General features: G+C 47.3%; 97 protein-coding genes and 1 riboswitch (2 of these 98 only partly in view). Of the genes, 35 read left to right on the forward strand and 62 right to left on the reverse strand.

The genetic code is table 11. From position 1 onward, the window contains the following. From dapB to B5P39_RS06770, 5 genes are all read right to left on the reverse strand, one after another. Positions 1-172, reverse strand: partial view of a 4-hydroxy-tetrahydrodipicolinate reductase gene (dapB, locus tag B5P39_RS06750; protein WP_088211136.1) — the 5' portion only. Its footprint begins 641 nt before the window's first position; 172 of the gene's 813 nt are visible here — the first part of the coding sequence; the start codon lies at positions 170-172; the stop codon falls past the left edge of the window. 72 nt (positions 173-244) lie between these two features. Next, entirely contained in the window at positions 245-862 is a 618-nt protein-coding gene (locus tag B5P39_RS06755; RefSeq protein ID WP_011716091.1) for an FKBP-type peptidyl-prolyl cis-trans isomerase, read from the reverse strand. A gap of 192 nt (positions 863-1054) precedes the next feature. After that, positions 1055-1864, reverse strand: a complete 810-nt coding sequence (locus tag B5P39_RS06760) for a M48 family metallopeptidase (RefSeq protein WP_088210914.1) — start codon at positions 1862-1864, stop codon at positions 1055-1057. 125 nt (positions 1865-1989) lie between these two features. Next, positions 1990-2583, reverse strand: coding sequence for a GNAT family N-acetyltransferase (locus B5P39_RS06765; RefSeq protein ID WP_088210915.1), 594 nt, complete (start codon positions 2581-2583; stop codon positions 1990-1992). Between the two features lie 135 nt (positions 2584-2718). Next, on the reverse strand, positions 2719-4047 hold the full coding sequence (locus tag B5P39_RS06770) for a DEAD/DEAH box helicase (protein WP_088210916.1): 1329 nt from the start codon (positions 4045-4047) through the stop codon (positions 2719-2721). Between the two features lie 607 nt (positions 4048-4654). Between B5P39_RS06770 and B5P39_RS06775 the strand changes: the two genes are divergently transcribed. Next, positions 4655-5719 (forward strand): type I restriction endonuclease, encoded by a 1065-nt coding sequence (locus B5P39_RS06775; RefSeq protein ID WP_088210917.1) that lies wholly within the window; start codon positions 4655-4657, stop codon positions 5717-5719. Positions 5720-6108: 389 nt separating this feature from the next. Here the strand turns inward: B5P39_RS06775 and dnaJ are convergent, their stop codons facing one another. After that, positions 6109-7242 (reverse strand): molecular chaperone DnaJ, encoded by a 1134-nt coding sequence (gene dnaJ / locus B5P39_RS06780; RefSeq protein ID WP_011716086.1) that lies wholly within the window; start codon positions 7240-7242, stop codon positions 6109-6111. A gap of 109 nt (positions 7243-7351) precedes the next feature. Beyond that, positions 7352-9271, reverse strand: a complete 1920-nt coding sequence (dnaK, locus tag B5P39_RS06785; protein WP_011716085.1) for a molecular chaperone DnaK — start codon at positions 9269-9271, stop codon at positions 7352-7354. Positions 9272-9556: 285 nt separating this feature from the next. On the opposite strand from dnaK, the gene B5P39_RS06790 reads away from it, so the two are divergent. The 3 genes from B5P39_RS06790 to B5P39_RS06800 all read left to right on the forward strand — a co-directional run bounded on the left by B5P39_RS06790 (position 9557) and on the right by B5P39_RS06800 (position 11514). Next, a complete protein-coding gene (locus B5P39_RS06790) occupies positions 9557-10477 on the forward strand; it encodes a DMT family transporter (protein WP_088210918.1) in 921 nt (306 codons plus the stop codon). A gap of 133 nt (positions 10478-10610) precedes the next feature. Continuing rightward, positions 10611-11087 (forward strand): Cys-tRNA(Pro) deacylase, encoded by a 477-nt coding sequence (gene ybaK / locus B5P39_RS06795; RefSeq protein WP_088210919.1) that lies wholly within the window; start codon positions 10611-10613, stop codon positions 11085-11087. 124 nt (positions 11088-11211) lie between these two features. Then, the gene (locus tag B5P39_RS06800; protein ID WP_011716082.1) at positions 11212-11514 is read left to right on the forward strand and encodes a hypothetical protein; all 303 of its coding nucleotides are present in this window, start codon (positions 11212-11214) and stop codon (positions 11512-11514) included. Positions 11515-11586: 72 nt separating this feature from the next. On the opposite strand, the gene B5P39_RS06805 is transcribed toward B5P39_RS06800, so the two are convergent. The 5 genes from B5P39_RS06805 to B5P39_RS06830 form a co-directional block, all read right to left on the reverse strand. Next, entirely contained in the window at positions 11587-12864 is a 1278-nt protein-coding gene (locus tag B5P39_RS06805) for a glutamate-5-semialdehyde dehydrogenase (RefSeq protein WP_088210920.1), read from the reverse strand. A 12-nt stretch (positions 12865-12876) separates the two neighbouring features. Beyond that, on the reverse strand, positions 12877-13995 hold the full coding sequence (gene proB, locus B5P39_RS06810; RefSeq protein WP_086903377.1) for a glutamate 5-kinase: 1119 nt from the start codon (positions 13993-13995) through the stop codon (positions 12877-12879). Positions 13996-14169: 174 nt separating this feature from the next. Next, on the reverse strand, positions 14170-15459 hold the full coding sequence (locus B5P39_RS06815; RefSeq protein ID WP_088210921.1) for an NCS2 family permease: 1290 nt from the start codon (positions 15457-15459) through the stop codon (positions 14170-14172). A gap of 406 nt (positions 15460-15865) precedes the next feature. Further along, entirely contained in the window at positions 15866-18031 is a 2166-nt protein-coding gene (locus B5P39_RS06820; protein WP_088210922.1) for a TonB-dependent siderophore receptor, read from the reverse strand. Between the two features lie 917 nt (positions 18032-18948). Further along, a complete protein-coding gene (locus B5P39_RS06830; protein WP_088210923.1) occupies positions 18949-20487 on the reverse strand; it encodes a peptidase M17 in 1539 nt (512 codons plus the stop codon). 218 nt (positions 20488-20705) lie between these two features. Here B5P39_RS06830 and B5P39_RS06835 point away from each other — a divergent pair, with 218 nt between their 5' ends. After that, positions 20706-22169, forward strand: coding sequence for an aminoacyl-histidine dipeptidase (locus B5P39_RS06835; protein WP_088210924.1), 1464 nt, complete (start codon positions 20706-20708; stop codon positions 22167-22169). 174 nt (positions 22170-22343) lie between these two features. Here B5P39_RS06835 and dinB read toward each other — a convergent pair whose 3' ends face one another. The 17 genes from dinB to B5P39_RS06920 form a co-directional block, all read right to left on the reverse strand. Next, positions 22344-23423, reverse strand: a complete 1080-nt coding sequence (gene dinB, locus B5P39_RS06840; protein WP_088210925.1) for a DNA polymerase IV — start codon at positions 23421-23423, stop codon at positions 22344-22346. Positions 23424-23573: 150 nt separating this feature from the next. Further along, a complete protein-coding gene (locus B5P39_RS06845) occupies positions 23574-25577 on the reverse strand; it encodes a methyl-accepting chemotaxis protein (protein ID WP_011716074.1) in 2004 nt (667 codons plus the stop codon). A 299-nt stretch (positions 25578-25876) separates the two neighbouring features. After that, entirely contained in the window at positions 25877-26344 is a 468-nt protein-coding gene (gene bfr, locus B5P39_RS06850) for a bacterioferritin (RefSeq protein ID WP_011716073.1), read from the reverse strand. Between the two features lie 9 nt (positions 26345-26353). Next, positions 26354-26827: a bacterioferritin gene (gene bfr / locus B5P39_RS06855; protein WP_023268352.1), complete on the reverse strand. Its 474-nt coding sequence runs from the start codon at positions 26825-26827 to the stop codon at positions 26354-26356. A 238-nt stretch (positions 26828-27065) separates the two neighbouring features. After that, on the reverse strand, positions 27066-27290 hold the full coding sequence (gene nqrM, locus B5P39_RS06860; protein WP_007645837.1) for a (Na+)-NQR maturation NqrM: 225 nt from the start codon (positions 27288-27290) through the stop codon (positions 27066-27068). Positions 27291-27301: 11 nt separating this feature from the next. Further along, positions 27302-28360, reverse strand: a complete 1059-nt coding sequence (locus B5P39_RS06865; protein ID WP_088211137.1) for an FAD:protein FMN transferase — start codon at positions 28358-28360, stop codon at positions 27302-27304. 98 nt (positions 28361-28458) lie between these two features. Beyond that, entirely contained in the window at positions 28459-29715 is a 1257-nt protein-coding gene (gene nqrF / locus B5P39_RS06870; RefSeq protein ID WP_011716070.1) for an NADH:ubiquinone reductase (Na(+)-transporting) subunit F, read from the reverse strand. Between the two features lie 46 nt (positions 29716-29761). Further along, a complete protein-coding gene (gene nqrE / locus B5P39_RS06875) occupies positions 29762-30370 on the reverse strand; it encodes an NADH:ubiquinone reductase (Na(+)-transporting) subunit E (protein WP_006080469.1) in 609 nt (202 codons plus the stop codon). 6 nt (positions 30371-30376) lie between these two features. Continuing rightward, on the reverse strand, positions 30377-31009 hold the full coding sequence (locus B5P39_RS06880; protein ID WP_011621733.1) for an NADH:ubiquinone reductase (Na(+)-transporting) subunit D: 633 nt from the start codon (positions 31007-31009) through the stop codon (positions 30377-30379). Further along, complete coding sequence (locus tag B5P39_RS06885; RefSeq protein ID WP_011716069.1) at positions 31009-31797, reverse strand: Na(+)-translocating NADH-quinone reductase subunit C; 789 nt, start codon at positions 31795-31797, stop codon at positions 31009-31011. The genes B5P39_RS06880 and B5P39_RS06885 overlap by 1 nt, the downstream gene beginning before the upstream one ends. Next, positions 31790-32989 (reverse strand): NADH:ubiquinone reductase (Na(+)-transporting) subunit B, encoded by a 1200-nt coding sequence (locus B5P39_RS06890; protein WP_088210926.1) that lies wholly within the window; start codon positions 32987-32989, stop codon positions 31790-31792. The genes B5P39_RS06885 and B5P39_RS06890 overlap by 8 nt, the downstream gene beginning before the upstream one ends. Beyond that, a complete protein-coding gene (locus B5P39_RS06895; protein WP_011716067.1) occupies positions 32989-34323 on the reverse strand; it encodes a Na(+)-translocating NADH-quinone reductase subunit A in 1335 nt (444 codons plus the stop codon). Before B5P39_RS06895 ends, B5P39_RS06890 begins: the two co-directional genes overlap by 1 nt. A 403-nt stretch (positions 34324-34726) precedes the next feature. Continuing rightward, complete coding sequence (locus B5P39_RS06900; RefSeq protein ID WP_088210927.1) at positions 34727-36778, reverse strand: TonB-dependent receptor domain-containing protein; 2052 nt, start codon at positions 36776-36778, stop codon at positions 34727-34729. A gap of 154 nt (positions 36779-36932) precedes the next feature. Next, the gene (gene luxS, locus B5P39_RS06905; RefSeq protein ID WP_011625409.1) at positions 36933-37442 is read right to left on the reverse strand and encodes an S-ribosylhomocysteine lyase; all 510 of its coding nucleotides are present in this window, start codon (positions 37440-37442) and stop codon (positions 36933-36935) included. Positions 37443-37597: 155 nt separating this feature from the next. After that, positions 37598-38710 (reverse strand): TRAP transporter substrate-binding protein, encoded by a 1113-nt coding sequence (locus tag B5P39_RS06910; RefSeq protein ID WP_088210928.1) that lies wholly within the window; start codon positions 38708-38710, stop codon positions 37598-37600. A gap of 260 nt (positions 38711-38970) precedes the next feature. Then, on the reverse strand, positions 38971-39291 hold the full coding sequence (locus B5P39_RS06915; protein ID WP_088210929.1) for a BolA family protein: 321 nt from the start codon (positions 39289-39291) through the stop codon (positions 38971-38973). A 134-nt stretch (positions 39292-39425) separates the two neighbouring features. Further along, positions 39426-40085, reverse strand: a complete 660-nt coding sequence (locus B5P39_RS06920; RefSeq protein ID WP_088210930.1) for an alpha-ketoglutarate-dependent dioxygenase AlkB family protein — start codon at positions 40083-40085, stop codon at positions 39426-39428. Positions 40086-40275: 190 nt separating this feature from the next. Between B5P39_RS06920 and B5P39_RS06925 the strand changes: the two genes are divergently transcribed. Together B5P39_RS06925 and B5P39_RS06930 are read left to right on the forward strand one after the other, a co-directional pair. Next, entirely contained in the window at positions 40276-41409 is a 1134-nt protein-coding gene (locus B5P39_RS06925) for a methyltransferase (RefSeq protein WP_088210931.1), read from the forward strand. Between the two features lie 207 nt (positions 41410-41616). Beyond that, the gene (locus B5P39_RS06930) at positions 41617-44763 is read left to right on the forward strand and encodes a DUF2339 domain-containing protein (protein ID WP_088210932.1); all 3147 of its coding nucleotides are present in this window, start codon (positions 41617-41619) and stop codon (positions 44761-44763) included. Between the two features lie 71 nt (positions 44764-44834). Here B5P39_RS06930 and B5P39_RS06935 read toward each other — a convergent pair whose 3' ends face one another. Beyond that, a complete protein-coding gene (locus tag B5P39_RS06935; RefSeq protein ID WP_011625403.1) occupies positions 44835-46127 on the reverse strand; it encodes an O-acetylhomoserine aminocarboxypropyltransferase/cysteine synthase family protein in 1293 nt (430 codons plus the stop codon). Between the two features lie 230 nt (positions 46128-46357). Continuing rightward, on the reverse strand, positions 46358-47770 hold the full coding sequence (locus B5P39_RS06940) for an aminotransferase-like domain-containing protein (protein WP_088210933.1): 1413 nt from the start codon (positions 47768-47770) through the stop codon (positions 46358-46360). A 145-nt stretch (positions 47771-47915) separates the two neighbouring features. Here B5P39_RS06940 and B5P39_RS06945 point away from each other — a divergent pair, with 145 nt between their 5' ends. From B5P39_RS06945 to B5P39_RS06960, 4 genes are all read left to right on the forward strand, one after another. Continuing rightward, positions 47916-49256 carry a cytochrome ubiquinol oxidase subunit I gene (locus B5P39_RS06945; RefSeq protein WP_088210934.1) on the forward strand — a complete coding sequence of 447 codons (1341 nt, stop codon included), beginning with the start codon at positions 47916-47918 and terminating at the stop codon, positions 49254-49256. 55 nt (positions 49257-49311) lie between these two features. After that, on the forward strand, positions 49312-50319 hold the full coding sequence (gene cydB, locus B5P39_RS06950; protein WP_088210935.1) for a cytochrome d ubiquinol oxidase subunit II: 1008 nt from the start codon (positions 49312-49314) through the stop codon (positions 50317-50319). A 61-nt stretch (positions 50320-50380) separates the two neighbouring features. Then, entirely contained in the window at positions 50381-50515 is a 135-nt protein-coding gene (locus B5P39_RS06955) for a DUF2474 family protein (RefSeq protein ID WP_088210936.1), read from the forward strand. Between the two features lie 464 nt (positions 50516-50979). Continuing rightward, complete coding sequence (locus B5P39_RS06960) at positions 50980-51366, forward strand: GreA/GreB family elongation factor (protein ID WP_088210937.1); 387 nt, start codon at positions 50980-50982, stop codon at positions 51364-51366. A 569-nt stretch (positions 51367-51935) separates the two neighbouring features. Here B5P39_RS06960 and B5P39_RS06965 read toward each other — a convergent pair. Beyond that, a complete protein-coding gene (locus tag B5P39_RS06965; protein ID WP_088210938.1) occupies positions 51936-52715 on the reverse strand; it encodes an AraC family transcriptional regulator in 780 nt (259 codons plus the stop codon). Positions 52716-52907: 192 nt separating this feature from the next. Between B5P39_RS06965 and B5P39_RS06970 the strand changes: the two genes are divergently transcribed. Both B5P39_RS06970 and B5P39_RS06975 read left to right on the forward strand, forming a co-directional pair. After that, positions 52908-53798, forward strand: a complete 891-nt coding sequence (locus B5P39_RS06970; RefSeq protein ID WP_088210939.1) for a DMT family transporter — start codon at positions 52908-52910, stop codon at positions 53796-53798. A gap of 142 nt (positions 53799-53940) precedes the next feature. Then, on the forward strand, positions 53941-55572 hold the full coding sequence (locus tag B5P39_RS06975; RefSeq protein ID WP_088210940.1) for a methyl-accepting chemotaxis protein: 1632 nt from the start codon (positions 53941-53943) through the stop codon (positions 55570-55572). An 84-nt stretch (positions 55573-55656) separates the two neighbouring features. Here B5P39_RS06975 and B5P39_RS06980 read toward each other — a convergent pair whose 3' ends face one another. From B5P39_RS06980 to B5P39_RS06995, 4 genes are all read right to left on the reverse strand, one after another. Continuing rightward, the gene (locus B5P39_RS06980; protein WP_088210941.1) at positions 55657-56124 is read right to left on the reverse strand and encodes a hypothetical protein; all 468 of its coding nucleotides are present in this window, start codon (positions 56122-56124) and stop codon (positions 55657-55659) included. A 56-nt stretch (positions 56125-56180) separates the two neighbouring features. After that, on the reverse strand, positions 56181-57029 hold the full coding sequence (locus B5P39_RS06985) for an FAD:protein FMN transferase (RefSeq protein WP_088210942.1): 849 nt from the start codon (positions 57027-57029) through the stop codon (positions 56181-56183). Continuing rightward, entirely contained in the window at positions 57029-57580 is a 552-nt protein-coding gene (locus B5P39_RS06990) for an FMN-binding protein (RefSeq protein WP_088211138.1), read from the reverse strand. Before B5P39_RS06990 ends, B5P39_RS06985 begins: the two co-directional genes overlap by 1 nt. Before the next feature lie 79 nt (positions 57581-57659). Beyond that, the gene (locus tag B5P39_RS06995) at positions 57660-58568 is read right to left on the reverse strand and encodes a DUF6662 family protein (RefSeq protein WP_088210943.1); all 909 of its coding nucleotides are present in this window, start codon (positions 58566-58568) and stop codon (positions 57660-57662) included. A 535-nt stretch (positions 58569-59103) separates the two neighbouring features. Between B5P39_RS06995 and B5P39_RS07000 the strand changes: the two genes are divergently transcribed. From B5P39_RS07000 to B5P39_RS07010, 3 genes are all read left to right on the forward strand, one after another. Then, entirely contained in the window at positions 59104-60441 is a 1338-nt protein-coding gene (locus B5P39_RS07000) for a Na+/H+ antiporter NhaC family protein (protein WP_088210944.1), read from the forward strand. Positions 60442-60626: 185 nt separating this feature from the next. Further along, complete coding sequence (locus tag B5P39_RS07005; RefSeq protein ID WP_088210945.1) at positions 60627-61319, forward strand: hypothetical protein; 693 nt, start codon at positions 60627-60629, stop codon at positions 61317-61319. Positions 61320-61330: 11 nt separating this feature from the next. Beyond that, the gene (locus B5P39_RS07010) at positions 61331-62041 is read left to right on the forward strand and encodes a 23S rRNA pseudouridine(2604) synthase RluF (protein WP_088210946.1); all 711 of its coding nucleotides are present in this window, start codon (positions 61331-61333) and stop codon (positions 62039-62041) included. A gap of 161 nt (positions 62042-62202) precedes the next feature. Here the strand turns inward: B5P39_RS07010 and B5P39_RS07015 are convergent, their stop codons facing one another. Next, positions 62203-63660 (reverse strand): OmpA family protein, encoded by a 1458-nt coding sequence (locus tag B5P39_RS07015; protein ID WP_088210947.1) that lies wholly within the window; start codon positions 63658-63660, stop codon positions 62203-62205. 532 nt (positions 63661-64192) lie between these two features. On the opposite strand from B5P39_RS07015, the gene B5P39_RS07020 reads away from it, so the two are divergent. The 3 genes from B5P39_RS07020 (at position 64193) to B5P39_RS07030 (ending at position 65924) form a co-directional block, all read left to right on the forward strand. Continuing rightward, entirely contained in the window at positions 64193-64651 is a 459-nt protein-coding gene (locus tag B5P39_RS07020; RefSeq protein WP_088210948.1) for a hypothetical protein, read from the forward strand. A 649-nt stretch (positions 64652-65300) separates the two neighbouring features. Continuing rightward, a complete protein-coding gene (locus tag B5P39_RS07025) occupies positions 65301-65543 on the forward strand; it encodes a hypothetical protein (RefSeq protein WP_088210949.1) in 243 nt (80 codons plus the stop codon). Between the two features lie 99 nt (positions 65544-65642). Next, positions 65643-65924, forward strand: coding sequence for a hypothetical protein (locus tag B5P39_RS07030; protein WP_011718185.1), 282 nt, complete (start codon positions 65643-65645; stop codon positions 65922-65924). Positions 65925-66419: 495 nt separating this feature from the next. On the opposite strand, the gene B5P39_RS07035 is transcribed toward B5P39_RS07030, so the two are convergent. The 3 genes from B5P39_RS07035 to gbpA form a co-directional block, all read right to left on the reverse strand. Further along, positions 66420-68576: a S46 family peptidase gene (locus B5P39_RS07035; protein ID WP_088210950.1), complete on the reverse strand. Its 2157-nt coding sequence runs from the start codon at positions 68574-68576 to the stop codon at positions 66420-66422. 239 nt (positions 68577-68815) lie between these two features. Next, positions 68816-69991: an aromatic amino acid transport family protein gene (locus B5P39_RS07040; protein ID WP_176399887.1), complete on the reverse strand. Its 1176-nt coding sequence runs from the start codon at positions 69989-69991 to the stop codon at positions 68816-68818. 561 nt (positions 69992-70552) lie between these two features. After that, a complete protein-coding gene (gbpA, locus tag B5P39_RS07045) occupies positions 70553-71971 on the reverse strand; it encodes an N-acetylglucosamine-binding protein GbpA (protein WP_441347610.1) in 1419 nt (472 codons plus the stop codon). Positions 71972-72153: 182 nt separating this feature from the next. Then, positions 72154-72249: riboswitch (cyclic di-GMP riboswitch) on the reverse strand. A 400-nt stretch (positions 72250-72649) separates the two neighbouring features. Here gbpA and B5P39_RS07050 point away from each other — a divergent pair. Further along, positions 72650-73204: a TMEM165/GDT1 family protein gene (locus tag B5P39_RS07050; RefSeq protein ID WP_088210953.1), complete on the forward strand. Its 555-nt coding sequence runs from the start codon at positions 72650-72652 to the stop codon at positions 73202-73204. 70 nt (positions 73205-73274) lie between these two features. Here the strand turns inward: B5P39_RS07050 and katB are convergent, their stop codons facing one another. The 6 genes from katB to fkpA all read right to left on the reverse strand — a co-directional run bounded on the left by katB (position 73275) and on the right by fkpA (position 80520). Beyond that, positions 73275-74735 (reverse strand): catalase KatB, encoded by a 1461-nt coding sequence (gene katB, locus B5P39_RS07055; RefSeq protein WP_088210954.1) that lies wholly within the window; start codon positions 74733-74735, stop codon positions 73275-73277. A gap of 346 nt (positions 74736-75081) precedes the next feature. Then, positions 75082-75327: a YgjV family protein gene (locus B5P39_RS07060; RefSeq protein ID WP_011716040.1), complete on the reverse strand. Its 246-nt coding sequence runs from the start codon at positions 75325-75327 to the stop codon at positions 75082-75084. Between the two features lie 53 nt (positions 75328-75380). Next, a complete protein-coding gene (locus tag B5P39_RS07065; RefSeq protein ID WP_011716039.1) occupies positions 75381-75818 on the reverse strand; it encodes a PaaI family thioesterase in 438 nt (145 codons plus the stop codon). A 108-nt stretch (positions 75819-75926) separates the two neighbouring features. Then, entirely contained in the window at positions 75927-76382 is a 456-nt protein-coding gene (locus B5P39_RS07070) for a hypothetical protein (protein ID WP_011716038.1), read from the reverse strand. 129 nt (positions 76383-76511) lie between these two features. Next, positions 76512-79124 (reverse strand): extracellular exonuclease ExeM, encoded by a 2613-nt coding sequence (gene exeM / locus B5P39_RS07075; protein WP_088210955.1) that lies wholly within the window; start codon positions 79122-79124, stop codon positions 76512-76514. A 625-nt stretch (positions 79125-79749) separates the two neighbouring features. Further along, positions 79750-80520, reverse strand: coding sequence for an FKBP-type peptidyl-prolyl cis-trans isomerase (fkpA, locus tag B5P39_RS07080; protein WP_011716036.1), 771 nt, complete (start codon positions 80518-80520; stop codon positions 79750-79752). Positions 80521-80674: 154 nt separating this feature from the next. Between fkpA and B5P39_RS07085 the strand changes: the two genes are divergently transcribed. The 6 genes from B5P39_RS07085 (at position 80675) to pepN (ending at position 87395) form a co-directional block, all read left to right on the forward strand. Further along, positions 80675-81625, forward strand: a complete 951-nt coding sequence (locus tag B5P39_RS07085; protein WP_088210956.1) for a WD40 repeat domain-containing protein — start codon at positions 80675-80677, stop codon at positions 81623-81625. Between the two features lie 9 nt (positions 81626-81634). Continuing rightward, positions 81635-81847 (forward strand): SlyX family protein, encoded by a 213-nt coding sequence (locus tag B5P39_RS07090; protein ID WP_011716034.1) that lies wholly within the window; start codon positions 81635-81637, stop codon positions 81845-81847. A 69-nt stretch (positions 81848-81916) separates the two neighbouring features. Next, on the forward strand, positions 81917-82462 hold the full coding sequence (def, locus tag B5P39_RS07095) for a peptide deformylase (protein ID WP_088210957.1): 546 nt from the start codon (positions 81917-81919) through the stop codon (positions 82460-82462). After that, a complete protein-coding gene (locus B5P39_RS07100; RefSeq protein ID WP_088210958.1) occupies positions 82459-83859 on the forward strand; it encodes a COG3014 family protein in 1401 nt (466 codons plus the stop codon). The genes def and B5P39_RS07100 overlap by 4 nt, the downstream gene beginning before the upstream one ends. 67 nt (positions 83860-83926) lie before the next feature. Next, on the forward strand, positions 83927-84520 hold the full coding sequence (lpoB, locus tag B5P39_RS07105; RefSeq protein WP_007645693.1) for a penicillin-binding protein activator LpoB: 594 nt from the start codon (positions 83927-83929) through the stop codon (positions 84518-84520). A gap of 241 nt (positions 84521-84761) precedes the next feature. Next, positions 84762-87395, forward strand: a complete 2634-nt coding sequence (gene pepN, locus B5P39_RS07110) for an aminopeptidase N (RefSeq protein WP_088210959.1) — start codon at positions 84762-84764, stop codon at positions 87393-87395. Between the two features lie 61 nt (positions 87396-87456). On the opposite strand, the gene B5P39_RS07115 is transcribed toward pepN, so the two are convergent. Next, on the reverse strand, positions 87457-88983 hold the full coding sequence (locus tag B5P39_RS07115; protein WP_088210960.1) for an EAL domain-containing protein: 1527 nt from the start codon (positions 88981-88983) through the stop codon (positions 87457-87459). Between the two features lie 296 nt (positions 88984-89279). On the opposite strand from B5P39_RS07115, the gene B5P39_RS07120 reads away from it, so the two are divergent. Further along, positions 89280-91172: a methyl-accepting chemotaxis protein gene (locus B5P39_RS07120; RefSeq protein WP_088210961.1), complete on the forward strand. Its 1893-nt coding sequence runs from the start codon at positions 89280-89282 to the stop codon at positions 91170-91172. Positions 91173-91279: 107 nt separating this feature from the next. Here the strand turns inward: B5P39_RS07120 and B5P39_RS07125 are convergent, their stop codons facing one another. Then, a complete protein-coding gene (locus B5P39_RS07125; RefSeq protein ID WP_088210962.1) occupies positions 91280-92677 on the reverse strand; it encodes a sensor domain-containing protein in 1398 nt (465 codons plus the stop codon). A 345-nt stretch (positions 92678-93022) separates the two neighbouring features. Here B5P39_RS07125 and B5P39_RS07130 point away from each other — a divergent pair, with 345 nt between their 5' ends. Beyond that, positions 93023-93916 carry a DUF72 domain-containing protein gene (locus B5P39_RS07130; RefSeq protein ID WP_088210963.1) on the forward strand — a complete coding sequence of 298 codons (894 nt, stop codon included), beginning with the start codon at positions 93023-93025 and terminating at the stop codon, positions 93914-93916. Between the two features lie 12 nt (positions 93917-93928). Here B5P39_RS07130 and B5P39_RS07135 read toward each other — a convergent pair whose 3' ends face one another. The 6 genes from B5P39_RS07135 to B5P39_RS07160 all read right to left on the reverse strand — a co-directional run bounded on the left by B5P39_RS07135 (position 93929) and on the right by B5P39_RS07160 (position 101057). Next, on the reverse strand, positions 93929-95398 hold the full coding sequence (locus tag B5P39_RS07135; protein ID WP_088210964.1) for an inorganic phosphate transporter: 1470 nt from the start codon (positions 95396-95398) through the stop codon (positions 93929-93931). 194 nt (positions 95399-95592) lie between these two features. Beyond that, a complete protein-coding gene (locus B5P39_RS07140; RefSeq protein WP_164717923.1) occupies positions 95593-97269 on the reverse strand; it encodes a glucan biosynthesis protein in 1677 nt (558 codons plus the stop codon). A gap of 256 nt (positions 97270-97525) precedes the next feature. Next, entirely contained in the window at positions 97526-99001 is a 1476-nt protein-coding gene (locus tag B5P39_RS07145; protein WP_011716023.1) for a carbon starvation CstA family protein, read from the reverse strand. Between the two features lie 226 nt (positions 99002-99227). Further along, on the reverse strand, positions 99228-99704 hold the full coding sequence (locus tag B5P39_RS07150; protein WP_088210965.1) for a GNAT family N-acetyltransferase: 477 nt from the start codon (positions 99702-99704) through the stop codon (positions 99228-99230). A 184-nt stretch (positions 99705-99888) separates the two neighbouring features. Then, on the reverse strand, positions 99889-100623 hold the full coding sequence (locus B5P39_RS07155) for an LrgB family protein (protein WP_088210966.1): 735 nt from the start codon (positions 100621-100623) through the stop codon (positions 99889-99891). Further along, complete coding sequence (locus B5P39_RS07160) at positions 100623-101057, reverse strand: CidA/LrgA family protein (RefSeq protein ID WP_023268403.1); 435 nt, start codon at positions 101055-101057, stop codon at positions 100623-100625. The genes B5P39_RS07155 and B5P39_RS07160 overlap by 1 nt, the downstream gene beginning before the upstream one ends. Positions 101058-101177: 120 nt before the next feature. On the opposite strand from B5P39_RS07160, the gene B5P39_RS07165 reads away from it, so the two are divergent. Further along, entirely contained in the window at positions 101178-102068 is an 891-nt protein-coding gene (locus B5P39_RS07165) for a LysR family transcriptional regulator (protein ID WP_088210967.1), read from the forward strand. 2 nt (positions 102069-102070) lie between these two features. Here B5P39_RS07165 and B5P39_RS07170 read toward each other — a convergent pair whose 3' ends face one another. Further along, on the reverse strand, positions 102071-102895 hold the full coding sequence (locus B5P39_RS07170; protein WP_088210968.1) for a hypothetical protein: 825 nt from the start codon (positions 102893-102895) through the stop codon (positions 102071-102073). Between the two features lie 374 nt (positions 102896-103269). On the opposite strand from B5P39_RS07170, the gene B5P39_RS07175 reads away from it, so the two are divergent. The 3 genes from B5P39_RS07175 to B5P39_RS07185 are packed head-to-tail and all read left to right on the forward strand — an operon-like array spanning position 103270 to position 105408. Beyond that, positions 103270-104004 carry a basic amino acid ABC transporter substrate-binding protein gene (locus tag B5P39_RS07175; protein WP_088210969.1) on the forward strand — a complete coding sequence of 245 codons (735 nt, stop codon included), beginning with the start codon at positions 103270-103272 and terminating at the stop codon, positions 104002-104004. Between the two features lie 5 nt (positions 104005-104009). After that, entirely contained in the window at positions 104010-104690 is a 681-nt protein-coding gene (locus B5P39_RS07180) for an amino acid ABC transporter permease (RefSeq protein WP_011625362.1), read from the forward strand. Then, positions 104683-105408 carry an amino acid ABC transporter ATP-binding protein gene (locus B5P39_RS07185; RefSeq protein WP_011625361.1) on the forward strand — a complete coding sequence of 242 codons (726 nt, stop codon included), beginning with the start codon at positions 104683-104685 and terminating at the stop codon, positions 105406-105408. The genes B5P39_RS07180 and B5P39_RS07185 overlap by 8 nt, the downstream gene beginning before the upstream one ends. 352 nt (positions 105409-105760) lie before the next feature. Here B5P39_RS07185 and B5P39_RS07190 read toward each other — a convergent pair whose 3' ends face one another. The 4 genes from B5P39_RS07190 to B5P39_RS07205 form a co-directional block, all read right to left on the reverse strand. Continuing rightward, positions 105761-106207: a hypothetical protein gene (locus B5P39_RS07190; protein ID WP_088210970.1), complete on the reverse strand. Its 447-nt coding sequence runs from the start codon at positions 106205-106207 to the stop codon at positions 105761-105763. Positions 106208-106344: 137 nt separating this feature from the next. Beyond that, positions 106345-107136 carry a Cthe_2314 family HEPN domain-containing protein gene (locus B5P39_RS07195; protein WP_088210971.1) on the reverse strand — a complete coding sequence of 264 codons (792 nt, stop codon included), beginning with the start codon at positions 107134-107136 and terminating at the stop codon, positions 106345-106347. A gap of 578 nt (positions 107137-107714) precedes the next feature. Further along, entirely contained in the window at positions 107715-108254 is a 540-nt protein-coding gene (locus B5P39_RS07200; RefSeq protein WP_088210972.1) for a hypothetical protein, read from the reverse strand. 650 nt (positions 108255-108904) lie between these two features. Continuing rightward, positions 108905-109915 carry a sugar-binding protein gene (locus tag B5P39_RS07205; protein ID WP_088210973.1) on the reverse strand — a complete coding sequence of 337 codons (1011 nt, stop codon included), beginning with the start codon at positions 109913-109915 and terminating at the stop codon, positions 108905-108907. A 358-nt stretch (positions 109916-110273) separates the two neighbouring features. On the opposite strand from B5P39_RS07205, the gene nfsB reads away from it, so the two are divergent. The 3 genes from nfsB to B5P39_RS07220 all read left to right on the forward strand — a co-directional run bounded on the left by nfsB (position 110274) and on the right by B5P39_RS07220 (position 112886). Then, positions 110274-110927, forward strand: a complete 654-nt coding sequence (gene nfsB, locus B5P39_RS07210) for an oxygen-insensitive NAD(P)H nitroreductase (protein WP_088210974.1) — start codon at positions 110274-110276, stop codon at positions 110925-110927. A gap of 308 nt (positions 110928-111235) precedes the next feature. Next, positions 111236-111880, forward strand: a complete 645-nt coding sequence (locus B5P39_RS07215) for a DNA-J related domain-containing protein (protein ID WP_088210975.1) — start codon at positions 111236-111238, stop codon at positions 111878-111880. Positions 111881-112133: 253 nt separating this feature from the next. Then, positions 112134-112886 carry a thiol:disulfide interchange protein DsbA/DsbL gene (locus B5P39_RS07220; protein ID WP_088210976.1) on the forward strand — a complete coding sequence of 251 codons (753 nt, stop codon included), beginning with the start codon at positions 112134-112136 and terminating at the stop codon, positions 112884-112886. Positions 112887-113010: 124 nt separating this feature from the next. Here the strand turns inward: B5P39_RS07220 and B5P39_RS07225 are convergent, their stop codons facing one another. From B5P39_RS07225 to hemG, 3 genes are all read right to left on the reverse strand, one after another. Beyond that, the gene (locus B5P39_RS07225) at positions 113011-114018 is read right to left on the reverse strand and encodes a DUF4382 domain-containing protein (RefSeq protein WP_088210977.1); all 1008 of its coding nucleotides are present in this window, start codon (positions 114016-114018) and stop codon (positions 113011-113013) included. A gap of 264 nt (positions 114019-114282) precedes the next feature. Continuing rightward, the gene (locus B5P39_RS07230; RefSeq protein WP_088210978.1) at positions 114283-114810 is read right to left on the reverse strand and encodes a cytochrome b/b6 domain-containing protein; all 528 of its coding nucleotides are present in this window, start codon (positions 114808-114810) and stop codon (positions 114283-114285) included. A gap of 41 nt (positions 114811-114851) precedes the next feature. Continuing rightward, a protein-coding gene (gene hemG, locus B5P39_RS07235; RefSeq protein WP_011716010.1) for a menaquinone-dependent protoporphyrinogen IX dehydrogenase crosses the window boundary here: on the reverse strand, positions 114852-115343 show its 3' portion. It continues 30 nt past the right edge of the window; only the last 492 of its 522 coding nucleotides appear in the window; the start codon falls outside the window, past its right edge — the gene reads right to left on this strand; the stop codon is at positions 114852-114854.

The raw sequence follows: 115343 nt of genomic DNA on the forward strand, positions 1-115343 counted from the left end.
TTAACTTACCCACACCCACGAGTTCACCCGCATCCACGCCAACTAAGCTTGAACCGGGACGCTCAATGGCGGCACCTAAGCGAATGTGCTCTTGATGATAAGCCGATTCAATAAGAGTCCGTCCCATGCGTCCACCCGCACCGACAATTGCAACTCTCACTTGTCCACCCATTTCAATCTCCTCAAACCTGTTCATCACTTCCATACAAAAACGCCTAAGACTGGCTTAGGCGTTTCGATCACATTAGACGATGTCTAATAACTCGACTTCGAATACTAACGTTGAGTATGGAGGAATAGAAGCACCCGCACCACGCTCACCGTATGCTAAGTGATGTGGAACGAATAACTTTAACTTGGTACCAACTGGCATCAGTTGCAGGGCTTCAGTCCAGCCAGCGATAACGCCAGATACTGGGAATTCAGCTGGTTGACCACGAACTACAGAGCTGTCGAACACGTCACCATTGATGAAAGAACCATGGTAGTGAGTACGTACTGTGTCTTCGTAGGTTGGTTTTGCACCGCTACCTTGAACTAATACTTCGTATTGCAGACCAGAGTCAGTCACGATCACGCCTGCACGCTTAGCGTTTTCAGCTAAAAAGGCTTCGCCTTCGGCAGAAGCTTCTGCTGCAGCTTGCTCTTGAGCCGCTTGAATGCGACGGCTGATCTCAGTGAATGCAACTTGCATATCTTGCATAGATACAGCGCTTTCAACGCCAGCAAATGCATCGGCTAAACCTGCTTGAACGGCAGCAATATCAACACCTTCAAAAGAATTAGCAGCCAGTTGCTCGCCCATTTGACGACCTACACCATAGCTTGCTTGCTGTTCAACAGTACTGAATTTATCAGACATAATTAACGACTCTCAATGTTCAATGGAATTTTGCGCGCCAGTTTATCATAGTTCCACGCCCTATGCTGATAAACTGACTGCTTATTTAACTTTGGCGGCGATTTTACGTAACCGATGCGTATTTATCCAGCAATAGCGCCTAATTGCGGCAAGATAAGGCCTGCATCTAAACAATCGCCACGCACTGAATGGCTATTTAGGCAACACGCATTGGTTTTTAACACTCGCCTTTGCGCTCTGATACAAAGGCTGCATTTGCCCCTGTAATTGCTCGAGTTGGGCGATGCGGTTGCTGTTGGATGGGTGCGTTGATAACAGCTCTGGCCCTTGGCTACCGCCCGCTTTCGACATATTGTGCCAAAGCACCACGCTCTGCGCGGGGTCGAACCCTGCCCGCGCCATCAACTCCAGCCCCATCACATCCGCCTCACTCTCCTGAGCGCGACCAAAGGGTAAAATCACCCCGACCTGCGCGCCCAGTCCTAAGGCCGACATATATAAGTCACGGTTTGATACGCCGCTCGCGCCAAGGGCAGCATCGGCGATTTGCATCCCCATGCCCGTCATCTGCGCCCGAGAGACCTGTTCATTACCGTGTTGGGCTAATACGTGGGCCACTTCATGGCCTAATACGGTCGCCAGTTGGTCCGGGGTACTCGCGACGTTAAGTAAGCCGGTATACACGCCAATGTGTCCGCCCGGCAATGCAAAGGCGTTAACTTGTTCGGAGTTGAACAAGACGACATCCCACTTCTGGCTTTGATCGGGCAGCACAGCGGTGACGCGATTCGCCACGCAATTTACATACTGAGTCAGCTTTTTATCGCTACTGATCTTTTGCTGCTTTTTCATTTCTTCAAAAGAAGCATCCCCCATTTGCTGCATCTGTGACGCCGAATACAGCAAGGTTTGCCCCCGCCCCGTGGGCGATTTAGTGGTCGCGCAGCCCGATAATACTAACGTGAGTCCAACCGCCACTAAGGCGAGTGTTGTTGCTTTCATAGGGAACTCCTTAATCCGAACGAGGCCGAACCTAGCTAATCATGATTAAGATTTTACTGAGATAGCAAGCAGAAGCCAAACGACATTCAGAACTTGCTTTACAGCACGAGGAAGCTTCGAGCCCGTTAAGGTGCAATATAGTCTTCCCTTAACATGGCATAGAGGTATTCATCGCCCCATGCGCCCTTAAAGAAGATATTTTTCACATAATGGGCTTCGCGCCGAAAACCGAGTTTTTCGAGTAATCGACAGCTGGCAAGATTTTGAGTATCGGTTATCGCAATAACACGATGCTTATCTAATTCCACAAAGAGATAATCCAGCAATGCGCTGACGGCCTCAAATGCAACCTGCTGACCTTGGTACTCAGGCGCAATCGTAAAGCCGATTTCCATTTGCTGCTCATCGATAAAATGCAGCGCCAAATCGCCCACTAAGGTAGCAGGCGTCTCTGCTGATGCCGCGCTGACAATCGCCAATTGAAACCAAGTGTCCGCCGCGCCAAATTGTGCGTAATCCATGTTCTCGAATAACGCGACAGCATCGCTATAGGAGTAATCCGTCCAGCTTTGATATTTGGCTACCTTAGGCTCGGCTCGATAGGCGGTAAAAGCCTCGAGATCCGCTCGCTGAAATGGCCGAAGCGTAAAACGTTGGGTGGTTAAACCGTGATTTACTATGTGCTGAAGTGCGTTACCTATAGTCAATGTCGACGCCATGCCGGATCCTTTAATCTGAGTAAGCCTCTAATGTAAGTAAGCCTCTAATGTGAGTAAGCTTCTAATATGAATAAGCACACAGGTAAACAGCAGCCAATAAGTGCTAGCAATTTAGGGATAGCAGCGCAGGCTCTCTCAACGCTTACCTTTAAAGGCTTTGATGCTGTGCTTATTAAGACTGCGACGATTTGCCTGTTTATCCCGAGGTGGGCGCTTAGGTGCCACTTTATTATCAGTACCGTCCTCTCTGACTCTTTCGCTCGGCTTATCGGTCACAGGAAAGTCCGCCAATGATGCTAACGGTAACTCACGCGCCGTCAAGTTGCGGATTGCGGTTAAGCTTGGCATTTCACCATGGCACACCAAAGAGATGGCGAGCCCATTAGCGCCCGCCCTTGCGGTGCGGCCAATGCGGTGCACATACACAGGCGCACTGGTGGGTAAGTCTAAGTTGATTACCACAGGCAAGGCATCGACATGAATACCTCGGGCCATTAAATCCGTCGCCACCAGCACATGAATGCGATGTGCTTTAAAGTCGGATAAGGTTTGACTGCGCACGGTTTGATCTTTTTCGCCGTGCAGCGCAGCAGCATTTATCCCCGCCTTAAGTAGCCGTTTCGCTATCGCATCCGCATCGTCGCGGGCACTGATAAACACCAGCACCTGCGGCCATCGATACTGTTTGAGTAATGCAATCAATGCCTGCGCCTTGCTGCCCTTATTGACTAAATACAGTCGCTCTTCGATGTCGGCGGCGACAGCATTGCGCGTACTGGCCTCAACCCGTTGGGGATTATTGGTCAGCAATTTACCCGCCAAAGAATCTAAAGCCTCTGGCAAGGTGGCAGAAAACAGTAAGGTTTGCTTACGCTTAGGCATCATTGCCATCAGCTTTTGCACATCTGGCCAAAATCCCATTTCCAGTAAGCGGTCGGCTTCGTCTAACACTAGGTATTTAATCGAGTCGAGACTGATATGGGACTGTGTGCATAAATCCAATAACCGCCCAGGGGTTGCCACGATAAGCTGCGGTTTAGCGGTGAGTTCAACTAATTGTTCTTCCTGCGCGATGCCGCCACAGAGAAGCTGAATATTCAAAGAAGACGATAACTTACTCGCCGGCGCGTGCAGCGCCATCGTTACCTGCTGCGCTAACTCCCGTGTCGGCACTAGCACTAAGGCCTGCGCATTGCTGGCCGAGGATGACACTGACTCGAGTTGTTGATGGATGGCTTGCAGCAAGGGCAAACCAAAAGCCAAGGTCTTACCGCTACCGGTTTGCGACAGCGCTAACACATCTCGCCCCGCAAGAATCGCCGGAATCGCTAATTGCTGCACCCGTGTCGGATGCTTGAGCCCGGCAGGCAATACCGAACATAACGCCGAATTGATGCCAAGCTCAGCAAAGGTTAACGACTCAGGAGAAGGCTCTGGGGAAGTAGAAGGCTTAAGAATGGTCATCGCAACACCAATAAAAACATGGGAGCGAAAGTTTACGCAGAGTTGGCAGTTAATACCAATGTTGTTTCGGCTTTGACTAAAGCCTTGGGATAGTTGTTTGCGTTATTTGCATTTGCACAAAGGTTTACTCTCTGATGACTGAGACTAATTTAGTGTCCAAAATTCGTTTGGGCTTTCAAATCTCAAAATCAAAGTCAAAGTCGTGGGGCTTCACCCCACACCCGACCAAGAGGGGATCAACAGCAATCCCCTCTTGGATCTCCCTTGCCGCCCTAGCGAAGTTACATGCATTAGAGACTGGCTTCGTGCTTATTCGAAAATCGCTAACGCTTCCGATGGTACATCCTGTACCCCGAAAGCTAACTCGGCATCCATGCCTCGCTCACGCGATTTCCTTCAACGCCCTTCAGCAACTTCGCAGGGGAAGGTGTATACCTCTTGTTTTGTGTTCGGCTGTAAATTTTTCAAAAGAGAATAGCTTACTCGTCTCGAACATTTGATTTTTATAAACCTAAAGTGTGCGCAAAGTGATCAATGTTGATTTTTTGGTACAACGTTCTGATATAGGCTATGTTTGTTTACTGAGTCAAACTATGAGGCCAATAAGATGGATTTTATTGAACGTATAAATGTTTTAGCAAAACGTATTCCACAAATTCAAAGCAATTTACAGACTGAGGAAGCTACAAAAAACGCCTTAATTATGCCTTTCTTAGATAAAGTATTAGGATGGGATGTATACGACCCAACGGAAGTTATTCCAGAGTTTACTGCTGATACGATAAACAAAAAGGGTGAAAAAGTTGATTACGCTTTGATGAAGGATGGAGAGGTTCAAATACTCATAGAATGTAAGAAATATGGTGAAAAGCTTACAATTAAACATGCTTCGCAATTATTTAGGTATTTTTCAGTTACTAATGCCCGTCTTGCAATACTTACTAACGGTTCAGAATATCAAATATTTACTGACTCCGATGCTCCAAATAAAATGGATGAAAAGCCATTTTTGAAATTTGATTTAGAAGATATAGACGAACATATTATTCCAGAAGTTAGGAAACTCGCTAAATCTGTATTTAATATTGATTCTATTGTAAGTAGCGCTGGAGAGTTAAAGTACCTCAGTCAAATAAAGAAAATTGTGGCTGAGCAATTCAAAGAGCCAGAGGAAGAGTTTGTAAGATTTTTTGCTTCAAGAACGTATGAAGGTACTTTAACACCAAAAGTGAAGCAACAATTTCATGATATAACGCAAAAAGCTTTGATGCAGTTTTTGAGTGATAGCATTAATGAAAGAATAAAAACAGCATTAAATAATGATAAGTTAACTGAGGTACCACAAGCCGATGTACCTTCAACTCCCGAGGAAGAAAAGAATAAAGTAATAACGACAGAAGAAGAGGTTGAAGGTTATAACATTATCAAAGCTATCCTAAGACAGAAGGTTGATTTGAGTCGTGTTGTTGCTAGGGATACACAAAGTTATTTCGGTATATTGCTTGATGATAACAACCGTAAACCACTCTGTAGATTACATTTTAATGCAAAGCAGAAATATCTAGGCCTTTTAGATGCTGAAAAGAATGAAACAAGGCATCCAATTAATAACTTAGATGAGATATTTAACTTTAGTGAGCAATTGATGAATACAGTCAACTTTTATGAGTAGTCAATGTCTACTCGAAATGTGATGTGTATACCATCCCCTCGGAGTTGCCGCAGGGCGAATAGACAAATTGCGTGAGTCTCGCCATGGATGGCGAGCTAGCTTTCGCAGGTGCATGGACGCATCCTTCGGAAGCGATAGCAAATTTGGCTATGAGCACAAGGGGCTTTCAACTCCGTTGGGGACGCCGGGGGATTTCCAAAAGGGGAACAGGCGCTTTTCCCCTTTTGGTCGGGTGTGGGGTGAAGCCCCACGACTTTGACTTTACTTTTTAAAACTATCGAAATCTCAAACTCGATTTGAGATATAAAAAAGCCCCGCTAGTGTTAAACACTGCGGGGCTTTATTTATCTAGTGCGCTGCTAACATAACAGCAGCGCCAGCAAACCTAATTAGCTATTTAGGTCTTGGAAAAACTTCTTCACGCCATCGAAAAAGCCTTCAGCCTTTGGGCTGTGCTTCTTTGATTCACCGGTTAAAGTCGCCTCAAACTCACGCAGTAATTCTTTCTGACGCTCGTTTAGGTTGACTGGCGTTTCCATCACGACTTTGCAGAGCAAGTCGCCAACGGCATGGCTGCGAACCGATTTAACCCCTTTGCCACGCAGACGGAACATACGGCCCGTTTGCGTTTCGGCTGGGATCTTCAGGCTGACTTTGCCATCCAGTGTTGGCACTTCAATCTCGCCGCCGAGCGCCGCTTTGCTGAATGAAATTGGTACTTCGCAGTAGAGGTTGTTGCCATCACGGACAAAGATAGCATGTTCACGTACTGTGACCTGAACGTATAAATCGCCCGGTGGCGCACCAAACTCGCCTGCTTCACCTTCACCCGCTAAGCGGATACGGTCGCCAGTGTCGACACCCGCTGGGATCTTAACTGACAGGGTTTTGGTCTTCTCGACACGGCCATCACCATGGCACTTAGAGCAAGGATCTTTAATGATCTTGCCGCGACCATGACAGGTTGGACATGGCTGTTGTACGGTGAAGAAACCTTGGCGCATTTGCACTTGGCCTTGACCATGACAGGTACCACAGGTAGTCGCCGAAGAGCCTTTTTTCGCACCGCTGCCGTCACACACATCACAGCTGGCTAAGGTTGGAATACGCAGTTCTTTGGTGAGGCCTTTTACGGCTTCTTCCAGTGATAACTCTAGGTTGTAACGTAAATCTGAGCCGCGGGCCGCTTGGCGTTGACCGCCACGGCGTCCACCGCCGAAAATATCGCCAAAGACATCACCGAAAATATCGCCGAAATCTCCCGCACCGCCGTAGCCACCACCGCCGCCGCGATTCGGATCCACACCCGCATGACCAAATTGGTCATAGGCCGCTTTTTTGTTGGCATCGGTAAGGATTTCGTAGGCTTCTTTAACTTCTTTAAAGCTCGCCTCGGCAGCTTTGTCGCCAGGGTTGCGATCGGGGTGAAACTTCATCGCCAAACGCTTGTAGGCTTTTTTAATTTCACGTTCGCTGGCGTCACGACCAACGCCTAATACTTCGTAATAATCTCGCTTTGACATAATCTCATGCTTCTCAGCTTAAGTTGAACGAACGGGCGTTAGGGTTTCCCCGTAACGCCCGCCTAGAAATTAACTATTTGAAATCAATCAATTTGATTGAGAGCAAATGTTATTTCTTGTCGTCTTTCACTTCTTCAAATTCAGCATCGACAACGTCATCGGCAGTCGCGTTAGACTGTTTAGCAGCACCTTCTTGTGCGCCGCCTTGAGTTTGAGCTTTAGCCTGAGCAATTTCCATCAGCTTAGCAGACGCTTCAATCAGCTCTTGAGTCGCTTTTTCAATGGCTTCTTTGTCGTTGCCTTTAGTTGCAACTTCAACTGCGCTCATTGCCGCTTCAATCTTAGCTTTATCGTCTGCTGGCAGTGCGTCGCCCGCTTCTTCAACTTGTTTCTTAGTTGCGTGAACTAAGCCGTCAGCTTGGTTGCGAGATTGCACTAACTCTTCAAACTTCTTGTCTTCTTCAGCGTGTGCTTCAGCGTCACGTACCATTTGCGCCACTTCTTCTTCGCTTAAGCCTGAAGAAGCTTTGATAGTGATGTTTTGTTTCTTACCGGTTTTCTTGTCGGTGGCAGAAACATGCAGAATACCGTCAGCGTCGATATCGAACATCACTTCGATTTGTGGCATGCCACGTGGTGCTGGCTCAATACCGTCAAGGTTGAACTGACCTAATGACTTGTTCGCGCTCGCTTGCTTACGCTCACCTTGCAGTACGTGAATGGTTACTGCGCTTTGGTTGTCATCGGCTGTTGAGAACACTTGCTGTGCCTTAGTCGGAATAGTGGTGTTTTTCTCAATCAGCTTGGTCATTACGCTGCCCATGGTTTCGATACCCAGAGACAGTGGTGTTACGTCTAACAGCAGAACGTCTTTCACGTCGCCTGACAGTACGCCCGCTTGAATCGCAGCACCTACGGCTACGGCTTCGTCTGGGTTAACGTCTTTACGAGGTTCTTTACCGAAGAAGTTAGAAACCGCTTCTTGAACCTTAGGCATACGGGTTTGACCACCCACTAAAATCACTTCGTTAATGTCTGATACTGATAAGTCAGCGTCAGCCAGTGCCACTTTTAATGGCTCTAAGGTACGAATGATTAAGTCTTCAACCAGTGACTCTAACTTAGCACGGGTGATTTTCACCACTAAGTGCTTAGGACCTGTTGCATCGGCAGTGATGTATGGCAGGTTCACTTCAGTTTGGTTGGTGCTTGAAAGCTCAATCTTCGCCTTTTCAGCCGCTTCTTTCAGACGTTGCATTGCTAATGGATCTTTACGCAGATCTAAGCCTTGCTCTTTCTTGAACTCATCAGCTAAGTAGTTGATTAAACGGTTGTCAAAGTCTTCACCACCTAAGTGAGTGTCACCGTTAGTCGCTAATACTTCGAAGGTTTGGTCGCCGTCGTTGCTGTCGATTTCGATGATAGAGATATCGAATGTACCACCACCTAAGTCGTACACTGCAACGATGTTGTCGCCTTGCTTCTTATCGATACCGTAGGCCAGTGCTGCAGCCGTTGGTTCGTTGATAATACGTTTAACTTCAAGACCTGCGATGCGGCCCGCATCTTTAGTGGCTTGACGTTGTGAATCGTTAAAGTATGCAGGAACGGTAATTACCGCTTCTGTCACTTCTTCACCTAAGAAGTCTTCTGCTGTTTTCTTCATCTTTTTCAAGATTTCAGCAGAAACTTGTGGTGGAGCCATTTTGTTGCCACGTGATTCAACCCATGCATCACCGTTGTCGGCTGCAATGATTTTGAATGGCATGATGTTCACGTCACGTTGAACTTCGTCGTCTTTGAAGCGACGACCGATCAAACGCTTGATCGCGAAGAATGTGTTGTTTGGGTTAGTTACAGCTTGGCGTTTTGCTGGCTGACCCACGATGGTCTCATCATCGGTGTAAGCGATGATAGACGGGGTTGTGCGATCGCCTTCAGCATTCTCTAATACGCGTGCTTTGCCACCATCGAGGACAGCTACACAAGAGTTTGTTGTGCCTAAGTCGATACCAATAATTTTACCCATGAGGTCCTCCGAAAAATTTCTGTCTAACTAAATTTATAAGTTGGTTTTGATATGGGGCCGGACGGTTTTTTTTCAAGTCCACTGTTGGCCACCTTCTCTGCCTTAACACCTATATTGGGACAGGGAATTTAATTACAAGGGCCGATAAAAAATTTTTCTGATTTATCTTTTCAAAGTGCGCGACTGTATAAAATATTCAAAACCGCAAAATCCGCTTGCTTATCAGCAATAGCTGTTATTCAATCTGCGCACATTGAGTGATGTTTAAGCGCATAGGGTAATAGTGTGAAATCTTCAAATTTGGCGTATGTGTACGGCATGGCCGCGGTATTCCTCTGGTCGACGGTGGCAACCGCCTTTAAGATTGCCCTCGGATTTTATAGCCCGTTGCAACTGGTGTTTGTGGCGGTACTCACTTCAATCATCGCCCTAGGTGCCATTCTCGCTTGGCAGAAAAAACTGCCGCTCCTTAAAGCGCAGCTCCTGCGTCGCCCGGCGTTTTATCTGGTTACCGGGCAGATTAACCCTTTTCTGTATTATGTGGTGCTGTTTAAAGCCTATTCACTGTTACCCGCCCAGCAGGCGCTCTCACTCAATTACACTTGGGCGGTATTGCTGCCGCTGTTAGCCGCGCCGCTCTTGAAACAACATTTGCGTAAGAGCGATATGATTGCGGCACTGATCGCCTACTCAGGGGTATTTATTATCGCCACCGGCGGCGATGTCAGTGGTTTTCGCTTCGACAGTCCACTCGGGATTGGTCTTGCATTAACTAGCACTTTGCTCTGGTGCCTATATTGGATTGTGAACACTAAAGATCAAGGCGACCCCGTCGTCAGCCTACTATTGAGCTTTTTAATTGGTTTACCTTTTATTACCGTAACACTGCTACTGACCGATACCCTACCCAGCTTTAGTTTGAGCGCTGTGATGGCGGGCATGTATGTTGGTTTATTTGAGATGGGCATTACCTTCGTGCTCTGGTTAATGGCACTTAAAACCGCGACTCGCACGGCCAATATCAGTACCTTAGTATTTTTATCGCCAGTGATGTCGATTGGTTTTATTGCCTGGATTCTGCAAGAAACTATCGCCACCGCAACGTATATCGGATTAGGTTTTATTTTGAGTGGCATGATGTTACAGCAGTTATTCCCGCGTTACCTTGAGCGCAAAACCAAGATCAATGCCAAGCTTGCAGACTGAGTAAGGCGTATCACTCGGGCATAGGCAATTTATGCCCGAGCTAACATTTTAACGCCGCAGAAAGGGCTACTATGGCGGACTTTTATTGCCCCTAGACTTTTATTGCACCTAATTGGGGCGCGAGGACGAGAGCATGACACCAGCGGTACAAATGGCAAAGAAAGCCAAAATTCCCTTTGAAATCTTAGAATACAGCCACGACCCACACTGCGCCGCCTATGGCGAGGAAGCCGCCAATGTGTTAGGGCTCGCCCCCGCGCAGGTATTTAAAACCTTACTGGTTGCGACCGATAAAGCCCATCCTCCGCTTGCCGTCGCGCTAGTACCAGTTGACCATCAACTCAATTTAAAAGCCGTCGCTAAATGTTTAGGCCAGAAGAAACTGCAAATGGCCGATGCGGATTTAGCACAAAAATCCTCTGGCTACCTCGTTGGCGGCATTAGCCCCTTAGCCCAGAAAAAACAGCTGCCAACGCTGATCGATGCGACGGCTCAGCAATTCGATAAAATCTATGTCAGTGCCGGCCGCCGCGGCCTTGAAATCTGCCTTGCGGCGAATGACTTAGCGAAATTATGCCGCGGAGCATTTGCGGATATTAAAACCCTTTAAGGCAAAACATCAGATATTGCTAAAATATGCTGGGAGCATCACAGCATTTATCCTCAACAGAGTTGAAAACTGCACCATATCCGTCTATAAATTGAACTGTACACAGACGACTAAGGATAGTCAGATGGAAAAATCAACTCAATGGAATCAAGAAGATGGCATAAGCCCTATCGGTTGGGTTGCCATGCTCATTTGTATTGCCCTGTTTATCTATGAGCATTTTTTCGGAAATGGTTTCACAACCATGGTGGTGATGCTCTATTGCACTTTTTTACTTCCCTCGGTACTGATCACCCGCAGAGTGCAGGAAAAGTATTTTCTGTATACCTTGGAGTACATTAGAGCCTTTCGTAAGTTCACCACAGCGATGTCGGTAGCATTTCTGTGCCTATGGTTAATTGCCACTTACACCCCGCTTATCCATTAACCGAGATCTTTGCCAACAAAAAAGCCGCTATTGCGGCTTTTTTAATGGCACGATTTGATAAAACGATAAGGATTAAGCGCGGCTCGTGTAATCACCCCATGCTAACCACTTATAGGTGGTCAGTGCCTCAAGCCCCATTGGACCACGGGCATGGAGTTTTTGCGTGCTCACAGCCACCTCGGCACCCAAGCCAAATTGGCCGCCATCGGTAAAACGGGTACTGGCATTCACATACACAGCAGCCGAATTCACTTCGTTCATAAAATGCGTTGCCGCATGGATATCATCGGTGAGAATCGCTTCCGAGTGCCCACTGGAATAGGTACGGATATGGGCAATGGCTGTATCAATGTCGCTCACCACTTTAATGCCTAAGGTCAAAGACAACCACTCTGTCGCAAAGCTTTGCTCTGTTGCTGGGGAAATATCAAAACCCAGCCCATCGAGCAGTGCATAGCTTTGTTCACACACTGAAAAACGCACACCTAAGCGATGTAAGTACTCGGCAATTTGCGGCACAAAACGCTCGGCAACTGCGTTATCCACCAGCAAGGTATCCAGCGCGTTGCATACCGTCGGGCGTTGCACTTTTGCGTTAGCAATCACCTCGAGTGCGCGCTCAAGATCGGCATGTTTATCGACATACAGATGGCAAATCCCAATACCGCCTAAGATCACCGGAATCGTCGCTTGCTCGGCGCAAAGACGCTGCAGTGCTTGTCCGCCACGGGGGACTATCATATCGACATATTGGTCGAGCTTGAGTAGACCTGTGACTAAGGCTCTATCGGGAGAATCAATCAGCTGCACCGCATCGACTGGCAGACCTTGGCTCGCAATCGCGCCACGGATCACTTCACTAATCAGTTTGTTAGATTCGAGCGTCTCTTTTCCGCCGCGCAAAATCACTGCGTTACCGGTTTTCAGTGCCAATACCGCAATATCGACCGTCACATTCGGCCGCGCCTCATAAATAACCCCAATTACCCCCAGCGGTACGCGGCGGCGCGTGAGCCTTAAGCCATTGTCCAACACTCGACTGCCAAACTCTTCGCCAACGGGATCGGCAAGACGCACCACATCGCCGATATCACCGATAATCCCCGCCAGACGCGACTCGTTAAGCAACAGCCTATCGATCATCGCATCATTCAAGCCTTCAACCTTAGCGGCGGCAACGTCTTTGGCGTTGGCCGCAAGAATGGCCGGAATATTCTGCGTCAGGGCCTCGGCAATCGCCTCGAGTAAATCCGCTTTCTGTGCGGCGCTTAGATTGGCCAAGGCATAGCTGGCTTGCTTAGCCTGACTGCCCAGTTGTTGTAAATATTGCGCTTGATTAGTTTGACTCAAAACAGACCTCGCTTATAAGACGACCATGTCGTTGCGGTGCACTATTGCGTCACCATAATCGTAACCGAGCACTGACTCGATTTCGTCGGAATGTTTACCCGCAATTAACCCTAAGGCCTCACCACAGTAGCGGGTGATGCCTCTGGCAATGATTTTGCCTTTTTGGTCAACCAATTGCAGGGTTGCACCACGTTCAAATTCCCCTTTAACGCCAATAATCCCCTTAGAGAGCAAGCTGCGACCTTTTTCGGTCACGGCTTTCACCGCGCCCGCATCGAGCACCAGTGAACCTTGGGCGGCAGGTCCCGCTAAAATCCACTGTTTGCGGCTCTCTAACGGATTTTCGATGGCACTAAAATGCGTGCCGACAGATTCTTTGCCGACAACCTTTTTAATCACATCGGGGTGATGACCCGAGGCAATCACCACTTCAATACCCGCGCGGCGAGCAATATCCGCAGCTTCTAGCTTAGTCGACATTCCGCCCGTACCTAAGCCAGAAACCGAACCACCCGCTAACAGGCGCAGACTGTCGTCAATTTTCTCGACCTGCGAAATCAGCTTAGCATTAGGGTTAGTGCGCGGATCGGCATCAAATAAGCCCTTTTGATCCGTCAACAAAATCAACAGGTCGGCATCACACAGCAGTGCCGCACGCGCCGACAAGTTGTCGTTGTCGCCCACTTTGATCTCATTAGTAGCAACGGCATCGTTTTCGTTGATGATTGGGATAATATTGTTTGCCAGCAAGGCATTAAGCGTATCGCGGGCATTCAAATAGCGCTCTCGATCGTGTAGATCGGCACGTGTCAGCAGCAATTGCCCGACATGTAAACCGTAGATGCTAAAGAGTTGTGCCCAAGCGAGAATAAGTTGACTCTGCCCGACAGCGGCTAATAACTGTTTATTGGCCATAGTGTCGGGCAATACCGGGTATTGGAGATGTTCGCGTCCGGCGGCAATTGCGCCAGAAGTGCATAATACGACTTCGACCCCTGATCTCATCAGTGCGGCCATTTGACGAGCAAGCTCAACCATATGGGCTTTATCTAGCTGTTTACTGCCAGACGTCAGCACACTCGTCCCTAACTTCACTACCACGCGGCGATACGCAATCTCACTTAAATTCATTATTCATATGTAGAAAATAACCGGATAATCCTTATACCTAATCCGCAGAGCAATTGGTAGTTAGTGGGCCGGATGTTGGTAGAAATTTTCAATTCTGCTTGGGATCGCGCATAAAAAAGGGCCATCGATTCGATGACCCTCAAAAAAACCGCCTAATTGGCGACTGGCTAAGTATCAGCCGTAAATAAATTTCGCAATAAACATCGCCGCGAGCACAATCACCCCGATATTTAAATCGCTAAAACGGCCTGTTAACAGTTTGATGGCGGCATAGGAAATAATCCCCAGCGCAATCCCGGTAGCGATAGAGAAGGTCAACGGCATTAGGATACAGACCACAACTACTGGCGCAGCTTCTGTTAAATCTTCCCATTCGACGTGAACCAGTCCGGACATCATCAGAATCGCCACATAGAACAGCGTACCAGCCGTGGCATAGGCGGGGATCATCCCTGCTAATGGTGATAAGAATAAGGCCAAGATAAACAGTAAGCCGACCACGACAGCGGTTAAGCCAGTACGGCCACCCGCGCTCACACCTGCGGTACTTTCGATATAGCTGGTAGTCGTTGACGTACCTAAGGCTGCGCCCGCAATCGTCGCTAAACTGTCCGCAGTTAAGGCACGGTTTAAGCGAGGTAAACGGCCTTTCTCATCGAGGAAACCACCACGCTGCGCCACCGCAACTAAAGTGCCAGAGGTATCAAAGAGGTCCACAAATAAAAAGGCAAACACCACAGACAGCATTGTCACTTCAAATACTTGAGACAAATCCATCGCCATAAAGGTCGGTGCGACTGAAGGCGGCATAGAGACGATGCCGTTGTAATGCACATCACCGAAGAGTAACCCAAGCCCTGTGATGATTAGGATGCTTAAAATCACCGCCGACTTCATGCCACGTTGCACCATGGCGATGATCAGGAAGAAACCTAACACGGCCATCACCGCTGGGAAGGCGGTAATATCGCCCATGGTCACTAAAGTTGCAGGGCTTGCGACCACAATGCCGGCACTCTTAAGACCGATCAGCGCGAGGAATAAGCCAATACCCGCGGCAATACCGATACGCAGCGACATAGGAATACTATTTACAATCCACTCGCGAATACGCACTAGAGACAGAATTAAAAAGCAAATTCCCGACAGGAAAACTGCGCCGAGTGCCGTTTCCCAGCTGTAACCCATTTCACCCACGACTGTGTAGGTAAAAAAGGCATTGAGTCCCATACCTGGAGCCAGTGCAATGGGATAGTTCGCCATGACACCCATCACAATACAACCCACCGCCGCCGCTAAACAGGTGGCCACAAACACGGCGCCATGATCCATACCCGCATCGGCTAACATCATTGGATTCACAAAAATGATGTAGGCCATAGTCATAAATGTTGTCAAACCTGCTATCGCTTCCTGCTTGAGGCTCGTTTGATTTTGTTTCAGTTTGAACAGCTTTTCTAACATGGAACTGGGTTCCTTTTCTTTTAAAGTAGGTAGGGTCAAAAATGTAAACACTATGTAGTCGTGTTTTTCGCTGGGGATTATAGGGAGTTTGTGCTGGTCAGGCCAGAAAATTGATGGAGATTTTCTTGATAGAAATCGCTAAACAGAACAAAAAACCACCGTGCTTAATTTACATTAAAGCTCACACTAAATAGGGGTTAGCAAGCCAATCTTAACACTGGGAAAATTCGAATGCCGTTCAAGATGAACAGCACATTGTTTTTAAAGCGAAATAATCACAAAACAGCACAATGCTTATCCCATGCAGGCATATTCGGTCGCCTCTGCGCCAAAAATCGTAGTGAAGTCGATAGCAAAAAGCCGGTGCCCTTAAGGACGCCGGCTTTTTGAGTTCAACGGGAAATGCTTAGAAGCGATAGTTAAAGCTAACGGTAAAGTTACGTGGCGCGCCGTAGTGATACGCACTGTAAGCTAGGCCAGACGCTGTCATATAGGCATAGTATTTCTCATCCAACAGATTCTCTACGTTAACCTGCAGATCCATATTCTCAGCCAGATCGTAGCGCGCCATCAGATTCACTAAGGAATAGTCATCCTGTTTGATTGTCGCACCGCCGCCTTCTGAGTAACTGTCACTTTGCCAATTCACCCCACCACCTATGGTTAACTCGGGTAGTAAATCCACAAATTGGTAGGTAGTAAAGAGTTTAAATTGCTTCTGTGGGCTGGTCGTCGCGACTCGCTTACCCTCTGCATCTTCGGCATTAAATTGCGAGTAACCTGCAGAGATATTCCAGCCATCGGCAGGCTCACCCACCACTTCTAGCTCAAAACCCTTACTCTTAGTGCCTTGTGCGGCTTCATAGTAATTAACGGGTTGACCACCGATAACAATCGTTCCAGCTAAAGTTGCCAAGTTATCTTGGTCAATTTGGAACACGGCCACTGTGGTATGTAGGCGATCGTCAAGATAGGAACTCTTCAAACCTAATTCGTAGGCTTTCCCCTCCAATGGATCTAAATATTCTTGATTAGCATCGAAATAATTTTGCGGATTAAAAATCCCTGTATAGCTGGCGTAAATACGGTGCTCTTCATTGATATCGTATAAAGCACCAACATAGGGCACAAACACGCCATCATCGCCAAAGTTAGTATCGGTACCATAGCTCACGCCTTCACGGTTCCAGCTTGAGATACGTCCACCGGCAATCAGTTTGAAATCATCGGTGATGGTCAGGCGAGTCGCCGCATAAAAGCCTTTTTGCTCGGTATCCATATTGAGCTGACGGTTCGCATTGGTCGACCATTCAGGCTCGGCAAACTGATTTTGTTGCCATTCGTAGAAGTTATCGACCACTTGTGAGTCCCAACCCGTCATATCGTCACGGATAGGCTCATAGGTATCGGCGTAGGATTTTTGCTTACTGTATAAGGCGCCCGTCACAAACTCATGGGTTTGACCAAAGAGGTCATAGTCGCCCTTAAGCTGCACATCAAAGTTATTAGAGTTACTTTCACCATGGCTGTGATAACGCTGACCACTGAGCCCTGCACCCGTGTCTTTATCGAGTAAACCCGACATGTAGATCATCTTAGTGGTGGTTTCATATTCCATGCGGTTGTAGTTAGCGACTAGTTGCCAACCATTGCTGAAGTAATGATTTAGGTTAGCAAAGTAGTTGATGTTTTTGGTTTCCCAGCGGCTCCAATCGGCAGCCGTGGTGGCCGATGTATCCCAATCTGTGGCAGAACCATCACTAAAGACGGCGGGTAACGCGCCCCACATCGCCCCTTTGGGATCGTTGTGGTTATAGCTAGCACCGACACGCAGTAAAGTGTTGGCGGTAATATCGCTATCGACAACCCCATAGAGAATGGTTTTGCGGTCTTGATACAGATTTTGGTAAGAATCGCTATTCACATACTTAGCGACTAAACGGCCACGGACACTGCCGTCTTCATTCAAACCATTGGACACATCCGCAGTGACTTGTTTTTTATCCCAACTTCCCGTTGCGACATCCACATAACCTTTAAGATCTGAGCTGTCGGCATGCTTACGCACTAAGTTAATCGAAGCAGAAGGATCGCCTGCGCCCGTTAATAAACCGGTAGCACCACGCACAACTTCAACACGCTCGTAGATAGACACATCCGATACCGTTTCACCAGCATCGCCGCCTAAACTCCAAGATAAAGGCACGCCATCAATTTGATAGTTTTGCACGGTAAAACCGCGGGCCGAAAAACCGTTACGCACGTTATCGGTTTTTGAAGAAGACAGGCCCACAGTGTTATTCACCACGTCGACCACAGTATTTAACGCCTGATCTTCAATCCGATCCGCCGTCATGATGCTGACCGACTGTGGCGTTTCCCGTAATGTGAGTCCGAGACCTGTCGCTGTATCAATATTTCGACTCACAGTGTATTTACCCATCACGGTGATTTTTTCGATATTTTGATCTTGTGTCTCTGTTTTAGAAGAGGTTTGTTCTTCGGCCATCAACGCCAAAGGATTCAATGCTAGTGTTACCGCAGCCGCAAGAGGAAGTAGATTAAAACGCATAGTCGTTCAGCAAGTTTTGTTAAGGTGCGCATACGGTAACACCATTGAGAACGATTTGCATTTGTATTTTATGTGATAAATATAACAAATTTGTCATTCTTAAGTCGTATCAAATAAAAGCCGCACTCACAAAAAAGTTTTACGCTTTAAAAACAAATGATTAAAGAAGCTCATCGACACAGGACATTTTTTGCCATTAGGCAAAAAATTTTTGACGAGATACTAGGATATGAGCGAAATCAGTTATCTAAGCTGAAAAACAGGTAAAAAAAAGCCTGCTCAATGAGCAGGCAAGACATATTTCAAGCGTCCCTTTCGGGGAAGTACATTACCGCGCTAGCGGAAAAACCTGGCATACCCATGCAAAAACACCGATATGCTACTTGAGTCTAAACACGCCAACAAGGCGATACAAAGGTTGATGGATGATGGAAACTAGGTTTAAAGGGATAGTTAGCCCTTAAAGCTCATAGCGAATAAACCGCCACGCAAAACATCTGAGTTAATCCAAGTGTTTTGCCAAACAAAGTGATTCTTGCCTGTATAAGACATAGTCAATTACTCCTAAGTAAAGTTGAGATTAAGTACTCTAGTAAAGCTTGGCTCGGTTCCTTGGAACTAGAGATTCTCAAATCCGTTGAGACGACTTGTCACTCGGGTCCTTGGAGAAGGATATCCATCCTGGATAGACTAGAGGGGATGGGCGCATTGCCCTGTCCACGAAAACTATTATATGTTTTCGTAGTTTTATTACAAGCTTTATTTGTATTTTTTTTAATTAAGGCTTTTTAATGTAATTTTATTACGTAAAACCATAAAGATCTTGGCGACCTGCGTCACATAAAAACAGAAATAACCCTGTAACCACCTAATAAGTAAGATATTACAGAATTATTTCTATTTTTTACGTAAAATTGTTAACGATTGATCAGATATTGATACAGACCGACTAAAGGACTCGTAGTGGGTTTACCATAGAGCGGATCGCCCTCAGTGGCACTGCCAGCGATATCTAAGTGTGTGTAAGCTAAAGGAATTGCGGCGTTAACACCGTGTTCAAACAATCCCGAAGCCTTGAGCAGAAACGCCGCAGGATATTGATGCCCACGGGCCGTCACCGAAGATGGCGCATTGTTAGAAGATAAAATATCGGCCGCCCCCGACACTTCGCGGATCTTGGCAAAGTCCTCGCGACGTAATGTAGAAACCTCAAAGGGTTCGCCCCATTGGCTTGCCTGTAGCGCGAGTGTCTGCGCACACTTGGCGCCACTGGCGACCGCATTTTCAACCGCAGCAGGATAATTACCATAGCAACGCACCACATGGCCCGTCAGCGTCGCGACCGAGAACAGCTCTGGTTGCACCGCCGAAACCGCTTTAATACGCAGATGACTTAACAGGTCTGCCAATACTAAGCGCCCTTCCGCATCCGTATTACCAATTCGTACCCGCACGCCCGCATGGCTAGTGATAATTTCATCGGTGACAAAGGCTTCGCTGCCAATGCTATTACGCACTAAGCCCAGTTCGGCGATCACTCGGATACCTTTAGGCTTGAGCATTGACAAGGTTTTAAATAACCCCGCCACGGCAGAGGCGCCGCCTTTATCGCGACTCATGCCAGCCATTGCGCCACCGACTTTCAGATCGGCACCGCCCGTATCATAGACCACACCTTTACCAGCAAATAAGAAGGTACGAGTAATCTCACCTTCGGGCAGATATTCGAGTTTCACCACCCGCGGTTGATGTCGGCCAACGGCAAAGGAAGAACGCGCCACCGCGCTTAACAGCGGATAATCCCGCTCGAGAATATCCCTATCTTCCACCACTGCGGTTTTAATCACGCTGCCTTTAAAGGCTTGCAAACAATATTCGGCAAAGGCCTTAGCCGACATACGCTCAGGTTCAGTGCCACATAAATCCCGAGCCAACACACGGCCAGCTTCTAATGCGTTGAGCAAGGAGCTCTTTTCAGATGATAAAGACAACAACCCTATGGCTTCAAAGGCTGGCATTAAGCCCGTTGCCTCGCGCAATTCTAAGGTTTGCCATAATTCTTGGCCGCAGGCGAGTGCCGCAACTTCACTCGCAAAACCAAACTTAGGCGTCGTAGAAGGCACCACATACAGTAAAGGACGCTTAGCACCCGCGTCTTTAGCGATGGCAATCGCGACTCTTGCCGCATCGCCATAAATACGCACATCGGCATAATCATCAGCCACTTGAGTGACGGGCGCTATGATTAAACGGCCACCGGCTAAACCGGGAGCAAACAGTAATGTCGGGCTCTTACCGACACGCTTATCGACCTTAGCGCCATGCTCGGCCAATAAACTGATCTCATCAATTCCGATAGAAACGAGATCCGGAGTGACCACCACAACCGCATCCCAGCCTTCACCATCAAAAATGGCATTTTCTGCTTGTACATCAACAAAGTTAACTTGAAACATGACCCACCCTTTTTCATTATTGTGCCTGCATTATTCCCGCTATAACGCTTAATTACCAATCAAAAAATCCCTTTGTCCCCATCGAAAAGACTGAGGGTGGCAACTTTCGCTGCCACAAGCACACGCAAGCTTATCGAGAAGATTAATCGGCCGAGCAGAATGTGGTAGGATCAAGCCAAATTTGCCCTATACCCACAAGACCTGATGAGGGACCTCCTGTGACAGCGTTAAGTCAGTTATACCCACAGCCTTTATGGCAATGGTTCGAACAAATCTGTGCAATTCCCCACCCTTCCAAACATGAACAAGCACTCAGCCAACACATCCAAGCCTGGGCTAAGAGTAAGCAACTCGATGTCGTAGAAGATGCAGTCGGCAATTTAATCATTCGCAAACCCGCGACCGCGGGAATGGAAGATCGCAAAATCGTCGTGATCCAAGCGCACATCGATATGGTGCCGCAAAAGAATGCCGACAAAGTGCATGACTTTACCAAAGATCCTATCGAAGCCTATGTTGACGGTGACTGGGTAAAAGCCAAAGGCACAACCTTAGGCGCCGACAATGGTATTGGCATGGCGTCGGCCTTAGCGATTTTAGGTAGCGACGATATCAAACACGGCCCACTGGAAGTGCTGCTCACGATTGATGAAGAAGCGGGCATGACAGGCGCCTTCGGCCTGCAAGCGGGTATGCTGGATGCTGAAATCCTGATCAACACCGACTCAGAGCAAGAAGGTGAAATCTACATGGGCTGCGCTGGCGGCGTCGATGCCCAGATCACTCTGCCTATGGTATGGCAAGCGTCGGAGCAAAGTTACGCGTCATTTAGCCTGCATTTATCGGGCTTAAAAGGCGGTCACTCAGGGGTCAACATCCATTTGGGTCGTGGCAACGCCAACAAACTCTTGGCACGCTTCCTGTTTGAAAATGCTGATGAATTAGCGCTGGAATTAACCCAATTTACCGGTGGTTCACTGCGTAATGCCATCCCACGCGAAGCCAATATCAGCTTTATGTTACCCGCTGAAAATGTCGATGCACTGAATGAAAAAGTGCGTGCTTTTGAAGCCTTAGTCCGCGCCGAGCTGGCCATTGCCGACCCAGACATGCGTTTAGTGTTGAGCGAAATCCCAACGCCAAAACGTGTGATGAGTGAAAACAGCCAAAACACCCTGATCGACCTGCTGCATGTATGCCCTAATGGCGTGATGCGTATGAGTGATGAAGTCGCGGGCGTGACCGAAACCTCACTCAACGTAGGCGTGATTAGCACTAACGATGAAGAAGTCAGCATTCTGTGCTTAATTCGCTCGCTCATCGATTCAGGCCGCACTCAGGTTGAAGGCATGCTCAATGCGCTAACCAACCTCGCTGGCGCCGAAATTGAATTCAGTGGCGCTTACCCAGGTTGGAAGCCAGATAACAGCTCACCCGTAATGGCGATTGTGCGTGAGACCTACGAGTCTATCTACCATAAAGAACCGGTTATCATGGTGATCCACGCGGGTCTTGAATGTGGTCTGTTCAAAAAGCCTTATCCAGAAATGGACATGGTGTCGATTGGCCCTACCATCCGTTATCCACATGGCCCGGATGAAATGGTCAATATCACCACAGTTGGTCAATACTGGGATCTGCTCCTTGCTGTGCTAGAACGCATTCCCGCTAAAGGTGAATAGTCGCTAAGACTTAAATAACAAAGGCCGCAGAGGGTTTACCCATGCGGCCTTTTTGTTGCTTCTATTTGCCTACTGCGTAAGGCTGATTGTCGCGTTAACTTACATAACTTAGCTAAGCTAAGCTTAGCTAGGTTAGATTGGCGCGGAGTCAGAGCCGCCCAGATTAAATTGACACTAAAACACAAAATCCAACTGCTTAGTCTCGCGGGCCATGAGCGGCGAAAGCGTGTCTTTACTCTCGGCAAGGCAAACAGAAACCCCGAGTAACCGAATTCCACGTCCCTCTTGCCTCGCCATTGCTTGGCTCAGTAGCTCATAGAACATCACCACGGACACCTCGTCACTACGATGCTCGATTGTGGTCTGTTTAAAATCATTAAATTTAAGTTTGACCACCTGCTTATGGATTTGCCTCCCCTTAGCGCTTCGCCCTAAACGGCTGGACAACTCTTGGATTAATCCCGGCATCACCTGCTGGCATTGCTCCAGCGTGTGAATATCCTGAGCGAGTGTAGTCTCAACGCCTACGGATTTGCGCTCGCGGCTTACCGAAATCCCACGATCATCGATGCCATGGGCCCGCTCGACTAACACGGCGCCAAACTTACCCAAACGGGCAATCAACTCTTGCTTAGGATAAGCCTGCACATCGGCGCAGGTATTTAAGCCTAGCGAAGACAGTTTCTCAGCGGTCACCTTACCCACACCTGGGATTTTCCGCAGGGATAAGCTTTTAACGAACTCGGCGACTTCATCGGGTGGGATAACACATTGCCCATTGGGCTTATTTAAATCAGAGGCAACCTTGGCGAGAAATTTAATCGGTGCCACGCCCGCCGATGCCGTCAGCCCAGTTTCGGCCAAAATATCCCGGCGAATTGCCTCGGCGATTAAAGTGGCAGAGCCCTTAAACAGCTTACAATCGCTGACATCTAAATAGGCCTCATCGAGGGAAAGCGGTTCGATTAACTCTGTGTATCGGGAGAAAATGGCGCGAATTTGTTGCGACACCTCTTTGTAGACCTGCATACGACCGGGAACGAGGATAAGATCGGGACACAATTTCAGTGCGTAGCCCGTCGCCATGGCAGAACGCACACCAAATTTTCGCGCCTCATAATTACAAGTGCTGATGACGCCACGCTGCACCCGGCTGCCGCCAACGGCCAAAGGCTTACCGCGGTATTCGGGAAAATCCCGCATTTCCACCGCAGCAAAATAGCAATCCATATCGATATGAATGATTTTTCGCACCTTGCATTCCTCCGACACTCAAAATACTGTATATAAAAACAGTAGTCAAGTATCACTTATCAATTTGCGACGGTGCTGTTTGCACTTGGATTGTAAGTGCTCAAAAAACAAAGGGAGCCCTAAGGCTCCCTTGATTTACAACTATTTGAATTAAATCTTAAATTGGCCAATGTTGCGGGTCAGTTCATGAGTCGCTTGCTCAAACCCTTGCAAACTTTGGGATAAATCTTGGCTTGAGAGCAAAGACTGATCGGACAAACCACGCACGCTAACGACGTTTTGTGCCACCTCTTCAGCCACAACGGCCTGCTGGCCAATCGCAACGGTAATTTCCACCGTTTGCTGCTGAATCGACACAATCGCACTGGCGATATCACTTAAGGCTTGCTCCACTTGCGTGGTCAGGTCTTGCCCGACTCTTGCCTGTTCAACCCCAGACTCCATCACCTGCTCGGCTTGTAGCGCGCTCTGCTGCAGGGTTTGGATAATGCCTTGAATGTTGGCGGTAGAATCTTGGGTGCGGGATGCGAGAGTTCGCACTTCATCGGCCACCACAGCAAAACCTCGACCTTGCTCACCCGCCCGCGCCGCCTCGATGGCAGCATTGAGCGCCAGCAAGTTGGTTTGATCAGCAATGTTGCGGATCACGCTTAACACTTCGCCTATTTGCTCGGAGCTGCTACGTAACTCCTTGATGACTTTAGCGGCTTCAATCACTTGAACCGATAATGCCTTCATGCCTTCGGTCGCACGCGACACGATTTGGGTACCGTCATGGGCTTGAGTTTGTGCCTTTTCGGCAAAATCATTCGCCCGTTGAGCGCTTATCGCCATTTCTTGGCTCGTCTGTGCCATTTGGGTGGCGGCCGTGGCCACCGAATCGATTTGTTGTTTCTGCGATGACACCGAAGAGACCGCTAAATCACACACTTGGCGTGCATCCATCACCCCAGTGCCGACCTCTTGAGTTAAGTTACGGGTATGCAGTAACATCTGCTGCACCTTTTCGGCAAAGCGGTTGAAGGCATCACCCAGCTTACCTAACTCATCTTCCCGTTCCATTAGAATGCGTTGGGATAAGTCACTGTCCCCCTCGGCAATGTCTTCCATCGCATCGAGTAACTTGCTGAGCTGGCGCCTAAAGGGCAATAACATCAACCATACTGTGATGCCGACTAAGAGCATAATCCCCAAGGCAACAAAACAGGCATTCCAAAAGGCTTCGGTTACAGGCGCTTCAATCACCTCATGAGGCAACATAAAGGCTAAGTGCCATTTCTGCTTAGGATAATCACCGCCCACAGACACAAAGGTTACCCGCTGCGGCACACCGTTAAAGGTGACTTCGGCAAAGCCCTGCGCCTCACGCTGCATTTGTTGTCTTAAGGCGGTAAAGCCAGAGGTGTCCTTAAACTGGCTATCGATTTGATTGGCAAGTGAACCCGGCGGGAATTTATCCGAGAATCCTGGGAAATACACTAGCTTACCTTCATCCGTCATCAGGAAGGCTTGGCCATAGTTGCGGTATTTGATTGGCGCTAACAGGGTTTTACCAATGGTATCGATGAGAATATCCATACCACCAATCCCGATGAGCTCGCCATTGGCACCGTAGACAGGGGTTTTAACTGTGGCCGAAATCGAGCCATCATTGGCATCGACCGCAGGATCGCCCACAAATAGGCCACGCTGATCGATAGCCTCCTGCCACCAAGGACGTTTATTGGTGTAATAGTTTGGATCGCCATCGAAACGGCCATTGAGGTCGAAATACTCGAAGGTATTCGCCGAGCCGAAGAACACTGACTTCACATCGGTATCACGATCGGAAAACGAGCGGAAATAACGAATAATATCTTGATACTGCTGGTCATTGGCTAGATTACTGCCACGGGCATGGTATTGGCTAAACCAGTTGATAAGCCCAGGCTCGGCAAATACCGAGTGGATCACTTGCCCCTTAGCCACAAAATAACCACCAATCTCATTGGCTTTTAAGGCAACGAGCGCCGAAATGTCCGCATCCACTTGCTTACGTGTGTTATTACTTTCTTTATTCACGAGCAAAGCGGCAACTAAAGTAAGAAGTACAGCAAGGGCACCGACGATAGTGACCACTAACTGCAAACTTAGAGAACGTTTTATATATCTCATTCATCTTCCCGTCTGGCTGACCAACCACTTAACAAAAAATCATGCAAAAACAGTTTCACACGGTAACAATTTTTACCAGCCAACAACAGATGAAAATGTGAGAAAAAACGTAAACAAGTATTTGTAAAGAATAGACATTAATCCAATAACAGGAATCACTAAAGATTAAATGACACTCAGAACATCAGATTGCATAAGCAATATTTTACAGAGTGTTAGACTAAATACTCGAAATAAAAAAACAAAGGCCAGTCGCGAAATGACTGGCCTTAGTACTTGAGCCGCGCAACCGGGCGCTATTACATCTTCGTTTGCAGGTAATTCGCTAAACCAATACGGTCAATCAAACCGAGTTGTTTTTCTAACCAATACATATGGTCAGATTCGGTATCGTCGAGTAATACTTCTAAGATCTCACGGGTTTGGTAATCTTTCTTCGATTCACACAGGGCAATCACCTTACGCAAATCATCGGCCACCTTGTACTCATAGGCTAAATCGTTACGCAGCATCTCTTCGACGTTTGCGCCGATGTTAAGGGCTTCTCGCGCGGCCACATTCGGCACGCCTTCGAGGAATAAAATACGTTGTACCAGCTTGGCCGCATGATGCTTTTCATCATCCGACTCATGGGCAATACGTTCATAGAGTTCGTTCAGACCCCAGTCTTCGTACATATGGGCATGCACAAAATACTGATCCATCGCCGATAACTCTCCCGTTAGGAGTCGATTCAACGCGTCGATGACTTCTTTATCACCTTTCATATTCAGCTCCTATGACTCACTAATTTGCGATTGAAGATAGTTTTGAATGCCAGTTAAGCTAATCAGCTCCTGCTGTGACTCGAGCCAATCTAAGTGCTCTTCTTCATCTTCAAGGATATCTTCGAGCAGATCGCGACTCACATAATCCTGCTCGGCTTCGCAGAGGCTAATAGCATCCCGTAACAGAGTGAGTTGCTCCTGCACCATGGCTAAATCACAATCGAGCATCTCTTGAGTGTGCTCGCCAATACGCAGTTTTTCGAGCTGTTGCAGATTCGGTAATCCCTCTAAAAATAATACCCGCTCGATAAGCTTATCGGCGTGTTTCATATCTTGGATGGATTTCTTGTACTCGACGTGATTTAGCTTCTCGAGGCCCCAATGTTTGAACATTCTGGCGTGGAGAAAATATTGATTAATGGCCGTTAACTCACAGGTAAGTACCCGATTGAGTTGTCCCACCACTTTAGGATGACCTTTCATAAGTAACTATCCTTGATATGAGTGAAAGATTGATCTAAATCAAGCTTCTAGCCTAGTACAGTTTTCAAGCCAACTCAAATTTTCTTTATTTTTCACAAACTTAATGATAAAAAGCATTCTCATTATCGCTTAGATTAGCCCGCTATCCTCCTCATATATCAAGGATTAATTTTGCCACGGCTAAATTCGAGGCAAAAAAATAGCCTCCAGAGGAGGCTATTTCAGTTGAAGCGGATAATTAAATGATCCTGTCTTTGGTTAACTTCTCACGGCGCGCTTCTTCTGCGGCCATACGACGCTTACGCTTGTCGCAGGGATCATCACAATCGCAGGCTTTTTCAATCCCTAATACACCTAAACCGCCACAGCTTCCTTCAACGGCTTTGCGCTTGATGAGATAACCTATCGACATAAGCAAAAAGAACAGTAATAAAATCACAAATGCCGCGATAAAAGTGCTCATGTTAACTCCAACTACTTAAGGAAAGGCTTGAAGGCGTCACTGTAGTAGACTTTAAATCCTTCGCCTTGCTTTTCTATTAGCATTATCGCCAAGTGTTCTTTCTTGGCAAGCTCCAATGACGCTTCTGTGCCTAAAACCATCATCGCCGTCGCAAAACCATCGGCCGTCATACATTCTTTATGCAAAACGGTCACAGATGCTAGCTTATGATTAATAGGCAAACCGGTACGTGGATCAATTATATGAGTAAAGCGCTGACCTTCTTCCTCATAATAATTACGATAATCCCCCGACGTTGCCATCGCCATAGTGCCAGGCTCAATCACCTGTTGCACCGCCATACCATCGTCGGTCGGTTTCTCTATCGCGACGCGCCACGAACTGCCATCGCCTTTCGTGCCCTTAATGCTCAGCTCGCCACCAATTTCGACTAAGTAGCCGCTTGCATGGTACTTATCTAAAATCGAGGCCACTTTATCCACGCCAAAACCTTTGGCGATTGAAGACAGGTCCACATATAAATGCGCATTGTGTTTGCTTAAGCGATTGCCTTCGATAGAAAGCTCACTGATACCGGTTTTGGCTTTAGCCGCATCGATATCAGCTTGAGTCGGCACTTTGGTTGGGCGCTTATCGGGGCCAAATCCCCATAAGTTCACCAGCGGCCCTAAGGTAATGTCTAAGGCTTTGTCTGTCACGTTATACAAACGCATGCCTTCTTTAACCACTTTGATGGTATCAGGAGAGACTTCTACACTCTGCTCGAGCGGTAACTGGTTGAAACGAGACAATTCTGAATTGGGTCGATAGGTCGACATCTGGTTATTGACCAGCTCTAAGGCTAAGTCAATCTCGGCCTGCAGTAATTGGGCCGTCGGCATTTGCTCATTGGGAACCACTTTAATGTGGTAGGTCGTGCCCATTGTGCTGCCCGCGAGGGAGATAACCTCATCCTGTTTGCTACAGGCTGAAATAAAAAAGGCTAGACCTACAAGGACCAGCCAGCTCACTGAATGCTTTAACACTGAGGTTTTTAACACGGGGGTTTTTAACGCTAGGGTTTTAAACATAGTGACTAACAACTCTTTTGGATGCCCTTTAATGCAAAAGTTGCAGATGAGAGCTTTACTCCACATCTGCAACTCTTCTCACCTTGGGCTAATTCACATTAGCCGCCGAAGTCATCCAACAGGATGTTTTCGTCTTCGACACCAAGATTTTTCAACATACCGATCACGGCCGCGTTCATCATTGGAGGTCCACACATGTAGAACTCACAATCTTCTGGCGCTTCATGGTCTTTCAGATAGTTTTCATACAGTACGTTATGGATGAAACCTGTGTAACCATCCCAGTTGTCCTCTGGTTGAGGATCAGACAGGGCCACATGCCATACGAAGTTGTCGTTTTCAGCCGCTAGGCCGTCAAAGTCTTCCACGTAGAACATTTCACGCTTAGAACGTGCACCGTACCAGAAGCTCATCTTACGCTTAGACTTCAGACGCTTCAGTTGGTCGAAAATGTGTGAACGCATTGGGGCCATACCCGCACCACCACCGATAAACACCATTTCTGCATCGGTATCTTTCGCGAAGAATTCACCGAATGGACCAGAAATCGTGACTTTATCGCCAGCCTTCAGGCTCCAGATGTAAGATGACATCTTACCGCATGGTAAGCTCAGGTTACGTGGAGGTGGCGTTGCGATACGCACGTTCAACATGATAATGCCAAACTCTTCTGGGTAGTTAGCCATTGAGTAAGCACGGATCGTTTCTTCGTCAACTTTAGATTCTAACTTGAAGAAGCCAAAGTGTTCCCAGTCACCACGGTATTTTGCTGGTACGTCGAAATCAGCATATTTAACATGGTGTGCAGGCGCTTCGATCTGGATGTAACCACCCGCACGGAACGGAACAGATTCACCATCGGGAATTTGCAGCTTCAGTTCTTTAATGAAGGTCGCCTTGTTATCGTTAGAGATAACAGTACATTCCCACTTCTTAATACCGAAGATTTCTTCGTCAAGTTCGATTTCCATGTCGTTCTTAACGTTCACCTGGCAAGACAGACGACAACCTTTACGGGCGTCACCCTTGCTGATGTGATCTAATTCTGTTGGCAGAATATCACCGCCGCCAGACTTCACCACTACGCGACATTGGCCACAAGAACCACCGCCACCACAGGCACTCGATACGAAGATACCGCTGTTCGCTAGCACGCCTAACAGCTTGCCACCGGCACCGGTTGTAATCGCTTTTTCAGGATCGTCGTTGATGCCGATCGTGATGTCACCGCTAGACACTAGCTTAGATTTAGCGAATAAAATCACTAACACTAAGACTAGGACGATAGCAGTAAACATACTCACACCGAGGTAAACCTCGAGCGGAGTAGATTTAAAAATACCAAGAATATCCATTAACTTATCCTTAGAAGGTCCAATTCAAGAAGCCGTTTGGTGTCTCTTACAGAGACACACCAGAAAACGACATGAAACCTAAGGCCATTAAACCAGCGGTAATAAAGGTAATACCTAAACCACGCAGGCCATTCGGCACATCGGCATACTTCAGCTTCTCACGGATACCGGCCATCAATACGATAGCTAATGCCCAACCTACTCCAGAGCCGAAACCAAACACCACACTTTCGCCCAGCTTGTAGTCACGCTCAACCATGAATGAAACCGCACCGAAAATCGCACAGTTCACAGTGATCAGAGGTAAGAAGATACCTAACGCGTTGTACAAAGGAGGAAAGTACTTATCCAGTGCCATTTCCAGAATTTGAACTAAAGCCGCAATCACACCGATAAAGGTAATGAATTTCAAGAAGCTAAGGTCAGCTTCAGGTGCACCAGCCCAAGCCAGTGCGCCAGGTGCTAACAGCCCTTGGTAAATAACTTGGTTAGCAGGAACAGAGATAGTTAACACTACAACTACCGCAATCCCTAGGCCCATCGCAGTAGTCACTTTCTTCGATACCGCTAAGAAAGTACACATACCTAAGAAGAAGGCCAGTGCCATGTTTTCGATGAAAACAGAGCGAATTAACAGGCTAATATAATGTTCCATCTCAAATTACCCTTTTGCTTCAACTTGCTCTGGCTTATAGGTACGAATAATCCAAATCAGAATACCGATCAGGAAGAACGCACTTGGCGGCAGTAATAACAGACCGTTTGGTTGATACCAGCCACCTTCAGAGATCTTGTGCAGGATTTGAACACCGAACAGAGAACCGTTACCAAACAGTTCACGCACGAAGCCAACGGCTAACAGAATCGCACCGTAACCTAAACCGTTACCGATACCATCCATAAAGCTCATCATTGGCGGTGTTTTCATCGCATAGGCTTCAGCGCGACCCATTACGATACAGTTCGTAATGATCAGGCCCACGAATACCGATAACTGCTTAGAAATCTGATAAGCATAAGCCTGCAGCAATTGGTCAACCACGATTACCAAAGAGGCAATAATGGTCATCTGTACGATAATACGTACGCTGCTAGGAATATGGTTACGGATCATTGAGATAAACAGGTTAGAAAACGCTGTTACCGCAGTTAATGCCAACGCCATTACCAGTGCAGTTTCGAGTTTGCTCGTTACCGCTAACGCACTACATACACCAAGTACTTGTAATGCAATCGGGTTGTTGTTGACGATAGGTCCAGTCAGAACCTGTTTCAGTTCTTTAGCGTCAGACATTAGCTGAGACCTCCATTGCGTGCTTTTTCAATGAAACTCGCAAAACCTTCTTTACCTAACCAGAATGTCAGAGAGTGTTGAACACCGTTACTGGTCAGAGTCGCGCCGGATAATGCATCCACACCGTATTCAGTGCTAGCAACAGCGGGGTTTTTAGTTACGCTGATAGCAATGTTACCTTGCTCATCAAATAACTTTTTACCGTGCCATTTAGCTTTCCACTGAGCGTTTTGAACTTCACCACCCAGACCTGGGGTTTCGCCTTGCTCGTAGTACACTAAGCTTTGAATCGTGTTCAGATCAGCATCTAACGCGAGGAAAGCATACATAGTCGACCACAGGCCATAACCATGAACTGGCAGGATCACGCTGGTTAACTTACCTTGCTCGTCGCGAACTAAATAAACCACTGCATCTTCAGCAACACGCTTAACTGAAGCGATGTCGTTTTCAGGTACAAATGAGGTTTTCACATCGCGAGACGCTTTGCGTTGATCGAATGTGTTGGCATCAACACCTTCAACCCAATCACCGGTTTTTAAGTTAACTAACTTAGCTTCGATGTGCTTGCCATAAGTATCCAAAATCTGAGCTTTGGTTACTTTGCCCGCTTTCGTGTCAATCAGACCCGCAGCTTCGAGGATGTACTTTTGCTTATCAAGCAGCTTGTTTTCTGCTTGAGTTGGGCGCAGTAATACTGCCGCAGTCGACACGAATATCGCACAAATTAGACATAAGCCAACGACGATAAATAACGTTCTGCCGAACGAATCTTTATTACTAGCCACGAGCAATCCTCCGCTTGATATTTGCCTGAACCACGAAGTGGTCGAACAATGGCGCGAACAAGTTAGCAAACAGAATCGCTAACATCATGCCTTCTGGGAATGCAGGGTTAATCACGCGGATAAACACAGCCATTGCACCAATCAAGATACCGTATGCCCATTTAGCTTGGTTAGTGAATGACGCAGACACTGGGTCAGTCGCCATAAACATCATGCCAAATGCAAAACCACCTAACACTAAGTGCCAGTACCAAGGCATTGCAAACATTGGGTTAGTGTCGCTACCGATCACATTTAACAGTGTAGAGATAGCAATCATACCGACCATCACGCCGCCAACGATGCGCCATGAAGCGATACGGGTATAGATGATAACTAGACCACCTAACAGAATCGCCAGAGTCGATACTTCACCCACAGAGCCTGGAATGAAACCGAAGAACGCATCCCACCAGTTTTGGTTGAATGTGTAATCTAAGGTACCCGCTGCCGCTTGGCTCAGAGCCGTTGCACCAGAGTAACCGTCAGCCACAACCCATGAAGTGTCACCAGACATGTTCAGTGGGTAAGCGAAGAACAGGAAGGCACGACCTGCTAATGCTGGGTTTAAGAAGTTACGACCCGTACCACCGAACACTTCTTTAGCCACAACCACACCGAAGGTGATACCTAAGGCCACCATCCACAATGGGATAGTTGCTGGCAGGGTTAATGCGAACAGGATAGAGGTAACGAAGAAACCTTCGTTAACTTCGTGGCCACGGATAGCGGCAAACAGCACTTCCCAAATACCACCGACGGCGAAGGTCACCGCGTAGATAGGTAGGAAGAAACAGGCGCCGTACCACATCAGTGCTGGCCAGCCAGAGTTGGAGGTCAGTTCGGTACCGAACATGCCGAACAGGCTCACTTGCCATACGTCAGGCGTTGCAAAACCCGCGATTAACGCAAGTTGAGCTTGCAGACCGACGTTGTACATACCCACGAACATCGCTGGGAAGGCACAGGCCCAAACCGTGATCATCATACGTTTCAGGTCGATGTTGTCGCGAACGTGGGTTTTACCCTTGTTCACTTTACCTGGCGTATAAAAAATGGTGTATGCCGCTTCGAAGAGGGCATAAAACTTTTCGTATTTACCGCCTTTTTCAAAGTCGGGTTCAATACGTTCGAAAAAATCTTTCAAGCTCATTAGCCTTCCCTCTCGATCGTATCTAAACAGTCACGCAGATATGAACCGTAGTCATATTTGCCTGGACATACGAACGTACACAGTGCGAGATCTTCTTCATCCAACTCTAACGCGCCTAAAGTGGCAGCACCGTCAAAGTCACCAGAGATCAGGTCACGCAGCAACATAGTAGGAAGAATATCCAATGGCATTACACGCTCGTAGTTGCCGATTGGCACCATAGCGCGGTCTGAACCACCAGTGCTCGTTGTCATGTTGAACAGACGAGAAGCGCTTAAGTGGCCAAGGAATGCACGGGTAATAGAGTATTTGTTTGAGCCTGGTAACACCCAACCAAAGAATTCTTTTTCAGTGCCTTCTTCTAACAGACTCACCTGCGCGTGGTAACGACCTAAATATCCTTGAGGACCTACAGCAGTACGGCCATTCAGCACAGAACCCGAAACAACACGTACGTTACCGTCTAAGGTTTCGCCCGCGGTCAGTTCAGTCATGCTTGCACCTAAAACAGTGCGAACCAGACGTGGCTTAGCCGCTTTAGGACCGGCAATTGCGATCACACGTTCGGTATTCAGTTGACCGGTAGTAAATAGCTGACCAATGGCTATTACATCTTGGTAACCGACATGCCAAACAGTACGTTTTGCAGAAGCTGGAAGTAGGAAATGGATATGAGTACCAACAAGACCCGCTGGGTGAACACCGGCAAATTCTTCAACTTGGGCATTAGCGGCAGGAATATCGGCGCCAGGCGCTTTACAAAGGTAAACTTTACCTTCGGTAAGTCTTGCTAAGACCTTAAGACCATTAGCAAAATCTTCTTTATGCTCACGGATCACTACAACAGGATCGGCGGCATGGGGTTGCGTATCAATCGCGGTGACGAAAATACCAGCGGCAGAAGAATCCACGGCAGGCACTTTGCTGAAAGGACGTGTACGCAATGCAGTCCATAAGCCTGATTCGATCAGGTTGTCACGGACCAGTTGCGAGTCTAGCGTATCGAGAGCAGTGGCGTCATACTTAGCAAAGGCAACGCTTTCGTTCCCTTCTACTTGAATAACAACAGACTGCAGCACACGCTGGGCGCCCCGGTTAATGTCTAATATAGTACCACTGGCTAAAGCCGTATATTTTACGCCAGGATTTTTCTTATCTTCGAAAATCACCTGACCTTTTTGAACTTTGTCGCCCACTTTGATCTTCATCGTTGGACGTAAGCCAATATACTCTTCACCCAAAGTAGCTACATGTTTAATGGCTGGGCCATTATGGATAACTTGCTCTGGTCCGCCTGCTATAGGCAGTTCCAATCCTTTCTTAATTGTAATCATATCCACAAGCACTACGTTTTGAAGGAAAGACAATGCGCCGCGTTCCTGCTAAATACTGAGGTTTTAAACAAAACCTACTGCATTGAGCTAGCGCAGATTTATCACAGAAATGCGATCGCAATCACGCTGGTCGCGCGCATTTTACCCCAATTGCCGTGGCATCGCCACGAAAATTATAGGTGATTTCAAACCTCAAATAAGGATTTAAAAGAATCATGCGCTACAGCGTTCACCTTCCGACCGAGTGAGGGCGCAGAAAGAGAAAATATTACGGTCGACAAATACTATAACATTAATTTTTAAAGAAATAATTTAGCGAAAGGTCGATACCTCTTTATGACGATAGCTAAAACGACCTTTTCGCTTTCTCGTTGAATAATCTTTAAACAAGATTTAATTCAGTTTAGAAACGCCACTGATAACCCAAATAGCTGATCCGTCCATTTTCAGTCCGAATTCCGCTATTTGATGCTGTGGTCACAAGGGACTCATCGAGTAGGTTTTCGACCCTAAAATACAACCTATGGTGTTTATCGAAATCATAGTTTGCCGCTAAATCGACCCGCCATTGGCCTGATACTCGTTGCAACTCACTGCCGAATTGACTGAAATCGCGCTCAGATTGATAGGCAGCCTCAATATTTAATTGATATTCTCCATAGTTAACCCCTGCACTCAATTGCAATTGATGTTCGGGTAACCAAGCCAATCTATCGCCCTCTAAAACACAGCCTTGAACATCGGTGCAGGTGCTGGTTTGATACTCGGCGCTAAGATATTGATAATTTAGCCCTAAGGGTAGCTCTACTCCACCCAAGTCCCAGCGATAGTCAAGGCCAAGTTCTACACCATAGGTGAGTACATCGGGAATATTCTCTTGGGTTAACAAGCGTGCATCGGCGCACATCGAATAGCTATCGCAGTCCACATGCAAATTATCGAATTCTTGCACATACGCCCGTAAATCGGCTTTTATCCCTTCACGCGCATATTGGGCGCTCACTTGATAATGGAGCGACACCTGAGCCTCTTGTGTAATATTTCCCGCACTCGCCGCAGTCCAGGCCCGACGGATATCGGTACTAAAACGCCAATCGCCCGCATCATAGAGCACACCTAATTGCGGCATCCAATCACTGTCGGAGAAATCCGCGTCATCGAGTCCAGCAACAGCCTGATTCACTTCACGATTAACACTCACATGCTCGTAAGTCAGCCCTAGCTTGATTTGCATGCCTTGCCAGCGAAATAGCGAATCAATGGCCGACGTCAGCGCAGTGGCATCATCGGTATAAGCGAACAGCGCGTTTGACTCATCAATCGCAAGGCTTCTATCCGCTTGCCATAACGCCGTTTGCTCGCCAAAGCGCATTTCCGCCTTATCCGTATGATAACGAGCGCTGTAAATGATTTGATGTTCGCCGTACTGGTTTATGGCTTGGGTCTGGGCGCCAAAGGCACTGTAATCGTTATCTTGAACGAGCAGATTTAAATCGGCGCCATTTGCACTTGGAGCTCGATCAAAGGCTGCGATATCGGCAAGCGTTGCTGCGTCAATCTCTTGCCCATCAAACAACCCAAGCTGTTCCAGCTGTTGTGAATAGGACTGATAGTAAAAGTCACTGATCACTTTACTGCCACCTAAATCCACTTGGTGTGAAAGCTGATACTTGTGCTGCCGCCCTTTATGCTTATCCTGCGCCGTTGCGGAGTATAAGAGTAAGTGATCCTGCTGCCAGTCCGCTGCGGTGACGCCAAGCTGCGAGCGATAACGGTTATCATCGATAAATTGGTAGGTAAATTCCGTCTGCTGCGGACTACGAGCCCCGAGCAAACTGGCGGCGTTGACCTTGAACAACATATCCGTTTTGGTTCTATCGGCATCGCTGCCATTGAAAAAATTCGCATCGCCTTGTTCTTTCTGGTAATTCGCTGCGAATAAGGCGCCATATTCCTTTTGCTTAACGCCCCAACTCATGCCGGCATTCAAATCCGACTCTGTCGAACCTTCAACGAGAAAACTGCCCGACTGAGGTCGGTTAGCTATTTCAAGGCTCTGATAATTCACCACACCGAAAGCGCCCTGCCCGCCTACCGTCATATCCGCCAGTGGTGTGCTAGTGACATTTTGCTGGAGTAAAAGGTTAGGCAATAACTGCAACTGCGGCGCCGAATAAGGCGCGGGTGAAAAATACACCCTATCTTGCATCACGGCCACACCTTGGCTAGCGGAGCGCATACTGATATTCGCGGTATTTCCACTGTGATCGGCCCGCAATAAGGTTAAGCTATTTAAGTAACTCAGCTGCATCCCATCATCACTGGAGTGATATTGGTCATTGAGCTCAATCAGATCGAGTGTTTGAGAATAGAGTGGGTTTGCATTGAGGGGATGAGTGTAGATACAGGAAACCGCAAGCGCGGTCAGCGACATGACAAAGTAGCGACTAGACATACCAAGCTCCCAAAAGTGTTTGTTAGCGTACGGCGTTTTTGTTGTTATTTTGTAAAATAGCTGAATTTGCTCGAAAAAAAAAGCGACGAATGTCGCTTTCTTGACGCTAAGGCCTTAAGTCTAGGCACCACACCTTCTGATGCCTTAGCAAAGCTTAGAGCTGACCTAAGATCTCATCGCTGAGTTTTAAGTCATCATTACGGTTAACACTCACGCCTGCGGCGATAATGTTACGGGCGATATCTTGGGCTTGTTCTAACGAGTGCATCTGATAAGTGCCACATTGATACTCGTTAAGCTCAGGAATTTCAGATTGCTCAACCACTTTGAGCACATCTTCCATAGAGGCAAGCCATGCATCGGCCACTTGGCGCTCGCTAGGCTCACCAATCAGGCTCATGTAGAAACCAGTGCGGCATCCCATTGGTGAAATATCAATAATTTCAACATCGCTGCCATTAAGATGATCACGCATAAAGCCCGCAAACAAATGCTCTAGGGTATGGATACCGCGCTCGCTGAGGATATCTTTATTCGGTGCACAAAAACGCAGATCGAATACGGTAATGGCATCGCCTTTAGGGGTACTCATATGTTTGGCAACGCGCACGGCTGGCGCATTCATCCGTGTATGGTCAACGGTAAAGCTATCAAGTAATGGCATAGGAAACTCCAAATTCTTAGGGCGATACAACCGCTATCGGTTTATGGACGCAAGCATAACACCAAATGGATTAGGTCGATAACAAGATAATGTAAGATGAAATCATCTCACATTAATCAGACGCTAATATGAACATTTTGTTCAAATTAGCGGCATTAGTGCTGGCGCTGTTGGCTGTAAGCATCCTCTGAAATCTTATGATACTCACGCACTCCCTGCTCATAGGCATGGTAAGCGCGATACACTTTGCGCATCATAGGATCCTGCTCGGCCTGCTCTTCAATGACCTGCTGTGAAATACGTTCAAGCTCGGTGAGCACCTGGGGTGGAAAAGCCTTAAGCACCACACCTTCATCTTTGACTAAGGTGTCAAGCGCAGTCACGTTACGCGTGGTGTATTCGTCTAGCATATCTTGATTGATGGCGCGTGCAGCCGTTTTGACTATGGCTTGTAAATCTTGGGGAAGACTCTCGAAGGCGCCCTTATTAATCAAAAACTCCATATTGGAGCCAGGCTCGTGCCAACCAGGATAATAGTAATATTTGGCAACTTTATGTAAACCAAAGGCGAGGTCATTCACAGGCCCAACCCACTCAGCCGCATCAATAGACCCCGTTTGCAAAGCGCCATAAAGCTCCCTGCCCGCCATATTGACTGGGACGGCACCGACACGCTTGAGCACTTCGCCCCCCAAGCCCGGCATACGGATCTTCAAGCCTTTAAAATCGGCAATGCTATTAATAGGTTTATTAAACCAGCCGCCCATCTGCATCCCCGTATTACCACCCGCTAATGGAATAATGCCAAAGGGGCGATAGACCTCCTCCCATAGCGCCATGCCGCCGCCATAATGCAGCCATCCGTTCATCTCTTGGGCCGTCATGCCAAAGGGGATCGAAGAAAAAAACTGTGAGGCGGGCGCTTTCCCCTTCCAATAATAGGAGGCGGCGTGAGCCATTTGGATTTTACCTTGGCTCACCCCGTCGAACACCGCAAAGGCGGGCATTAATTCTCCCGCGCCATACACATGAATTTGCAATCGGCCGTGGGACATCTCGTTCACCAGCTTGGCAAAACGTTCAGGTGCCATACCTAAACCAGCGAAGTTTTTCGGCCAAGAGGTGGCTAAACGCCACTCGATAACATCTTTAACGGGAGTCGCATCGGCATGAGGTGCAGCAGTCTGCTCGATATGCTGGGGCGCGGGATTACACCCACCGAGACCAATAAGCAATACCGCAAAGATTAGGCACCCCAAATGACGCATCGAACACTCTCCCTGAATGCGAAGTTAGTTAACAGCATGAAAATTAGCGCTCTTAAGTATCGACTGATGTAAAGCACTCTTGTTTAGATGCTTACGACTTACATTCCAGTCACTAGAAACAGTGAGCACTAATTCAGTACAAAATAGAACATATTGTTAACACAGAAAATTCAACAGGGAAACCGCATATTGTCGTCTATTTGACCTAAAACAAAAAAGCCACGTTGATAACGTGGCTTTTATAAAGTTCAGTGGCCGAATTAACCGCGGCAATTTGGCGTTTTAGGCACTTCAACATCCTTAGCCCATTCACTCTGAGTGAAGGTATGGATAGAAAGTGCATGCACACCATTAGCCAACTCGTTGGCTAAACAGTTATTTACCAAACGATGGCGGGCAAGTAAGCGAAGGCCTTCAAATTCATCACTGACGACAACCACTTTAAAGTGAGTCTCTGAATTAGGCGGAACATGGTGACGATGGCTTTCGTTAAGGACTTCTAAATGAGTTGGCGAGAAGCTTTCAGTCAGCTTCTGATCAATGGTCTGAGCCACTGTGCCCTGCGCATGGGTATTGGACATATTCAAATCTCAACATGGGAAAATCCAGTGGCCGCAGAGTACTGCTTCAAGTACAAAAGATCAAATTTCAACGTCAGCTTTGCGGCTCTAGACTGAGCCAATTTAGTAACAGTATGAAATGATTTAGCTTTCAATCAGCCATGATAATTAACAATCAATCGCCTAAAGGTGTAGTTCCAGCGGGGTTCATTAACCTTTAAGCGCTTAGGCACGCTGTGTAACCAATCTTGCTGCATTGGCCAGTGCATAATAAGTAAGTCACCGCTATGCAAACTAATTGTGTATTTCACCTTGCTGTGTTTATGTTTAATCACAAAATCCCGCGAGGCGCCAAGGCTTAAAGAGGCAATATCACTGCCGCTCGCAATCTCGGGCTCATCATCGCTGTGGGCGCCCATGCAATCTTGGCCATCGGCATAGCGATTCACTAACACGCCATTGCTGCCAAGGCCAAAATCCCGCTGCAACTTGCCGCGCAATTTTTGCAAATACTTAGGCCAAGGCAGGGCACGAATAAATAGCCCCGAATATAAATAGTCGCATCCCACATCGCCATACCAAACCTGCTGCCTTGGAATGGCATGATATTCACCAAACACTTGAATTTGCGGGCGACTCAATGGGTAAGATTCGGCCTCCTTGAGTAGGGCATTCTGCTGCGCCACATTCAAATAATCCCTAACTAAGGTGATAGACGGCTCGACTTGTGCCGCATCTTGATGATGGACGCAAGAGATCCCGCAATCAGCTTCAAGATTGGCCTCTGGTTCGAGCCCTAAATCGACTTGTTTCATACAGCACCTTATACCACTGACGACGTTGATTGACCCCATCCAATCACCCATAAATGCACGAGCGGATATACAACCTCAGGCAAGCATCGCACGATAAGGGGAAATCTGCGATAATCTGCGCCTTATTTAATTGGCGCTGTTTTAATGGCAGTGTTTTTATTCGCACCGTTTTTATTGGCTTAGCACAAAGATGACAACACAATTTTCAGTGGCAGGGATTGAGCTTGAACTCTTTCGCTACCCCGCTTCGCAGGAATCCAATCTCCAAGCTTGGGATGCGGCAGACGAGCATTTGATTAACACCCTAGTCGAAGGCGGACAAACCGCGGTGCCAACGGCCATTATCAACGACAGCTTTGGCGCCTTAAGCTGCGCCCTATCGCGACTTAATCCCGATTGGCCGCTGAATGTCGAAACCGATGCCAGAACCAGTTTTTTAGGTGCAGAGCAAAATCATCATCGCAATCAGTTGCCTATGGATAACCTAACCTGGTTTACCAGTCGTGATGCCTTGCCTTGCGATCTCGCCCTCGTATTGATGAAGCTACCTAAAAACCTCACTTACTTTGCCCACCAGCTGATGCGCTTATCCCAAGTGCTGCCCGCGGGCTGCAAAGTGTTGGTTGGCGCAAAAGCCAAGTCCATCAACGCGAGCTTATTGGAAGTATTCGCGAAACACTTAGGGCCAGCGAGCGCCAGCCTCGCTTGGAAGAAAACCCGCGTCATCACCTGTATTAGCGATGGCAAGCCACGCGCCTTACCGAAGGAAGTCACCTGGGATATTCCCGAATTCAATCTCCATATCAGCAATTTAAGCAATGTGTTTGCCGCCAATAAACTCGATATCGGTGCGCGCATTATGTTGGATAACCTCCCTCAGGGAGACTTTAAAACGATTGTCGACCTGGGTTGTGGCAATGGCGTGCTCGGTCTGCGTGCGGCCCAGTTATACCCTAATGCCGATATCCATTTTATTGATGATTCCGAAATGGCGGTGGCCTCGGCAAAAGCCAACTGGGCAAACAACCAACTCCCCGCAGGTAAAGGCCATTTCCATTGGGATGATTGTATGACCCACCTACCCGATGGAGTAGAACCCGATTTAGTGCTCTGCAATCCGCCCTTCCATCAGGGTGAGGCGATTACCGACCACATTGCTTGGCAGATGTTTTTAGACGCACGTCGCCGACTCAAAAATGGCGGCATTTTACATATAGTGGGTAATCGCCACTTGGCTTACCACGTCAAATTGCAGCGTTTATTTAAAAACTGCACCACAGTCGCCTCCAACGGCAAATTTGTGATCCTGCAAGCGCAGAAATAACCGCTTTCATGCGGCAAAGATAGGGCAAAATCATTGCGCTATCTTTGCCGCATCTCCTCCACTTTCGCATTCGCACATACTGGTTAACGGCTTTTTACTAGCCGTTATGCCTAGTTGTCAGTACAATCTTTCACAGTAAAAGCATAAAAGTGAGTCACTTAGACTTTTATGCCCCATGGAGATGGAAAGCATATTTAGGATATTGAGATGCCGTTAAAGGATGACGTTGACCAACTCAAGGCAGAATTGGCGCAGTTAAAACTGCAGCACCTGTCGCAGCAATCTTCACTCAGCCGCCAACTGGCAGAATTCTCGGCCAAGCTCGATAGCATCAGTCTTCAGCTTGAGCAGCAAGACAATGGCCCTCTCACCAACGCATCCACCAGCACGGACGATATCTCAACGCCATTCGGCACGACGATTGAGCCAAGGGATGAGCGCGCCTCGCAGCAATCTGAAGAAATGGCTCCCGATATCCAGCCACAAATGCCCGAGGTAAATCCTTGGCAAGACGATCCTTGGCAGCGCCACGCTAAGGCTCCCTCAAAAGCCGTGCATTCATCGGTGGATTCGCAGCAGGATGATTTGCAGCAAGATAAGGCCTTTTCTCAGCAAGCCGGACTTGAAGTGGGTGTGCAGGCCGCAAGCCAATTAGAGACCTTATTATCCCAAGGCGTTGCCGCCATCATGGAGCCATTTGCGGCCATCACTGAACAGGTCAAAAGTTTCTATCAACATTATCAAGCCAAGGGCTTAGGCCCAGTGTTTTTAATGACGGTTGCGGGCATCATCACACTCACCCTAGGTTTTGGCTACCTACTGCAATATTCCATCAACCATTGGTTTTCTGAACTCGGCAAAGCCCTGCTGGGTTTGGGCTGCGCCAATGCGATTATTGCGGGCGGGATTTTTATCCGCCAAAAAAGGGCGGGCATGGCCGACTTTGGATCTGGGATTGTCGGATTAGGCCTTATCCTAAACTATCTCTGCGCCTATTTTATTGGCCCCTACTTTGAGATTATCCCTAACAGTGCCAGCTTTATCCTGCTGCTATTGATTACCTTAGCGGGCTATGGCCTGTCGATGCGACTCGATGCCAAGGTCATTGCCGTGATTGCTTTAGTCGGCGGCTCGATGGCGCCTATGATGTTGTTATCTCAAAGCTATGCGCCGCTACTGTATATTCCCTATCTGCTACTGATAGGTGCGGGCGCCCTCGCCCAAAGCCGTAAATTACACTGGCCATTACTGCTGGAAATCACCGCCTTCCTGCATATCGCCTGCATCGAAGCCTTCAGCTATTTTGTCGATTTACCGCTCACTCAATGGGGCGGCGCAGCGGTGCTAGCTCTAGTGAGCATTAACGCACTGTTTTATCTCTATGGTCTATTTGGGTTTATCGTCAACTCCTCCACGACCTCACTCAGCCACAGAGCCCTAGTTCTACCGATAGCCCTGCTGGCCTTTGCTATCTTCGAACTCACCCAATTTACGCCATTCGCCGGGGAGATTTTTATCGCCAACGCTCTGGTGTGCGCAAGTTTATACGTTAAGCTCAAGTCTCGACTCACCCCGTCCCAGAGCAGTCTCTTGTTAGTCTTCGGCGGCAGTTTTGCCGCCTTTGCTGCCCTTTATCTATTAAGCCATGATTTCCTAGGATTAGTGCTCATTCTCGAAGCATTGCTCCTGCTATGGATTGGCCTTAAGGAGAAACTGATTTCGGTGCGCGCCGAAGCCTACGTGTTATTGCTGACAGGGCTGGTTCTCAATTTATATGCGGTGCTGGCAGGTTTTTCCTTACTCGGACTTGGCGAGCAAACGCCGATGGCGGCGCTTGGGTTCCCGCAGCTCGCGCTAGCCTTAAGCGCGGCGGCCCTGCTCTTTGTTATCCGCCAAATTGGCAATGATAAGTTGCCACTGTCGCGGCTCGAGCGGCAATTGAGTTATTTATTCAAAGAGTTCCTCAGCGGCTTTTATGTGGCGACCCTTTTGCTGGCGGCTTACCTTATCAGCAGCGATTATTACCTCGCCATCATCCCGCTCGTGAGTCTGTTGCTCTTGTATTTAAGTGGTAAAAACAAGTTGATGGTCAGCGAGTTTGCCGCTTGGCTCTTGCTGCTGCCACTCTTATTTACCGTGGTCGAAGGCATAACGCTCACTGGCAGCTTGAGCTTTAGTGCGCAGCCACTGATGGCCAAGCTGGCACGCATTGAATTGTTCGCCGCCCTGCTGCTGGCCCACTATTGGTATCGTAAACACTATCCAAGCTCGCTGTTCGCACCGGCCGCCAAGCAGGTACAACTCGGCTGTTTTCTGCTGCTGCCGCTAATCTTATTGCCTAAGGTAATGCGCAGTTATTGGGAGTTTACCGCGGTTGCACTCTGGCTCAGCAGTTTGTTCAGCCTCGGGCTTGCCTATGTTATCAAGCATAAAGCCCTTGAGATTGAAACCAAGATTTTGACTTGGCTAGCGATCCTCACCACCGCCAGCTTGTGCCTATTTGAAGTTTGGCAAGGACTTATCGCGCTGCTGATAGGTGCTCTAGTCATGGGCTTTATACTGCTGCGTTATCGCAAACTTGCCAAGCCTTGGGCATCACTACTAACCCTGCAATGGCAACTTAGCCCTTATTATTTCGCGCTAGTGCTGGCCGTATTGGTCTATGGATTTAATCGCGTCGATGTAGTGGCATGGTCGATGACGGCATTAGCACTGAGCGGCTACTTTGCCCTATTGCTCCAAAGACGCACCAAGCATGGCTCAGTGCAAACAGGATTAATGGCGGACTTAGCCATCGAAATCCAAGCCGCGGTGCGCTCAAGCTACAGCTTGGCCTACGGGCTTTGTCTAGGGCTAGCGCTGCTGCCGATAATGCTGCATTTTGAGTTGTCGCTAAGACTCGATCTGGATAACGTGTTATTGATCCTCTGTGAATTAATGGCATTAGCACTGCTCGCGCTACTTATCTTACGCCGCGGCGTCGCTATTCGTTTGCATCAGCGTTTCTTACCGCTGCAATGGCTCAAATGGGGCTGGCATGGATTGCTCGCGCTGAGTTATCTCACCTGGAGTTATGCGTTCGATAACATGATTGCCGCGCCGCTCAGTGCCATTTTGCTCGTCGTCCATGGCAGCGTGTTAATGTTTATCAGCCTAAAACCCCAGCATGGGGATATGATCCGCCTCGCCGCCGGACTCTTTACCTTAGCCACGCTCAAAGTGTTATTGCTGGATATGGCGTCCTTCGAGCTAGTGCAAAAGGTTATCGCCTTTATGTTGATTGGGGTGATCTTACTGACTGTCTCTTACTTCTATCAAAAGGCGCGTAATCGCCTACAAGAAGCAAACCAATAAGTCGTCAGTTATGCAAAGTAAAAGGCCGCTAACATTAGCGGCCTTTTCATTCGAATAATCAATCTAATACGTTAAGCCAAGGCTTTTTCCAGCGCCTGCGCCACATCGGCAATAATATCGTCGATATGCTCAATACCGACGGAGATTCGGATCAAGTCCTCAGACACCCCTGCTCTGGCAAGCTCGTTTGCGTCCAACTGTCTGTGGGTGGTACTCGCAGGATGACAAGCCAGCGATTTGGCATCACCAATGTTCACTAAGCGCAAAATCATCTGCAGCGCGTCGATAAACTTGCCGCCGGCGATTTTTCCCTCCTCGGGAGTCGCCGCTTTAATACCAAAGCTGATAATCCCAGAGGCTTTACCACCGGTGATCTTTTGGCAATTTTCACGGTAAGGGCTACTCGGCAAAGCACCGTAATTCACCCAGCTGACCGAAGGATGCAATATCAAATATTCGGCTAATGCCAGGGCATTCGAGCAGTGACGCTCCATACGTAGGCTCAAGGTTTCCAGCCCTTGTAGCAGCAAAAATGCACTGTGGGGGGAGAGCGCCGCCCCAGTATTACGCAGCGGCACCACGCGGCAGCGTCCAATAAAGGCTGCGGCACCAAAGGCCTCGGTATACACCACACCATGGTAGGAAGGATCGGCTTGATTCAGCAGGGCAAAGCGTTCTTTGTTCGCCACCCAATCGAACTTGCCCGAGTCAATAATCACGCCGCCAATTGTCGTTCCATGGCCGCCAATGTATTTGGTCAACGAATGGATAACGATATCGGCGCCATGTTCAAACGGGCGACATAAAACAGGGGTGGCAACAGTGTTATCGACAATTAAAGGCACGCCGTGTTTATGGGCTATCTCGGCTAAACGTTTAAGATCAACAATATTGCCAGCAGGGTTACCTATGGACTCACAGAATAGCGCCTTGGTCTTAGCATCAATTAAAGCATCGAGCTCTTCAAAATCATCGAAGGCTGCCATCCGCACTTCGACTCCTTGGCGCGGCAATGTATGGGCAAACAGATTATAAGTGCCGCCGTAGAGCTGACTGGTACTGACAATATTGTCCCCCACCTGAGTAAGCGCTTGAATCGCATAGGTAATGGCCGCCATTCCCGAGGCAAGCGCCAGCGCGCCTATGCCGCCTTCAATGGCCGCAAGTCGCTGTTCGAGCACGCTGGTCGTCGGGTTCATAATCCGCGTATAGATATTACCTGCGACTTTTAAGTCAAATAAATCAGCACCATGTTGGGTATCATCGAAGGTGTAGGAAGTGGTTTGATAGATAGGTACCGCAGCAGCTTTCGTGGTCGCCTCTGATTCATATCCGTGGTGTAACGCCAGTGATTCAAGTTTCATCTTTGTGTCCTTCCCCAATAAATTCCCCGAACAACTCCAAAAACAGTTCCCTAAACTGTTCTCAAAACATAGCCACTCCCCAAGTCAAATTGAGGGGGAGCGTTATGCTAACCCATGCTCTAATCGCACAAGATTTGTGCACTGCACTCAAGCTAACAGATAGACATCTAGAAGTCTAAAACTTTTTAAATCGCCATTAAAATTGACGCAACGGCTCACACTTTGGCCTATTAATTCGGGGAGTGCTCTAGGATCTGCGCGAGCGCTTTTACCGCACGCACTAACTCGGGTGAGCAATCGTAGGAGGCATTAATGCGCATAAAATGGCGAAACTCTACTTGATTACTAAAGAGATTCCCCGGCGCGATACTGATCCCTCGCTCAAGCGCGCTATGATATATCTGCGTCGCATCCATATGGGCAGGCAACGCCAACCAGAGGAAATAACCGCCCGGCTCAAAGTTCACACTCACGGACTCCGGCAAGTGAGCCCGCAGCAACTGATACATGGCAAATTTGCGATCCGCTAAGGTGTTACGTAAGCGCTTTAAATGGCGTTCATATTGGGGCGACTGAATAAAATCGGCGATGGCCAGTTGCATAGGCGCACTGGTTGAGAGGGTCGACATTAATTGCAAGCGTTGCAATTGCGGGGCATGGCGCCCCGCGGCAACCCAACCGACTCGATATCCCGCAATCAAGGATTTAGAAAAGGAACCACAATGCAAAACGCAGCCTTGAGTGTCTAAGGCTTTAATCGGCCTAGGCGCACTCGACCCGACATAAAGCTCTTGATATACATCATCTTCAATCAGACTGACGTTATGCTCACAAAGCAGTTGATAAATAGCCTGTTTTTTCTGTTCCGATAAACTACAGCCTAAGGGGTTTTGATGCAGACTCATCAACCAACAGGCTTTGACGGGATAGGTCTTCAGCACTTCAGCTAAAGCGTTAAGATCAATCCCTTCGCGGGGATCCGTCGCGACCGCAATCGCCCTCAGTTTGAGGCGCTCAATGGCTTGCATCGCACCATAAAAGGCCGGCGATTCAATCACGACCCAATCCCCCGCCTGAGCCAAGGCCGCTAAGCTCAAGTTCAGCGCCTCCATCGCCCCCGAGGTAATCAAAATTTCATCGGGCGCCACACTCATGCCTAATTTGGCATAACGCTGGGAAATCGCCTTGCGTAACCCTGCATTACCGGGGGGAAGATTATCGGCCGCAAACGACGGTGACATCTGCCGAGTGACCTTGACCAACGAGCGCGCCAAGGCTTGCTGTGGAAATAAACTGGGGTCGGGAAATGCCGAGCCAAAGGGCACAATCCCCGCCTGTTTCGATGCCTGCAATACGTTAAACACAAACTCGTTAATATCGACCTTATCGGAAAAATAGATCTGTCGTTGAGTCTCTGGATAACGAAAGGCTTCGGGCTGAGGCGCCACTATGTAACCGGATTTTGCCTGCGCCAATATCACGCCTTGGCTTTCGAGCAACTGATAGGCGTTCAGCACCGTCATTAAACTTAGCCCCGAATCCGCCACGGTTTGCCGCAATGATGGCAATTTATCCCCCGCCTGCCAGACACCTTGAGTAATTCGGTTTTTGAGATCCAGCGCTAACTGTTGGTACTTAGGCATCTGTTATAGCTAACCTAGCCAATTCTGTATCTGTTATAGCCAGATTACCCCATGGTCTAATAGTACACAAGCCATCAGCGGCTCGAATCCGAGGCGCTGAGCGACTTGTTTTTACACATCCCTTTGCTGCACTCCTGAGGACACTATGTTTGATTTTGATGCCACCGTACTCGCGAGGATCCAATTCGCTTTTACCGTTTCTTTTCACATTATCTTTCCCGCAATCACTATTGGGTTAGCCACCTATTTAGCCGTGTTAGAAGGACTCTGGTTGAAGACAAACAATCAGATTTATCAGCAGCTTAATCAATTCTGGGTCAAAATTTTTGCCATTAACTTCGGCATGGGCGTGGTCTCAGGCATAGTGATGGCCTACCAATTTGGCACCCACTGGAGTGGTTTTTCGGCCTTTGCGGGCAGCGTAACCGGCCCTCTGCTCACCTATGAAGTACTGACAGCATTTTTCCTCGAGGCAGGATTTCTTGGGGTGATGCTGTTTGGGCAAAATAAGGTTGGCAAAAAGCTGCACTTTTTTGCCACTTGCATGGTGGCCACGGGCACTGTGATTTCAACCTTTTGGATCCTCGCCTCCAATAGTTGGATGCACACACCTCAGGGTTTTGAAATTATTGATAACCGAGTCGTCCCCACCGACTGGTGGCAAATCGTGTTTAATCCTTCATTTCCCTACCGTTTAACCCATATGACGGTTGCCGCCTTTCTCTCCTCGGCCTTCTTTGTTGGCGCCTCCGCCGCGTGGCATTTACTGAAAGGAAACGATACTCCCGCGATTCGTAAAATGCTTTCCATGGCCATGTGGATGGCATTGATTGTTGCACCGCTGCAAGCAGTGATTGGTGACTTTCACGGGCTAAATACCCTTGAGTATCAACCGGTAAAAATCGCGGCGATGGAAGGCCACTGGCGTAATGAAAAGGATGAGCCTACACCGCTCATCTTATTCGCGATACCCGATATGGATAAGCAAACCAATCACTTCAGTTTGGAAATTCCAGGATTAGCCAGTCTGATTTTAAAACACGATATAACCAAGCAAGTGCCAGCACTCACTGAGTTTCCTGCCGAGGATTGGCCCAATGTGCCCTTAGTGTTTTGGAGTTTTAGGGTGATGGTGGGCTTAGGCGTGCTGATGATTTTGGCGGGCGTGTGGAGCCTCTACCTTAGACGCAAGCAGACGCTATACAGCAATCACCTGTTCCTGCGCTTGGTACTCTTGTTAGGTCCTGCAGGATTAATCGCGACCCTCGCGGGCTGGTTTACCACTGAACTTGGCCGTCAACCTTGGGTTATCCAAGGGTTAATGCGCACTCAAGATGCAGTTTCATCCCACAGTGTGACCCATTTAAGCCTCAGCCTGATGATGTTTGTTATCTGTTACTTCGGCATTTTTGGCGTGGGTTATCGCTACATGATGCGGCTCATCAGTAAAGGGCCGATAGCGCAAGGGATTGAGCACCATGGATAACAAATCCAGTTTTTTAGCATATCAATTGATTAATCAACCCATTTAGAGGCACAACATGGAATTCGACTTACCCCTGATTTGGTTTGGGATCATCATCTTTGCCACACTCATGTATATAGTGATGGATGGCTTCGATCTTGGCATCGGCATCTTATTTCCCTTCATCCACGATGAAGAGGATAGGGATGTAATGGTCAACACCGTCGCGCCAGTGTGGGATGGAAACGAGACTTGGCTGGTACTCGGTGGTGCTAGCCTGCTCGGCGCCTTTCCCCTCGCCTACGCCATAGTGCTCGAAGCCCTAACCGTTCCCTTACTAATTATGCTGCTCGCGTTGATTTTTCGCGGCGTCGCCTTTGAATTCAGGTTTAAATCCAGCGCAGAGACCAAACCCTTTTGGGACAAAGCCTTTATGTTCGGCTCGATTATTGCCACCTTTGCCCAAGGCGTAGTGCTCGGCGCATTTATCTCGGGCATTTCGGTCGATGGACAAAGGTTCAGCGGTAGCAGCTTCGATTGGTTATCGCCCTTCTCACTCTTCTGTGGTTTTGGGCTGATGATGGCCTACGCGCTACTTGGCGCAACTTGGTTAGTGAAGAAATGCACAGGCACACTCAAAACGACTATGCAGCAGCTCGCTAAGGTTCTCGCGATTTGCCTGTTGATGACCATAGGAATCGTCAGTTTATGGACGCCCTTCGTACAACCCAATATTGCCCTGCGCTGGTTTAGTCTGCCGAATTTATTCTATTTTGCGCCTGTACCTCTGCTGGTATTACTCTGCACTAAGGCACTTATCCGCGCTTTAAATACTGAGGATGACTACCGCCCCTTCTTGCTGACGCTCGTGTTAATCTTCTTAGGCTTTAGTGGCTTAGGAATCAGCATCTGGCCACATATTATTCCGCCAACGATCAGCCTATGGCAGGCGGCTGCGCCTGAGAGCAGCTTAGGTTTTATGCTCATCGGCGCACTGATGATTATCCCCTTGATCTTGGCCTACACCTTTTGGAGCTATTACGTGTTTCGCGGCAAAGTCACCAAGGATGCGGGTTATCACTAAAAACGGCTTCATGCAGCCGATATCGACCCGGCTGCCAGCAACACACTCTTAGGAGATTGCTATGACAACTCAAACTTCATCGCTCCCCAAACGACTCGGCTGGTTACTGCTGATTTGGTACACCAGCGTCAGTTGCTTACTGTTGGTCTCCCTCTGCCTTAAAATCATCCTACAAGGTGCAGGGCTAACGACTTAGCGGTTTAACATTCAGGCGAGTTAATCAATTTATGTGCTAATAATAGCCTAAAAATATCGCCTATTATTAAGCGAATATTTTTATTTAATAGGGAAACGTCATTCCAGAAATAAAGAGTTTGGAGTCAAAACATGGGTTGCTTTATTTTTTCAGTTGGCCTATGGTATGGACAGTTTATTAGTCATTAATCATCAACCCAATTGGATGATTAATTTAGCCTTAATTTGATATGGAGATGTAGCAACATGTTAAACAATGCATTTTCATCTATCACATTTGAGTCATCGCCTTTTACGCTAAATAATCCTTATTATTTAGCCTGCAACTGCGTACGCCTTTCACTTAAATTTCCAGTTTAAGCCGAGTGCCACTCGCACTCGGCATCTAATTATCACATTTAATTTTATTGCTTCCACTTTTATTTTGGAGCATGGCAGTTATCTAGCTCATATTTTGAGGTAGTTATGTTTTATTCTTTTTTTAGCAATCTATTTCAGTCTTTTATGTTGAAAACTGAAACCTATTACCTGCAAAACAGTTTTAATGCCTCACTGCGCCCGACTTCATTAGCCGCGGTGATCGCAAAACTGGATCAACTTAAGAGTGAAGAAACCCAAGATAAAGTGACAGTTGGTCGAGAAATTTTACTGGTTAATCAACAGGACCAGCAGGAATACCGTATCGAGCTAGTGTATCCGCCTAGGCACAAACCCAGTGCGGGACGTTATTCGGTGATCTCCGATCTCGGCGTCAGCTTACTCGGGCGCACTAAGGACGAATATGCCGAAGTCAATATTCTAGGTAAACCCGTATTATTTATGGTGAAAGACATCACCCTCAGCAAAAAATAAATTAACGGTAAAAATAGTTTTATCAGCATAAAGCATGTTCAAATTTCAGTGGCAGCATGCTTTTAGGTCGCTATTTGCGGCGGCATCTAGCATTGGCATAAAGAAAATAGGGAGAGCGCTATTTTGAAGTCTTTAACAGGCCGCGACACAAATTAAAGCCGATGAGCCAAGGCTTAGACCTCTTGGATATTTACCGAGTATGGCAGCGCTTATGTAAAAACCATCAAGAGGTATAAGTTTATTTATCTGGCTCATTTGGCTTTTTCATGAATTAATTTTGCCGACGGGTAATATTAACGACACTATCGGTAAGAATGCGGCGCTACAGTCGATAGTCTCATTTTATGAAGTTTTACTTTACTGAGTATCACTTTGCTGAGTTTAGATTCAGTTAGGAGTCATTGTCATGAGTAAAGAAAAAGCGAAAAAACCGCCGATGAAAACCTTAAAAGAGAAGCGTCAGGATAAACGGAATCGACAGAAAAACTCCGATTAATCCCTGTGTAAAAAATCCCTTAAATCCTCTCTTTATGAGCAAGAAGGCGTGGTGATTATCACGCCCTCTTTTTTTATCCCAATTGTCGGCGATATTGCTCAGGCGAATATTGGGCATATTTTTTAAACATCACAATATAAGGTGAGGTTTGGTTATAGCCCAAGGTCAGTGCAACCTCCTTGATTGCCAATCCTTCACGCAAGAGCTGTAATGAATAAATAAACTTATGTCGCTGCCGCAGCTCAGTAAAACTCATGCCAAGGCTGTCTTGGCATCGCCGAGCCAGAGTGCGCTCTGTGGTATGCAGCTCGCTTGCCCAACTCTTAAGACTCTTTTGGCTGGCGGGGTCGAGTTCGAGTTGCTGCAAAATGGGCTGTAATAATTTATCGCCACTCGAGGGTAAAAATTGCGGCTGTGCCTGGCCTAAAATCAACTGGTCGATTAGCACCTCAACCAGACGTTTATCTGCGTCGCTCTCAGCCACTCTGATTTGCCGCTCCCTCAGGTCGTTCACTATCGCCAGTGCGATGGGCGTGATCGCCAGCAGACAGGTTTCATCCGGAAAAGCCCCCGCACGACTAGCTACTATATTCATCGAGCAATAATGGATACTGCGGCGAGTAAAGCTCTCATGTTCAATCCCCGCAGGCACCCAAATCGCATATTGGGATGGCGATAAAAACCGCTGCCCTGCGGCATGCAGCTCCATAATACCGCCGCTGATCAGCTGCAACTGCCCCCAAGTGTGACTGTGTTTTGGGGTGATGGTATTAGGGAGAAACGCTTCATAGTTGAAGAAAATATCGGCAACAGGCGCTTGTTCTGCCTTGAGCGGATGATAAACGGGACGCATCAGAACTCCGAAAATAGGCTGGCAAATTCGAGGCGAACGCTGAAACTTAAAAAGGATTGTCCGCCGACGAACTGACATTGTCTTTTAAGCGATATTTATACCATAAAAGACCAGAGATAATAGCAGCAGCCTAAAACATCGGGTTTAAGCCCCTTCGCCTAACCCTGTCTCCACACCAATTAAGACTGACCTATGCTGTATTTATTTCCGCTTCTCGCCGTCGTGATTTGGGCGGGCAACGCCATTGTTAACAAACTCTCCTTTGGGATCATCGCCCCCGAAGCGATAGCCTTTTATCGCTGGTTTTTTGCCATGCTAGTATTAACACCTTTTATGCTAAAACCCGTCTGGCGTAAGCGTAAAACGATTGCACCATTACTGCCCAAACTCGCCACCTTGGCCGCCTTAGGCATGGTGTTAAACCAAAGCCTGGCTTATTTTGCGGCGGCAACCACAACTGCGACCAATATGGCCCTAATCAACTCGCTAGTGCCTATGGTGAGCTTGTTCTTGGCCGTGCCACTACTCAAACAAAGACTGACGCCTCTTGTCTTTGGTGGCACAGTGATTTCGCTCTTGGGCTTAGTGTTTATGTTAAGCCACGGCGATATGGCCAATCTTGCCATCGGCGTGACCCAAGGGGATTTACTATTACTCATCAGCGCCTTTGTGTACGCACTTTATGGGGTATTGCTTAAACGCTGGCAATTGCCGATATCGACGTGGGAGTCAGTGTATATTCAAGGGATTATCGCGGTGTTGATGTTAATCCCGCTGCTGTTTAGCGCACCAAGTACAGCCATTAGCAGCCAAGCCGCACCGTTAATACTCTATGCCGCTCTGGGGGCTTCACTCATCGCACCTTGGGCCTGGATTAATGGCATCAGCAAGTTAGGGGCCGAGCGCACCAGCATTTTCTTCAACTTGATGCCGATCCTCGCGGCAATCTTAGCGGCGATTATTTTGAATGAAACCTTAGCGATTTATCACTATATAGGTGGTGCTATGGTCATCTTTGGGGTGATGTTAGTGCAGGTAAAACCTAAACAGAAAACACCAGCATCCATCGCCTGCACCGAATAAATCGCTTAACTCAACGCCCCAAAATCTTGGGGCGTTTTTTATCATCGCTTCTAATACAGACTTTTCGCAGGCTGCTGCAAACAACCAAATAGCGACTAAGCTATTTAATAAGTCGTTTTGTCAGAGAGTTATGGAGAGTCCCATGTTTAATAGCATTAGAGTCAAGTTTTCGCTGATGTTTGCCATTATGGCGACAGCTTTAATTGTGATGGCCGTGACGGATGCGATGCAAAACCGCACCACCCTCAAGCAAATGCAGGAGTTTAGCCAACGATTTAATCCGGCAATTTCAGCTATTCTCAACGCCGACCGCGATCTCTATCAGGCACAACTGAGTGAAGAAGTACTGCTTAGGCCCGAGCTCAGCAGCGAGAACCGTAAGAGTGAGATAGACAACTGGCAGGAAAACGTCGACCAAGCGCGCGACCGCATGGGGGAATTTAAAAATTATCTGCAAGACCATTTAGAAGTTATCAAGTCCACCAGCGGTTTTGAGGCGCAATTTTCACTCTGGTATCAAGCCTCATCGGAAGTGATCAATGCTGTGAAAAACAATGACTTTGAACTGGCAAGACAACTCCATGAAAACAAATCTAAAAAAGAGTTTAAGGCCTTAAGGAGTATCTACAACGCCGCCGGTGAAGCCGCCGATAACCGCGTTAAAGAACTGGATTTACAGGCCTCAGAGCAGGCCACCACGCAAACCCAAATTTCGGTCACCATAGCCACCTTAGTCGCGATAGTCGCCCTCGTGATTGCCTACTTTGGCCCCAAAATCATAGTCAATGCGATCCGCGATATTACCGACAGGATCAAGGATATTGTCGATGGCGACGGAAACTTAACCCAGCGAATCCCCATCACACGTCAGGATGAAATTGGCGAGCTAGCCAATGCCTTTAACTTGTTCGTGGCCCAATTGCAGCAAATGGTTATCGCGATTATCAGCCAAACCAAAGATGTCAGCCAAACTGTTGAAAACCTCGCGACAAAATCAACCACCACCATAGGCATCAGTTACGAGCAGGAACAGTTTGTCGATACCATAGTCACGGCGGTGAATGAGATGAGCGCTGCGGTGCGAGAGGTGGCCAGCAACGCCCTGCATACCGCCACCGAAATCACTAAGGTCAACGACCAAACCATTGAAGGTAAGAACATTCTCACCCAGTCGGTCAACCATATTCAGCAACTGTCGGAGTCGGTGAAACAAGCCGTAGCGGTTATCGAAAAACTCTCAGTGAATTCCGCCAATATCGCCTCGGTATTGGATGTTATCCGCTCGATTGCAGAGCAAACTAACCTACTCGCCCTCAACGCCGCCATTGAGGCAGCCCGTGCGGGTGAGCAAGGACGAGGCTTTGCGGTGGTTGCCGATGAAGTGCGGACACTGGCGAGTCGCACCGAAACCTCGACCCAAGATATTCAGCGAATGATTGAAGAGTTACAACGGGGTGTAAATGATGCGGTGAAGAGCATTGAATCGGGCGCCAGCCTCACAAACTCGACTGTGACCCTCGCCAGTCAGACACAGGATGCCTTAGATGAGATCCTGAACTCCACCTCTAAGGTCAGTGAGATGTCGACACAAACCGCTACGGCCACCGAAGAGCAAACCCATGTAACCGAAGAAATCAATCGTAACTTGACCGAGTTGTCTGACAAGACCCGCTACTGCAATACCGTTATCCAAGAGACTCAGCAAATCGTCGTCAACACCCAAACCATTTGCAGCAATCTGCAAAAAGAAGTGTCACGCTTTAAAGTCGCTTAAGGCGAGTAACGCGCCCAGATGTCCCTGACTTTGCGTCGCTCAAAGACAGATAAAAAAGAGTGCCTAGGCACTCTTTTTTATGGATTAGAGGATACGCTGACGCGTTAAGGATTGCTGCCGAATTTGCCGGCCGTGCCAGTAATGCCAGCCAAAGCCGCCACAGAGTAATAGCCCTAAAAAAGTGTGCAATAAACTCGCGGCTAACTGTGCCGATTCTGAGCTTAAGTAATACAACCCAACGCCCGTTAATGCCAGCGCCAACAGACTGAGTGACATCACTAATCCACTCTTATGGTTAAGCTTTTTACGCCAGCCTGCACGGATATGGCTATGCCACAGTGCACCGAGCAAGATGAGCATCAACCAGCCGAGTAGCACATGCATCACAACCGCGGGTAAACGCAGATCCCCGCTCAAGCCAAAATCCACATCCCACTGCAGTTTAAACTCCATCACCCAAGGCAGCATAAATAAGCCTGTAAGGCCCGTTACTGTGATGGCAAGAATGATCAACCAGAAAAACCAATTGGGATAACCACTTAATTTTTTCATTTTTATTTATATCGTTAAAAATACTAAAGAATAATGCAAAGCTTTATCGACACATCTTAGGGCGCGAAATTGACTAAATCGCCACCCAACTGCTGAATTTTTGTCGCGGCGGTGGCATCGTCAAGGTATCCCGCCACCTTGGTTAACGCATCGGCGCGCCAGGCAAACGGTGCCCGCACACTCACAACCCTTTCTTGGTCGCCGACACACTGCTGCTCGTCTAAATTCCCCGTCGGTAACAATAACGCGGGGTAATCGTGGCTTAACTGCTGGGAAACCCGCGAACTGGCAAAGGCGGTATTGCTGACGTTGATCTTTTGACTCAATCCATTCGGCCCACGGCACAACACATTTAATGAAGCGCTACCAAACACTTTTAAATCGCCACCCGCATTCACCCAGCCACCGCACACGCCCGCACGGCGCAGCTCGCTGACCGCCATATCGACCGCATAGCCTTTAGCGATGCCATCTAAGGTCAAAATCAGTGGGCGAGCCAATCTGGCTTTATCCGCTTGGATCTCAATGTCTCGCCAATCCCCCTGCAACAACAGCGGCATTCCAAGATAAGCGGGCAAAGCGCCGCGGGACATCATCTCACCGCCCACAGTGCAGTTGAATAGGTTGTCACTGGCTCGCCCAAACCATTTAGCAAGCTTCAACACCCTCAGGCTATCAGGACTTAAGGCTATCCACTGCCCCGGCTGGCGATTCAGTAAATTCAGCTCACTATCCTGCTGGTGAAAACTGAGTAAGCGGCCAATATGGGCCACACGCGAAAAAGCCGCTGTTATAGCGGCTTGAAGGGCAGACTCATCTAATGAAGGATGAGCATTGTGCTCGGCAGCGGACTCAGCGGCAATTTCGACTAAGGTCCCGAGTAAGGGTTTGGCTCTACGTATCACTATGCGACTGACTGCGACAAAAAGAGTTGATGGATAACAAGTAACCGTTTTACGCCATCGAGTAAATTACGGCAACTTAATGTGGCCCCACTAATATTGCTGACATCTTCATCGAGTTTAAAGGGATCTTTGAGGGTTTTACCGTGGAACTGATCTCGCCAACTCGCTTCACGCACTTGGCCGCCGTGGGTTTCGCGGTAACTGAGCACTTCTAACCCGAGCACTGCGCCCTGCGGACTAATGCCGATAGCGTAGGTAATATACTCATGTTTACCGACAACATCATCCACCACAAACCAACCGAGAAACTGACCGTCCTTTTCCACTTTCCAGATAGGTTGCTGATCTTGGCGTTGGCGAACGCCCGATAAATCTTTGATCTGATCTTTCGCATCGGAGCTCAGTAAGGTTGGTCGCTCACTAAATACTGCTGCCTTATCAAAAATCAACGCCTGCGCTTGGGCCACTGTTAAATAATCCGCAGAAAATGCAGGGGCGGCCACGACGACCATTGGCATAAACCACAAGCTATTCAGATATGTATGCGCCATTTCAATACCTAGTTTTAAAACAAAACCTTGATTCATCGCAGGCAGAGCAACGCTGCCCTGCCTATGAGTAAAGTACAAATTAGAAGTTAAATGCCACTTTTAATCTGACTTCTTGTTCCGTTTTTTCAATCAGATGCAGGCTAGTATCCTTTTGACCTTCGTACTGCTCACCGCCACCACTTAACTGGGGTAACCAAGTGAGAGTCGCCCACCAATCGGCACTGCCGTAGTGTAATGAGGGACCGGCGAAGAATGACCAACGCTCTTGACCAATTTCAGTCTCAAATTCGGTTTCGAATAACACTTCGGCACTGATAAACCAGTTAGGGGCGAAACGGTAGCTCAGGCCAGTGCCCATTTTCAGCTCCAGTTCCATCTCAGGATCGGTTGACCAGTCAAAGTCTTCAGGCAAATTGGCAATTGGTGCACGGTCAGCATAGGTCGATTCCATGCCAAGGTTGCCAACCCAAATTAACTCGCCTTCGAGCATGTACTTTTGAGTCTGCAAGCCTACATCGAGTGACAGGGTGTCTTTGTCTTGACCAGAGTGCACATCAATCCAGTCATAGTCTAAAGATGCGGTCATAGACAGACCAATATCATCCTTAGCAGGGCTTAAAAACATGTAGCTTAAGCCGACTTCAGCGCCAGAGGTGGCAAAACCAATGTTTTTCTCTTTCGGCAGATAACCATCGATGATTAAGCCGCTGGTATCTAAAGACATAAACTTAGCCGAACCCGATACCGCAAACTTGTCGGTCACACCGTATTCCAGCTCAGTCTCGTAATTAATGCCACGGTAAGTACCTTGGCCTTTGTCGTTACGCAACGTCACTTTTTGATAGAGTTCAATGGCTTCTTTAGGCATAGCCTCAGCGCCTTTGACATAACCAAATAAATCTTCACCTGCAGTGGCAGTGTGGCAGATGCCGAGTGTTAACACAGAGGCAGCGACTAAACTCAGGCGATGACGAGAAAACGTGCGCATTTAAACAAAGCTCCAAAGAGTTATTAACATAATTGGGAGGCGATTCTAGTAGAGCAACAAAAACAACGCAAATCATTATCATTAGTGTTTTATTGGATAAAGTACCAAATAATAAGGATATTTCAGTTAAAACATGATGTTACAAATTAATGTTGAATTAATATTTTTTTGCTATGCAATCGGCTAATGGCCTAAATCGGCACATTTCTGCCTAAAGGCTATACTCACCATGGCATTTGTTACAGGTCACCCCCTATACAGCTTTCATGCCCTGTATCTTTTCGAAAAAAGCACTATAGATAATAGGTTGATTAATAAGGTCTAAAATGGCTATCCACCACGATTTAAACCTCTTTTTAACGAACAGATCACAACGGAAGTAAAAACATCTAGACGTCTAGATTGACAGTAAAATGGCAATCCAATATGCTTGGCACCAAGTTGCTAGGATATGATGCCAAAGCGGCATAGATTTTAAGCGAGTTCGACTGCCAAGGATCCCGCGGACAACCCGCCGAGTAAAAGAGACATTACATTGAGTCAATCAGCCCAAACCACTGCACCGAGTAGCCCGGCATCCTTTATTGCCCTGTTACCCTTATTCGTTTTTTTAAGTCTGTTTATTGGCGCAGGCGTCTATTTCCAAAGCCAAGGTGTAGACTTTGCCTTCTATCAATTACCGAGTGTGATTGCCATTCTGCCAGCCATAATTCTGGCCTTGGTATTATCAAAACAAAAACTCAATCAAGCGATTGATACCTTTATCGGCGGTATTGGCCACAGCAATATTATTGCTATGTGTTTGATTTACTTGCTGGCTGGCGGTTTTGCTGCGGTAGCGAAAGCCACTGGTGGTGTCGATGCGACCGTTGCCTTAGGTTTATCCCTTATTCCTTCAAACCTATTACTGCCCGGCTTTTTTGTGATTGCCGCCTTTATTGCCACCGCAATGGGTACCTCAATGGGCACAATCGCCGCCGTGGCACCTATCGCCTTAGGCGTTGCCGATCAGGCACAAATTGATTATGCCCTGATGGCGGGCGCCGTGATGTCTGGCGCACTGTTTGGCGATAACCTCTCGATTATTTCGGATACCACTATTGCGGCCACTCGTACTCAAGGCTGTGATATGAAAGATAAATTCCGCGAGAACCTGATTTTTGCAATCCCAGCTTCACTGCTGACCTTTATCGCCTTTGTGATTGCAGGCCAAGGCCAAGCCGATCTAGCCGCTCAGGATATCGACTTTATCAAGGTGATTCCTTACCTGACGATTCTGGTATTAGCAGTCGCAGGGTTAAACGTGTTCGTCGTCTTGACCTTAGGCATTCTGCTGGCGGGCGCCGCGGGATTCCTGACCATGGACTATGGCGTTATCCAATTTGGTAAGGATATCTACGCGGGCTTTAGCAATATGCAGGAAATCTTCATCCTGTCGATGTTAGTAGGTGGTTTAGCCGCGCTGATGCAGCAACAAGGTGGTTTAGCCTTTGTAAGCAAGCAGATTGAAAAGCTCATCACCCGTTTCTCAAAAGCTCAAGGCGAAGCCTCATGCCGCGCGGCCGAATTAGGCATGGCAGGGATTGTGGCCGTCACCAACAGCTGCGTTGCCAACAACACAGTGTCTATCGTTGTGACGGGAGATATTGCTAAAGATCTGGCTGAAAAACACGGTGTTAGCCCCAAGCGTGCGGCCAGTGTACTCGATATTTTTGCCTGTATTATCCAAGGGTTAATTCCCTATGGCGCCCAAGCACTGCTGATCGCTTCAACCTTTAGCATCACACCGCTGGCGGCCGTATCCCACGCTTGGTACTGTATGATCCTAGCGGCTGTCGCGATTGCGATTGTGATTTTCCGTAAGCGCCACTAACCTTATTCGACTGTCGATAACACCAAGGGAGCCATTCGCTCCCTTTGTTTTTATCTGCCTAAAGATCAAATCAGGCCAAGACTTGCCATCAGTTTCGGATTCAGGCAAGTTACTGCGGGTTATTCGCGCGGTATTAAGCTTAATTTACGGCATAGTCATTCACCACAAAATGCATCCATAACAATATGAATCCGCAGCATGAACCCAGTTTTTACGACTTACATCGCCTGATCACTTGGTTGATTGTGGGCGCTGCGCTGCTAAGTGCCACCGGGGTTATCATCGCACTCTACGGCGAATATCAAACCGTGGGTACTCCCGCCCTGTTTATGCGTGCCGATTTTCTCGGTGACTATATCAACTCGCCCCTCGCCTATGTGTTTAACCTCGGATTACTCGCCGCAGGGATTTGTATGTTGGTCTCTATGGCTGGGCTCTACTTACTTAAACTCGACACCTTTAGCCAATATATTGCGCTCACCGGCGCCTGGGTTGGCACCTCGGTGATTTTGATGGGGATTTTCCCGATTAACTTTTTAACCATGCACAGGCTGGTTTCTACAAGTTATCTGTTAAGTACGCTAACCCTGCATGCCTTGGTGATTATCGCGGGAATCGTGCCTAAGCTTATCTGCCCAAGACCCTTGTTTTACTTAAGCTTATTGAGCTTTATCAGTGCCGTTAGCCTGAGCTTACAACTGGACTGGAGCCAACTGGATTTCCCGCCCTGCGAGACAGGCAATCACTTCTGTTTTGTTGCCGCCAATATGTGGCTGCAAACGAACCTTAATATTATTTGGTGCTTAAGCCTCGCATTTGCCATGCGCCGTTTATCCAAAATCCTGTATTATCGCGCCCAAGTCCATCACCCGTTTTAGCTTAGTCATTTATGCGTCTTGCCAAATACCTTGCCCAATGCGGCATTAGTTCACGCCGTGAAGCCTGCCGCTTGATTGAGGCCGGACGCATCAGCCTCAATGGCAAGATAGCAAAGCATACCGATGCCGTGCATTTCGATGCTGACGGCCAATGTCTTGCTCGCCTCTGCTTAGATGAAAAGCCCATATCGGGCGCCGAAGCGCTCAACTATTGGATCTTCAATAAAGCCATAGGCACTGATTGCCGTTTGTTAGACGCCGATAAATCCAGTTTGCTACATTTACTGCCAACTGCACCAAGACTCTACCCAGTGGGCAGATTAGACAAGGATTCCCGTGGTTTATTGCTGCTCACCAACGATGGCGAACTCACCCATAAACTGATGCACCCTAGTTTTGTCCACAGTAAAACTTATCATGTGCAACTCGATAGACCCTTCAACGATGCCTTTATCGAACAAATGGCTAGCGGCGTGCAATATAAAGAGGTGCGCACACTCCCCTGCCAAGTCACACGGTTAAGTGCAGACCGTTTTGAAATTGTGCTTACCCAAGGGTTAAATCGCCAGATTCGGCGCATGTCCAACGCCTTAGGTTATAAGGTGATTGACTTACAACGCGTCGCGTTAATGACATTAACGCTAGGCTCCTTAGCCGAAGGCGAAATGCGCCCACTCAGCCCAGAGGAAGTTACAGCGCTTAAAGCCGCAGTAACGATTTAGTGAGGATAAGTGGTGAATGCACTCAAGCAGTTAACCTCAATTTGAGACAATGCCTGCGTGAACAATATCTGCCAATAAACGCCAATGAAGATAGAAACGCCTGAGATGACTCAGGCGTTGTTGATGAAGCCAAAGTAGTCTTTCAAACTTTTGAAATTGAGCTACTTTTTATCGGAACGTAGCACTAACTCCACTCTGCGATTCAACTTTTGTCCGGCATCATTAGTGTTACTGGCCACAGGGCTGTATTCCCCGTTACCGTGGGCAGTTAATTGGGCCGATGGAATTTTAAACCCGTCACTCAACTGCTTAATCACAGCTGCGGCGCGGCGCTCCGACAGGCTTTGATTGTAACTCCGCTCCCCCTTGTCATCGGTATGACCTACCACATAGAAACTCAACATGGGGTTCTGCTTAAGATAACTCGCGAGAACCTCGAGTACAGGCTTGGACTCAGGCAACATACGCTCACTGTCATAATCAAACAACAATCCCTCTAACGTCGCCTTGCCTGTTTGGCTAATCGCATCGGTCAAGGCATCGAGGTCAATCGCCACACGATCATCCTTCAGACTAGAAAGTTCCATTACCCTGAGCGTAGTATCGGCAGGTGTGCCATCAAAATATCCTTGGGAATAGATATCGAAGTAAACATCTCCCTTGGCGTGACTCAGCTTAAACAGCTGATACTCCTGCCATTCGTCTTCTTTATCATCCTTGATTAATTTGATGGCATTAATCAGGTTATCATCGTCACCGCAGGCCGTACCTTTACAGTGGAACACCCGTTCAGCCTGCAGCTTTTGTGCTGCTGCGGCGTAATTGCTGTTGATTTCAAACAACGAGTAGCTTTCAGGCATGTGATAAGTTATTTGGGTAAGCTTGGCGTCCAGCGATTTGGTTTGATAATCTGCGCCCGAGATCCCCACCAATACAGGCACTTGGGTAAAGTTAGTTTGTTTGTAACTGGTAATATAACTGCCGGGCATGCGCCCTAATAAAGGATGGTCGGTCGCGCCTTGAGCATCGTCACTACGCCTATCTTTAATCTCAATGTCCTTCGGCGCCTGCTGTAAAAAGTCACCATTCGCTTGGATCAAATCCAGCGGCCCAGGGATAGCGTCGAGGATATCGACCTGCAGGTAGGTGTATCTATCCTCCCGATTGACGACATAGATACTGGTGTAAACCTCACCGCGAGAGCCTTTCAGTTTTGCCGCCGCATAAGCACTGTGATAGTCGGCATTCACGCTTTTAAGTGGCTTTAGCTGAGTTTGCATGGCTTGACCATTACCACAGGTGGCGGCCTTGCAGCTAAATAACACTTCAGCATTCAGTTTTTTAAGCTGTGCCAAATAGTTATTGATTACATGCTCGGGACTATATCCCTCTGGCAACTCAACGCTTTGTCGAGTCAATTTCCCCGATACAGGCAACAAATTGAACTTGTCACCATTCACTGCGGTGATAAGCTCAAAGGGCGTATAGTGGATGCGCTTTTCTTCAGGCGATTTGGCGTCAGGAAAGGGAGTAAACAGTGATTCAGCATTCACCGCAAAAGTGGCGACACCGCAGGTCGCAGTCAAAAATACAGCACTCAGTAACGTCTTATGTCCCATAAAAAATCCTTTTCCGTAGGGAAAGTTAGCCCTCGCGAACCAACTAACTAGATAAAAAATAGTGACGGGATAATACGATAAAATTTTTTACCTAGGTATTAAACGACATAAAAGTAATACTTTTTATTGAAAAGGAAATACGGGAAATACTGAGATATCCTTCTTTAAATAGCGTGGAATCACCTCCATCTATACTTGATTCAGCATTGAACAAGCGTTTATATTCCATATCCTTGCTGAACTCAGATAAGCCTTGAACGATCCTTTTAAATCAGTCACTAATGCCATTATTGGTTCTGATGTCATAATCCGACTTCTGTCGCCTTATATTCAAGTCATTTTCCCCTGAGTGTGTTGTAGGCAAATCGAAAGTGCATTATGTTGGTGATTAAAAATGAGTAGTCTATTTTTAAGCTCGATAACTTCCTAGCCTACAGATAGTTAACTGTAAGCATTTTCACAGTTCTAACGAGAAAGTGAGCATAGGAACGAATAAAATAACGTTATGTTCATTTATGAAAAAGGAGTTTTCATGAAGAAATTATTTATCTACTTTGCAAGTGCAGCTTTGTTCAGTGCCAGTACTCTTGCTGATGATTTTGACTATGATGCATTCGTTAAAGCGTATTACCAAGCAGAGGTAATGACTCAGCAATCAAATGCTACAACGGAAAACATTGAACACTATTTATCCTTTCTTACAGATGACGTTGGATATCAGCATTTTCCCAATGCACCCGATGATTCGCGTGAACCAAATGGCAAAGCTATGCTGCGTAAAGGTATGAGCTACTACCTTGGCGTTAACACAGAGTACAAATCGGAACTCATCGACTATCAATATGGTTTCAATGCCGTCTCTATCAAGCAAAAGTTTTCTGCTAAAGGTAAGCGACCAGATGGTTCAGAGTTTAACTACAGCAAAATTGCCCTAGATGTGCTTGAACTTGAAAATGGTAAAGTCTCTATTATCCGTCGTTACAGTGAATAATTCACATAACAAACGCAGCCGACGCTTACTGCGCGGCTGCTTTGAGCGTTAATCTATAGAGATTTTCATTCAAAACTCAGTAATTTGAGCTAAAGAAGATGAAGACACCCATCTTTAAATATTCACAACGACAAGCGTGTTAATATCAGTGAAAATTGCACCAAGATACTGGCCAGATTAAATTGCAACAATGCCAATCTTTACGACCATTGAACTGTTCATCTGGCTAAAATTTTTATGCCCCATTCCATGTTTCGGCTCGTTAGCTCAATCGAAAATACCCACTCCAGTTGCCATACAAATTCTTAACTATTTGCCTAAGTTTGGCCATACCAGAAATCGACTAACAATGTATGGGTATACAGTCATATTTAAATTTAGGTATTTTTGTATGATTTTAAGACAAGAACAGTGCGCACTAACTCCAACCGAAATAAATAAAACTCTATAAAATCAGTTAAATATAGTGACTGAATTTTAGTTAATAGGTTTGGAAAACGCGCATGCGCGTTTTTCCAGATAGTGTATTTGGCAGAAAGCTGATAAATTCTTTGCATACAGATAGTTAACCGTGCGCGTTTTTACTGGTCTAACAAGGTAAATGCGCATGCGCACTAATAAAATGTTATGAGATTTAAGAGATCGAAGTATGGAAGATGAAAAGTATAAGAATTACCTTGGCGATCTCGGGTCAATCACAAAAGAGTATGCGCGCGAAGCAATCAAGGATCATATGGCCGCAAAGGGAACCAATGAGGAAAATTTCAAAACTGGATACATGATGGCGTTCCATCGTGTTGTTACTTTAATGCAACAACAAGCGGAATCCTTTGAAATACCACTAAATGAAATTGGGTTGGCTGATATAGATGAAAATGAATTTCTTAAGTAGCGGCCAGCTCATAACAAGTCAAAGCAGCAAGGCCCTTCGGGCGGGACGCGCTACCGCGCGCCCCTGTTTGAGGCGTTATATACACAAGGAGTACAAGCATTGTTCAATAAATTAATTCCAGTTTCGCTGATAGTTTTGTTATCAGCTTGTGGTGCAACTCAACCACCACCTTATCAAAAAGATAGAAACCCCGTAGATAGAGATCAATATAACGGTGTAGAAGGCATGGCTCAGTTTCAAAAGGATCAGAGTTACTTAGCTAGTAAAGAGCTATCTGATAAATGTAAAAAAGCTAAAATTGACTTAGCAATTGCAGAAACAGAAAAAAATGCTAGTGAAATTAAAAAGCAAAATGCATTAATTAGTAATACGTGCATATAACCATCGCCATCAAAACGCCGCTTTGCGGCTCGACTCACAACAAGTTGCTCGCGTTTGTGCGGGCGTTACCCATGAAATTTTAATCCGAAACAGACGTGTTAGAGCAAAGGGTCTATGACGCTTTCGTCTCAAAACGAGTCACTATCTTCTTTAAAACAAACAGGCCACACCGATGTTAAACAGGAGAACCATGGTAATTAGCGAGACGACCGTCCGCCCCATGGATGGGGCGGTCGAGCATCCACGGATGGACTTGCTGCGCGTCGGCGAGTGAATACCATGGCTCCGCCTCAGCTATACGCTTACGTTAATGCAATGCTTTATACATTAGTTCACTCGAAACGCTTTCAAACCTCTGAAAACAAAAAAGCGATAAACCACATTGGCTTATCGCTTTTTTATTGTCTTGCGATTGCTAGCCAGTTATCACCTAAATCATATGACATAAGCGGCTTTGCAATCATACTTGCCGCATCTGTACGATGCGGAGATGGATTACTTAACGATTTCCATCTCAGCTAATAGATTGTCGGCATTATCTAAATACTTCATCACCCACAGCATATAACGGCTATCGACTTGGATTGAACGGTTAATATTGTCGTCGTACGCCCAGTCACCGATGATGCTTTCATACACGCCATCGAACAGTAAACCTACTAATTCAGCGCGGCCGTTCAGGGTTGGTGAGCCAGAGTTACCGCCTGTTGTGTCTAAGGTCGACAGGAAGTTTACCGGCACAGAATCGATGGCTTTCACATAGAAATCACCGTATTGCTTCTGCTTGATAAGCTCTAACTGCTTTTTCGGCGCATCGAATGGGTCAACGCCAGTGTCTTTTTGCACTATGCCTTCGAGGCGAGTAAAGGGCTTAGCCACTAAACCATCTTTAGGTTCATAACCTTTAACATGGCCAACGGTCACGCGCAGGCTAGAGTTCGCATCTGCGTACACTGGCTTACCTTGCTCACGGTTATAGGCAATGATGGCATCCATATATTGCGGACGTACTTTCATCAGCTCGCCATCTAACTCTTTCTCTTTCTTCTCTTCGCTCATGTTGGTGTCATACATGGCCACGGCGAATTGAATAAAAGGATCTTTAGAGGCTTTGAAATCATCAACGGATTTTTCCATCCAAGCTAAACGCACATCTTTGTTGCCCAGCTCGGTTTTGGCGTACATTTTGTCTAAGGTTTTCGCCAGTTTAGCTTCGTTAACCTTTTTATCGATACCAAAGGCTTTATCCATAGCAGGTAAACGCTGCGCCTCAGGTAATGCGGCATAACGTTTAAGCATATCCAAGAGTACGGCCTTATCCACACTTGGCGCATAACGGCGGTCGATACGTTCCATGCTCGCCTTGAAACGCGTCATATCGCGGTCTTGGAAGCCGGGTTCGCGTTGCATATCAGGCAGTTGCTTCTCATAGGCTAAACGGTACAGGTTGGTCGCCGTTGGCACCATAGTAGTGTTGCCAATGTAGCTTAAAATCATATCCCGTTCTTGATGGGCTTTGCTCTTGGCGATCAGCGCGTCTAATTCGCTTAAGGTTTTACCGTATTTGGCTTCGCGGCTGCCGTCTTTAGCAATCCATGCAGCGAGCTCGGCTTCACGGGCCTTGCGGTCGGCTAACATGGTGGATTTGCCATAAAACTCGATCATAGAGGTAAAGTTTTTAGCGTAGTTCGCTAAGCCAGCGATTTGGCTCTCGTACTTAATGCGCTCGTCGCTGCCTTCTGGCGCGGTTTCTTTAATGATTTCAATAAAACGTTCGCGCAGCATCTTGCCTTCTGGGTAAGCCCATTCGAACTGATTTTGCACTTCGTTCGCGGTGCGGTATCTGTTGGTACGGCCGGGGTAACCCGCCACCATCACAAAATCCCCTTCACTCACGCCTTTGGCCGAAACTTTTAAGAAGCTCTTTGGCTCGTACGGCACGTTGTCGGCGCTAAATTCGGCAGGTTTACCGGTTTTAGACACATAGGCGCGGTAGAAAGAAAAGTCGCCCGTGTGGCGCGGCCACATCCAGTTATCGACGTCACCGCCGTATTTACCAACGCTGCCCGCAGGGTTATAGACTAAACGTACGTCGCGGATTTCTAACTGTTTTACCAGATAGTATTCTAAGCCACCGTGGAAGCTATACACTTGGCAGCGGTAGCCTTCATCCTTTTCACACTCGGCAACGAGTGCTTTTTCTTGATTCTCAACGCCTTGATAAAACTCACGGCCCGTTTTGTTTTCAAGCCCTGCGTTAACGCGCTCAGTCACGTTGGTCACATCTTCGGTGACATAAACGCGAGAACCTGGCGCCGCGGGTAATTCATCGGCAAAGGTCTTAGCTAAGAAACCGTCCTGTAACAGGTTTTTCTCTGGAGTCGAGTTGTATTGAATCGAACCATAGGCGCAGTGGTGGTTTGTCACGACTAAGCCTTTTGGCGAAACAAAAGATGCCGTACAACCACCTAGGCTAATCACGGCATTCATGGGGAATTCGGTCAATTTGGAAATCGATTTTGCATCAATCTCTAAGCCTTTCGCTTTCAGCTCATCGGCCATTGCGGGCAATTGGTGTGGCTGCCACATGCCTTCATCGGCATGGGAGGCAAAACTCGCCGCCACGGCAACTGAGAGTAACCATTTTTTCATTATCTTAAGTCCGTTTTAGGTGAAGAAAGCCGAGCGCTTGCGAGGCCATTTCTTATATTTATTGGGATTACATGCCGCTTTGGTTAACGCTAAAAAGCAAAAAGTCAGGCACTGGGCCTGACTTTAGCATATCGCACGCACTCTATAACAGAGTTAGAAAAATTCGCTTACAAAGCAAATACATTCAACATAGTTTATCGGTTTAACTCTGCCGTATCAGCGCGCTAAACGGCCTTCAGTTACAGCGCGACAAATAACTGAGCGCCGATAATCACCGCCCCTAGCAGACCCGCGATCCCGAGGGCAAATGTGCCGCCGGACACTTGATATCCCTGCGGCGCAGCTTGGCGCTGACGCAATGCCATCACGATCGGCAGGAAGATAATCATCACCACCAGCGGCACGGCGGCAAACCCTAATACCGCAACAAAACCTTCGGGAACATAGAGCGCACACAACAGCGGCGGCACAAAGGTTAACAGCCAGGTTTGAGCGCGGCCGAGGAAGGTCTTCTTCGCGCGGGTCAGTTCGGCCACAAAATCATACAGACTTAAGGTTACCCCAAGGAAAGAGGTGATTAAGGCTAAATCCGCAAACAGCGAAATACATTTGCTGATCCAAGGCGTGTGGGCAATCTCTTGTAATGCACTGATAAGCGCAGGTAAAGAGCCGTTAAAGCTGCTGACTTCAGTGCCACCGACTGTGCCTAAGGTCACCAATAACCAGAAGATATAACAAGCGAGTGGAATGGTTGAACCGATGAGCAATACTTTGCGCAGTGAAACGGCATCGCCATCTAAATAACGCACTAAGGTCGCGATACACACGTGGAAACCGAAAGAAGTAAACACTACAGGAATCGCCGCCATCCAACTACTGGTCATGGATTCGGCCACTGCACTGGTTGCCATACTCGAGATACTGACTTCGGGTAACAGGAACAGCACGACCACAATCAGCAATAAAATCATCAGCGAAAACAAGAAACGCGAGGCTTTATCGACCCAAGCCACCCCTAAGGCCGCAAATCCACCCAGCACTAAGGTAAACAGCACGACCGCAAGCTGGTTGTCTAACACGAGGTCGAACATATTTTTGGCTTTAAGCACTAACAGCGATGAGCCGCCCGTCAAATACGCTGCTGTTAAAGCAAAGAGTAAACTGAGAAAGGAGGCGCCTTGCACCATTTGGCCTTTCTTACCGAGGAGTTTGCCCGTGATGGCGTGGACGTTATCACCGACGCCAGAGCGCAGGTTAATTTCAAGCATTAACAATGAGGTATAGGCTGACAAGCCCCAAATCACCACCATTAATAAAATGGCTGGCACCATGCCTAAAGCGGCTGTGGCTAAGGGTAAGGCTAACATTCCCGCGCCAATGGCGGTCCCCGCGACAATGGCTATCGAGCCTAACATTTTTGAATTCACACAATTATCCTGTTCAAGTATTAATTATTATTTTTAAAGGTTTTTTGAGTAGATTTGAAGGATAAAGCCTTGCGCACTCTGTGATTAAGCCAACAGCAATCTCAAACGAAAAGCGTCACTAAACTTAAAGCATCCAATCCGATCTCAAAGAGCAGATCAATTGGCCCCAATAGCTTTTGAATATTTCAACCCAGTCGCCATTGAGGCTAACTAAATCGTTTGCAGAAAAGTGACATTAATTTCAACCGTGATTGCCTTAGCAAAGCAGCGACATCGCGCGTAATAGAAGATAGCTAGGGACATTAACAGAGCCTATCCCAGCGGGCAAGCCAGTTATAGACAAAGATGACGCCGCTTTAGCTATCCGAAGAGGAAATGTGAGTAAAAGATAAAAAATCGAGGCGGATCTGTTATCAAAACAATAAACCCTGCAACACCTGTGGCATTGCAGGGGTTATCTATTGGCTTTGCGATTCGCTCACGGGGATACGGGATTGCGCTAACGCCGAGTAACGCGGCTCACAATCCCCTCATTCCCCTGCTAACGGGTTACAGCTCAGTCCAGGCCATAGCCCAAGAGCCGCCGACACCCGGTTCAAACCCAGTTGCCGTTGGCGACCATTGCATGCAATAACCACTGTAAGGCCAAGGTTTACATTGATAGACCTTGCCTGTTTTAGGTTGCAGCACTTTAGTACCCGCCACATAGTTTTTAATGCCCTCGGGGAAAACAAAGTCGGCATCCGGGGCTGTGGCTTGATCCTTTAAGAACAGATCGAAGTTTTGCTGGATAACTTCACCTTGCTTAGGCTCGCCCTTCACCTGTAAGTGATAATGGCCCGCCTTTGGCGCAACAACATCCAGCGCTAGACTCGCGCTAGTATTATTGACCGCTTGCGTGACATACCCTGCTGCAGTGCCATCGTGGCTAAACAGGTAAGCCGAGACCTGCATATCCGCATTGGTGCTAACATCGAAACTGACCTGAGCGGCACCATCGACAATGGTGTAATCATCGGCGAGTGACGTGACATCAAGCTGATTGCCCGGCGCAGGCGCAATATCAAAGCTCACTTCCACTCGCTCTAGACCCGAATTTGGCGCGGCATAAATCTCATTTTTACCATAAACGGGCGAGATCACCCCAGAGGCATTCTTCTGCCCCGCCTTAAGTTGTGGCTGCTGGGCATTAATCGCGCTGGCTAACAGGAATGGCCAATTTTGCTTGGCTCCTTGGGTGGCATCGGCAATGGTTATCTGGGTTTGCTTGGCTGTTTGCTCACCGTTGGCGTCAAACACCCGCGTCATCACCTTATCACCCGCCTTAAGATCGAGTGACGGATTAATATCACCAATATTGGTCCACTCGCCCGGCACCACGGAGCCAGAGCTAAAGTTCACATCGATGGCATTGTAGAAGCTGTTAGTGGTGTCCCCCACTTCCCACACGGCCAAAATCACGTGATAACCGGTTCTGCCTTCAGGCACATAACAGTTATGTGTCACTAACTTAGGCGGCTGCACCATGCCACCATCGACCACACAGAAGGGCGCTAAGTCAAAACTTGCACGGCTCAACGCTTGATTTTGATCCCACCCTTGGCGAGTTAAATAGTAACGCCAATTGCGGGTCACATGGTTAGCGGTGAACTGCCAAGAAAAGTCATTCCAACCCGACTTGATATCACGCTTAGACCAACGACTTGGGCTCTGTTCATCCAAGGGAGAAAACGCCCCGTTGGCGGCGCTGGCAATTTTACCGTCGGCAGGGCCTGACTCAGGAAAACCTGATGGACCTTCAACACTTTGCGGTTCCCACTGAACGGCGCCGCAGTTTAAATTGCTGCCGGTTTTACAGGCGTACGAGCGTGACTCAGGTGATACGACATAACCGTGGGCCGACGCCGTTTGGCTGACGAGGGCACTCGTGGCGCTTAAAGCTAAGGCAATTAGGCTTAAGCGAGCCAGTTGCGGACGTTTGAGTTTAGCGTTTGTGATTGGTGAAAAAGCAGTTTGATGTTCCACTTTAATGTACTCCGTAGGGTGCCTTTCTCGATGAGATTGGCATAGGTATAAAAGTGGTATTTAGGCAAAACAGCATTAAGCAAAGCCGTTTATTTTTCAAAGAATTGAAAGCATTAAATCAATTCAGAGGCAACCCCGCTATCTTAGTTACAACATCCCTTTACAACCTTAGACCGGAGGCTTTGCGTCCTAATTTTTCAATTAGTTTGCCAAATACGGTGGTTCTCCATTCAAGTTAACAATATGTAACTTAAATTGAGACAGGGCTAACCTAACAACAAAAGACAACGCTGTCAAAAATTAAAATGTTACAATTCAATGTATTACAAAACGTCGAGCGGTATTTTATTGGCGTCTGTCAGATTATTTGCCCTCTGACTTGATGAGTTTAATCTTGAAACCATGTTTCACTTGGGTATAATGCCCTCCTCGCTTCGGGGGAGTAGCTAACTGGATTTCGAGCCATCGATATTCAGGGTGAACATCAACATACTTGGCCGCATGCCATGGTGTTCACAGCAAATCATCGATTTGTCCTGCAAGACCTGAGCACAGTAACCGCACCTAGGGGTGGACGGTCTATTGTGCTTATGTCAAAAACCACCCCTAAAAGGATCACACTTGGAAGCGTTACTCGCCTCAACCTTTACGGTTGCCATCGCCGAGATTGGCGATAAAACTCAACTGCTTGCCCTATTGCTCGCTGCAAGATTTAAAAATAAAACCGCGATTATTTTGGGTATTTTACTCTCAACCCTATTTAACCATTTTGCCGCCGCTTGGCTTGGCCAATGGGCGATTAACTGGGTAAGCCCAGATGTAGCACGCTACTTGGTTGCCGCTTCCTTCTTTGCGATTGCGCTATGGGTGTTAATCCCCGATAAAGTGGACGCCGAAGAAAGCCGTTTCTATAAGATGGGGCCTTTTATCGCGACCTTTATTCTGTTCTTTATTGCCGAGATGGGCGACAAAACCCAGATCGCGACTGTCGTATTAGCCGCTAAATACGATGCCTTAGCCATGGTGGTTGCAGGTACCACTTTGGGTATGTTGCTGGCGAACGTCCCAGTGGTGATTGCAGGGCATTTTAGTGCCGAAAAACTACCGATGAAGTGGATCCATAGAGGTTGTGCGATTTTATTCGCCCTATTAGGTGTCGCAACGCTAGTGCTTTAACTAATTGATTAAAATTAAGTAAACAAAAAGGCCAGTGATAACACTGGCCTTTTTTATGGGTTGATTAAGCTTATAACCCGAGTGCAGTTTGGATCCGTTGACCGTAATCCGCATCGGCCTTGTGGAAGTGTGCCAGCATACGTTGCTGTACATCCAAACTCGCCTGACGCAGTGAGCCAGAAATCGTTTCCACTAAGCGCACTTTCTCTGCTTCGCTGAAGATACGATACAGGTTACCCGCTTGCGTGTAATCATCCTGATTGTAACGGCTGTAACGCGCCGCTTCGCCATCTAAACGCAATGGTGGCTCGGCAAAGTTAGCCGGTTCAACTAAAGCCCCCGCAGTGCTGTTTGGACCATAGTTAGCCGCGGCATCACCACCAGTTTGGCTACCATGGTATGGGCATTGCGTTCCCGCCATGGCCCCCGCACGTTGGTGATGATTCGCTTTAGTCGCATGTGGGCAGTTTACTGGTAACTGGTTGTAGTTCGCCCCAATACGGTAACGCTGCGCATCGGCATAGGCGAATAAACGTGCCTGTAACATCTTATCGGGCGATGCGCCTACACCTGGTACTAAGTTGCTCGGTGCTAATGCCACTTGCTCGACTTCGGCAAAGTAGTTTTGCGGTAAACGATTCAGCTCTAACACACCAATCTCAATTAACGGGTAATCGCCATGTGGCCACACCTTAGTTAAATCGAATGGGTTGATATGGTAAGTGTTGGCGTCGCTCTCAGGCATAATCTGTACGTTCACAGTCCAACGAGGGAAGTTACCGTCAGTCACTGCTACCACCATATCGCGCTGGGATGAGTCAGGGTCGATACCCTTTAACTTATCGGCTTGCTCATTGGTTAAGTTCACCACGCCTTGCTGCGATTTGAAGTGGAACTTCACCCAGAAACGCTCACCTTTAGCATTCCAGAACGAGAAAGTATGCGAACCATAACCATGCATTTGGCGGTAGTTTGCCGGAATACCACGGTCAGACATCAGAATCGTCACTTGGTGCATGGCTTCAGGGTTTAATGACCAGAAGTCCCACATAGCTTGTGGATCTTTCAAATTAGTCAATGGGTTACGCTTTTGGGTATGGATAAAGTCTGGAAACTTAATCCCATCACGCAGGAAGAAGGTCGGCGTGTTATTACCCACTATGTCGTGATTACCACGAGCGGTATAAAAGCGCAGACCAAAACCACGGGGGTCGCGCTCGGCATCGGCAGAACCCATTTCACCGCCCACGGTAGAGAAGCGTACGAAGGTTTCAGTTTGCTTACCAACACCGTTAAAGTGATCGGCAATGGTGTATTCACTTAAGTCTTTGGTCAGGGTGAAAGTACCGTATACGCCAGTGCCTTTGGCATGCACAACACGCTCAGGAATACGCTCACGGTTAAAGTGGGCAAGCTTTTCAATTAAATGCCAATCTTGCAGTAGTAATGGACCACGCTCGCCCGCTGACAATGAGTTTTGATCGTCAGCAATTGGAGAACCGCTTTGGCTTGTTAAATACTGTTGACTCATACCTTGCTCCTCATTCTTGATTGGTGTTAACCCAAGATTCAATTAAATCGTAAATTGTGGCCATGGCTTATCTCCTTGGCGGGGCGACGTTTTGTCGATGGAGTTAGAATAGACAAAGATAAAAATTCAATAAAACGATTAATATAGATTCAAACAATCTACATTTCAGATTAACGAAGAGTGCTTAGATCATTCAGGGAGTAAAGTTCACTCCCCGTATGCGATGAAATAGCCAGTGACAGAATAAAGAGTATGCTAGCCGTAACGCAAACCGACTTGGCAAAAATGAGAACTCGAGCTTAAGACAAACTTAAAAAATACTTCAATTGATTCAAAGTGCTACATATTACTCATTGACAGAGGCCGCCTGTTCGCGATAGATGACGACCAAATAATAGGCATCGATTATCACGATAAAAAAGTTAACCGCCGCCACCGGGTAAGCTTGTATCGCTACCCCATAGGCAACGAATAATGCTGACCCCAGCAAGTTCCACCAGCGTAGCTTTTTGATGTTAGACATCATCAAAGAGATGGCCACCACCACAGACGCTAAATAACCAACCCATTCCCACATCATTGCACTATCCATATCACGTCCTTATTTATCGATTGATACAACTAAAACAGGTTGGTTGAGCCCTCTTAGCGTTTTACTACCGCCGCCGTCATCCGTGAAATACAGGTCAACTCCCCTGCACTATTATGGATTAAGATTTCCCACACCGAACTGCGTTTTCCCAAATGAACTGGTTTAGCCGTCGCTGTCAGTACGCCATTACGCGAAGCGCGTAAATGGTTGGCGTTAATCTCTTGTCCAACACAATAATATTGCTCGAAATCCACCGCAAAGTTTGCGGCGTAGCTGGCAACCGTTTCGGCCAGCGCCACGTTCGCGCCGCCATGAACTATGCCTAAGGGATTATGTACGGCGGGCGTGGCAGGCATAGTCGCCTTCATATAGTCATCGCCAATCTCGCTGATCTCAATCCCGAGAGTCTGCATCAGGGTGCCTTTGCCCCCCATACCAGCATCTAAACGGGCACAATCCTCTAAGGTGACAGGTCTAAACCAAATACTCATTTCAACATCCTAGTAAAGAAAACCAGCTAGCAGTTTACTAAGAAGTGACTGAAGTTCAACACATAAGCATTGGCTTAATCAGCATGAGATGGCAAGGAGTCACTACGCCTAAGTTAACCAATGCTTTGTGACAGCCAAACGACTAAACCAGACTAAAAACAGCCCCCACAGGATCACCACACTCGGCATCATAAGCGCATCGCTGCCTAATACCGCTGCCGCCTGCTGAATCCCAAAGACATAGCCCATCTGCACCAATACGGCGACCAGAGACGCGAGCAACACTTTATAAGAGAAAGCTTTTTTAACGAGTAACAACAGACAACCGATAACGCCAGAAACCACCGCAAAACCAAACACAAAGTCGAGCCAAGCGGGTGTCGATTCATAGAGCTTTATTTGATCTGGGCTCATCTGCGCCATAGCCTCAGGCGTCATGGTCATTTGAATAACAAATGCCAATAAACCCATGATGTTCCATAACAAACTGATGAGTGCGACAAAGTAAAACCACAGTGGCGCTTTCGCCACTTCGATTGAATGGTAGGAGCCTGTCACTGCCATCTTCTCTTCTCCGTTTGACAAACCTTCTCGGCATTTCACCCGATTCGAGCCATAAAAAAGGGATGGTAAAACCATCCCTTAGCTCTGAGTTTAGCTCACAAACTTAGCCGTGAACGTGCAAACTCTCGATTAACGGCGACGGCGTTGCAGGCCGAATAGGGATAGTAAGGCTAAACCTAAGTATCCTAATGCACCACCATCATCCTTTGGCTTTGGCTCAGGTTTTGGTGGCTCAACCGGCGCTGGGTAGCTCAATGCCACAATCACAGGGTCATGGTCAGAGGCTGAGAAAGCATTCTCAGATTTGGCCAGTTCGCCAGAGAATTTTTTGCCGTATTCAAACAGGTTAGATTCAACCGAGTTGATATGCCAATCTTCGATATCCACTAAACGCTTGGCAAGACTAGTGTTTGCTAAGGCATGGTCTAGGTTACCTAACTCACCGTTATAGCTGTATGAGTAAGTACCAGCGCCATGGGCCTTGGTATTGAGGTTAATTAGGCCATAGCCCTTCTCAATCTTGCTACCTTGGCGCTCAAACACTTTGCCATCTAAGGTAGTCCATGAGGCCGTCATGATATCGCGCTCAGACTTGCTCGCATCGTAATCGGTCAGTACGCGGATTGGATCTTCCATACCGTAGGCATTCATATCACCAATCACCAGCAGATCGCCCTTAACGTCTTTTAAGGCTTCGCCGAGCACTTTAGCCGCCGATACACGGAAGGCGTTACACTTGCCCTGTTGATCGGCTGGATCGACTGACTCTTCGAAGTTAACCCAATCTTCTAAACAACCTGAACCTTTTGATTTCAGATGGTTAACAACAACTGTTAGGTTTTCATCATGGATCTTAAAGGTTTGCGCTAAGCTGTGACGTTGATAAGCATCGTTACCTGGGTTGGTCTCAGTTTTACCGTCTTTAGTGCGAGTCACACTGCCTGCAGTTGCGTGTTGCTCAGGGGTATCAATCGCACGAGCCGCACCCGCTAAGCTCACTTTGCCTGCGCGGTAGAGCATACCCACAGTAATGGCATCGCTACCGAAGTACTTACCGTCGTATTTATCTTCATCGGTGATTTCAACGAAACTATAAGCGTTTTCAGCAGTTTGCTTCTCGTTTAAGGCATCGACTAAGTTCTTAATCGCGCTCTTTTCACCAAAACCGTTGTTAGCGATTTCCATTAAACCGACGATATCGGCGTTCATGGCGGTAATCGCGCTGACGATTTTCGCACGTTGCAGCAGCATTTCTTCTTCGGTTAATGCGCCGCGGTTACTGCCCGATGGGTTAGTATCTCCGCCAACAACATCGTTAAAGAAGTTCAGCACGTTAAAGCTAGCAACACGGATATCGCCCTTAGTGGCCACACTTGGCGCGTCGGTTCTATCGTCACCGCGGATAAAGTCGCCAGCGGTAATAGTATTGGTTGCCACTAAACGGTAGGCGCCATAGCTGTAACCTATCACCCCTTCGAGGTTGGTCAGTTGGTCGCCCACACGGATATAACCGGTTTCGACGTTAAAGTCAGGGAAGTAAGGGATAACACCGTCGGCTGGCTTGTAGTCAGATTCGATAAACAGCTGATTTTCAAGGTTAGATTTAACTAACGCCGTCGCTTCTGGTGACAATGCTGGATAGAGCTGAGTCGGCTTCATCAACGGCGCCTTGTAAGACACCAGCATGTTATTACGACGGCCCGCATAATCGTAACTGAAGGTACGGCTGATCTTCAGATCGCTACCCGCATCCAGCTTCACGTTCATGCCTTCGTAGCGCTCTAATGCCTGCGCTAAGGTTTCGCCGTCGGCTACGTAGAATGGCGCAGCAGCAGGGACTTCGCCCTTAGCACCGACTTCGAATTTCTTATCGGCTTTAATATCGATTTGGGTTAGGCCGAAGTATTCCTTCACCTTACCCTGAACGCAGACTTCAACGCCTGGTTGAATCGCTTCTGGTGGATTCTCACCTAAAAACACGAACACACCGTCGGAGGTGTATGGCGAGTTATCGCCTTTCACTTCTTGGAGGTAGAAGCCTTTAAATAAGCTTTCGCCACGGGCGGTCACTACGCCGCGAACCGTCACTTCGGTTTCAGACTCGAATGCGCCTTCAGGTACATAAGGGCTGGATTCACCCGCACCTTGGACTTGATAAATAGGGACGATTTTCGCACCGCTACAGCTAAAGACAGGGGTTTCAGGCTCAGTCGCAGCTTCTAGCGAACCTAAACCGGTGAAGGTGTCCTTAGGTAATTGTTCCCACTGGGCAGGATTAAAAACAGTGTTGGCGACTAATGAATCGAGTTTACGCTGCAGGGTGACATCTAGGCCCCATCCTGTTGGCGTGGGCACATCTCCGATAATATCGACTACGGCACCATCTTTAACTAAGGCAACCGCATCACCACCGTTAAAACTTAAAGTACCCGAAAAACTATCGACACCTTGAGGCAGGGTAATGACTGCGCTTGAGTTTAAAATTACTTTCGTGGATTTTGGCGCAATACTTTGTCCATCTAATGCTTGCATATCTAAAGCATCAGTGGCGCCATCTTTATAACGAACGAGTTTATAACCCGCCAGATCAATTGCCGTATCACCGCTGTTATACAATTCGATAGCTTTGTTGTTCGAGCTACCTTCAACATATTCAGTGATCATCACATCAGCGCTTGCCATCATTGGCAAAGCTGCGGCCACAGCTAAAGAAATAGCCGTTAACTTATTAACATTATCCATATTATCAACCCCATTATTATAATATCGCCGCTAATTTTTATTAACGTGCGGGCGGATTATTCCAGAGTTGAAAAGCTAAAAAAAGAGGGGAAGATCCCACTATGCGCTCATAAGATATTGATGAAAATGAAATTTTACAACTCAAACTGTCTTGTATACAGAACAGTGATATAACACAAAAGTATTAAGCGGTAAGAAAACAATAAGTAAGATAAAGACATCACAGTGATATATCAGAGTGAAAACGAGCAAATAACAATCAAAAAATAAATGTGATATTTTGATGATATTTTTAAGAATGCCATACCGAATAAAATAGGCGTTTTCGATAATTTCAATTATGGCAATTTATTTAAAACTTAATTATTTGATCATTATTTTGAAATATTATTCGTCGTCAAAAGAATACGCCTTTATCCATCTTTTAAACGCTAATTCGATTTAAAAAGCCTAGCCCTTGGTCGTTTGCGAGATGCTGTAAAACGGTTAAACGAGTTGCCCCATGGTTTTATGTGTATCGCTTACAGCATTGCTTAGTCATTTCGACTGCAAAAAAATACCGCCCTAGGTGGGCGGTATTCTATGAGTGCAAAACTTAACCCGAGTTAAGCCGTTACACTGTAAATTACTTTTTAGCAGGCTCAGCAGCAGGAGCCGCTTGTGCTTTCTCAATTGATTTCAGTTCAACTTCAAAAATCAGGGTTGAGTTTGGTGGAATAGTACCAGTATCACGGTCGCCGTAAGCTAAGTTTGCAGGGATCACAAACTTGTACTTAGCGCCCACAGGCATTAACTGTACGCCTTCGGTCCAGCCTGGAATAACGCGGTTTAATGGGAACTTAGCCGTTTGACCACGTTTGTATGAGCTATCAAACTCAGTGCCGTCAAGCAGAGTACCTACGTAATCCACTTCTACAGTGTCTTCAGCCGCTGGCTTGTCACCAGAACCTGGTGTTAACACTTCGTATTGCAGACCCGATTCAGTGGTCACTACGCCAGGCTTAGCTTTGTTTTCCTCGAGGAACTTTTTACCGTCCTCGATGTTTTTCGCAGCAATGGCTTTAGCTTGTTCTGTGCGTTTGTCGTTTAACTTTTTGTCTAAACCTTGAAGAATGGTTTGCATTTCTTCTTCGGTTAATTTCAGTTGATCATTCAGACCGTTAGTAAAACCAGTCACGATCAGCGCACGGTCAACTGGCAGGCCTAATTCTTCTTGCTCTTTGATATGGCCAGACATATAACGACCGATTGAAGCGCCAACACTGTAGGCTTCTTTTTGTGCTTCAGTCGTTAATTCAACATTTGTGCTTGCATTTGTTGCTTTTTCTTCTTGATTACAAGCAGATAGGCCAATAACAGCCAATGCAACTAACGATAATTTATAAATCGATTTCATTAAAGCTTCCTCAGCATCCTCAAGCGGTTACAATAACCTAAGCGCGACAACTGTATACTAGTTACCTGGGTTATACCAACTAGATTCTGTTATGTGTTAACTGTGATTAATCTCACTCTACTGGACTAGAGACACCAACTTTAGGAGCAAGTTCATGAAGAAAACCCTACTGCTGGTATTTTGCACACTTTTTTTAGCGGCCTGTCAGCCCAAAGCCGATGATATTCGAGTGCTTTCACAGGAACCTTCATACAGCGCGAGCCTCTCTAGCGACGGTAATATCGCCATTGTCGCCACCCAAAGCCAAGGGGTGCAATGTTGGGACTTAACCACCCATAGCCTCAAGTACCAATGGGTACATGGCGACCTGAATACCGGCGTTACGGCCACCGCCATTTCCCCTAACGGCGAGTTCGCCGCCTCGTTAAGCCGCGATTCAGTTGCCCTATGGACAATAGCCGACGGCAAATCCCGCGGATGGTGGTCGCTGCCCGCCTCGGGTGAGAGTGTAGCGGTAGCTAACAATGGCGCCTTACTGATCGGTTTGAACGATGGCAGCGTGATGTCGCTCAATGCGGCCAAAACCGCATTGATAAAATTCTTAGGGCATAAGGAAAGAGTGAATACGGTTGCGCTTTCCGCCGATGGCCGTATTGCCCTCTCAGGCTCCAACGATATGCAGGCTATCCTGTGGCAGGCGCAAACTGGGCAGCCTATCCACACTTGGGATATAGGTAGCCGAGTAACTAAGGTCGCACTCAACGACAGCGGCACTTTAAGCTTTACCAATGGCAGTACCAATGAGGCGAACATTTGGGACAACACTAATGGTAAGCTATTAAATCAATTAGAGATTAAACGTCGGCAAATGACCTTCTCGGCTGTACGTTTCGCCAAGCAAGACACTCAGTTGCTCACAGGCACGCCCGCGCGCGAAGTCATACTCTGGCAACGCCAAACGGGTAAACCTATTGCTAAGTGGCAAATTGCGCTGACTAAAAACAGCCAAAACCGAGGAGCCGTTGTATACTCTGTGGCAATTCGAGATACCAATAAAGTGGTTAGTATCAGTAGCCAAGGCCTAGTTGAGACTTGGCAGGAGTAGAGGTTAGTCATGCAAGGCGTACAAGAACAGATTGAAGAGCTGCAAATGAAATTGGCTTTTCAAGAGCTCACGGTCGAAGAGTTAAACCAAGAGGTCATTAAGCTGAACCAGCTCATCGCCAATCAGCAACATCAAATTCAGTTATTGATTGGTAAGTTAAAGGCGATGGAGCCTAGCAATATTGCGACCCAAGCCGAAGAAACGCCACCGCCCCATTATTAATGTGATAACGGATAATGGGTAACAAAATCCGTTAACGACACTATGGCCACTAAATATCCAGGGAATGCGATGTTTAAAGATGAGATGTTACAAGCGCCCAGTCAGCCACTGCCAATCGCTTTGGTGGGTGAAGCCATTTTAAAAGAGCACGCCATTGAAGTACGCGACTTCGACACTGCCTTGAGTCAATTAGCTGAGCAGATGGCGCTGAGCATGGTGGCCGCCAAGGGCGTTGGTATTGCCGCACCGCAAGTGCACAGTCCACTAGCACTGTTTATCATGGCATCTCGGCCGAACGAGCGTTATCCCGATGCGCCGCTTATGGACCCTGTCGTGGTGGTTAATCCACAGATCTTGTCAGCCTCTGCGGAATTAGTTAGCGGTGAAGAAGGCTGCTTATCGGTTCCCGGACAAAGGTTTAGCATTTGGCGCCACCAGACGATTGTAGTGCGCTATCAAGATCTTGCAGGCCAATGGCAACAGACTGAGTTAACAGGTTTTATTGCTCGTATTTTCCAACACGAGTTTGATCATCTACAAGGGATCACTTTGCTAGAGCGTTCACAAATGCCGGAGCAAACAGTAATGTCGCAAGCAGGTAATCATCAGGCATGAATAGCACCTTCATTCACTCTTTAATCAAACCCACACTCAGCACGCTGATGCTCGCCGCGATCTTAGGCTCGAGCGGCTGTGCCTATAACAGTATTTTTATCAATTATCCGGCGCAAATTGCACCGATAAAACAAGAACTCAATACCGCAACGCCCATGGCGGATATCGAGAAATTAGCCAGCAATATCCAAGGTAACGATGGCCTACTCTACGCCCAAGAAGCGGGACGTGTAGCGCAGGTTGCCGGAGACTTTGCCAGCAGCCGTAAGTACTACCAGCAAGCGGTCGAGGCCTATATAGCCTTCGATGATAAAGCCAAGATTAGCGCCAGCGACATAGGCGCAACCGCCACAAGCTTAGTATTAAACGATAATGCCATCCCCTACCGTGGCCCAGGCTACGAGCGCATTATGCTGCACCAATATCAAGCCCTGAATTACCTGTTCAGCGGTGATTATCAAGGCGCCTTAGTGGAAGTTCGCCGCAGTAACGAGCTGCAAGGCTCTGAGCAGGAGCGTTATCAGAAGTCACAAAAATCCGTGCAGGCCATGGCCAATGGCACTATAGATGCCGAAATGAATAAGCTCGGCCAGGCCGCAGGCACGGTAACAAGCTCCTTCCTCAACGCCTACAGCTACTACACTACAGGGTTGCTTCACGAGGTATTAGGCGAGCCAAACGATGCCTTTATCGACTATCGTAAAGCGGCGCAAATCAGCCCGGATAACACTTATCTGCAACAGGATTTAGTGCGTCTTGCCAAGCAACTTGGCATGCCACAGTACGATGAGTTTAAAAAGCGCTGGGGCGATGCCAAGCTTCCCAAGGCGGGCGAAGGCCAAGTCATCCTAATGGTTGAAAAGGGCTTTGTACCTGAAAAACAAGCGCTCACAGTGCCCTTCACTATCCATGGCAACTGGCAAACAGTGTCTCTGGCCACCTATGGGCCGAACAATAGTGTTGTCGCCGAGACTCAAGTACAAGGCTTAGGTACAGTGCTGAAAACCGAGCCCATCGCCAATATCGATGCCTTAGCGATTAACGCACTCAAGGAAGATTTACCCGGCACCTTGGTACGACAAGTCGCGCGGGTGTATGCCAAATCGGAAATGGCCTATCAGGTCGAAAAAAGCGGTAAGCCCGGCAACAATGCCGCCGATATTGGCAGTATCGCCATGCAGATTTTTAACGTGGTCAGCGAACAGGCGGATCGCCGCAGTTGGTTGACCCTGCCAAAACAGGCGCAAATTGGCAGACGTTACCTCAATCCCGGGGAATACACGCTGCAGTTGGACAAGGCACCACCGGCCAAAATTGAAGTTGCCGCAGGCAAGACCACCTTGGTCTGGGCAATTGATACTGGTAATTACACCCGAATTTATTCAATAATCATTTAACCTAGCGGTGAATGTTTGAATAAAACGAGTGTCATTAAGTTTTTACAATCACAAAATGGAACTGACTATGAAACAATTTAAACTGATTTTTGTGCTGGCTGCCGTAATGGGTCTGGCTGCATGTCAATCGAAAGTCGAGTATGGCGATGCCACAGAAGTGGAAACCGTTAACGAAAACTTTGGCTCAACGGATCTGCAAGCCATCGCCGCTAAGATGGTCGATAGCATGATGACTTTCCCACCTATCGTGGCCATGACGGCGAACAACCGCCCAATTTTGTTTGTCGATAGCATCAAAAACAAAACCTCTGAGCATATCGATACAGAGTCAGTAACCGACTCTATCAGCAACAAGTTACTGCGCTCAGGTAAGTTCCGTTTTATCGACATGACAAAAGTAGATTCAGTTCGTAAGCAACTGGATTACCAAAACAATACCGGTATGGTTGACCCATCAACCGCCATCAAGTTTGGCCGTCAAATCGGCGCCCAATACATGCTGTATGGCAACCTGTCTAGCATCGTTAAGCAAGATGGCAGCACCAAAGACGTTTACTACAAGATGACTATGCGTCTGATGGACTTAGAAACAGGCCTGATCGAATGGTCTGACGAAAAAGAAATCCGTAAGACTAAGTCTAAGTCTTTCTTAGGCATGTAATCCCGCTAAGCCCCATGGGCTAAAGCCGAAATACTCAAAAAAAGCCAGCATTTTCGCTGGCTTTTTTTTACATTTTTAACATTGGTTATCCCTGCTAAATAAGGTAGTGTACTCGGCCAAAATACCCAGCATGGGTGCTGCTTTCAAATGGGGATAAGTTTGCTAGGCCACAGAGCCTAAACTGACCAGCCTGCGCCGCATCCAAGCCATAAATAAAGTAAATCGTTGAAGGATTGAAGTCGTGAATTTGTTCAAAGCCAGCCTAGTTGCCATCACCTGCTCGGCACTCATGTCGTGCGCCGTCCAAAGTCCGTTAAATACGGGCCCAAGGGATGCAAGCCCCTATATCAGCCAATATCAGGCGAGCTTACGTTCACAGGTGATTTCGAATGTGCATTATGAGCTGGATTTTCAACTGACTGGCGACACTGAGTTTAGCGCAACGACTAAGGTCAACTTCAATCTCAGCGAAGTGCCCAAGCAACTGAGCCTCGATTTGAACAAGGCACAAATTAAGCGCTTTTTGATCAACGGCACAGCGGTTTACCCCAACTACAACGGCGCCTATATCAGCCTGAATACTCGTTTGCTGTCCTCGGGTGACAACACCATTGAAGTGCAATTTACTCGCCCCCACAGCACCAACGGTGAAGGCTTACACCGTTTCCAAGACCCAGTCGATGGCAAGGTCTACCTGTATTCGCATTTTGAGCCTGCCGCTGCGCAACAAATGTTTGCGGTGTTCGACCAACCCGACTTGAAAGCCAACTATAAAATCAGCGTAACCGCGCCGAAGGACTGGCAAGTGATCAGCACCATGCGCGAGTCCTCAGTCACACCAGCTGGGGCCATGAATCGTTGGGAGTTTCCTGAAACGCCTAAGTTAAGCCCTTATAACTTCTCGATGCATGCTGGTCCGTACCATATGTGGCAGGACAACACTGGCCGCTATCCGATGCGTCTGTTCGCGCGCCAATCGGTGGCTAACCAAGTCACGCCTGAAGATTGGTTTACCTATACCAAACAAGGCTTAACCTTCTTTGATGCCTATTTCGGTATTCCTTATCCCTTTAAAAAGTACGACCAACTTTTAGTGCCTGATTTCCTCTACGGCGCAATGGAAAACGCTGGCGCCATCACTTTCGCCGAAGATCGTTTCCTCCACAAAGCGGCTATGACCGCAGAGCAAAAACAAAGCTTAGCCGGCGTTATCATGCATGAAATGGCTCACCAGTGGTTTGGCGATCTGGTCACCATGAAGTGGTGGAATGGTTTGTGGCTAAACGAGAGTTTTGCTTCCTTTATGGGTACGCTCGCGACCCAAGAGACCACCGAGTTCACCAATGCCTGGCGCAGTTTTTACGCCCAAGGCAAGCAACGCGCCTATGAGCAAGACAGCCTAGTGACCACGCATCCTATCGAAGTACCCGTGGCGACCACACAAAACGCCTTCGATAATATCGATGCCATCACCTATCAAAAAGGCGCCTCGACCCTCAAGCAGTTGCGCCATTTACTCGGCGATCTGGTGTTCCAGCGCGGTGTGAGTAACTACTTAAAGCAATACAGCTATCAAAATGCCGAGCTAGATGACTTTATCAATAGCCTAGCTAAATCGGCGGGCCGTGACTTAAGCGCCTGGACGAAAGACTGGCTCTACAGCGCTGGAGTTAACACTATTAAGGCCGAATACCGCTGTGACGGTAATCGCATCAGCGATTTTAGCCTGTTGCAGTATCCTGCAAGCAGCGAGTTGCCGACACTCAGGGAGCAAAAAGTCCAAATCGCCCTGTTCACTAAGGGACGTTTCGATTTAAGACATGAGACTACGGTCGCCGTCACCTACAAGGGTGAGCGCACCGAGGTGAAGCAATTAGTCGGTGAGCGTTGTCCAGATTTGGTTTACCCCAACTACGATGACTGGGGCTTTGTGAAAGTACAACTCGATGACAAATCCTTCGACACCGCGAAGCAACAGTTAAGCCGTGTTACAGATCCGCTGCTGCGTTCTATGCTGTGGCAAAGCCTGTGGGACAGTGTGCGTGAAGGCAACCTGAGCCTAGATCAATACTTAAGCACAGTATTCGTCAACGCCCCTGCGGAGAATGACTACACTGTGGTCGGCCAGATTATTTCGAGCTTGCTACGCAGTAAAGAATACCTCGCGCAAATCGCGCCGATTCAGCAAAACTATGCTGAAAATGCGGTCAAAGGCTTAGCGCAAATGAGCCTTCGTAAGACCATGGAGAGTCGAGGCGACAATGACTTCCAGCGCCGCTGGTTCAATGCCTATATCCAGTTGGCTGGCGATCGCGACAGTCTGCGTCACTTAGCGCAATTGCTGGATGGCACTACCAAAATCAAGGGCTTAACTTTAGACCAAGATCTACGCTGGGCTATCATTACTCAGCTGAATCGCTACGACTTCCCGAATGCGCAGCAACGTATTACCCAGGAAGCCGCTCGCGATAACTCAGATTCGGGAGAAAAAGCCGCATTGGCAGCCCAAGTTATCCGCCCAGAAGCGGCCGCAAAACGTCGCTGGTTGAGTAAAGTCCACGCCGACGCCCTGCCGTTTGCTAAACAGCGCATCATTATGGAAAACCTCTATCCTGCGGAGCAAAAACTCTTAAACGCAGCCACCGCCGAAGAGCGCCTCGCCAACTTAGGGGATATGGATAAAAAAGGCCCAGTATTTATGCGTAGCTACAGCCGTAACTTGATCCCAACCGACTGTAACTACACAAGTATTGCCGCCTTGGATAAAGTGCTGGATAGCCAAACTGGATTATCGAATCTTGCCCGCCGCACCCTGTTAGAGACTCGCCAAGCCGAGCAGCGCTGTGTACTGATTAAGAATAAAATGACCCATTGATAAATCGGTTCATCATTCACTAAAAAGAGGCTCATGGGAGCCTCTTTTTTATGCGTCCATCTTACTTTTTATTGGATAAGTTTTGGTAAAACGTCAGCAAATCCTCAAAGGCCAAAGGTTTCGCATAAAAATACCCTTGATGTTGATATACCCCTTTGGCGGCCAAATACTCCACCTGCGCTTGGGTTTCGACGCCTTCGGCCACCATATCCATCTGTGACTCACGGCCAAAGGCGATAATGGCATCGAGTACAGCGCCCTTTAAGTCCTGCGTGCCTATGGTGTCAGTAAACATCTTATCGATTTTGATGCTGTTAATCCCAAGGCGCTGCAAATAACTAAAACCACCAAAGCCTGTGCCAAAGTCGTCCAGTTTAAAGTCATGGCACAGGGGGGTGACCGCCTTCATTTCGGCCAAGGCTAATTCGAATTGAGTGATGGGTTTGCGCTCGGTCAACTCGAAGGAAATACGCTTAGCTCTAGGATCGGGGTGAGACGAAAACCATTGACTGAGTAAACCCGATTCTAAATGTTGGGCGACAATATTAACGCTGACCCAGCCCTTAAGCTGAGGCAAGTCCTGATATACCTGCTCCAAAATCAGATCGGTGATCGGCAGGATTAATCCCGAATCTTCGGCATAGGGAATAAACTGATTCGGCTGAACGAGCACGCCATCGAACCTTCGCCAACGGACTAACATTTCCTGACCGACCACCTCGCCGCTGCGACAATCGATAATAGGTTGATAGTAAGGAATAAACTCTTTACGACTAATGCCCTTTTGGATCAGAATTCCCATAGACACCCGAGCCGATTGCCAATTCCAATAAAAAATCACCGCTAAAAAGGCCACAATAAGCGCAGAGATAAACAATACAATCCCAACCCGAGAAGCCTCCCGCCAATAAAGCTCATCCCCCGCTCTCAAGGTCAAAGTCACATCTAATACGCTGATATAACGCGAATCTTCGATAAAGGTTTGGGTTTGCAGTAAATCTTCAACGCCTCGCTCGAGGGAGGAAAGACCTTGGTAACCAATCATTAATTGGTAACAACCATGGCACAGAGTAGATAGGGTTTCGTTATAGACAGAGCTATTAGTGAGCACCACTAACCTCTGCTCACCAAGATGAAAAATATAAGCGATGCTGCGGGCTCTATCATTGGCGACGACTGTGGTGGCAATATCCACCAATTGCGAATCGATAAATAGGCTGCGAAATCGGTCAAACTGATAATGCACAGGCGGGCCAATATTGGAGCATTGCCGACCATCGGCGAGTTCGAGTTGAATAAAGCGTACGATTGCGGGGCTCAGTGAGGGGCTATTCAGTAGGGCAATATCCTCTGAATCACAACTAAAAGATAACTCGACAAACGCCTGCTCAACACTGCGCTGCTCAAAACCATCTAAACCACTCGCAAAATCGGTGGCAATATTATCGAGATCTTGGGTAAATCTTTTCTCCATGCTGTAAGACGTTAACCAAGGTTGCAGTGCGCTCGCCAGCAGGATAGGCAAAATAAATAACAGGCTTGTATGTAGCCAAGGATTTAAGCACCAGCGCGGAAAATTCCATTTCATATAGGTCACTCATTGTATTAATCGGTGCTGTTTGCACTAACTGATCGTTCCCTCAGCGTATGCTCCATAGCGACTAAAAGCTGTGCAATAAATCAAATTCGTCATGTTAGCGGTATAAACTCCTATAAAAGCAATTAGCTAACTCAATTGACTATTTGCCGAGATTACACTCACAGCGCCATGAATTCCAATTTCAACCGTCATAAAAAGAGTGACTTATCTATTCATGCTTTCACACTTTCAGCCGCTATACTCTATTAACGTTAGACAGCTAACGGAATTTAAAGGAATTACATATGAGATCAACACTCAAAACCCGCTTACTCTTTAGTAGTCTCTTCGCCGTTCTCATTACTGTCGCAGTGCTGGTAAGCATTTCAAGTTACTTCATTAGAAATAATGCCTTAGAAAACACTCAACATGAAATTGACCAACTGGCGAACACCTTTGCCGAAGGGATTGGACTGTGGATGCAAGATAGAAAAATGGCCATCACCAGTCTTAAAAAGACCATAGAGGCCGATCCCAGTGTGCAGATCACCCCTTATTTATTACAAGCCCATAATGGTATGGGATTCGCGCTGACCTATTTTGGAGATGAACAAGGCAACATGTATCGCCAAGATCCTGCGCTTAACGTCGCTAACTATGACCCCAGAATTCGTCCTTGGTATATGGATGCCAAAGCCGCCAATGCCATTGTGATGACGGCCCCCTATGTCAGCGCCACCTTAAAAAAACAAGTAGTGACCATTGCCGAACCTGTGATGGTCTCGGGTAGCCTATTCGGGGTGGCAGCAGCTAACCTCACCATAGATCAACTCACAGATGCGGTGCAGCGCCTTCAAGTGCCAGGCAAAGGCTACACCATCATGGTGGACAAGACAGGGCTTATCATTAGCCATCCTAAAAGCCAGCTCAATAACGAACAACTCAATAAAATCGATAACAGTTTTACCCCGAGCTGGTTATCTCAACGTGCCAACGCCAATACCCTAGAAGAGCGCGAACTCGATGGCGAGACCCAACTTATTTATGTTGCAGCTGTGCCATCCACCGATTGGGAATTGGTTTTCGTAATGAATAAAGACGAAATCATGTCGCAGGCCACCACACTCGCCTGGTGGATGTCCGCCGTCGGTGCTGGCTTACTGGTGATTTTCGGCTTAGTTCTAGTCGCCATCTTCAAGATCCAATTTAAAGACTTAGAACGCGTTGCCTTGGCACTCAATGATATTGCCGAAGGGGATGGTGACCTGACGGTGAGAATTCACACCGCCAACAGCCACGACGAGATTGGCATCTTAGCCTCGGGCTTTAACCGCTTCGTCGAGCGTCTGCACGGCATGATCTCAAGAATGCACAAGATTGCAGGCCAACTGGAATATCAAGCTCAAGGCAGTAGCGCCTCGGCCACAGATAATAGCCAGCGCATCGCCGTACAGCAGGACGAAGTGACTATGGTAGCCACCGCTGTGACTGAAATGGCCAGTGCCACCGAAGAGATTGCCAGCAATGCCGAACACACAGCGCAAACGGCGCAAGATGCGGTTGGTCTGTCGAACCACGGCCAAAAACAAGTGATGCAGAGTCAACAATCAATCCGTAACTTAGCCAACGAGGTCGAAACTGCGGGCCGTATTATCAGCGAGTTAAACGAACACTCGCAGAAAATTAATAGCATCCTGCTCACCATCAGTGGCATTGCCGAACAAACCAACTTACTGGCGCTGAACGCCGCCATTGAAGCCGCCCGCGCTGGTGAGCAAGGTCGTGGCTTTGCCGTCGTAGCCGACGAAGTACGCGTGTTGTCGCAGCGCACTCACTCCTCGACCCAAGAAATTCAAGCCATGATCGAAACCTTACAGCAAACTGCGGGTAAGGCGGTTAAATCTATGACTCAAAGTCATGATATGGCTGAAACCAGTGTCGCCGACGCTAACTCGGCCAGTGAGAGCCTGCTACAGATCAGCAAAGCTATTAATGAGATCTCGGATATGGCGAGCCAAATTGCCACGGCCGCAGAGGAGCAAACCTCGGTCACCAGCGAAATTAACCGGAATACAGAATCGATTCGTGAGGTCTCTGAAAACCTCTCTATCGAAGCACAAAGCTCTATGGTTCAGGCGCAGGAATTGGCTCACTTAGCCGCCTCGCTGCAACAGGAAGTTGGCCGCTTTAAGCTATAAATGCAGCAACGGCTTATGCCGTAACGCATAGCAACACTATAAAAAATCCCCGATAATCTTAAACTTATCGGGGATTTTTATTTATGCTAAAACTATCTCTTAAACACTTAGAGATGATGCGGGCTCAAGGATTCAAAATAGCTGGTCTTTAAGCCTTGATAGCCCATTTCAACCCGATTCCCCCCATTACGCTTCGCCTTATACATCGCCGAATCGGCGCAGGACAGCAGCTGTTTTTCATCCTTACCGTGTTCGGGATAAAGGGCAATGCCTATGCTGGGCAAAATATGGATCTGTTGATTGACTAATTCGAAGGGGTGATTAAGCACTTCAAGAATTTTTTGGGCAACGAACAGGGTATTCTGCGCCGAATCGACACGCTCCAATAGGATCACAAACTCATCGCCTCCAAAACGAGCAACCGTATCAGAGTTTCTGACGCAGCCCAAAATCCGCTGGGCGGTGATTTGCAGTAACAGGTCGCCCACACCATGGCCATAGGTATCATTCACCCATTTAAACTTGTCTAAGTCTAAATAGAGTAAGGAGAAATAGCTCGACTCACGATTTGCGCGTGATAGCGCCTTCTGGAATCTGTCATAAAACAACTCACGATTTGGCAAATGGGTAAGTTGGTCATAAAGCGCAATATGCTCTAAACGCGCCAACATCTGCCGCCGCTCAATCGCGAAGGCGATTTGGGTCGACACAAATTCTACCAGCTCGCAATCTTGCTTAGTGTAGGCCCGAGAATCCGGGGTGCTATGCATGATCAGCGCGCCAATTATGCCCTTTTGTAGCTTTAGCGGGACCCCAAGCCAGCTAATAGGTTGATTTTGAAAATCTTGCTCCTGAGCATGGGAAACTGGCATGGCAACCGGACAAATCAGCAGTGACTCGGCGCTTTGGATCACTTGTTCGGTAAACAGATCGAAGCTGGCACACTGCGCCCGATTCTGCTCGCCAACCCAAACACGATAAGGAAAATCCAGATCATTAAGATCTTGATCATAAAGCGCAATGGCAAAATTCGCCGCCGGTAATAACTTGGCCATGATCTGATGAATATGCCGATACAGGGCTAAGAGATCTTCAGCCACATGCACGGCTTCTGAAATTTCATAGAGCGCGGCTTGGCGCCGCTCGGCAATTTTATTCTTAGTGATATCACGAGCCACGGCAATCCGCTGCTGACGGTCCTCGGACCAACGGGCGGACCAAAGAATATCGACGAGTGTACCGTCTTTTCGTACATAACGGTTTTCAAAGTCGAGCTTAAAACGCCCTTCCATTATGTCATTGGCTGCGGCGAGAGTCCGTTCCCTGTCCGGTGGATAGACAAGATCTAACATCTGCATGCCGAGCATTTCGTCCGGGGTATAACCAAAAATACGTTCGGCCCCCGCACTGACAAACTCAAAGTGCCCCGTTTTATCGACGACACAGATGGCATCCAATAGCAGATCAACAAATTGGCTTAGGGAAGTATAACCATCGTTTTTCACACAACTCTCCAACCATGCCTGCGGCTCATATACATCTTCATACTGAGTCAATTTATCCCCAGTCGTTAAAGCTCTCACCACACAATAACATACTATTAGAGTAGGTTAATTATTATGACAGTTCCATGCGGCCTTAAACACTAAGCCAAGCACTGTAAGTTGTGGGCAAAAGCGATTTGACCTATATAAAGGGATTTGAGCACAATACTCACATAAAGCGGCGATGATAAGCCCGCAACGCTGTTTTATCCATTGAATATCAGGTAATAAGCTTAACTAGGAGCATTTTTGGCGTCACTCAAGTCCCCTTCCCATAGCGCGCGACATTTACGTCTCGGGCTTGCCATGTGGTCGCATAACCACTGGCAAGAAAGTGTTTATGGTTCAAGCACTAAACAGGCAGACAGACTTGCTCGCTATGCCAGTATCTTCAACACAGTGGAAGGTAACACCAGCTTTTACGCGACGCCAAATGCCCATACTGTGATGAATTGGCACAGTGCCACCCCTGATGATTTTCGCTTTACCTTCAAACTGCCACAGACCATCACCCATCAAAGACAGTTGCAGGATTGTCAGCAAGAGTTATTGGCTTTCTTCCAAGTGATGTCACCCTTGGTCGAAAAAACCGGTTTGTGGAAAATTCAGCTCCCCGCCGCCTTCGGCCCCGAACAATTGCCTGCATTAGCACGTTTTTTTGATCTTTTACCGCAAGGTTTAACTTATGGCGTAGAGGTTCGCCATTTAGCATTTTTTGCCAAGGGAGACGCCGAGCGCGCGCTAAATCGCCTGCTGATGGACAGACAAGTCAATCGCATCATCATGGACAGTCGGCCGCTATTTGCCCTGCCGCCCGCCAACGAGGCGATTATCGATGCCCATAAGAAAAAGCCTCAGGTGCCCGTTCACGCTATCGCGACCGCCCATACGCCCGTGGTGCGTTTTATTGGCCAAACGGATGGCACGATTGAAGCCTTAGCGGCGAGCAACGAGAGATTGCAGGTGAAGAATAACGATAGCTTTTTTAACAATTGGTTGCGGCAACTCGCACTGTGGATAAAAGAGGGTCGCGAGCCTTATCTCTTTATCCATACGCCCGATAACCAAACCGCGCCCGAATTAGCGGTACGTTTATACCAGCAGTTGCAGCAACAGTTGGCCGATGAGGTCAGCTTACCTACGATTCAGTTGCATAAGGCCTTGGCACAATCCACAGCGCAGATGCAACTGACCTGGTAAAGGGTATTGAGCTTAACCCCAGAGCACGTTAGCCAAGATAAACACCAAGGCCGATAAGAGCATGGTAATCGGCAGTGTCAGCACCCAAGCCAATAAAATCTGCTTAATGGTTTGGCTTTGTAAGCCTGAACGATTGGCCACCATAGTGCCCGCCACCGCCGATGACAGAATATGGGTGGTTGAAACGGGCATGCCCGTCACGCTGGCGATCCCAATCGATGCCGCCGCCGTCACCTGCGCCGCAATTCCTTGGCTGTAGGTCATCCCCGAGGAGCCTATCTTCTCACCCACCGTATAAACAATGCGGCGCCAACCCACTAAGGTGCCACAGCCCAAGGCCGTGGCAATCGCCACTATCACCCACAAAGGCGCGTATTCGGTCGGCTTAGTTAAATCCTTACGCCATTTATTGAGTGAGGTTAACTCCTTGGCGGGTAAGTCTAATTTTGCCACTTTGCGCGCAGTATCATCAATGCAAAGCAGTAAGCGTCGCACTTCACGTCGCTCCGCGACACTCATCTCTTGAAAACTGCTGGCCTTATCTAAACGGCGATCGAGCAGCGACATGGCTGGTAACACGGTTTGTGCCGAGCAGTGGCTCAGTAAAGTGTCTGTCACATTCACTTGGGCTTTAACATCCACGAGATCGCTAATCACAGCTTGATTGCGGCTATATATCGCCATAATGCGACGGTTAGCATCTTGCGTTCTCGCCAAATCGTAGGATTGGCTGCTCATGTCGAGGGCAAAATACGCCGGCGCCATACAGATCAGCACCAGCATCACTAAGCCAATGCCCTTCTGGCCATCGTTGGAACCGTGGGCGAAGCTCACCCCCATGGCCGAGGCTATCAGGCTGACGCGCGCCCAGAACGGCGGATGGCGTTTACCATTAATTTGAAATTGCTCATCTGGGGTGCGGTGGATCTTGTGTTTTTGCCACACGAACTTCATTAGTAACAACAGTATCCCCGCCAGCACAAACCCGAGCGTGGGCGAGATGATCAGCGACAGCATGATCTGCGTGGCTTTGGTAAGGTTGATACCATGCAGTACAGGTTCATTGTGTATCCAAGCGAATGCGCCACCAACACCCATAATCGAGCCAATCAGGGTATGGGAACTGGAGGCCGGAATGCCAAAATACCAGGTGCCTAAGTTCCAAATAATGGCCGAGAAGAGTAGCGAGAACACCATCAACAACCCTTGGGTTGAGTCCATTCCCAGTAAAGAATCGACGGGCAAGAGATGCACTATGGCATAGGCCACGCCAAGTCCACCGAGCAGCACTCCAGCAAAGTTGAACAGGGCTGAAGAAATCACCGCGAGGTTGGCAGGCATTGCCTTGGTGTAGATGACTGTGGCAACAGCATTGGCGGTATCGTGGAAACCATTGATAAATTCGTAGGCCAGCACAAATAATACCGCCAGCACTAAAGCTACCGACCAACCCAGGCCGATAGAAGACAATATCTCAAACATGAATCGCTAACCTATTACGAGGACGCCACAGATTACGCCTAAGGTTGGCCTCTTTGACAGTGAAAAATTATTTAGATTTGCAAAAAGTGAATCAGTCCTCAATAACTCCGAGTCAGGCTTGCATTTAACAAATCCGCTAAAACAAAAACGCCAGCACAGGGCTGGCGTTTTAAGATTTAAGACTGAGTCACGGCTTACTGCAGATGACCAGCGTTATGCAGCTCACGCTCGTTCACTGGTGGTGGTGTCCACTGGTACATCCAAGTTTCAGTTAACGGCTGACCGTCGACCTCTAAGTAAACTCTGAGGTTAATCGGCTCAACGCTGTCTTCTGGTGGCACTAGGTCAAACATAGCGCGGTAACCGTTGATCGCATGTTGTGGGCGAGCAGATTCGATTTCGACACGACCCTGAGAGGTCGAAATCACCGCCTTCACTTGGGTATCTTTACCCAGCATAGGTAAGGAACCACCAGCAAAATCAATCACAAAGCGCTTGCTATAGTACTTACGCTTTTGACCAACCACACCACCAATACCGGTAAAGGTATCGACTACGCGGGCACGGGGTGACTGAACGGGTGGAATACCGCCCCAGTACATGTTGTAGCTGTAGAGTAGTTCTTGACCTGGCTGAATAGGCTCAGCAGGATTCCAAAACGCCACGATATTGTCGAAGGTTTCATCCAGCGTTGGAATTTCCACTAACTGCACCGAACCTTTACCCCAGTTACCCGTTGGCTCGATCCACAGGCTTGGGCGCTTCTCGTAGAACACACCATCATCTTGATAATGGTCGAAATTACGGTCGCGCTGCATTAAACCAAAGCCCTTTGGATTCTCATCGCTATAGGCATTGAAACGCAGGTTGCTTGGGTTGCCCAGCGGACGCCAAATCCATTCACCGTTACCCGTGTGCATGGCAAGACCGTCTGAATCGTGGATCTCTTGGCGCCAGTCGTAACCGGTGCGACGATCGTTTTCACCCACCATGTACATACTGGTCAGTGGCGCAACGCCTAAACGTTCGATGGCCTTACGCGGGTAAATCGCCGCATCGACCTTCATTTTTAAACGTTCACCCGGCTCGATATCGAAACGGTAAGCCCCTGTTACACTTGGTGAATCTAACAGAGCGTACACAGTCGCAATATTAGAGCCCGGTTGTGGTTTCTCTAACCAGAAACGGGTAAACATAGGGAATTCTTCAGGTTTAGGCAGCGCAGTGTCTACCGCTAAACCACGGGCAGATAGACCATATTGCATTTCCTGACCTACGGCGCGGAAGTAGCTGGCACCTAAGAAGGCGACCACGTCACGCTGCCAGTCAGTGTTGAACTGCATTCTAAACCCAGCAAAGCCTAAGTCTTTCGGTAGTTGGCTACCCTTTACCTTAGATTTGCCGTAATCGAACATAGAAGACGAATATTCGATAAGCTTTGCCTTGCCATTCTCCAATTGGTAAATATGCACAGGCGTATCGAAGTACAGGCCTAAGTGGAATAACTCGGCGCGAAACTCCGAATCATCCTCACGCCACAAGGCAGCTTTTTTCTTGAAATGGAACTGCTGGTAATCATCCCAGCTCATGCCCTGTAAGCTTTTTGGCAACTCGCCCTTATGGCTCACATAGGACTCAGTCGCCAGCGTATGGGCATAGCCTTTCAACCAAGCGTAGCTAAACTCTTCTTCCTGCGGTGCACTCGCCTTACCCGCTGCACAAGCAGATAAGCTTAACAACACGCTGCAAGTGAGTAGCACACTGCCGACCATGCGTTGTAAACGGCTACGGGTAGACTGAGCTTCCACCGACGGCATCACCATCGGCTCACGATTTAAATGTCTTTGTTCGGGAAATAAATTGGGTTGCATAAGCAGACTCTGATTTGGTGTAACTTCCTGACACTTCTCTGCAAAAGTAAACAATATTGCAGTGACTGCCCTGTGGAGAACTGTTGATGACAGTGATAACCATACCTCTATCTCCATCAGTTCGCCAGAATCTAACATAATTTCGACGCAATGGAATATGTCACAGTGACAATATTCAATACTGACGCCAGTTTATGAAAATAGTATTAAAAAGGGCTGCAAAATGCAGCCCTTAGCAGTCATAAAACCAATGAGGTTAAGAGTTTGTATCCAGCACTGTTTTGCGTTTGTTATGGGCAATAATCAAGGCCACTAAACACACCACGCCGACCGCAATCCCCACGGGTTGGCTCAGAGATTGAGGCAAACCTAAACCAATACCCGCCGTCATGATGTAAGAGATGGTCACACAGGTTCCGGCAATCGCAGGCAAACTCACAATCCAATGGAAGCTGCCTCTATCGAACAGGTACTTAGTCGCCAACCACAGCACGCTTGTCGATAACAGCATGTTTGAGAAAGCGAAATAACGCCAGATCAAGGAGAAGTCGATCTTAGTCATAAAGTAAGCGATTGTCAGGATGGGCGCCGCCACCAGTAAACGGTTACGCATACTCTGTGGGATATTAAAGGCGTCGATAATGGTGAGACGCAGCGATCTAAATGCAGTATCACCCGAGGTAATCGGGAATACCGCCACCGCAATAATTGCCATCACACCGCCTAATACACCGAGATAACTAGTCGCCACCTGGTTAACCACTAGGCCTGGACCACCTTGGTCGAGTAAGCTCTTAAGCTCAACATAACCACCTGGGAAGGCCGCAATACCCGCAGTCGCCCACACACAAGCCACAACACCTTCAGCCACCATAGCGCCATAGTAAACGGGGCGAACGTATTTCTCGTTGGTCAGGCAGCGCGCCATGATAGGTGCTTGAGTCGAGTGGAAACCACTGATAGCACCACAGGTAATAGTCACGAACAGCAATGGCCAAATCGGTAAACCGTCTGGGTTTGGCTCGAGCAACTCATTGTTGTAATGGCTGTGGTTGAAGTAAGCGAACACATCGCCCATTTCGGGTAACTGTGGCGCGCTGATAAGTAGAGCAACCGCAATCGAGGTGGTCATAACGATCATCAACAGACCAAAAGCGGGATATAGCTTAGTGATGATCTTATCGATTGGCAGCATAGTGGCTAAGAAGTAATAAGCCAAAATCACCAACACCCAGAAGGTGTTATTGCCAAAAATGGTGTCTTTAAAATAGTCGAGGTTACTTAACAGACCCGCAGGGCTCATGATAAACACCACGCCCACGAAGAACAGTAACATCGCAGTAAACAGCAGCATCACGCCTTTAAAGTAGACATTAAAGTAGTGACCGGCGATTTCTGGCAGGCTCTTACCATCTTCTTTAATGCTTAACACGCCAGAGAAATAGTCGTGTACCGCGCCGCCAATAATGTTACCCAACACAATCCAGAGTAACGCCACTGGGCCATATAAAGCCCCTAGGATAGGACCAAAAATCGGCCCGACTCCAGCAACGTTTAAGAATTGGATCAAAAACGCTTTGGCTGGGTGAACGGGCACATAGTCCACACCATCTTCGAATCTTGCTTGGGGTGTTTGCGCTTTAGGATCGATCCCAGCTTGGCGCTCAACAAATGGGCTATAAAACTTGTATGCCAGCACTAAGAGCGCAAGACATAAGAAGAAAATAAACATTATTTAATTATCCATACTTTAGTAGGAGGTGATTAAATGGAGAGTTTCATTGAGTTAGCCAATGAGGTCAAGCCATCACGTACTAGACTAAAGTCGGGTTGATAAATCTAAATTTACGATAAAATACGTATATCTAAATAGATTTCTTAAATAATATTCTCCTAAAAATAAGCCAAAACCGCAGGAAAAGCGTTTTAAACTATTGGCTAGCGTGACTGTTTAGTCATCATCCCAGTACAAACTCAAACAAGGGCGCCGCATCATCCTCTTCTTGAATTAGCCTGTCCATCTTTACAAATCCATGGCGCAGCAACACTCGCTGAGACGCCACATTATGCTGAGCCACATGGGCAAAGAGCGGCCTTGAATTCACTAAAGGCAAAAACGCGCTTAAGGTCAGCGTTGCTACCCCACGCCCCCAAAATGCACGGTCAATCCAGTAGCCAATCATCGCCTGACCATCCATATGCCAATGGCCAATATTGCCAACGAGCAAGCCATCGACTTCTATCCCCCGTGCTAGCACCGATGCCTGCCCGAGGATATTTTGCTGCCAATGAAGGTAAAACGCCTCACGTTCCCGCGAGGGAAATTGTGCCAATTGGGAAGCTATCGGATCCTGCTGGTGGGTGAAGATCAACTCCAGATCGTCTTGCCCTATGGGTCTCAATGTCACATTCGATACCCGTGTTTGCTTGTCCATCCTATATCCCTATTCGATTTAATTGAGTGTCACTAGATTTCGATATTCGCCGCCAGCTAAAAAAAATGGGCGCATAACCCAGCAGAGGTTAGCGCCCTAAGAGGCAAAACAACATCGCTTAAACAAACAAAATCGCAATAAGGTGGAGAGGATTAACGCAAACTCAGCACATCACTCTCGAACACTAACTAAAAATAACCGCAAATACAGGCGCGCCCAGCACCATGGCAATCCCGATAAAAATCATGGTTAAACTGGCAATAACCCCCTCTTGCTGACCTAACTCACTGGCTTTAGCAGCGCCCGCACCGTGGGCCGAGGCGCCCAAGGCCACGCCTTTACCTAAAGACGTACGAATGTGCATCAGCTTGAACAGCGGCTCGCACACTAACATGCCGATAATGCCGGTGATGAGCACCATCATGGCGGTCAGTTCTGGCACTCCGCCAAAGGCACTTGTCGCCTCCATCGCAAAGGGCGTAGATACCGAACGCACCAACAAGCTCTTCGACAGTTCCACCGGCAGCGGCACAAATTTTACTAACAGCCAGCTAGAAACCATACCCAGCAACAGTCCCGCTATCACCCCAAGGGCAATGGTCAACGGATATTGGCGAATGAGTTTGCGCTCCCGATAAATCGGTAAGGCAAATGCGATCGTCGCCGGAGCCAACATTGCCATTAACCAATGGGTGTATTCAAAATAAGTGGGCAGTGGAATATCGAGATTAAACACTAAGAGCGTTATCACCACAGGCGCGAGCACAATCGGCGCCAACCACCAGACACGGTGGAGCCTGTATAAACGCTTAGCCGCAAAGTAACAGAACAGCGTTAATAACAAGCTGATAAGCGCTAATCCCGTCTGCGAAAACAGCAACTCAGAAACAGCCGAAGGGCTTAAGTTAAGGCTCAACATTAGGCGGCCTTAGCATGGCGGCGTGCATGCTTTTTGATATTGAGTTGACGCTCAAAACGAAATACTCGGTCAACTACAAATCCTGTGCCCACCATCACGCACACACTGCCCATCACTAAGGTGAAGAGAATATTCACCCCATATTGCTCAAACAGGCCTTCGTACTTGATCACAGAGATCACTGGCGGAATAAAAAACAGCAGCAACTCGCCAATCAGCCAAGCGGCACCAAGCTGCACGGCGTTTTCAGGGATTAACTTAGTCGCAAGTAAAATCAGTAAGATACCTAGACCCAGCACACTACCTGGCACAGGTGAATGTGCCCAAGTCGCAAACCAATGGCAGGCGAAAGACAATAAACAGAAGAGGCCAATTTGAGTTAACAATAAAGCCCCATGACGGCATCGACGTATTGCGGCTTGTAGGAAAGACATGCGGTTTCTCGATTTACACTAAAGTTGCTATTGGATTATTTTAGGCTTGCCTATTTGATAAAAAAAATGAATATTAAGAATGTAATCCATGAATTTTAAGAATGTATTATAGGGAAGATAATGGATCTTAAAGTGCTGCGTTATTTTATCGAGATCATCGATGCAGGCGGTTTTGGTAAGGCCAGCGAAAAAGTTCACCTCACCCAACCAGCACTCTCCAAGGCGCTGCGCCAATTAGAGGAAGAACTGGATCTCGTGCTACTCGAGCGCGGCAAACGTGGCACTCAGGTTAAGCTCACCCAAGCGGGAGAAGTGGTCTATCGCCATGGCAAGGAGTTACTCGCTGGCCGGCAACGCATGCTGACCGAACTCAGTGCCCAGCGCAGTTTAACCGCTGGCGAATTAAAACTCGGTCTCGCGCCGCTCGGCAGTGCTGAGATTTTTGCTCCTATTATTGCCAAGTATCGCCAGCAATATCCGCAAATCGATATGCACCTGCTGGTGCGCGGCGGCGTCGAGCAAACCTTAGCGATTCAAAAGGGTGAAATCGAACTGGCAACCGGGATTATCAACCTCGACGATGGTTACCACGGCATTCGGGTGTTTAACGATCCCATGGTGGTAGTGCTGCCCAAGGAGAATCCCCTCACCTCGCGGCCAATGCTGTCAATCCACGACTTAGTCGACGAGCCACAAGTGATGTTTGAGACCGAATATACTTTGTATCAACTGGTGTTAACCGCTTGCCAACACGCCGGATTTACCCCTAAAAACATCACTCGAGTCAGCCAAGCCGACTTTGGGATTGCCCTCGTGGCGGCGGGCACTGGCGTGATGATACTGCCGCGCTCTATCGCGCGGCGTTACAGTGTGTCTGGGGTGGTGAATATTCCATTGGCGAGCGATGAACTGCGCTGGGAGTTATCGCTGTTCTGGCGCAAAGAACAGGTATTGTCCTTTGCGGCAAAGGCGATGATTGCGTTAGTGGAGAAACACTTAACCCAAAAGTAATACTACCAAGGCACGACTAAGCTAAAGCGCACTAAGGTATCGTTATCCCAAGGCAGAATGGGCAAGTAGTTAGGTGAGTGCACACTCTCCTTGGCATAGTGATCTAGGTTGTATTCGGTATGTTCCACATACAGTAACCACTGGCTGCCCTTCTCCCAATAATCCGTATCGTAACTCATGCTGAAGCGATATTGATTTTCGAGCCATTTATCGCCGTCATTCCAGTTTTGCGCGGCAAAATTCATCTTTAACTTGGGCGTGATATCAAAACCAAAGCTGCCCATAAAGGTATAAGCAAAAGTGCCATTGCCAAAGTCACCCCGATCGTAACCACGGGTACGAGGCACATCGTCATCGATTTCTAAATAGTAATAGCCCGCGCCCGCCTTTACCTGCGCCTGCGATTCCTGGCCTTGATAATTGGCGGTTAATCCAGGGAATAACTTGGCTTGCTTTTCGATAGAACTCACAGTGTTACGTTTACCCTGCAAGTCGACCTGCCAACCGAAGAAGAAGCGAGGGTCGATATGGTAGAACTCACCCGAAGCCACATAGTCCGACTTAAACCACACGGGAATATGGTCAGGATCGAGATCGTCGGTATCAATATCGATAAACATATCCAGCATGGCGGACAGGTAAATATCCGATGCCGTGGTATGTTCAATCATGATGTTGCCGTTAAAGCCAAAGGTGTGTGAACTCTCCTGTTCCACAATAAAATCGTGTATCCCCATGGTGTAATGCCACTGGGTAGATTCTTCTGCACTGACTGAAGTAACTAAGCCTAAAAGGAGTGCCGCAGGTGCCAGAGTTAGGTATCTCACATTTCGCTCCATAAATTGCTATTTGATCCTGCATTAAGATTAGATTAACGCGCATAATTTAATGAAGTTTTTACGATTTTTGTTGGAAATAGCTCATAAAATTTCATCGCCGCCTAAAAAATGAATAAAAATCGCTATCTTGTGCACAAGTTTACACCGCCAAATTGCTATCCACGGTCATCCTAAACAATTCACTAACGCTTTAAAAACGTATTGATATCAACCCAGCCTAAGCCTGTAGCCATCAGCTTCCCCTTATAAATCACCCACTTCTCAAATTGAATTTTTAATCAAATTTACAGCATAATTATTGACACTTATGCTGCATATCCCTATAGTCGCCACATTGCGAGCCATTCAAAAGAGAGTCTTAAATGAAAAAATCCATGTTATTAGGCGGCCTAGCGCTGACTGCCACCTTGTTGTTAGCTGGATGTGGGAAAAGCAACGATGTTTTAGTCGTCGGTACCAATGCGGCCTTCCCGCCCTTTGAATACGTAGGCGGACAAAGTGGCGACGAAATCAAAGGCTTCGACATTGAGCTTGCCAAGCAAATCGCTAAAGATGCTGGCAAGACGCTCAAAGTCGAAAATATGAAGTTTGATTCACTGATCGTTGCGCTAAACTCAGGCAAGATTGATTTTATCGCCTCGGGCATGACCATCACTCCTGAGCGGCAGGCCAGCGTTGACTTTTCGGAGCCCTACTATGAGGCGACTCAAGTGCTGCTCGTGAATAAAGATAACGACACAATTCATACCCTTGATGACATTAAAAACAAACACTTTGCGGTACAGCTCGGCTCAACCGCCGATATGATGTCCAAAAAATACACCCAAAATGTCACGGCGTTTAATACAGGTTTTGAAGCCATCATGGAGCTGAAGAATGGCAAAGTCGACTTAGTGCTATTCGACAGCGAGCCTGCGGCGAACTATCTGGCGAAAAACCCCGATCTCAAACTGATCAAGCTAGATTTCCCCCCTGAGTTTTATGGTTTTGCGGTGTCGAAACAGCAACCCGAACTCCTCACCAGCATTAACAACACGCTGAAAAACTTGAAAGCAAGCGGCCAATATCAGGCACTCGTTTCAGCCCATATCAAGTGATCCCTATGTTAGAAGCAATCAATACTTCGTTGTTTAGCCCGATTGGCGACGACGGCATGATAGGCATACTGCTGATTTTAAATGGCTTAAAAGTCACCTTGATTGTGACTTTCTTCGCCATGTTATTAGGCGCAGTATTAGGCGTGGGAACCACACTGATGAAGATGTCATCTAAGTGGTATATCCGCTTCCCTGCCGAACTCTATGTTGGCGTCATCCGCGGCACGCCTGTGGTGGTGCAGTTAGTGATCCTTTACTTCATCGTACTGGCAGCGCTAGATGTCGATAAAATTACCGCCGCCATTATCGCCTTTGGTTTAAACAGCGGCGCTTATATCTCTGAGATTATTCGCGCAGGGATCCAAGCCGTCGATAAGGGTCAAACCGAAGCGGCTCGCTCGCTCGGCCTGTCACAGGCGATGACCATGAAGCTGATTATTCTGCCGCAGGCGATTAAGAATATTCTGCCCGCGTTAGGCAATGAGTTTATCGTGCTACTCAAAGAAACCGCGGTCATTGGCTTTATTGGCGGCGTGGATTTGATGCGGGCGGGTGAGATTATCCGTAGCCGCACCTTTGAGGACAGTATCCCACTCTTTACCTGTGCACTGATTTACCTGTTCCTGACCTACAGCTTCACATTTATGCTGTCGAAATTCGAAAAGAGGTTGAAGCAAAGTGATTAACATAACCAACCTACACAAAAGTTACGGCGATAATGCGGTCCTTAAGGGCATCAACGAACATATTCGCCAAGGCGAAGTGGTGAGTGTTATCGGCCCCAGCGGCAGCGGTAAAAGCACCTTTTTACGTTGCATCAACCTGTTAGAAAAACCCACCCAAGGGGATATTGAAATCGAAGGGCAATCCATTACCGCCAAGGATGCCTGTGTCGATAAATTACGGCAAAAAGTGGGCATGGTGTTCCAAAACTTCAACCTGTTCCCCCATAAAACCGTATTGCAAAACATTACCTTAGCGCCTGTGAGCCTAAAGTTAATGACCCAAGCCGAAGCCGATAACAAGGCGCTGGCGCTGCTCACTCAAGTGGGTTTGCAGGATAAAGCCAATGCCTATCCTTCGAGTCTCTCGGGCGGACAAAAACAACGGGTTGCCATTGCCCGTGCACTAGCTATGGAGCCGGATCTGATGCTATTCGATGAGCCTACCTCGGCACTCGACCCCGAAATGGTCGGCGATGTACTGGATGTGATGAAGGACTTAGCGCAAAAAGGCATGACCATGGTGATTGTCACCCACGAAATGGGCTTTGCACGCGATGTTTCCGACAGAGTCATCTTTATGGATGGCGGCTATGTGGTGGAGTCCAATATCCCCGAGGAATTATTCACCCGCCCCAAAGAGGCCAGAACCCAAAGCTTTTTAAGTAAGGTGCTGCGTTAATTAAGACTTATACAACATTGAAAAAGTTGAACAATAGTATTTGCTCGTTGATACGCAGCATGCTTTGAGACACTTAAAAGCTGGCTCTGATTGATGGATGAGTCATGGCATTCACTCGACGACTCGCAGCAAGTCCATCCGTGGATGCTCGACCGCCCCATCCTTGGGGCGGACGGTCGTCTCACTAATCACCATGACTCTCCTGTTTAACATCGGTGTAGTCTGGTTGTTTTAAAGAAGATATGTGACTCGTTTTGGGACATTTTCGAGTTAAAGCCTTAACTCTAACTAGTCTGTTTTGGATAAAAATTTCTATGGATTAACGCTCAAAGCAGCCGCGCTTGTTAGGGCTTTATGCCGGTTTAAATACGACATTGCCCGATTTAAATTGTTTTAGCTTGATAGCTGACTGATTGACCATAGCCTCTGCTCCAGTTGCCAACCAAAGGTTATTAACTGCTTGAACTGTTTGCTTTTCTAAATTGTCGTTGTAGCAAACCATCGTGTTGATGCTACGCTTTTTGAGCCAACTTCTTAATTTTTTATACAGTGCTTCAACGGCCAAATGTGAAGAGAAGTTGTAAGAACCATCCAGAGCAGTTGAGGCAATAGCAATACGGCCTGACGTAAGGATTCCATCTTCGAGGATGCTCCGCTGATATTGGATAAAACCATCGTCGAATAGAATCTGATCGAAGAGCTTCCCTTGCTTAAGACTTACACCATCAATACTTAGTAGGTGATTATCAAAGGCCGCATGATCATCTTGATTCATAAAGTATTGAAACTCACTCCGCATCTCGATTCCTTTGAGCCCTAACGCCCGCCTAAGGGGCTGGCAACGCATACTACAAAATTAAAACACAACAACCGTAACCACTTCAGCTCAATGGGACTGGAAACGCCACGCGTTGACAGTCCCTCTTGAAGCGTTGGTTAGCTATCTTTTTCGCAGTGCAGAGGAAAATGTTGCGACACTCCCATTGCTGAGCCACGTGATAATCTAAGGTGTGTATCACGATAATGGGCATAGCAATTATCAACTAAGTTGATTGTAGCTTTTAGTGCAACCTGTACCTCTTGCACAACTAATTCACTAATTTTGTCACGGGAACTTTCATAAATTCCAACTAAATCATAACCAGTATTGTCGATGACTTTGCCCTCCATCCATGACATATTTTTGAACATCTGGTCGTCACCAGTATAAAGCTCACTAAAACCTTTATGAGCTCGTTCATTGCGATCAGTCCTCAGTTCTTCACCAGTTTTATCTAAGACTATTAAGTCTTCAAGAATTTCTGGATGCTGAGTTTTAAGCGCCTTTTTCAGCTGCTTTATATTCAACTGAAAGTCGGAAAGCCCAAGTTCCAAAACTTCATTCACAAAGTGGAAAGCTATATCTCGCAGGCTGGAGAAACGAAATAGCGTCAAATCTACGACAGATTTAAGCCAGTCGTATCTGTTTATATCCTGAACACTAGATTTCACTGGAACAGTCTCAACTCCAAGCATTTGAGGTATTACCCGTAAATCAATGAACTGTTGCTCAAGCATATTAAACCGAACATAAGTTAAATGTGCGTAAGCCATGTGTGGGTCAGCTTCAGAAAATTCTTGCCAATTTTGGTAAGGCAAGTCATGGAGAAAATAACAATTTATCGAATCATATAAGACCGCTTTGAAGCGAGAATTTTCCAAATCCCACCAATAATATTCATTGTTCATAGATACTCACAATTTCCGATTGATAGCTAACATTTTATTCGTGCGCATGCGCGTTTACCTCGTTGGACCAGTGAAAACGCACACGATTAACTATCTGTATGCAAAGAACTTATCAGCTTTCTGCCAAATACACCATCTGCAAAAACGCGCATGCGCGTTTTCCAAACCTATTAACTAAAACTCATTCAATATAGTTAATTGATTTTATAGCATTTTATATTTTTAATGGAGTTAATGCGCACTGATTTTGTCTGAACATCATACCAAAACACCTAAATTTAAATACAACTGTATACCCATACTTTGTTAGGCGATTTCTGGTAAGGCCAAACATGGTAAATAGATAAGAATTTGTATGGCAGCAGGAGTGGGAATTTTCGATTGAGCTAACGAGCCTAAACACGGAATGGGGCATCGTCGAAATAGCTCCAGTCGCATCCATCGCCAAGTGAGAGTTCAGCCATAAATTGAAGTTCAAATCAGTGTTCGGACTCGGGGCCGATTCCGCTGGCGTTTAGGTCACTACCAGATTGAATTGGTGAAATATTATTCAGATTTTGACTTATTCAAATTCGTAGCTATAAATCATGGCTTCCGAAGCCTTTTTCGCTAACAGACCAAAAAAAATTATCACTATCGTTATATCCAAACCCCAACAAACCATAGCCTTTTGAATAAACGAATTTCATTTGCTTTGAAGGGAATGCCACATAATCTATAAATGTAGTCATAGGACCATCTATAATATAGACATCCTTAAAATTTTTTCCCCAAATAGTTAACTCTTGATTTTTGGCTGAGACAGAGTAAATCTTGTTTTTGAACTGCCATTGTTTTGTATAAAGGTTAATATCCTTTGGTACCGAAAAAGTGATATCGAAAGAAGTAACACAGTAAAACTCACTATAATAATTACAAAAAATAGCCTCAGACTGCACATCGCTTCCGCTATAAACAGTCCCAAATTCATTATTTTCTCTATAAATTGTAAACTTTTTGTCCGAAAAAATTGAATTAATGTAAACGTATTTCGCTCTACTATCATAATTTTTTTCAGAGTTAGCATGCGCTTTGAAAATAAAAAGAAAAACAACAAAAACTAAACTAATAAATCTCATTGCTTACCCATCCAGAACAGTAGCCATCATAAAATTCAAACCAATTAAGATCAGAATTAATACCTGTAAATTCTAGAAATTTTAAGTACAAATTCACCTTGAAATCTGACATCTAAGATTACTCATATCTCTATGAAAATTAACAGGTACATTGAAGCATAGGTTGCTAGTGCAGACCACGAATTTTGTAGCCAAAGCGTGCTTTTTTCTAACATGATATAAGTGTTGTAGTACAGAGTTATCGAGAAAAACTTGGATGTAGGAACGATAGCAGCACTACAGCCGCCAAAAGATGGCTATTTTGAGCACCAGAGACACTCTTTCGGATTACAAGAATTTGGTCAACGGTATTGAGAGCACAAAGCCAGTTATCCGCCGTCTAGCTTCGAATGGGGCAAAAGCGCGTTCGCCAGAAGCGAACGAAAATTGAAAATGGGTCGAATTTAACAAGACTAGGCAAGTCTGATCCACTTTCACGTTCAAATATTGATAGTGTAATTTCAAATTAATACAGCAACAGATTACCAATGATCTTTTATCACCGACGTATCGATATAAAAGATGGATATAAAAGACTGTGCAAACATCTGTTTGTGACTTCTTTGAGGCTGCACACTCTAAAACTGTTCCTAGAACTAGGCTAGAGGGCATTACATTCCCGCAGGTTTCTCGCAGGTCTCATAGTTCTGTTGAGTGCAGAAGGTCACAGGCGTGTAGATAATGTCGTCGTATTGTTGTTTGGTGACAATTTTATATAAGGTCAAAATGGCCTGCCTTCCCATTTCATAGGGACTTTGACCAATGTTGATATGGGCAAGGCGGTCTTTCAACATGGTTAATTGTTCTGGAGAGGTATCGGTAATAATAATGACGATGTCCTTGTTATCGATTTTATCTTGATAGGGAGCCATCATTTCACGGTAGAGAGCTACATCATTTTGCGCCCAACCGCCTACGGCAACGAAGGAGTCGGCCTTCACTGGCTTACCTTTCATCACGGACTCCATTTGCTTAACCGCTTGACTAAGTTGGTCAAAATTAAACAAAGGCTCCCGCACTTCAGTCCAGCCCAAATCGTTATTGAGCAATTCACCTGGAGGGGTATTGTAAGTTTTGCCTGATAACGCAGAGCGAACGCCCATTAGCCTTAAATTCAGATTCGGAGAATCGGGCCGGCCCGATTGCATGATAAGGGTTCCCCCATTGGGTCGTAACTTTTTAAGCTCCTCCCCTAACGACTGACCTAGTGCAAAATTATCGGTGCCGATATAAGCCAAACGTAAACTCTTAGGATCTTCATCGATAGAAGCATCAAAGTCTGAGTCATAGGTAACAACGGGGATACCGGCTTCCTTTGCCCTCTTTAGACTATTTTCGGCAAGATATTTAGATTGCGTAACCGCGACGGCAATTCCATCCACACCTTCGTCAATCAGCTGATTTATCACTTGGTCTTGCAATCTCACACTACTTGATTCGGGTCCTCGATAGATGCATTCAACCCCTTTAATGTGTGCGGCGGCGTCAACACAACCCGTTTTGCTTTGGTCAAAGAAAACACTATAGAATTTAGGCACAACTGCAAACTTAAGATCCTTTCCGTAGCCACATGACAGCGGTAATAGGCTAAAAGCAATCAGCAGCATCAATAATCTCGCCATACATTCCCCTAAACAGTAAGCTCGACTTAATAAAATGTAGCAAAGGAATAGATTAAACCACACAAGTGGCAACTGTATTATGGAAGACTTTTGATCTCACTCAGTATTTTTGAGTTAGCTCATCTCGCCCACAACAAAACAGTACTCAACAATTTGTTAGACGAGTCATAACGCCAATAGATGATTCTTGCTATTCACTGCAATTCACCAAAGCCTATAAGCATTCATTGCGTAAAACGGCTATTAATTTCAAAAATATTTTGAAACTGATAGCTGTTTTGATCACATTGTTTTTTGTCCAAACCTGCTTAAAATGCTGAGGTTGAATTTGTATTCCTAGATGATTTGGAGCCGTTACATGAGTGATTTAAGTTTTCTAGCTAAAAAGCGTTACACCACTAAGGCCTTTGATCCAACCAAGACGATTCCTGCCGACAAGATCGCCGAAATCAAGACCTTACTGCAGTTTAGCCCATCATCGACCAACTCACAGCCTTGGCACTTTGTGTTAGCTGGCACGGCGGAAGGCAAAGCCTTGATCGCACAAGCGACCGAAAACTACGCCTTCAATACTCAAAAAATTCTCAACGCTTCCCATGTAGTCGTGCTGTGTACACGCACACAACTCGATGAAGCCCATTTGCTGCAAGTGCTAGAGCAAGAAGCCAAAGATGGCCGCTTTGCCAGTGAAGAAGCCAAGCAAGGTCAACATAATGGCCGCTCTTTCTTCGCCAATATGCACAAATATGAGCTAAAAGACGCCCAGCACTGGATGGAGAAGCAAGTGTATTTAGCACTGGGTACCCTGATGTTGGGCGCAAGTGTGCTCGATATCGATGCCTGTCCTATCGAAGGTTTCGATGCGGCTAAACTCAATCAAGTCTTAGGCCTGCGCGAAAAAGGCCTGTGCGCCTCTGTAGTGGTCGCTCTAGGTTATCGCTCCGAAGAAGATTTTAACGCTAAGTTACCTAAGTCACGTTTAGCGCAAGAGGTTATCTTTACCGAGATCTAAACCTCGCCCCTTGAGCGAATTTGTATATGCCCTTGTTTGTATTGCAAACAAGGGCATTTTTATCGCCAGCTCTCCAGCATCAGCCAGCTACCATAACCGCAGTTAAAACCAACCAAAGGCGGAGTGACCTTGGGGTAAATTGCTCTAGAATCCTTCTTTGCCTACACTTTTCCTCTATGGCATAGTGTATTCCAAGCTCAGTAACGACTCGCATCACAATAAGATAAAAACATTTAAAATCTTATAGATAGTACAGAGTTACTTTTAACCACACTCGCTTGATAACAACTTAGGATGGGACAGTCAGTATGCTACTCGCTAAACCTTCACTCAGTGCAGAAGCTCAATCGGCAACGCTCTCGACCACTAAGGGCGATAACCCGTTAATCTGGCCCGTGTTATCCGTGTTACAAGCCACTAATCAAAGCTGGAAAATCCATCATCTCGCCACCGAACTGCAAAATCGCGGGCTAATCCATCCGTTAGATGAAAACCCAGGTAATGATTTGTTTAAACGCAATTTTTTACTGATGAATGCCCTGTTTGAACTGCAAGAGATCCTGATGCCAAAGCAATGGCTGCAAGTCAAAGCCATGGAGATCCAAATTTTCCGTCTCGTACCTTCCAACGTTAACCTATTGATAATGGAAGATACTTCCCTGCGGGAATACTATCTTGACTGGAATAACTATGACACCAGTGAAAACGTGGTGCGCGAATTATTAGAAGCCTTCTGGAGCAGTTATAAGAGCTATATTGGCTTGAATGTGAATTTGATGCACAAGGGCCATGCGTTGAGGGTATTCGAGTTAGATGAAAGCGCAACCCCAAGAGATATCCGTAAACAGTGGCGCCGTTTAGCGCTGAAATGGCATCCCGATAGACCCGAAGGCGACGCCGCGCGTTTCCGTGAGGTCTGTGAGGCTTGGCAATCCCTGCGGGATATTGCTTAAGTTTTCCCTTTTATAACTGTGATCCCCTTTGCAGTCCTGCAATTCTCACGGTGAAACTCCCGCGGGATCACAGATTTAGTCCGATATCTGCCGCCTAATTCAGCGATAATTAAGCCTTGCCATCTAACCTAAAACCATATTCACGCGGCTACAAGCCCAGCGTATTTTTCAGTTTGAAGTCATCTCGCCAATTGAGTTAATTGCGCATCTCAAGCGATACGATGAATTCACGCTAACCGACTTTGAGGGAACTATGATCAAACCATTAGCCTTGGCTGTCGCCTTAATCGTTGCACCATTTAGCGCCTTTGCCGCGAATTATGTTGAAGGTACTCATTACACTCAAATCTCTGACAAAGCGCCGAGCAGCGAGCCAAAACTCACCGAGTTTTTCTCCTTCTATTGCCATAACTGCTTCAACATGGAAACCAACTATCTGCCCGATATCAAAGCGAACCTAAACAAAGGCATTGCATTTGATACTAAGCATGTCGACTTTATGAATAGCGACATTGGCACCGAAGTGATGCGCTCGCTGGCAGTGATCCAAGAGTTAGACAATAAAGATGCATTAACCCATGCGATGTTCGCCGCCATCCAAGGCGAAGCAGGCGCAAATGGCCACGACCACAGTGCGCCAGGCCATAAGCACGAGCCACAAATCAATAGCCGTGACGACATTAAACAAGTCTTCGCTAAGTTTGGTATCGATGCAGCCAAATATGACAAACTGGCCGACAGCAAGAGTACAGATGAGAAGCTTGCCCTATGGCGTGCCCAGCAGAACCAATTCCGCGTAGAAAGCGTTCCAGCCTTTATCGTGAATGATAAATATGCGGTTAACTTAAGTAGCATCAGAACCTTAGATGAATTAATTGGCCTGATTAACTACCTAGCAGTCGAGAAAGATGCTCAAGCACCTAAGAGTTCTGGCGGTAGCCTAAACTGGTTATTTTTAGCCTTTGCCGCAGCGATTGCTCTTGGCCGTCAAAAGCGTTTGAGCTAACACTCGACTGACGAATTACCAATAAAAAACCAGCATCTCTGCTGGTTTTTTATTGTGTTTGATTCGCGAACTAACTCTACAGGGCATGACTCCTACGGAAAGTTACGCCTATGGGACATTAGGCCTACGGAAAGTTACGCTCGGCAACGCCATTAGCGGTAACTGTCACACCAGTTTCTGCGGCATGGATAAAGAAAGGCGCTTCCACATCATCGGGATTGTTACTCACATCCGGATCATCATTTTGCGCTAAGCAGGTATAGCCTAAGCTGTAATCACCCGCGACCACAAAACCAAATTCATAATCGTGGCCGACGACTTGGCCGTTTGTATCTGTGGCATCATTCACCCGAGCGGCAGCGATCGGCGCGATTTCAGTCGCCGTGTCGGCTTCGGTTCTAAAATCCTTCATCTGCTCAAGCGTGGTATTGGCAGGATACAAATAAACCGCTGGCGAGAACTCAGAGCCACCTGCGGCGACTTCACAGCCTTCCATCACGGTCGCGCCCACAGTGCCTTTAATCGCACCCACTTCGGACTGATTAAATAATTGCACTGAAGTCGGTTTTAGCGTCCAGTAATCCTTGTTGCCATGGGGATCTTGCAAACCTTTGCTTAAATCAAACTCGGCAACAAAGCTGTTTACACCCGCCGCAATGGTGAATTTTTTATTAAAAAACAATCGGCCAGTGTCACTTTCATCAGCACCCACTCCACCGCATGAGCCATTGCTGTTGGTCGTTAGCCCATAAAGAGTGTCATCGAAGGTTTGTACGTGTGAGCTTTCGCTATTGGCCACAGTGCTGTTTTTCATATACAGGCACATTTGGTATTCACCGACTGGGATGGATTGACCACTCACCAGCGTTTCTACCGCACTGCCTTGAAACTCTAATAGATCGACAAACTTGAGCTCACCATTTGGAGTGACATTAAATGAGTAGCTACCCGTGTCGTTCTTCAGCACGACCTGCCTAAATGCGATAGTGACCGATTTTGCATCGGCGGGGTTGTCTGAAACCCCTAGGCTAAAGGTCGCCATTTGAGTTGCGGGCTCGCCCGAATCAGAGCCGCCGCAACCAAACAGTAAACCCGTCAACGCTATCGCTAGAGCACTTTTTTGAATATTCATAGGATACCTTCATTAGTTTTCCAAAAAATTCTCAACATCGCCTACCTCAATCTTTGAGCACAATTCAGTAAAGCCAAAGCATGAAAACATCGGCTCAAACGGCTAGGTAGGCATGTAGAGATAAGTCTAGGGCTGAGTGTGCAGCTTGTCGATGAACGTACGCTGAACGGTGAAAACTCGCTCAACCGAGAATGAGGTAAACCTATAGTGGGAGGAGGCACACAAATAGGCCAAAATCTTGAGCGAACCTGACAGAGTAAAATGCTATTGGCGAATAAATTCAATAATATGTGTTGCTGCCAATACCAAGTGAACGACTAAAAAACCAATAAAAAAATCGGCACAGACTTGATGATAACCACGCCAAGTCATCGCGAGCGGGGTGCCTTGATAAATAAACCATATCGCGCCAGTCACGCCAGTAGCCACCAGCAGCAACATGCCTATGCCTTCCACAGTACAGAACAAGCCCTTACCACCCGCGACCGGCAGTTTGCCCTTAAACAGTCCTTTAATATCCTGCGCTAATTGCCCCCAATCTCCCACTAACCAGGCAAAATACTGATGCCATTTCCCTTGGAGGGTATTGCGCAGTAAAAATAAGATCCCGAGTGCGGCACAGATTAATCCAAGATAAACATGCAGATAATCCCAGATACTGGCATTAGCACGCAGGCTTCTGCCGATAAAGATCCACGGGCTAGTACAGACGAGTAAAGCAGAAGACAGCACAATCCAAACGTGCAAACGTGCCAACAAAAAACCGAGTGCCTGCGTTAATTTTTCTGACATAGTTGCGTTACCTTTGCGGCAGACTTATCCCATTCGCCCATTTAGGCTTGATGGATCTGTTGGCCAAAATCATTCACTTTTTGCCAGTCAGTGTATTCAACATTAGTGACAGGATCCGTAGGCCCCTTAGTTAACCACATGATAAAGCGGATGATATTTCTATCTAAGGCGTTATAGCCTTGGTAATTTAAGTTACCGCCAAATACCTGTAACAGCTTAGGACGCCACGTCGTTTTACTTAAAAACGCCTGCATATAGGGATTGGTTTCAGGGGTATTTTTCTCTGGCTTACGCGCGACTAAACTGACGGAGAAAAAGCCACTCACCTTTTGCGTGAGGATCTGTTGATGCTTCTGAATAAACTCATACAGCGCGGGGTTATGTTTCCCGTGACGAATGCTGGCGCCAATAATGATCTTATCGAAGGATTCCATCGCAGGGACGGCCTTAATATCCGCAATCACCACTGAGTTGCCTAACTCTTTGAGTTGCTGCGCCAATTGATTGGTGATTTTACGAGTTTGACCATGAAC

This window comes from Shewanella sp. Shew256, assembly GCF_002196695.1.
In the GTDB taxonomy this organism is placed as follows: Bacteria; Pseudomonadota; Gammaproteobacteria; order Enterobacterales; family Shewanellaceae; genus Shewanella; species Shewanella mangrovisoli.

Bases quoted from the DNA above. Each gene is read 5' to 3' on its own strand.
- B5P39_RS06990 (WP_088211138.1), bottom strand. From the start codon at position 57,580: ATGGCGCATACATATCTGAATAGCTTGTGGTTTATGCCAATGGTCGTC.
- nqrM (WP_007645837.1), bottom strand. From the start codon at position 27,290: ATGAGCACTTTTATCGCGGCATTTGTGATTTTATTACTGTTCTTTTTG.
- B5P39_RS06955 (WP_088210936.1), top strand. From the start codon at position 50,381: ATGACAACTCAAACTTCATCGCTCCCCAAACGACTCGGCTGGTTACTG.
- nqrE (WP_006080469.1), bottom strand. From the start codon at position 30,370: ATGGAACATTATATTAGCCTGTTAATTCGCTCTGTTTTCATCGAAAAC.
- B5P39_RS06845 (WP_011716074.1), bottom strand. From the start codon at position 25,577: ATGAGATATATAAAACGTTCTCTAAGTTTGCAGTTAGTGGTCACTATC.
- exeM (WP_088210955.1), bottom strand. From the start codon at position 79,124: ATGGATAATGTTAATAAGTTAACGGCTATTTCTTTAGCTGTGGCCGCA.
- B5P39_RS06890 (WP_088210926.1), bottom strand. From the start codon at position 32,989: ATGAGCTTGAAAGATTTTTTCGAACGTATTGAACCCGACTTTGAAAAA.
- def (WP_088210957.1), top strand. From the start codon at position 81,917: ATGTTTAAAGATGAGATGTTACAAGCGCCCAGTCAGCCACTGCCAATC.
- B5P39_RS07195 (WP_088210971.1), bottom strand. From the start codon at position 107,136: ATGAACAATGAATATTATTGGTGGGATTTGGAAAATTCTCGCTTCAAA.
- nfsB (WP_088210974.1), top strand. From the start codon at position 110,274: ATGAGTGATTTAAGTTTTCTAGCTAAAAAGCGTTACACCACTAAGGCC.
- B5P39_RS07120 (WP_088210961.1), top strand. From the start codon at position 89,280: ATGAGATCAACACTCAAAACCCGCTTACTCTTTAGTAGTCTCTTCGCC.
- B5P39_RS07175 (WP_088210969.1), top strand. From the start codon at position 103,270: ATGAAAAAATCCATGTTATTAGGCGGCCTAGCGCTGACTGCCACCTTG.
- B5P39_RS07005 (WP_088210945.1), top strand. From the start codon at position 60,627: ATGAATCCGCAGCATGAACCCAGTTTTTACGACTTACATCGCCTGATC.
- B5P39_RS07220 (WP_088210976.1), top strand. From the start codon at position 112,134: ATGATCAAACCATTAGCCTTGGCTGTCGCCTTAATCGTTGCACCATTT.
- B5P39_RS06820 (WP_088210922.1), bottom strand. From the start codon at position 18,031: ATGCGTTTTAATCTACTTCCTCTTGCGGCTGCGGTAACACTAGCATTG.
- B5P39_RS07010 (WP_088210946.1), top strand. From the start codon at position 61,331: ATGCGTCTTGCCAAATACCTTGCCCAATGCGGCATTAGTTCACGCCGT.
- B5P39_RS06940 (WP_088210933.1), bottom strand. From the start codon at position 47,770: ATGCCTAAGTACCAACAGTTAGCGCTGGATCTCAAAAACCGAATTACT.
- B5P39_RS06965 (WP_088210938.1), bottom strand. From the start codon at position 52,715: ATGCGTCCCGTTTATCATCCGCTCAAGGCAGAACAAGCGCCTGTTGCC.
- ybaK (WP_088210919.1), top strand. From the start codon at position 10,611: ATGACACCAGCGGTACAAATGGCAAAGAAAGCCAAAATTCCCTTTGAA.
- dnaJ (WP_011716086.1), bottom strand. From the start codon at position 7,242: ATGTCAAAGCGAGATTATTACGAAGTATTAGGCGTTGGTCGTGACGCC.
- B5P39_RS06755 (WP_011716091.1), bottom strand. From the start codon at position 862: ATGTCTGATAAATTCAGTACTGTTGAACAGCAAGCAAGCTATGGTGTA.
- B5P39_RS06915 (WP_088210929.1), bottom strand. From the start codon at position 39,291: ATGTCCAATACCCATGCGCAGGGCACAGTGGCTCAGACCATTGATCAG.
- bfr (WP_011716073.1), bottom strand. From the start codon at position 26,344: ATGAAAGGTGATAAAGAAGTCATCGACGCGTTGAATCGACTCCTAACG.
- bfr (WP_023268352.1), bottom strand. From the start codon at position 26,827: ATGAAAGGTCATCCTAAAGTGGTGGGACAACTCAATCGGGTACTTACC.
- B5P39_RS06775 (WP_088210917.1), top strand. From the start codon at position 4,655: ATGGATTTTATTGAACGTATAAATGTTTTAGCAAAACGTATTCCACAA.
- B5P39_RS06980 (WP_088210941.1), bottom strand. From the start codon at position 56,124: ATGAAAAAATTAAGTGGTTATCCCAATTGGTTTTTCTGGTTGATCATT.
- B5P39_RS06925 (WP_088210931.1), top strand. From the start codon at position 40,276: ATGACAACACAATTTTCAGTGGCAGGGATTGAGCTTGAACTCTTTCGC.
- B5P39_RS06760 (WP_088210914.1), bottom strand. From the start codon at position 1,864: ATGAAAGCAACAACACTCGCCTTAGTGGCGGTTGGACTCACGTTAGTA.
- B5P39_RS06975 (WP_088210940.1), top strand. From the start codon at position 53,941: ATGTTTAATAGCATTAGAGTCAAGTTTTCGCTGATGTTTGCCATTATG.
- B5P39_RS07225 (WP_088210977.1), bottom strand. From the start codon at position 114,018: ATGAATATTCAAAAAAGTGCTCTAGCGATAGCGTTGACGGGTTTACTG.
- B5P39_RS07085 (WP_088210956.1), top strand. From the start codon at position 80,675: ATGAAGAAAACCCTACTGCTGGTATTTTGCACACTTTTTTTAGCGGCC.
- B5P39_RS07165 (WP_088210967.1), top strand. From the start codon at position 101,178: ATGGATCTTAAAGTGCTGCGTTATTTTATCGAGATCATCGATGCAGGC.
- proB (WP_086903377.1), bottom strand. From the start codon at position 13,995: ATGAATTTAAGTGAGATTGCGTATCGCCGCGTGGTAGTGAAGTTAGGG.
- B5P39_RS07100 (WP_088210958.1), top strand. From the start codon at position 82,459: ATGAATAGCACCTTCATTCACTCTTTAATCAAACCCACACTCAGCACG.
- B5P39_RS07015 (WP_088210947.1), bottom strand. From the start codon at position 63,660: ATGGGACATAAGACGTTACTGAGTGCTGTATTTTTGACTGCGACCTGC.
- B5P39_RS06995 (WP_088210943.1), bottom strand. From the start codon at position 58,568: ATGCGCACGTTTTCTCGTCATCGCCTGAGTTTAGTCGCTGCCTCTGTG.
- B5P39_RS07230 (WP_088210978.1), bottom strand. From the start codon at position 114,810: ATGTCAGAAAAATTAACGCAGGCACTCGGTTTTTTGTTGGCACGTTTG.
- B5P39_RS06880 (WP_011621733.1), bottom strand. From the start codon at position 31,009: ATGTCTGACGCTAAAGAACTGAAACAGGTTCTGACTGGACCTATCGTC.
- B5P39_RS06945 (WP_088210934.1), top strand. From the start codon at position 47,916: ATGTTTGATTTTGATGCCACCGTACTCGCGAGGATCCAATTCGCTTTT.
- B5P39_RS06960 (WP_088210937.1), top strand. From the start codon at position 50,980: ATGTTTTATTCTTTTTTTAGCAATCTATTTCAGTCTTTTATGTTGAAA.
- B5P39_RS07205 (WP_088210973.1), bottom strand. From the start codon at position 109,915: ATGGCGAGATTATTGATGCTGCTGATTGCTTTTAGCCTATTACCGCTG.
- B5P39_RS07150 (WP_088210965.1), bottom strand. From the start codon at position 99,704: ATGGACAAGCAAACACGGGTATCGAATGTGACATTGAGACCCATAGGG.
- B5P39_RS07200 (WP_088210972.1), bottom strand. From the start codon at position 108,254: ATGAGATTTATTAGTTTAGTTTTTGTTGTTTTTCTTTTTATTTTCAAA.
- B5P39_RS06800 (WP_011716082.1), top strand. From the start codon at position 11,212: ATGGAAAAATCAACTCAATGGAATCAAGAAGATGGCATAAGCCCTATC.
- B5P39_RS06910 (WP_088210928.1), bottom strand. From the start codon at position 38,710: ATGCGTCATTTGGGGTGCCTAATCTTTGCGGTATTGCTTATTGGTCTC.
- B5P39_RS06895 (WP_011716067.1), bottom strand. From the start codon at position 34,323: ATGATTACAATTAAGAAAGGATTGGAACTGCCTATAGCAGGCGGACCA.
- nqrF (WP_011716070.1), bottom strand. From the start codon at position 29,715: ATGGATATTCTTGGTATTTTTAAATCTACTCCGCTCGAGGTTTACCTC.
- B5P39_RS06935 (WP_011625403.1), bottom strand. From the start codon at position 46,127: ATGAAACTTGAATCACTGGCGTTACACCACGGATATGAATCAGAGGCG.
- lpoB (WP_007645693.1), top strand. From the start codon at position 83,927: ATGAAACAATTTAAACTGATTTTTGTGCTGGCTGCCGTAATGGGTCTG.
- B5P39_RS07035 (WP_088210950.1), bottom strand. From the start codon at position 68,576: ATGAAAAAATGGTTACTCTCAGTTGCCGTGGCGGCGAGTTTTGCCTCC.
- B5P39_RS07140 (WP_164717923.1), bottom strand. From the start codon at position 97,269: ATGCAACCCAATTTATTTCCCGAACAAAGACATTTAAATCGTGAGCCG.
- fkpA (WP_011716036.1), bottom strand. From the start codon at position 80,520: ATGAAATCGATTTATAAATTATCGTTAGTTGCATTGGCTGTTATTGGC.
- B5P39_RS07065 (WP_011716039.1), bottom strand. From the start codon at position 75,818: ATGAGTATTTGGTTTAGACCTGTCACCTTAGAGGATTGTGCCCGTTTA.
- B5P39_RS07145 (WP_011716023.1), bottom strand. From the start codon at position 99,001: ATGTTTATTTTCTTCTTATGTCTTGCGCTCTTAGTGCTGGCATACAAG.
- B5P39_RS06770 (WP_088210916.1), bottom strand. From the start codon at position 4,047: ATGACCATTCTTAAGCCTTCTACTTCCCCAGAGCCTTCTCCTGAGTCG.
- B5P39_RS07040 (WP_176399887.1), bottom strand. From the start codon at position 69,991: ATGTTAGGCTCGATAGCCATTGTCGCGGGGACCGCCATTGGCGCGGGA.
- B5P39_RS06930 (WP_088210932.1), top strand. From the start codon at position 41,617: ATGCCGTTAAAGGATGACGTTGACCAACTCAAGGCAGAATTGGCGCAG.
- B5P39_RS06900 (WP_088210927.1), bottom strand. From the start codon at position 36,778: ATGTCTAGTCGCTACTTTGTCATGTCGCTGACCGCGCTTGCGGTTTCC.
- B5P39_RS07215 (WP_088210975.1), top strand. From the start codon at position 111,236: ATGCTACTCGCTAAACCTTCACTCAGTGCAGAAGCTCAATCGGCAACG.
- katB (WP_088210954.1), bottom strand. From the start codon at position 74,735: ATGAGTCAACAGTATTTAACAAGCCAAAGCGGTTCTCCAATTGCTGAC.
- B5P39_RS07155 (WP_088210966.1), bottom strand. From the start codon at position 100,623: ATGTTGAGCCTTAACTTAAGCCCTTCGGCTGTTTCTGAGTTGCTGTTT.
- luxS (WP_011625409.1), bottom strand. From the start codon at position 37,442: ATGCCATTACTTGATAGCTTTACCGTTGACCATACACGGATGAATGCG.
- B5P39_RS07130 (WP_088210963.1), top strand. From the start codon at position 93,023: ATGTGGTCGCATAACCACTGGCAAGAAAGTGTTTATGGTTCAAGCACT.
- B5P39_RS06920 (WP_088210930.1), bottom strand. From the start codon at position 40,085: ATGAAACAAGTCGATTTAGGGCTCGAACCAGAGGCCAATCTTGAAGCT.
- B5P39_RS07115 (WP_088210960.1), bottom strand. From the start codon at position 88,983: ATGAAATGGAATTTTCCGCGCTGGTGCTTAAATCCTTGGCTACATACA.
- B5P39_RS07190 (WP_088210970.1), bottom strand. From the start codon at position 106,207: ATGCGGAGTGAGTTTCAATACTTTATGAATCAAGATGATCATGCGGCC.
- B5P39_RS07160 (WP_023268403.1), bottom strand. From the start codon at position 101,057: ATGTCTTTCCTACAAGCCGCAATACGTCGATGCCGTCATGGGGCTTTA.
- dnaK (WP_011716085.1), bottom strand. From the start codon at position 9,271: ATGGGTAAAATTATTGGTATCGACTTAGGCACAACAAACTCTTGTGTA.
- B5P39_RS07135 (WP_088210964.1), bottom strand. From the start codon at position 95,398: ATGTTTGAGATATTGTCTTCTATCGGCCTGGGTTGGTCGGTAGCTTTA.
- B5P39_RS06830 (WP_088210923.1), bottom strand. From the start codon at position 20,487: ATGTTTCAAGTTAACTTTGTTGATGTACAAGCAGAAAATGCCATTTTT.
- B5P39_RS07070 (WP_011716038.1), bottom strand. From the start codon at position 76,382: ATGGCAGTGACAGGCTCCTACCATTCAATCGAAGTGGCGAAAGCGCCA.
- B5P39_RS07025 (WP_088210949.1), top strand. From the start codon at position 65,301: ATGGAAGATGAAAAGTATAAGAATTACCTTGGCGATCTCGGGTCAATC.
- B5P39_RS06765 (WP_088210915.1), bottom strand. From the start codon at position 2,583: ATGGCGTCGACATTGACTATAGGTAACGCACTTCAGCACATAGTAAAT.
- B5P39_RS06970 (WP_088210939.1), top strand. From the start codon at position 52,908: ATGCTGTATTTATTTCCGCTTCTCGCCGTCGTGATTTGGGCGGGCAAC.
- B5P39_RS06865 (WP_088211137.1), bottom strand. From the start codon at position 28,360: ATGTTTAAAACCCTAGCGTTAAAAACCCCCGTGTTAAAAACCTCAGTG.
- cydB (WP_088210935.1), top strand. From the start codon at position 49,312: ATGGAATTCGACTTACCCCTGATTTGGTTTGGGATCATCATCTTTGCC.
- B5P39_RS07180 (WP_011625362.1), top strand. From the start codon at position 104,010: ATGTTAGAAGCAATCAATACTTCGTTGTTTAGCCCGATTGGCGACGAC.
- B5P39_RS07020 (WP_088210948.1), top strand. From the start codon at position 64,193: ATGAAGAAATTATTTATCTACTTTGCAAGTGCAGCTTTGTTCAGTGCC.
- B5P39_RS07060 (WP_011716040.1), bottom strand. From the start codon at position 75,327: ATGGATAGTGCAATGATGTGGGAATGGGTTGGTTATTTAGCGTCTGTG.
- B5P39_RS07090 (WP_011716034.1), top strand. From the start codon at position 81,635: ATGCAAGGCGTACAAGAACAGATTGAAGAGCTGCAAATGAAATTGGCT.
- B5P39_RS06815 (WP_088210921.1), bottom strand. From the start codon at position 15,459: ATGTTAGAAAAGCTGTTCAAACTGAAACAAAATCAAACGAGCCTCAAG.